Here is a 108,114-nt window from a genome sequence, read left to right as displayed (position 1 = left end):
GGCGGCACACCCACGGCAAGATCGTGCTGCGGCCGTAGCCCCGCCGACGGGACCGGCCGTAACCCTCCCGCCGGCACCCCACCGGCGCCCTTGGCCGCACCCCACCAGCACCCCACCGAAACCCGGCCCCACCCCACCAGCACCCTTGGCCGCACCCCACCGGCACCCCCGGCCGCACCCCACCGAATCCGGTCGCGTCGGTGGGTGCGGCCGACGACCGGGGCGCCTCCTCCGCCCAGATAGGCAGGCAGCCTGCTATAGTTTGACAGGTAGCCTGCCTAATTCTGGCGGCCGCACATGCGGGACGGGAGGAGCAGCACCTTGGGAACCACCGCCGACGTCGCCTCCGTACAGCAGGAAAAGGCTCCGCCGGGCAAGCCCTTCGGGGCCTCCTTCGTGACACCGCTGTACATGGGCGCCGTACTCAACCCGATCAACAGCTCGGTGATCGCACCCGCCCTGGTGGCGATCGCGGCCGCGATGCACACCTCCGTGGGCGGCACCGCGATCCTGATATCGAGCCTGTATCTGACCAGTGCGATAGCCCAGCCGGCGGCCGGGCGGCTGGCCGAGGAGTTCGGGCCCCGCCGGGTGTTCTTCGCCGGCATCGTCCTCGTCCTGGTGGGCGGTGTCCTCGGCGCGGCCGCCCAGAACATGCCGTCCCTGGTCGCGGCCCGGGTGCTCATCGGGGCCGGCACCTCCGCCGGCTACCCCTCCGCGATGCTGCTGATCCGCCGCCGGGCCAAGGCCACCGGCATGCAGCAGCCGCCCGGCAGCGTCCTCGGCGGCCTGGCGATCGCGGGCGCCGCCACCGTCGCCGTCGGCCCCGCCATCGGCGGCCTGCTGGTCGGCCGGCTCGGCTGGCAGACGGCCTTCTGGATCAACGTCCCCGTGGCGGTGACCGCCTTCGTCATGGCCGCGGTCTGGATCCCCAAGGACACCGACCGGGTGCGCGGGCGGTCGGCGCGCACCCTCGTCTCCCGCCTCGACCTGGCCGGCATCGTCGGCTTCGGCGGGGCGCTCACCGCGCTGCTGGTGTTCCTGTCCTCGCTTCCCGCCCCGCAGTGGCCGGCCCTCGGCGTGTCCGTCGTGATCGCCGCCGCCCTCGTGGCCTGGGAGCTGCGCGCCGCCAACCCCTTCCTGAACGTCCGGCTGCTCGCCTCGAACCTCGCGCTCACCCGCACCTACCTGCGCAACGGCCTCACCCTGCTGGGCACTTACGTGATCCTCTACGGGCTCACCCAGTGGCTGGAGGCCTCCCGGGGGCTCACCGCCTACCAGTCGGGCCTGGTCCTCATCCCGATGGGTGTCCTGTCGGCGGTCTCCGCCCGGGTGGTGTCCCGGCGCGGCCGGGTCCGCGCGCCGCTGGTCGTCTCCGCGCTGCTGCTGCTCGTGGGCGCCGTCGCCACCGTCTTCGTGGACGGCGGCACGCCCGTGGCCGTGGTGGTCGCGATCACCGCGGTGTTCGGCCTCACCTCGGGAGCCGGCACGGTGGCGAACCAGACGGTCCTGTACCAGGAGGCGCCGCACGACAGCGTCGGCACCGCATCCGGACTGCTGCGCACCTTCGGCTACATCGGCTCCATCGCCTCGGCGGCCATCACCGGCACCGCGTTCCACACGCATGTCGACGACACCGGTCTGCGGCACATCTCCTGGGCACTGGTCGGCATCGCCGCCGTCGTCCTCGTCATGACGGTCCTCGACCGGCAGTTGGCACACACCGACCGGCGCCCCACCCCCTGACCACTCTCCTCAACCGTACGGAACCAGCCGGAACCAGCCGGCAAAACAAGAAAGTTCAGGTAATGACCAGCACCGTCCCGCACCTCGACCCCACCCGCACGGCCCTGTTCCTCATGGACTTCCAGCCGGCCGTCCTCGCCGCCGTCCCCGACCCGGACCAGGCGCTCGCCCGCGCCCACGATGCCCTGTCCTGGGCCCGCTCGAACGACGTCCAGGTCGTCCACGTCCGGGTCGCCTTCGCCCCGGAGGACTTCGCCGCCGTACCCGAGCTCAACAAGTCCTTCGCGCCCGTCGCGCAGAGCGGGTTCCTCGCCGACGGCAGCCCCGAGGCCGCGCTGCACGAGTCGTTCGAGGTGCGGGAGCGGGACATCACCGTGCGCAAGACCCGTATCAGCGCCTTCGCCAGCACCACCGACGCCCGTGAACTGCTGCGCAAGCAGGGCATAGACACCCTGGTCCTCGCCGGACTGTCCACCGGCGGAGTGGTGCTGACGACCCTCCGGCAGGCGGCCGACGACGACTTCGGGCTCTACGTCCTCAAGGACGCGACCGGCGACCCGGACCCCGAGGTCCACCGGGTCCTGACGGAGAAGGTCTTCCCGAGCCAGGCGCACGTCATCGAGACCGGCGAACTCCAGGCGCTGACCAAGACCGCCTGAGGCCGGACAACAGAGGTGCCCCTCCCACCCGGAGGGGCACCTCTGCCATGTGCCGAAACCCCGGCCCGGCCGTCACCGCCCGCTGTCCGCGATCCTGTTCATGATCGCCGCGGCCTTCAGCAGGGTCTCCCGCTCGTCCGACCGCAGATGCGCGTCGATCGCCGCGCCGAGCCAGGTCGCCCGGGCGACCGGGATCATCCCGAACAGGGCCTGCCCCTCGGGCGTGGCGTGGATGAGGGTCTTACGGCCGTCGCCGGGATCCCTGCTGCTGGCGATCAGGCCCCCGGCACGGAGCGACGCGAGCGTCTCGGCCATCGACTGGCGGCGCACATGCTCGGCCTGCGCCAGCTCACTGGCCGTGACCGGGCCCTCCTCGACGATCCGGCCCAGCGTGGTCAACTGCGACCAGCTCCACCGCATGTCACTGGGGGCCGACTCGGTGCGCAGCCGGGCCCGCAGCCGGGTCATCGCCTTCATCAACTCGGCGGCGACCTCGGCCTCCGGCCTTGGGTCACTGGTCATCGCTCCACCCTACCCAGCGCCCACCCGGCATTTTAATCAACTATTTGCGCCGTCAAGCATTTTGCGGGGGCTATATTCAAATCGTGAGCACCTCCGAAAGGCGTCGTCAGACCGAGGAACCGTCCCGATCACCGTCGGGCGGGGCGCAGCTGGTCGGACGTGCCGCCGAGCTGGAACTGATCGACTCGCTGCTCGCCGGTCCCGGTCAGGGCAGCTCCGGTCTCCTGCTGCACGGCGAGCCGGGGGTGGGAAAGACGGCGCTGCTGGACGCCGCCGCGGCACGGGCCACGACGTACGGGATGCGGGTGCTGCGTGCCGCCGGCGCACAGGCCGAGGCCAGGATCGCGTTCTCGGCGCTGCACCAGCTGCTCTACCCGGTGCGCCATGACGTCGACCGGCTGGCCGAGCACCATCGGGACGCCCTCCACCAGGTCTTCGATCTCGCCCGGAGCCCGGCTCCGGAGTCCCTGGTGTCGACGGCGCTGCTCGCCCTCCTGGAACTGACCACCGCGGAACGCGCGCTGCTGCTGATCGCCGACGACGTGGCCTGGTTCGACGAGGCCAGCGCGGCCGTCCTGGGATTCGTCGTACGGCGGATCGCGGACGCCCCGATCGTCTTCCTGGCCGCCTCCCGGATCGGGACCGAGGACCTCTTCCGGCGGTCCGGACTGCCCGAGCGCACGGTCGAGTCGCTCGACCCGAGATCGGCGGGCGCCGTCCTGGACGCCTGCTCCCCCGGGCTGGCCCCCGTGGTGCGCCGGCGGCTGCTGGCCGAGGCCGACGGCAACCCGCTGGCGCTCCAGGAGCTGCCCGTACCGCTCACCGAGCGACAGCGCGCCGGCCAGGATCCGCTGCCCGACCGCCTCCAGTTGTCGCGACGCCTGGAAGCGACCTGCGCCGGGCTGCTCGCCGATCTGCCCGCACCGACCCGCAGGCTCATGCTGCTGGCCGCCCTGGACGCGGACGCCGGACTCACCGTGCTGCGCACGGCGGCGCAGGGGTCGGCCCACATCGACGACCTGGTCCCGGCCGAGCGGGCCGGTCTGGTCCGCGCGCCCGCGGCCGGCTGCGGTCTCACGTTCTGCCACCCGCTGATCGGCACGGCCGTGGTGGACCTGGCCTCGCCGAACGAACGCCGGAGCGCGCACGAGGCGCTGGCCGCCGCGCTGGCCGCCGATCCCGAGCGCCGGGCCTGGCATCTCGCGGAGGCCGCCGCCACGCCCGACGAGTCGGTGGCGCGGGCGCTGGACGAGGCTGCGCTGACCGCCTGGCGGCGCGGCGCCGGATCCCCCGCCGAGCTGCCGGCACCGGTCGGAGCGCTGCTCTCCGACCGGCGGCGGATCGCCGCGTCCACCGCGGTCACGGCGCTGATGCGGGCCGGCGAGCTGAGTCCGCACCCGGTCGACCGGTCCCGCCGCCTGGTCGAGGCCGCCTTCCTCGCCACCATGACCGGTCAACTCGACCAGGTGAACCGGCTGCTGGCCGACGCGGGGCAGACCCCGGACACCCCGACCGGGCTGGTCTTCGCCGCCACCGCCCATCTGCTCACCCATGACGAGGGCGATGTCGACACCGCCTACCGGCTGCTGGCACAGGCCCTCGACCACGCCTGCGAGGCCGAGAAGGGCGACTGGGACCGGCTCGGCATCCTGTACACCCTGCTGCTGGTCAGCCTCTACACCCTCAGACCCGAGCCGTGGAAGCTGCTCGACACCGCGATGGCCCGGTTCCCGCCGGAAGCGGTCACCCCGTTCCAGCTGTGCTACGACGCGTATGTCGACCCCACCCGCAAGTCCGACGCGATCCGGGAGGGGCTCGCGGACGCGTTCGCCGGGCTGCCCGTCGACGCGGCCCCCTGGCAGATCGTCCCGCTGGGCTTCGCCGCCGTCGCCCTGGACGCCCTGTCCGACTACCGGTCCCTCCTGCTGCGCATGATCGAACGGGAGCGGGACGGCGGCGCGATCGGCATGGTGATCCCGGCGCTGCTGCTGCTCTGCCAGGACTCCTACGTCCACGGACAGTGGGACGAGGCGGAACGGCTGGCGCAGGAGGGGCTGGACCTGGCGGCGGCCTACGGATACCAGTTCTGGGAGCGGCAGCTGCGTGCCGTGCTGGCCTCGGGCGCGGCGCTGCGCGGCAACGCGGACCTCGCCCGTACCCGCAGCGCGGAGACCACGAGGTGGGCGGCGCCGCGCGGCATGGACGTGACGGAGGGGTACGCGCGGTCGGCACGCAATCTCGCGGCCATCGGACAGGGCGACTACGAGGAGGCCCTCGCCCAGGCGGCGCGGATCGGGCCGCCCGGTGCCCCCACCGCCGGTGTGCCGGGCCGGTGGATGGTCCTGGACTTCGTGGAGGCGGCGGTCCGCACCGGCCGGGTCGAGGACGCCCGGGCGCATGTGCGCGGCGCCCAGGAGGCCGGGATTCCCCGGATCGGGCCGCGTACCGAGCTGATCACGGCGGGGGCGGCCGCCGTGGCCGCCGACGACACGGAGGCCGCCGCCCTGTTCGAGGCCGCCCTGTCCCTTCCGGACTCCGCGCGCTGGCCCTGGGACTTCGCGCGCATCCAGTTCGCGTACGGCCAATGGTTGCGCCGCACCCATGACATGGCCGGGGCGCGGGCCCAGCTGGGCGCGGCCCTGGAGACGTTCGACCGGATCGGCGCCGAGTCGATGGCTCAGCGGGCCGCGGCCGAACTGCGCGCCACCGGTGTCTCCGTGGCCCGGCCCGACGCGGCGCCGGAGCAGCTGACCGCCCAGGAACGGCAGATCGCCGAGCTCGCGGCGACCGGCCTGAGCAACAAGCAGATCGGCGAGCGGCTGTTCCTGTCGCACCGCACGGTCGGCTCCCATCTGTACCGCGTGTATCCCAAGTTGGGCATCACCTCACGCGCCGCTCTCCGTGGCGCGCTGGAGGCGAGGTCCGTCGCGGAACAGGACGACGAGGCTCCGTAGCGCACACGTCGCGGTCGCAGTAGCCGAACCAGTCGAATGACGGGTGGCAGCGGACCGCAATGCCGATAGCGTCCGCCTGTCACGCGCTCCCAGGCCGAGGCGAAGTCGGCGCCACGGCACCCTCGTTTACGGAGGACTCCATGCTCAGTTCGCCCAACGCGCTGCTCTGGCGCGGCCTGCTGGCCGTCGTCATAGGCATCGTCTCCGTCTCCTGGCCGGGCATCACCGTCGGCGCGTTCGTCGTCCTGTTCGCCGTCTACGCGTTCATGTACGCGGTGATGGACGGGGCCCGCGCCTTCAGCAGCGACCGGGTGGGGCCGGTCCTCGGCTGGCTGGCGCTGGCCGTGCTGTCGGTGGTCGCCGGGGTCAGCGCCCTGGCCTGGCCGGGCATCACGGCACTGGTGCTCACCCTCTGGGTCGCCGCGTGGGCGCTGTCCACCGGTGCCACGGAGGTCGCCCTCGCGTTCCTGCGCGGGGAGACGGCGGGCGACCGCGCCCTGTTCCTGCTGACCGGCCTGGTGTCGGTGGCGCTCGGGTTCGTACTGTTCGTGCGGCCGGACATCGGGGCGGTCTCGCTGGCCACCGTCTTCGGCCTGTTCAGCATCGTCCACGGCATCTCGGCGGTCTTCGCCTCGTCGGAGGTGCGGCGCAGGCACCGCGCACAGCCGCTCGGCGCCTGAGCGACCGACCAATTTCCTTGCTTGACAAAGCACATAGTGGTCCCGGCATACTCGATGGCGACACCCTGGCGGCCCACACCACGGAAGGCCCGCATGAACCTCGGCATCGCCATCGCGGATTTCACCCAGCCCGGCGGCCCGGCGGGCATCGCCCGTCATGTGGCGCAACTCGCCCGTAGTGCCGAGGAGTTCGGCTTCACCCGGATCGCCGTCATGGACCACCTCTTCCAGATCGGGATCGTGGGCGCCTCCGAGCAGGAGATGCTGGAGGCGTACACGACGCTGGGCTATCTGGCCGCGGCCACCGAGCGGGCGGAACTGCTCGCTCTGGTGACCTCGGTCGGCTATCGCGAGCCCGGACTGCTGGCCAAGATGATCACTACGCTGGACGTCCTTTCCGAGGGCCGCGCCGCGCTGGGCATCGGCGTCGGCGCGGGCTTCAACCTCGCCGAGGCGCGCGGGCTCGGACTGCCGTTCCCGCCCGTCGCGGAGCGGTTCGAGCGGCTGGAGGAGACCCTGCGGATCTGCCTGCAGATGTGGAGCGACGACGAGAAGCCCTTCGCCGGCCGCCACTACCACCTCGAACGCACCCTCAACTCCCCCGGCACGCTGCGCCGCCCCCACCCGCCGATCCTCATCGGCGGCTCCGGCGAGCGGAAGACGCTGCGGCTGGTCGCGGAGTACGGGAACGCCTGCAACCTCTTCTACGGCCCGGACCTCGCACACAAACTCGACGTCCTCCGCCGGCACTGCGACGAGGTCGGCCGCGACTACGCCGAGATCGAGAAGACGGTCCTGCTCCCCCTCGACCCGGGAGCGCGCGGCGAGCGTGTCCCGGCCCTGCTCGCGGAGTTGCGGCGACTGGACCACATCGGCATCGACCATGTCATCGGCCCGGTCCGCGGCGCCGACCAGCATGCCGCGCTCCGGCTGCTGGGCGAGCGGGTGGTACCGGAAGCGACGCGGATCTGACCGACGGGCACACCGTGAGAGACCGCTATGAATATTTATTTGCTTGCCTAAGCAATAGATAAGGAGATTCAGATGACCATCACGAGCGACCACGCCGGTCACCACGAGGCCGATGTCGTCATCGTCGGCGGCGGCTCCGCCGGCGCCGTGCTCGCCGCCCGGCTCAGCGAGAACCCGCGACGCACCGTCCTGCTGATCGAGGCGGGTCCCGACTACCCCGCCGACCGGGTCCCCGAGGGACTGCTGACCCCGCACCTGCTGGCCGACCCCGACCACGACTGGGGCTACAGCGCGCGTGCCACCGACCGCGCCCCGAGCATCGCCGCCCCGCGCGGCCGGGCCATGGGCGGCAGCTCGGCGGTGAACGCCGGTGTGGCGATCCGGGCGCGGGCCGCGGACTTCGCCGCCTGGGGCGAGCGGTACGGCATCAAGGGCTGGTCGTACGAGGAGGTCCTGCCCACCTTCCGGGACCTGGAGAACACCCCGTCCGGCGACGACGCCTTCCACGGGCGGACGGGCCCCTTCCCGATCCGCCAGTGGACCTACGAGGAACTCACGTCCCCCATGCGGGCGTTCGTGGACAGTGCGGCGGCCCTGGGCCATCGGCGCAACGACGACTTCAACGCCGACCGGCAGGACGGCACCGGCGCCTACCCGGTCAACATCGTCGACGGGGTGCGCCAGAACACCGCCCTGGCGTATCTGACGCCGCAGGTGCGCGGCCGCCGCAATCTGACGGTGCTGAGCGACATCACGATCGACAGGGTGCTCGTCGAGGACGGCAGGGCGCGCGGTGTCGTCGACGCGTCGGGCACCGTCCACCGGGCCGGTGAGGTGGTGCTCAGCGCGGGCGCGTACGGCAGCCCGGCCATCCTGCTGCGCTCGGGCGTCGGCCCCGCCGCGGATCTGCGGGACCTCGGCATCGACGTGGTCGCCGACCTTCCCGTCGGGCGCCGACTGCAGGACCACCCGTTCTTCCACTCGCTGTTCGCGCTGGCGCCCGAGCACCAGGACATGACGTCCGCGTTCGCCGCCCATCTGTGGCTCGCCTCCCGGGAGGCGCTCCCCGGTGAACTGGACCTCGCCGTCGTGGGCACCCATCTGCTGGACGGCTCGTTCAGTCCGACCGGCGGGGCGATGGTGCTGGCGGCGGCCGTCACCCGGCCCGAGTCACGCGGCTCGGTGCGGCTGGCCGACCGTGATCCGCACGTCGCCCCGGTCATCGACGACAACTACCTGGCGACGGACCGGGACCGGCGGCGCATGCTGGAGGCGGTGCGGCTGGTGCGCCGTCTCGCGGGCAGCGGGCCCCTCGCGGGCACGTTGGCGGCGGAACTGGTGCCGGGCGACGCCGTGGGCAGCGACGAGGAGCTGGCGGCGGCGATCGAGAGCGGCATCGCCACCTACGGTCATCCGACGTCCACCGCGCCGATGGGCGGCCCCGAGGACCAGTGGGCCGTCGTCGACGAGACCGGTGCCGTCAAGGGGCTGGCGGGGCTGCGGGTCGTGGACGCCTCGATCCTGCCGGAAGTGCCGTCGACCGTGACCAACGCGACCACGATCATGATCGCGGAACACATCGCCCGCCGGGTGTACGGCGACTGAGGCCGCCGTCGGCCCCTGCGTTCAGAGGGCCGGTGTCTCGTCGTGGCCCAGCCGGCGGGCCACGGCGAGGCCCCAGGGAATGCCCAGCAGGGCGACGAGCAGCAGCCCGAGCAGGAGCGGCGCTGGACGTGCGGCGCCGAGCGCAAGGGCCGCGAGGGCCACGGCGAGGCAGGTGCCGGCGAGCGGACGGTAGAGCTCCCGCTCGTCCCGCCAGGCCTCCAGGCCGGTCGCGACCAGCATCGTCGCGACCAGCACGACGGCCACGCCCCCGCACAGCACCCAGGCCGTGGCGGCGGGAGTGCGGTCGGCGTGGGCGTGCTCGACCAGGCCGACCATCGCGGCCCCCATGGCGGTCACCGCCGCCGTCAGCGGCAGGTGGGTGAGCATCCAGCCGAGGGTCACCGTGCGGGTGCGCCGGGGCGGGCGGTGACCGGCGAAGTCGAAGTACGTCCACCAGGCGCCGAATCCGACCACCACCGCCACGAGCCCGACCGCGAGGCTCATGACGGTGGTCGGTTCGCCCGCCAGCCCGTCCACGACGCCGGTCACAGTCTCGCCGAGCACGATGATGATGAGCAGCCCGAACCGCTCGACGAGCGCGTCGGTGAGGGCGAGCGCCGATTCCTGGGCCGGGGCGACCGTGAGGACCATCCAGGCGAACCCGGCGAGAAAGGCGAGGGCCAGCAGCCCCCAGGTCAGCAGGCGGGTGTCGGCCGGCAGCCCGGCGCCGGCGAAGAGCACGACCGCGCAGGCCGCCGTACCGATCACGTACAGCCGGGTGGGTCTGCGGAACTCGGCGGAGCTGCCGCGTCCGGCCAGGAACCAGAGCACGGCCAGGACGGCGAACAGGATCCCCGCGTTGACCGCGAAATGGGCGCCCTCCGCGCCGCCGGCCTTGGGGATGAACGCCCCCAGCGGGACGAGCACGAGGATCTGCAGAAGGAAGAGACTGCGGCCCCGGGCGTCGTCGTGACCGTGCAGATCGTGGTGGAGCGTGCCGTTGAGCCAGGCGATCCACACCAGCGCGAACACCACCGCGAACTCGCCGAGGCCGTGCCAGGTGAGGTGCGCCGCCAGGTGGTGGGCGGCCTGGGCGACCAGGACGACCACGACCAGGTCGTAGAAGAGTTCCAGCGGGCCGACCACCCGGTGTCGCGGCTGGTCCCCGTGGACCCGCGGCGGCCGCCACAGCTGGCGGCGCAGCCGGGCCCAGCGCTCCTGGCTCTCCGGTCGCGAGGTCATACCCGCGGTCTCGGCCGAGGTCGCTGCTGCATGACTGCTCTCCGGGTCATGGGCGGGCTGGAGGTGCGCTTCCGGCACTGTTTGACACTTGTAGATTAGCAGTCCGGCGGGCTCGGCCAGGCCGGCGAGACTCAGTCGAGCTTCTCCACCACCGCTTCGAACTGCCGCACCATGGCCGGCACCGACCTGCCGTCGAGGAGGTCCATGACCCGCTTGCGGGCGCTCGCCAGATGCACCGGGTAGGCGTCCTGGAGGCGCTTGAGCCCTTCCGGGGTGAGGGTCGCGACATTGCCGCGGGCATCGCCCTCGTAGCGCCGCTTGACGACCTGGCCGCGGCTCTGCAGCGCCTCCACGACCCGGGTGATGCGGCTCGCCGACAGGGCGGTGGCCGAGGCGAGGTCCGTCATCCGGAGCTCCTGGTTCTCGGCCTCGGAGAGGTTCATCAGGACGACGTATTCGGTGAGCGTGAGCCCCGTGGACCGCAGCAGATCGTCGTCGAGCGAGCGCGGCAGCGCGACAATGACGCGCATCAGGGCACGCCAGAAGCGTTCTTCGTGGGCGGTCAGCGGGTCGTCGTCGCTCATCCCGCCAGAATAGCGTGCTCAAGCAAGGACTCTCAAGCTTCCGGAGCACGTCAGGGGCTGTTCGGCGGCCGGCCGGACAGCCCCCGACCAAGGCGCTCAGGCCTGCTCGACGATCTCGGCGACGGAGTCGAAGGGCTCATACTGGGCGTACTGCCCCTGGATCTCGCTCGCACGCTTGCGGTACCGGGGGTCGCCCAGTACCTCGTCGACGGCGGCGCGCACGGCGGACGCCTCCGGTCGCGCGGTACGCAGGTTGACGCCGGTGCCGGACCACTCGACGCGGGCGGCGACCTCGGGCTTGTCCTCCGTCTCGCCGCCGACGACGAGCGGGACGCCGTGCCGCAGCGCGGTCTGGACACCGCCGTAACCGGCGTTGGTGACCAGGACGTCGGCGAACGGCAGCAGCTGCTCGAAGGGCACGAACCCGGCGAGGTGGACGTTGGCGGGGATCCGGCCGTCCATCGCCGCCCGCACCATGTCGGGACCGTCGGGACGTGCGGTGGCGGCCACGACGGTCACGTCCGCGTCCGCCAGCGCACGGAGCGTGGGAACGACGAGCTGGGTCAGGTCGCCGTTCTCCACGGTGCCCTGCGTGACAACGACGACCGGCCGGTCGGACGACAACTCCGCCCACCAGTCCGGGCGTTCGAAGCCGGCGTCGGAGGCGGCCGGGAGGGGACCGATGAAGCGGAAGCCCTCCGGCGCGTCGCTGCGCGGGTACTCGAAGGCGGGGACGGTCAGTTGGAGCGTGTGGTCGGGGACTCTGGCCATGGCGTCGAAGAGAGGACCGGGGATCGTGACGCCCATCGAGGTGAAGACGCCCTCGACGTACTGCTGCACGTCGGCGAAGGTCGGTGCCATCTGCGCGCGCATCCCGTTGTAGGCAGCGCGCTCCTCGTCGTTGGTGGGCGGGAGGAGTCCCGGTCCGAACGGCGCGGTGTCCACGCTGTCGAAGGTGGGCGGCGTGATGCCGATGTTCACCAGGAGCGGGCGCCGGCCCCGGGGAGCGCGCAGGGCCATCGACATGGTCCCGAAGGTTGTCGTGAACTCGCCGAACACCACGGTGGCGGGGAACTCGGCGAGCAGTTCCTGAAGGCGCTTGTCGTGGGCCGGCGCGGCGTCAGCGCCGAGGTGCTTGAGATCGAAGGACAGGCGCTCAAAGGGGGCGAGCTTCTCGCGCTCGGCAAAGCGGGCGTCGAGAGCGCCGGTGGTGAGGTCGACCTCAGCGGGGTACGCGGCGAAGCGCGCCCCGGTCTTGAGGATCTGCTCTTCGAACCCGGCGCCCGTGTAGAAGAGCACCTCGTGACCGCGCTTCGTCAGGTCGGTCGCGATCGCCGCGAGGGGCACGATGTGGCCGGTCAAAGGGCTCGCTGTAACGATGATCTTCGCCATTGTCCCATTTCTGGACAGACCGGGCCTCGGCCCGGAGGGATTTATTTGCTTTAACAAGCAATGTATTGGATCCGCCCGCGGGCTGTCGAACGCTTCGCGGAACCCGGCGCGCGTCGAGTCCATGAGCGCTGAGGATTCGTCAGATGTGCGTCCATGACGGGAAGACCGCCGCCTGGCCGTGGCAAGTGCCGTCGGCGTCAAGGAGGTTCCACATCGTGACGTCCTCTATCCAGAACCTGCGGCCGGACTTGGCGATCCTCACCCCCCGATAGCCGGAGGCGAATCCGCGCTCCGTCACCGACCGCACGAAGGCGTCCCTGTCGCCCTGCGCGTCCGGTTCGGCGGACAGCCGGGACGGGAGCCGGACGAACTCCTCCCAGCCGTACTCGAAGCACTTCTGGGCGGTCGCATTCGCGTAGACGAAGACGGGATCCGGGCCGGCGTCGTGCGCGAGCAGCCCGAAGGGCGCGGACTCGTAGAGCCAGCGGGCCGCCTCGTCGGCGTCCGGGAACACCGCGGGGCACAAGCGGGTGCCGGTCAACCGTTCATGACTGGAGAGGAGAAGGTGTGCGAAGTCCGAACCCCGCCTGTGCTCTTCGTGGAACTTCATGGCCATCGGTGACCGCCTTTCGTCGCTTTCCGAAAGGATGGTTCCAGAGCACGTACGGCCGACGCGCAACGGGGAGGGTTCGGTCCGCACACCCACCGCAGCCGTGTCACCACACCTGCTGGTCCTCCTGGAGGCGCACGGCGACGAACTTGGTCTGGGTGTAGTGATGCAGCGCCTCCAGGCCCTTCTCGCGGCCGTATCCGCTGTTCTTGTAACCGCCGAACGGACCCTCGACCATCATGCCGGGCGGGTAGGCGTTGACGTAGACCTGCCCGGCCTCCAGCCGGGCGGCCACCCGGTGGGCGCGGGTCACGTCGGCGGTCCAGAGGGCGGCGGCCAGGCCGTACTCGGAGTCGTTGGCGATGGCCACCGCCTCGTCCTCGTCCTCGAAGCGCAGGACGGCGAGGACCGGTCCGAAGATCTCCTCGCGGGCGATCCGCATGTCCGGGGTGACGTCGGTGTAGACGGTCGGCTCGAAGACCCAGCCCTCCCCGGTCGGCCGGCCACCGGCGACCAGGGTGGCGCCGTCCTGCTCGGCGATCTTGAAGTACTCGTTGACCTTGTCGTACTGCGCGTGCGTGATCGCCGGTCCGTAGGTCTCCCCCGGCGTGATGTGCGTGAGCACGGCGCGTACGGCCGCCACGAACTCGTCGTGGATCCGGGCGTCGACCAGCAGCCGGGTGCCCGCCATGCAGGACTGGCCGCCGTTGGGCAGGAACGCCTCGACGGCACCCTGGGCGGCCTTGGCCAGGTCGGCGTCCGCGAAGACGATGTTGGGTGACTTGCCGCCCAGCTCCAGGGTGAGCGGGATGATCCGGTCGGCGGCGATCCGGCCGATCTCGCGGGCGGCGCGGACCGAGCCGGTGAACGCCACCTTGCGGACCTTCGGATGGCCGACGAGCGCCGCGCCCACGGTGTCCCCGGTGCCGGTGACGACGTTCAGGACGCCGTCGGGCAGGCCGCATTCGGTGGCGATCCGGGCCAGTCGGAGCGTGGTCGCCGAGGTGAACTCGGACGGCTTGGCCACGACGGCGTTGCCGGCCGCGAGGGCCGGGGCGATGGAGCGGGCCGCCTGGTTGAGGGGCGCGTTCCAGGGGGTGATGACACCGACCACGCCGAGCGGCTCGCGCCGGGTGTACGCGTGGAAGGCGGGCCCGATGTTCACCACCTCGCCGCCGGGCAGGTTGACGAGACCGGCGTAGAACTCGAAGAAGTTGGCGGCGCCGGCCACCTCCAGCGGGGTCTGCCAGGCGGGCTTGCCGGTCTCGGCCGACTCCAGCTCCGCGAGCTCGGCGGCCTCGTCGCGCAGCCGCTCCGCGATGGCCGTGAGGACCCGCCCCCGCTCGACGGGCTGCCGGTTCCACCAGCCGTCGACCGCCCCGGCCGCGGCCTGGACGGCCCGCTCCACGTCGGTGGCATCGCCGAGCGCGATCTCGTGCACGGCCTCCTCTCCCCCGGGAGCCGTGGACGGCAGCCAACCGCCCGCAGCCGGGTCGGTTTCCGCGCCCGCAATCCAATGTCCGTGACGCTTCATCAGCGCTCTCCTCATGACTGGGCAAACAACTGGGCAAAGAGAGGTGAATGAATTTTCATTCACCCCTCTGCCGCACAACCTACCCCCTCCGTCTTGACAAGATCGAGTCGTTGAACGAAGTTTCATTCGTGACGATGCCACCCTCCGTGACCACCGCCGACGAGAGCCCGCTGCGCCGGAAGATCATGGACGCCGCGCTGGAGTTGTTCGACGAGCGCACCTGGGACGGCACCAACGTGCCCGAGATCGCCACCCGGGCCGGGGTCGCGGTGGGCACGATCTACCGCTACTTCCCCAACAAGCAGGCGCTGGGCGAGGCGGTCTTCACCGAGGCGAAGGCGGCGTTCGCCGACGCGGTGGTCACCGACGCCGTGCGCACGGCCGACCCGGTGACCGCGATCGGGCTGGTCTGGCGGCATCAGGTGGCGTTCGCCACGGCCTATCCCCAGGCGTTCTCGTTCCTGGAACACCAGGTGCACGGCTCGTACCTGCGGCCGCAGGCGTACGAGGTCGTCAACCGGCTCAATGCCGAGCTGGTCGAGATCCTGCGGGCGGCGCAGGCGGCCGGTGCCGCCCGCGCCGGTGATCCGCAGGTGCTGCTGTCGATGGCGTTCGGCGCGTTCGTCGGGGTCACCAAGCACTCACGCGCCTCGGGGACCCCGCTGGGCGAGTACGACCTGGAGGGCGTCCGGCAGGCCGTGCTGAGCCTGATCGGGTTCCCGGACGCCGGCGCCCCCGGCGTCTCCTAGGACGACAGGTGCCGCACCACGTTGGTGCGGGCCAGGTCCAGGAGTTCGTCACCGCGTCCCGACAGCACGGTACGGGCGGCGTACAGGGCGAAGCCCCTTGCCTGGTCGAAGGTGATCGTCGGCGGGACGGACAGCTCCTGCCGGGCGGTCATCACCTCCACCAGGGCCGGCCCGGGATGGGCGAACGCGGTGCGCAGCGCGTCGGCGAGGTCGGCCGGGTGCTCCACCCGGCTGCCGTGGATGCCCAGGGACTCGGCGACGTCGGCGAAGTTCGGGTTGTCGAGGTCGGTGCCGAAGTTCACCATGCCCTCGGCCTTCATCTCCAGCTCCACGAAGCCGAGGGCTCCGTTGTTGAAGACCACGATCTTCACCGGGTGCCGCTGCTGCTTCAGGGTGATCAGATCGCCGAGCATCATGGCCAGTCCGCCGTCCCCGGACAGCGCGATCACCTGCCGGTCCGGAAAGGCGGCCTGGGCGCCGATCGCCTGGGGCAGCGCGTTCGCCATGCTGCCGTGGGTGAACGAACCGATCAGCCGGCGGCGTCCGTTCATCGTCAGATAGCGCGCGGCCCAGATCACCGGGGAGCCGACGTCCGGGATGAACACCGCGTCGTCACTGGCGAGTTCGTCGACGATGCGGGTCAGGTACTGCGGGTGGATCGGGGTGCGGTTGTGGTCGTCGACGGCGAGCCGGTCCAGGCGGGTGCGAGCCTTGCCGTAGTGGTCGCGCATCGCGTCCAGGTGCCTGGAGTCGGTCCGCGGCGCGAGCTTGGGGAGCAGGGCCTCGGCGGTGTCCCGTACGGTGCCGACCAGGGCCAGGTCCACGCGGGTGCGCCGGCCGATCTGCTCGCCGCGCACATCCACCTGCACGACGGTGGCGTGCTCGGGCAGGAACTGCCGGTACGGGAAGTCCGTGCCCAGCATCAGGAGCGTGTCGCACTGCTCCATCGCGCGGTAGCCGGAGGTGAAGCCGAGCAGTCCGGTCATCCCGACGTCGTACGGGTTGTCGTACTCCACGTGCTCCTTGCCGCGCAGGGTGTGCACGACGGGAGCCCGCAACGCCCCGGCGAGCCGCACGAGTTGGTCGTGGGCGCCGGCGCAGCCCGCGCCGGCCAGGACGGTGATCCGCTCGGCCCGGTTCAGAAGGGCGGCGGCCTGCTCGATCTCCGCGTCGGCGGGGCGCACCACCGGTGTGGTGGGCCGTACGGTGGCCGCCCTGCGCGGGTGGTCGAGCCGGTGCTGGAGCACGTCGCCCGGGACCACCAGGACGGACACCCCGCTGCGCTCGACGGCGGTCCGCAGCGCGATGTCGAGGAGATAAGGGAACTGCTCGGGCGTGGAGGCCAGTTCGCAGAAGTCGCTGCACTCCCGGAACAGCTCCTGGGGGTGGGTCTCCTGGAAGTAGCCGGTGCCGATCTCCGCGCCGGGGATGTGCGCGGCGATCGCGAGCACGGGGACCCGGCTGCGGTGTGCTTCGAACAGCCCGTTGACCAGGTGGAGGTTGCCCGGTCCGCAGCTGCCGGCGCAGACGGCGAGCGAGCCGGTGACCGCCGCCTCACCCGCGGCGGCGAACGCGGCCGCCTCTTCGTGCCGGTAGTGCTCCCAGGCCACCGACGGATCCCGGCGCAGGGCGTCGGTCAGTCCGTTGAGCGAGTCGCCGGGCAGTCCGTGGATCCGGGATACGCCCGCGTTCCGCAGGCCGTCGACTATGAGGTCGGCGATGGTGTGCATCAGCTTCCTTTCGTTGCGGAGGCCGGGGGCGCTCCCGGTCCTGTTCGACTACTCGCTCAGCCGGTGCACTTCGGTCACGGTGTACGACATCGAGGCGCGGAAGCCGGTGCCGGTGCGCACCGGGGCCAGGTCCGCGAGTTCCTCGCCGCGGGCCTCGAACAGGGTGATGTCGCCGGAGCCGACCCAGACGTCGGCGAGCGCCTGGTCGCCGAACTCGGCCATGACCAGCTCGTGCACGGCGGGCTCGTCGTAGTGGCCGGCGGTCAGCGTGGGGAAGTGCCGGAGGTTGACCGTGGGCCGGAACAGGCTCGCGGGGTCGTCCGCCGGACGCTCCAGGGTCACCCCGGCCTCCGCGAGGGTGTGCCCGGCCGCCGACAGGGACGCGCCGAACCTGCCGCCGGCCGCGAGGGACGGTGACGCCTTGCCGGGCGACGCGAAGACCCGGGTCTGGGCGACCGAGCCCAGCTTCTTCGGAAAGCCCTGCACCCAGCCGCGGGCCAGGGCGAGGTCGTTGTCCACGTAGATGTACGGGCACCACGACACCGGCTCGTCCCCGAACCGGGCGTCCACCAGCAGCATGAACTCGCGGTACTGGCTGCGTACCGGGTCGAGGTACTCCGCGTTCCCGGCGGAGAACTGCCAGTCGACGAAGAGCGCCACCACACGCCCGTCGGACTCGGTGTCGGGGGTCAGCCCCTCGGGGAGGGTCGCCGCGGCGGCCGCCGGATCCGTCCAGAACTCGACGCCGACGATGTCACCGGCGTAGTGCCACGGCGGAGCGGGGGCGAGGTTCGCCACTCCGCGCGGCGACAGCGGGTAGGTGTAGCCCTTCAGCAAGGGTGCCTCCAGAGAGCGCGGGTCCAGCCAGAACGGGCCCATGCTCTGCGCAGCCACGCGGTCCCGGCTTGGGTCAAATGACTGGTTCCCGGTAGCTGGAGGCTGCTGCCGGGTATCCGGGGGGTTCCTCGGCCTCGGCCACGGGCGGCGTCTCGGCCGCGGTTCCCGCCCGGTCCGCGGGGCTCTCCTTCTGTCCCGCACCCCGTTCGCACGGGGAGAGGAGCGGCTGGGCCACCGACCCCACCTGCTCGGCCAGTCGCCGGACCAGAGCGGGATCGACCTGGTCCATGACACGTCTGCGGGCGCTGGCGAGATGCGCCGGATAGGCGGCCCGTAGGCGCTGCCGGCCGGCCTCGGTGAGCTCGGTGACGTACCCGCGGGCGTCCGTGCAGTGGCGCCGCTTGGTCACCAGGCCCTGGTCGCGCAGGTTCTCCACGACCCGGGTGATGCGGCTCGCGGACAGGGCGGCCGCCGAGGCCAGCTCGGTCATCCGCATGCTGTCGTCCTCGGCCTCGGAGAGATGCATCAGGACGATGTACTGCGTGAGCGACAGGCCCGTGGCGCAGAGCAGGTCCTCGTCGAGCGCCCGCGGAAGAGCGACCAGCATCCTCTGCAGCGCACGCCAGAGAAGGTCCTCGTCGGTGTTCAGCGGGCAGATGGGCTCGGGTGACTGTGCGGACATCTACCGGCCTCCCTTCCGTAGTGTCCCGGTGCCACCACTGAAGCACATGATTACTTGCTTGACAAAGCATTTCGAGGGGAGCCAAGATACTTGCCAAGGCAAGCAACAGCGCCGTAGCGGACCAGCCGCGCGACGCCAACCGAGAGGCCAGAAGGGCATGAGCGTCGAATTGCCCCCCGCGGGGACCTACACGGTCGATCCGGAGCGGTCGTCCATCGGCTTCACCACGCGGCACATGTTCGGCCTGGGCAAGGTGAACGGCACCTTCCGGGTGGAGTCGGCGAGCATCACGATCGCCGAGCCGGTCACCGAGTCGGCCGTGACCGCCGTCGTCGACGCGGGCAGTTTCCACACGGGGACCCCGCGCCGGGACGACCACGTGCGCTCCCCCGCCTTTCTGCACGCGGAGCGCCACCCCGGGATCCGGTTCGAGTCGACCGGGGTGAGCCGGGGCACGGCCGGCGTCTGGGTCGTCCAGGGCCACCTCACCGTCCGCGGTACCCGCGCGCCGGTCGAGCTGACGGTGGACGCACTGTCCGTCGAGAACGGCTCACTGAAGATCTCGGCCTCCGCGACCGTCGACCGGTACCGCCACGGGCTGACCGCGGCGAAGGGGGTCGCCGCACGTCTGCTGCGGCTCTCCCTGTCCGCCACCGCTCTTCCCGACCCCGGCCCGACGGCTCCGGCCGCCGGCGCCACGACGGTTTCCGCCGTCGAGACCGAGGCGGCCCCGGCCGCCGCAAGCAAGGCGGCGTCCGCCGCCGAGACCACAGCACAGCGAGAGGATTTCCCCATGGCCCCCAAGGTCGCCGTCATCTACTACTCGTCCACCGGTACCGTCCACGAGCTGGCGGAGGCCGTCGCCGACGGCGCCCGCAAGGAGGGCGCGGAGGTACGGCTGCTGCGCGTGTCCGAGCTGGCGCCCGAGGAGGCCATCGCGAGCAACGACGCCTGGTCGGCGCATGCCGCGGCCACCAAGGACGTCCCGGTCGCCACCCCGGCCGACATCGAGTGGGCGGACGCCGTGGTCTTCGGCACCCCCACCCGGTTCGGCAACATCGCCAGCCAGCTGAAGCAGTTCATCGACACGCTCGGCGGCCTGTGGGCGCAGGGCAAGCTGGCCGACAAGGTCTACAGCGGCTTCACCGCCACGGCCACCGCGCACGGCGGCCAGGAGTCCACGCTGCTCGCGCTCTACAACTCCGTCCACCACTTCGGCGGCATCCTGGTGACGCCCGGCTACACCGACCCGGTGAAGTTCGTCGACGGCAACCCCTACGGCACCAGCCACGTCAACGGCCAGGGCGCCATCCCGGTCGACGACACCGCCCGTAACGCCGCCGAGTACCAGGGCAAGCGGGTCGCCTCCATCGCCGCGCGCTTCACCGCCGCGTAACCGGCGGCGGCACGGACGGCCGTGTGCCGGCGGCGGGGGTGTCGTCGGCACACGGTCAGGTCACCGAGTACGGCTGTCCGCTGTCACGCCTCGCCGCGGCCGGCCAGCCACTCCTGCTCCGCGCCCGGTTCGGGCAGCACCTGGCCGCCTTCGACGGCGGACCTGGCGGGGCTGTCCTCCAGGACCACCATGACGTGGCTCTCCGCCACCCCGGTGACGCGGGCGGCCGCCGAGGACAGCTCCAGCGCCAGCCGGGTCGCCTCCTCCTGCGGATGTCCGCGCCGGACCCAGCCGCTGACGATCAGCGGGGCCCCGGGCACCCCGCCGGCGAAGACACTGTCCGACGGCGGCTCGGAGAAGATCACGTTGACGTAGCCCGGTGGCACATGGTTGATCGCCGCGTGGATCCGGGTGATCTCGGCCGCCAGCGCGGCCTTCGACTCACTTGTCAGGGTTCCCTGTGCTGCGGTGCAGGTGTAGACGGGCATTTCGGCTCCTCGTCGGACGGGGCGGAATCGCTCACGGCAACGGCGGAAGGGCTGTGACGGCCGTGATGGAAGCAGTGGTCCTGGGTGTGGACCGGAAGATCGTGCTGGAGTCGAGGCCGGAGCCCGGGCTCCGGCCCGATCAGGTGATCGTGGAGGTCGATCTGTGCGGCATCTGCGGCACCGACCTGCACGCGCCGCAGATGCCGCAGGTCTACCGCGGCGGTTTCGTCATGGGCCACGAGCCGTCCGGCCGGATCAGCCGCGTGGGAGACGCGGTCGAGGGCTGGGAGGTGGGCAGGCGGGTCGCCGTCAATCCGAACGGCAATGTATGCGGCCGCTGCCGGTACTGCCTCTCGGGGCGCCCCAACTTCTGCCGGCAGGCCACGATGGAGACCGCGCTCGGACTCCAGACGGACGGCGCCCTCGCCCGGCGGATGGCCGTCTTCCCCGGTACCTTGCGGGCGCTGCCCGCGTCGATGGGCCGCCTGGAGGCGGCCTGGGTCGAGCCGACGGCCACGGCCCTGCGCGCGGCGGTGCTGGCCGGCGATCTGAAGGGGGCCACGGTCGCGGTGTTCGGCGGCGGCCCGATCGGACAGCTGGCCTGCCGTATCGCCGCCCACCGGGGCGCGGAGCGGATCGTCCTGGTGGAACCGGCCCCGGAGCGCCGCCGCTTCGGCCCGGCCTCGGGCGCCGGTCTGACGCTGAGTCCGGCCGAATCCGGTGCCGAACTCGCCGAGTCCTCGGTGGACGTGGTGTTCGAGTGTTCGGGCAACGCGGCGGCGCGGGCGGAGGCCCTGCGACTGCTGGCCCCCGGTGGGGTACTGGTCAACGTGGGCGGGGGGCCCGGCGGCGGCTTCGACCCCGATGTCGTACTGCTCAAGGAGATCACCATCCGCGGATCCTTCGTGTACGGCTCCGAGTTCGACGACGCCATCGATCTGCTCGCCCGCGGCGCCGTCCGGGTCGACGACCTCACCACGGAGATCGCCCCGGTCGGGGAAGCACTGCGCGCCATCGACGCCCTCCGCTCCGCCGAGGTCATGAAGGTGTTCATCGCACCCAACGGCTGACCCCAGGGTCCGCCCGGCCGCCGGGTTCCGCCTTCGGTCATCCGACTGAGGCCGGAACTGCGGGCAGCGGCCGGCGGTCCGTGGGCGGCACACAGTCGTCGTATCAGCAGGCGCGTCAGTCATCGGACGGAATGCGAGGCGCCCATGGCTGGGTCAGGATGAGGTGGATCATCCCCCCCACCGGACCCGGCACGAAAGCTGGCAGGTTGCCATGACCCAACAAGCCACTGTCCGAACCGTGACCTACGATCTGCTGCGTTCTCTCGAACTGACCACCGTCTTCGGCAATCCGGGGTCGACCGAGCAGACGTTCCTGCAGGAGTTCCCCGAGGACTTCACCTACGTACTGGCCCTGCAGGAGGCCTCCGTCATCGCCATGGCCGACAGCTTCGCCCAGGTGACCGGCCGACCCGCACTGGTCAACGTGCACTCCTCGGCCGGGCTGGGCAACGCCATCGGCAACCTGGTGGCCGCCTACCACGGCAACACCCCGCTGATCGTCACCTCGGGGCAGCAGCACCGGGAACTGCTGATCGGCGAGCCCTATCTGGGCAACCGCGAGGCCACCACGCTGCCCAAGCCGTGGGTGAAGTGGGCGTACGAACCCGCCCGTGCCGAGGACGTCCCGGAGGCGTTCCTGCGGGCCTACGCCACGGCGCTGCAGCCGCCCGCCGGGCCGGTCTACCTGTCCATCCCGATGAACGACTGGAATCAGCCGCTGTCCGGCTTCACTCGAATGCGGACCTTCAGTGACCGGATGCTGCCCGACCCGGACCGGCTCCGTGCCTTCGCCGACCGCATCTCCGCCAGCAGCCGTCCCGCACTGGTCTTCGGACCGGAGGTGGACCGCGCCGGCGGCTGGGACGTGGCTGTCGCCCTCGCGGAGAAACTGCGCGCGACCGTCTACGGCTCCCCGCTGCTCGACCGTGCCTCCTTCCCCGAGGACCACCCCCTCTTCGGCGGGCCGCTCGGCATGTCGGTGAAGACCATCAGCGACCGGCTGGAAGGACACGACCTGGTCGTCGTGATCGGCGCCGAGGTGTTCCGGTACTACCCCTACGTCCCGGGCTCCTACCTGCCGGACGGCACCGAGCTCCTCCAGATCACCGGCAACCCCGACGTCGCCGCGGCCGCGCGCGTGGGCGACAGCCTGCTGGGCGACCCCAGGGCGGCGATCGAGCAGCTCCTGGGCGCGGTCGAGGAGGGCACCGCCCGGACCACTCCGCAGCCGATGGAGCGTCCCCGGGTGCTCCCGGAGGCACCGAACAGCCCACTGACCCCGCCGGAGGTCTATGCCGCGCTGAGCGGCGTCAAGCCCGCGGACGCGGTCATCGTCAACGAGTCGACGTCCACCATGGCCCAGCAGATCGAGTGGCTGCCCACCACCCGGACCGGTTCCTTCTTCGCCACGGCCAGCGGCGGCATCGGCTGGGGTGCACCGGCGGCCGTCGGCGTCGCCCTGGCCGACCGGCAGCGGGGCGTGTCCCGGCCGGTCGTCGCACTGATCGGCGACGGTTCCTTCCAGTACTCGGTGCAGTCCGTCTGGACGGCGGCCCAGCACCGGCTGCCCATCGTCTACGTCGTGATGCGCAACCAGGAGTACTCCATCCTCAAGTCGTTCGCCGTGCTGGAGGAGACCCCGGGCGTCCCCGGGCTCGACCTGCCCGGGCTCGACATCGCCGCGGTGGCCGGCGGCTTCGGCTGCCGCTCGGTCGACGTCGACACGGCCGAGGACCTGCAACGCGAGTTCAAGGCGGCGCTCGCCGCGGACACCACCACGGTCATCGTGGTGGCCACCCAGCCCCAGAAGGCAATGCTGTAACGGGAGCAGTGATGGATCTCGGACTCAAGGACCGCGTCTACATCGTCACGGGCGGCACCCGCGGCCTCGGTCTGGCCGCCGCCCGTGAACTGACGGCCGGCGGCGCGAAGGTGGTGGTCAGCGGGCGCAGCACGCACTCGCTGGCCGCGGCGGAGGCGGAGCTCGGCGGCCCCGGGCAGGCCGTCGGTGTCGTCGCCGACAACGCCGACCCCGGGACCCCGGACCGGCTGATCGACTCGGCGCTCGGGGCGTTTAAGGGGCTGGACGGCGTGCTCATCAGCGTCGGCGGCCCGCCGACGGGCACCACGGACGCCATCGACGACGACCAGTGGCGTACGGCCTTCGAGTCGGGATTCCTGGGCGCGGTGCGGCTGTCGCGGGCCGTCGCCGCGCGGCTCGGCGAGGGCGGGGTGATCGGTTTCGTCCTGTCCACCTCGGTGTACGAACCGATCCCCGGCCTCGCCACCTCCAACGCACTGCGCCCCGCGCTGGCCGGTTACGCGAAGACCCTCGCGGGCGAGCTCGGCCCCCGGGGCGTCCGTGTGCTCGGCCTGGTCCCGGCCCATATCGGGACCGACCGCGCCCTCGAACTCCAGTCGATCACCGGCGACGCCGACAGAACCGCTGCGGGCATCCCGCTGCGCCGTCTCGGCACTCCGGAGGAGTTCGGCCGCACCGCCGCCTTCCTGCTGTCGCCCGCCGCTTCCTATGTCACGGGGGCCATGGTGACGGTCGACGGCGGGACGAGGGCCAGTTTCTGACCGCCAGTCATTCCCAACTGTCCTTGACACGCTCCCGCTTGAACATAATGCTTGCCGACGAAAGCAATTTGTTCGGGCGGGAGAAGTCATGACCACACACACCCCGGGCGGCCCGCTGCGAGCCGCCCTGGAGGGGCCCGCGTTCCAGGCGGACCCGCATGCGGTACTGCGGACGCTGACGGACTCCGCGTCCGCACACCGCTGCGAACCGGACGGCGCTCCACCGCAGTTGCTCGTCACCGGGTACGACGCGGCGCGCCAAGTGCTCACCGATCCGCGGGTCTCCAAGCGGAGCGAGCGCGCCGGCCTGGAGCCCGGCTGGCTGATGAGCGGGGTACGGGACGAGGTCGGGGTCGACTACATGCTGACCGTGGACCCGCCCGAGCACACCCGGCTGCGCAAGGTGGTGGCGCGCGCCTTCACACCGCAGCGCGTCGAGGCCCTGCGGCCGCGGACCCGGGAGATCGCTTCCCGGGCGGCGGAGGCCGTACTGGCCCAGGAGACACCGGAGTTGGTGGACGGCTTCGCCGCCCGCGTCCCCATCTCCGTGATCTGCGAACTGCTCGGCGTGCCGCTGACGGACCGGGACCGGTTCGGCTGGGCCTCCGAGCAGGTCGTGGCCCCGGTCGCCGGTTCGGACCGGGAGGAGGCCTACGTATGGCTGAGCGGGTACCTGGCGGAGCTGATCGCGGGCAAGCGGGCCGAGCCCGGACCTGATCTGCTGAGCGCGCTGGCCGTCGACACCGACGAGGACCGGCTCACCGACCCGGAGCTGATCGGCATGGCCTTCCTGCTCCTGATCGCCGGGTACGAGACGACCGCGAACCTGATCAGCACCGTACTGCTCGGCCTGGCCCGGCAGCCGGACCTCCTGCGGACCCTGCGCGCCGATCCCGGTCTGATCCCCGCGGCGACGGAGGAGTTCCTCCGCCTGGACGGACCGGTGGTGACCGCCACCGAACGGTTCGCCACGGAGGACATGCGGGTCGGGGAGGTGCCGGTGCGGCGCGGGGACATGCTGCTGGTCTCCCTGGCGGCGGCGAACCGGGACCCGGCCCGGTTCGAGGAGCCGGACTCCTTCCGCCTCGGGCGTCCGGCCGGCGGCCATCTCGCCTTCGGGCACGGCGTCCACCACTGCCTGGGCGCTCCGCTGGCGCGGATGGAGGCCGAGGTCGCGATCACCGTGTTCGTCCAGCGCGTCGAGAGTCTCGCCCTGGCCGTGCCCGAGGCCGATCTGGAGTGGGCGCCTGGCCTGCTGATGCACGGGGTCCGGCGGCTTCCCGTGTCCGCCGTGGTCTCCGGGGACTCCGTGGCCTCCGGAGATTCCGTGGTCTCCGGGGACTCCGTCTAGACGGAGGACGCGGGCACCAGCCGGCCCCGGGAGATGAGGGAGGCCGCCTTCTTCAGGTGGTGGACGCTGATGCTGACGCCATAGCCGTCGATGCCCGGGGTCGCGGCGATCCGGGTGGTGAGAAAGCGGTAGAAGTCCTCGGGATCGCGGGCGATGACGGTGACCATCAGGTTGTGCTCCCCGCTGATGGCCCCGACGAAGGGGACCTCGTCGTGCCGGGCGGCCTCCGCACCGACCCGCTCCAGGTGGGCGGGGGCCACCCGTAGCCACAGGACGGCGTGCAGCCAGTGGCCCAGCCGCTCCGGGAGCAGTTCGACCTCGTACTCGAGGGTGCCGGAGCTCTCCAGCGACTCCAGCCGCCGGGCCACCCGCGACAGGGACCAGCCGGTGAGCTCGGCGAGCCGGGTGTGGGTGGTGCGGCCGTCCTGGGCCAGGGCCTCCAGCAGCGGGGCGTCCTCGTCGGCGGGCGGGAGCGGGGGCCCGGGGGCGAGCGGCGGCCGCTCCGAGGTCAGCCGCCGGATCTGCTCGGGGTCGAGGTTGTCGCCGTAGCCGGTCCAGCCGGCGGTGCCGGGCGCGTCGTAGTTGTGGATGATCAGGTCGATGCTGACGTCCAGGACCGAGGCGGACCTCGGCAGTTGCCGGAGCAGCACGTCCTCGCGGGGCATGTCGAGCGGCGCGTGGATGACGCAGATGATCTCCGAGCCGCCCGAGGCCAGATGGGCCCAGGAGATGTCGGGGCGGCGGGCGAGAGCCTCGGCGAGCGGGGCGACCCGGTCGGGACGGCACCGGATGCGGGCGACCCACTCCGCGGCGCCGTACACCCGCCGGTTGACCAGTCCCACCACCCGGAGCGCGCCGCTGCGGCGCAGCGCCTGGTAGCGGCGGGCGGCGGTCTGCTCGGAGACGCCCGCCACCTCGCCGATCCGGCGGAAGGGCAGCCGGGGCGCGCACTGCAGAGCACGGAGGATCTTTCTGTCCACGTCGTCGAGCATGGTGAAAGTGTGCCACGACACTGGAACAGTATGGAGGATTCTTCTGCTGGAGGGGCGGTTGGTTGGTGGTTGCGCGAGCGGGACCGGATGCTGTGGCGGCGGGTTTCCCACCGGAAGTCCGTACGACACAGGCCGCCGGGTTCGCCGGGGCCTCGACCGCGGTGCGGTGCGCCGCGAAGGAGTATCTCCGTGAACGTCACGACACCGGCGAGCGCGCCGGTCGAACGACGGACGGCCACGATCGTCATGGCCTGCCTGGGCGTCTTCGTCGCCTATCTTCCTGTCACCACCGTCGCCGTGAGCCTGCCGGCCCTGCAGGGGGCGCTGAACGCGTCGACGGCCCAACTGTCGTGGGTGCAGGACGCGTTCGTGCTGCCGATGGCCGCGTTCATCCTGACCGCCGGCGTCTTCGGGGACGTGCACGGGCGCAAGAAGGTGTTCCAGGCCGGCCTGCTCTTCTCGGCGGCGGGCGCGGTCACCGCCCTGTGCGCGCACTCCATCGAGGTCGTCTGGGCCGGGCAGGCCCTGGCCGGTGTCGGCGCGGCCGCGCTGCTGCCGACCACGCTGGCGCTGATCAGCCATGTGGTGCCGGACCACCGGGAGCGCGGCAAGTACATCGGCATATGGGCCACCTGCCTGATGGCGGCCCTGGCGGTCGGTCCGGTGATCGCCGGTGTGGTGGTCGCGCACTTCTCCTGGCGCTGGATCTATCTGCCGGCCGTCCCGGTCGCGCTGCTCTCCGTCCTCGTCGCGGCCCGGCAGCTGACCGACTCCCGGGCTCCGCACGGCCGCCGGCTGGACTGGCCCGGCCAGCTCACCGCCACGCTCGCGATCACCGCGCTGGTCTACGGCGTGATCGAGGGCGGCGCCGGCTCGTTCACCGACGCCAAGGTGATGGTGGCGCTGTTCACGGCCGTGGCCGCCGGTGTCGCCTTCGTCCTGGCGGAACGGCGCAGCGACAGCCCGATGCTGGACCTGAGCCTGTTCCGCAGCCCCGCCTTCACCGCCACCACCCTGGTCGCGACGATCAGCTTCCTGGCGCTGATCGGGTTCTTCTTCGTCCTCAGTCTCTACTTCGGCATGGTGCAGCGGCTGGACACCCTGGAGGCCTGCTGGCGGCTGCTGATGGTCACCGGGGCGGCCCTGCTGGTCGGCGGTCCGGCCGGGCGGCTGATGCACCGGGTCTCCGCCCGCTGGATGATCACCGGCGGTCTGCTGCTGGTCGCCGCCGCCCAGTTCGCGCTGACCGGGCTGGCCGCGGACACCTCCTTCGCCTCGGCCGCCTGGCGGCTCGCCCTGCTGGGCCTGGGCATGGGCTTCGTCATGACCCCCATGACGGCCACCGCGGTGGCCTCCGTGCCGCACCACCTGGCCGGCATGGCCGCCGCGGGCAACAACGCGTTCCGGCAGGTCGGCGGTGCCCTCGGCCCGGCCGTGCTGGGCGCGCTGCTCACCACCCGGGCGCTCGACGCGCTGCCCGGCCACCTCACCGACGCGGGGGTCACCGGCGGGACGCAGGAGCGTATCGTCTCGGCCGCGCAGTCGGACGGTCTGGGCGCCGTCGCCTCGCTGGACCTGGGAGCACAGACCGGGCAGGCGATGGGGGCACTCGGCGACTCCTTCCTGGACGGGATGCGCCTGTGCCTGATCACGGCGGGGAGCCTCACCCTGCTGGCCGCCCTGGTCGCGGTGGTCCTGCTGCGCGCCCCCCGGCGGCAGCCCACGCTCCGGGCGGCGGGAGAGAAGGCGGGAGAGAAGCCGTCGGCCGTGCAGGGCGCCTGACGGCAAGCCGGTCCCGAGGACACCGCTGGGGGTGTCCTCGGGATCAGGCCGGCCGGGGACGTAGGCGTCACCCGTGACCGGTCGCTCCTGGTAGGTGCCGCGCACCGATGAGTCGGCCTCGTTGATTCCTGGCGCGAACGGCTGGTTGGCCTGAATTTCCTGGAGCACGGGCCTGGCGGTCACGACGGGTTCGGTGTTCAGGCCGGGGATCGTGACGGACCACTCACCGGCGTGGCGCCGGCCGGTCGTGGGGCTGGTCTCGAAGCGGGTGGCCTGCGGGGCGGGCGGATCGACCGAGACGACGCGGTGCATGCCGTGCAGGGCGTCGAGCGGGCCGGACAGTGACGCGTTCGGTATCCGCACATCGAGCTGGTCGGCGCACGCGCTGAACTGGTCGGGCTTCGCGTTCTGCTCCGAGGTGTACGCCCCGCTCCCCCCGTCCCGCCTCATCCTTGGGGGAGATCCGCGTGATGCCCTTGCCGCTGAGCCGCACCTCGTGGCCGTTGCGGAACGGTGTGCGCGTGGCCGCTCGCGGCGTTGGCCGCCGCGGGAAGTCCGACGGAGCCTGCGGTGGCGACTCCTGCGAGGGCGACCGCCGTCGCCCGACGTCCGTGGATGCGCTTCCTTGTGCGCATCGGTTTCTCCTCTCCACTCTCGACGTGACGGCCGGGTCCAACTAGCGCGTGCGTGACAAGGAGTCGCGTGCCCGGCCGCGCACGATCTCGGCCAGCCGGGCGGCCTGCTCGTCCGCGGCTTGGGGTCCGTTGCCGGTCAGCAGGGAGTGGTCGGCGTCCCAGATCACCTTGACGGCCGAGGGGTTGAGGGCGAGGTTGACGTCGTAACCGGCTTCCTTGAGCGCCACGTCGACGTAGTAGGTCAGGCGCGTGCGTTCGCCGGGCACCTTGGGGTACTGGAACCCGAGCATCGCCCTTTCGCCGTACTTGGGCACGGTGGTGATCCGTGCCCCCTTGAAGGCGTGGTCGGGATCGGTCGTGACCTTCCCGTCGCCGTCGACCCGGTAGCGCGCCGAGGTCAGGGCCACCGGGGCATGGCAGATGAGGGATATCGGGACGTCGACCTCGCGCAGTGTGTGGAGCAACTCCCCCATCCACGGGTTGTCGTGGAAGTCGACCATCGGGGCGTGTCCGCCGGGCATGTGCACGAAGGCCAGGTCTGCCAGCGAGAATCCGGAGGCGGGATCGCGGTGCCGTTCGATCAGCTGCTGGATGGACAGGTACTCGCGCTGCGGCAACGCCTCGAAGCCGGCGACGACATCGCCTCGGACGGAGATGGCCTCCGCGTCGGTCTTGGGAAGCGGCTCGGAGACCGGGATGCGTCCGAGAAGCCGGTGGGCGAGGGCGAGTTCGGTCTCACGGCGCTTGAGGAGGTCCGGATTCTTCTCGCGCAGCTTCTCGGGGCCGAACCGCTCGACTCCGCTCTGCATGGTGGTACGGGCGGTGGCGAGACCGAGGTTTCCGCCCCCGTGGAAGTTGAGAGCGAGTCCGTTGACGTCGAGCTGCGGCAGTTGGCCGTCCGGCGTGGCCAGGATGAAGTCGTATGCGCTCTCGAACTCCGCCATCACGGCGGCGAGTTCGACGAGGAAGAACCCGGTCGGTATCCCGGGGTGGCCAGCGGGCTCACTCAGCGGAAGCAGACGTGCCGACGACAGGACGATCAGGGCCTTGGGCCGAGGGGCGGTGGATTCGGTCATGGTCTTTCCCTCTCTTCGGAGTCGGTGTCGGATTCTTCGAACCGACCCGACCTAACAGACCGGCGGGCTCTTCGAGCATAAGAGACCCCCGGTCTCTACACAAGGGACCGGAGGTCTGTAATATGTCGGCATGAACACGTTCCAGCGGGCCAGAAACGAGGAGCAGCGCGAAGTACGCCGCCGGAGCATCCTGGAGACGGCGGCGACCATGCTCAGCGAGATGCCGGTCTCAGCCGTGAGCCTCAATGAGCTCAGCCGCCGCGTGGGACTGGCGAAGTCCAACGTCATGCGGTACTTCGAGTCGCGAGAGGCGGTCCTGCTGGACCTCCTGGAGAGCCTGACCCGCGATTTCCTGACAGAGGTGGTCGATCAGCTGCCCGCCTGCGTCGACCGGACGAGTTCCGCGATCACGAGAGCCGAGTCGGTGGCATCAGGTCTGGCCGCGTCGTTCGCGTCCCGGAAGATGCTCTGCGAACTGCTCAGCGCCCAGGCCGGCATCCTGGAGCACAACGTCTCCGCCGAGGTGGCCGCGAAGTACAAGCGGGGGGCCCACGACGGCCTTGCCGGTCTGGCCGGCATGCTGCGGGAGATCCTGCCCGAGCTCGGCGACCGGGAGGCCGCCGAAGCAGCCGGCATGACGATCGTTCTCGTCGGAGCGTTGTGGACGCACAGCCATCCGGCGGAGGCCGTTCGTGCCGCCTACGCCGGCGACCCGAGTCTCGTATTCCTCCCTACGCCCTTCGCTGCGACGCTCGAGCGTTCGATCACGGTCTATCTGATCGGCCTGCTGGCCGACTCCGACCGGTGATCCCAGCCGAACCGGCCGGGCGCGGGATCAGGCACGGCGCCGGCAGAGGTCGCGCGGCTGTCTCCGCCGAACTCTCAAGGCGCGGCGCGCGGCTCGTGTCAGGCAAGGAACTCGGCGAGTGGGAAGGAGCGATGGCGACGTGGTGGAACCAGATAGTTCTGCCGGTGGGTCGTGTGCAGGACCGAGTTGATGCCGGCGTGGGGGCTGCGCGGATCGACAGGGAGTGTCCTGTCGGGATAGTGGCCGTCCATCGAGAGCCGAACGATATTGAAGATTTCCGTCGTCGGCTGGAACTGAATGAAGTGCAACCCGGCGGCCGGCTTCTTGCTGTAGTGGTCTGCCGTCGGATCGGATGTGTAGTGGAATGGATTGTCCAGCGTATCGAAATCGCCGCGCACGGGAATGGTCGTCCCTGAGGGATAGGCTTTTCCGTAGTTACTGGTCTCCGGCGATGTGGTGCTGTCCAGCTCCGACATGCTCCCGGTATGGCCGTACCCGTGGTACCGCTCAACCCCCTGCGCCACCTGGGCCTCACTTTGACCTGGCGGTTGGAGGGCAAGCGTACCCGGCGCGGGCGCGGGCGAGAGGCCGGGATGGAGCATTGCCTGGACGCGATCCGTGTACTGCGGGAAGTTCTTTTCGTACCAGGTCACCAGATCTTGAAACAGGTGCGAGAGATGCATGGTGGTGCCCTGTTTGAAGTAACCATTGGGCCACTGATCGGTGAGGCCGGGCAGGGTTTCCAGATTGGCGATGACACCAGGTCCCATATTCGAATTCAGGGTGGTGGCGAAGCCGAGGAAGCCCTGTGCCGCTCGAGGAATCGACTTCGCACCGGGAATATCGGCAGCCAGCGCCAGCTTGCTCGGCAGGCCCTGTTGCCCGTAGAAACCGCCCCCGGAGAACCCCTGGCGGATACTCGTCACCTTGAACAGGCTGCCCGCTCGGTTGCTTCCGGCCCCGAAGAGGGCGTCGCTGGCTGCCTTGATATTGGCGAGCGAGTCGCTGCGGAGTAGCACGGCCACGTCGTTCTGTTCCAAGCGGACCGGCCCGAATCCTGGCGGGGGCTGGTCGCTGGGGAACGTCCTGGCCTCCTGGAGCGCATATACCGTGTGCCCCTCCTTCTTGGAGGTCTGCAAATCGACCGGCAGATACGCCGGATACGATGTTCCCGCCTTGAAGAAATCCGACGTCTTGCCCAGGGTCGGGATGTAGTGGTGGAAGTAGGGAAGCCCCCAGGCCACCGTGGCGCCCACTCCTGCGGGAGTGGGCGGAAACTGGTGTTCCAGGTCCAGGAGGACGGACTCGAGGTGGTGCTGCGCCTCCTGCAACGCCTTGGCGTTCGCCGACACATTCAGCTTCGCGGTAATGACATGATCGTGCAGGGCCGGCACCCGGACCGCAATCTTGCCGTCGCTGCTCTGCACGCCCGAGCCATTGACATTGACCACTTTCTCGCCCTGCAGGATATATTGTTCCTGGCTGGGTGGACTGTCGCTGGCAGTGGGCCGGTGCGGCGGTTCGACAATGGTGTCGATCATCTCATAGATGCCCACGGACGCCAGAGCGGCACCGAAAGTGCCCGCTGTCCCCTGAAGAAGGTGTCGCCTGCTCAAGTTCCCGCGCGACCGCCCCGCACGCTCATTTTCGTTGCTGTCTTTCACGAGACGTATTCCCTACTGTGGAGTAGATGTCCGCCATCACCCGGCATCGAGGCCTGACCTGCTCGAATGACCGTGATACCTTCTGCCACTCATGCGCGTCGGAGGGACTCAGGGGCTGAAATAAACGGGGAGGACCAGGTGATCGTGCCGTCGAATGAGGACCGGCGCGCGACCAGCGCGGATACGACCTTGCGCAGGTTCCGCCAAATAGCCGATGACAATGGGCCGGCTGCCATCACCTTCGCTGTCACGATATAACCACACAGGGCCTGATTGATTGAAGCCAACACGCAGCCCGGGTTATCGAAGCCAACGCCGACCGAGTGCGTCCGCGGCCGCCTCTTCACCACCCGGGCCGAGACGAACCTCGCGCTCTTTGAGTACGCAGCCCAATCCCACCGCATCCAGAAACGGCTCGGCCACCTCAGCCCCATCGAATTCGACGACAAGCACCACGCCGACCGGGCAACGACCGCCCACCCAGACGGGGATACCAATCGTTTATGCCCCGCCGACAGCGATTGGCTGCCTGAGACAGAAACGAACGGCCGGGACCGAATGGGCTGATCTGTGGATCCGCCAGTCCCGTGCCCCCTACGGGCGCAGGCCCCGGAGGACGACGTCGAGATAGACGTCCGCGGAGACGTCCTGCTCCGGGTGCCTGGGAAGTGCGGAGATCAGGGCGAGGACCTCGTCCGCCGCGACGTCGGCCCGCACCGCGCCCGCTGTCTGCGCGCGGGCCCACAGGCGGGCGAAGCTCGCTTTCATCGGGGCACCGACCGCGGCCATCGGGGACCGGTCGTCGGTCAGACAGGCCCCGACGCGCATGCTCATCCCGCCGTGCTCGGCAGCGCTCCGGTCGTACAGGCGCAGCCACTGCGCCACCGCCTGCCACACATCGGGCGCGTCGACCAGTTCACGGGCCTGTGCGTCCAGGAGGTCGAGGCGGTCCTTCATGATCGCGACGAAGAGGTGCTCCCTGCTGGGGAAGTGCCGGTACAGCGTGCCGCGTCCCACTCCGGCTTCCTTGGCGACGTCGTCCATGGGGGCGTCCGCGCCGTCACGGCTGAAGACCTTCTGCCCCGCGGCGACCAGTGCCTCGTAGTTTCGGCGGGCGTCCGCTCGCAGCGGCCTGGCGTCAAGGGGCGGAGTGCTCATGGGGATCATCCTATTTGACAACCGGACACGGTGTCCATATCGTCGGAAACGTAAGCGGACGCAGTGTCCGTTTATGTGTTCCACGCCTGTGGTCACACGCGCCCAGCAAGGGGAGAAGCACCATGGCATCACCGGACAGCAGGACGGTCGTGGCCGTCGTCACCGGAGCGAGCCGGGGCGCCGGCCGGGGTATCGCGGAGGCACTGGGCGGCCAGGGGGCGACCGTCTACGTGACCGGCCGCAGCCGGTCGGCCTCCGATTCGCCGTACGGAGGCACCGTCGCGGAGACCGCGGCCCTGGTCGACAAGGCAGGCGGTACCGGGATCCCGGTGGTCGTCGACCACGGGGACGACCAGGCGGTGGCGGACCTCTTCGACACCGTCCGGCGCGACCACGGGCGGCTGGACATCCTCGTCAACAACGCCGCCAAAGTCGTCGGGACTCCGGCGTCGGTCGGGTTCTGGGAGAGGCCCCTGGAGGCAGCGGACCTGCTGACGGTCGGACTGCGCTCGCACTACGTGGCGAGCTACCACGCGGCACCGCTGCTGATCGCGAACGGCCGCGGTCTCATCGTCAACACCGGTCACTACGGTGCCGTGTCCTACCACCACAGTCCCGCGTACGGGGCGCAGAAGGCGGGCGCCGACAAGCTGGCGGCCGACATGGCCAAGGAGTTGCGACCCCACCACGTCGCGGCGGTCTCCCTGTGGATGGGGCATGTCGACACCGAGCGCGCCCGCGCCTACCTGGACTCCCTGCCCCAGCGGGACCGGCCGGCCGAGAAGCGGGATTCACCCCAGTTCGCGGGCCGCGTGATCGCGGCCCTGTACTCCTCCGGCGAACTGATGGCCCTCTCCGGCAGGGCACTGATCGGAGCCGAGCTGGGTGCGCTGCTCGGGGTCACCGACATCGACGGCTCCCGGCCCCGGTCCGAGCGCTACACGCTGGGCGGGCCGCCCGAGCTGCACCCGAGCCTGCTGGGCTGATCCGCCGGCCCCGCTAACGCACCAGACAGGGCCGCTTGGCGTCGAAGGTCCAGCCGTCCACGAGGTAGCGCATCCCGGTCGCGTCGTCGCGGCCCGCGCCGAGGTTCCGCTCCTCGTGGAGAGCGTGGGCCGCGAGCAGCCGGTCCATGTCGAGGCGGATGCCGAGCCCGGGGGCGTCGGTGACGGCGACCTCGCCGTCGACGATCCTCGGCGGTGCGACGGTGAGGCGCTCGCGGCCCTCCTGCCAGATCCAGTGCGTGTCCAGGGCGTTGTAGTCGCCGGGGGCCGCGGCGCCGCAGTGGGCCATCATGGCCAGGGAGATGTCGAAGTGGTTGTTCGAGTGGCAGCCCCAGGTCAGCCCCATCTCGTGGCAGAGCTGTGCCACCCGCACCGAACCGCTCAGGGTCCAGAAGTGCGGATCCGCGAGCGGGATGGAGACCGACTGCAGGGCCAGGGCGTGGGTGAGCTGCCGCCAGTCGGTGGCGATCATGTTGGTCGCGGTGGGCAGGCCGGTGGCCCGGCGGAACTCGGCGAGGATCTCGCGCCCGGAGTAGCCGCCCTCGGCACCGCAGGGATCCTCGGCGTAGGCGAGGGTGCCGAGCAGCGGCCGGCACAGTTCGACGGCCTCCCGCAGGGACCAGGCGCCGTTGGGGTCGAGGGTGATCCGGGCCTCGGGGAAGCGTTGCTTCAGCGCCTGGACGGCCTTGACCTCCTCGGCGCCCGCCAGGACCCCGCCCTTGAGCTTGAAGTCCCGGAAGCCGTAGTGGTCGTAGGCCGCTTCGGCCTGCCGGACGATCGACTCCGGGGTGAGCGCCTCCTCCCGGCGGATGCGGTACCAGTCCACGTCGGCGTCGGGTTCGCGGAGGTAGTCCAGGTCGGTGCGGTCGGGGTCGCCGACGTAGAAGAGGTAGCCGAGGACGCGCACCGAGTCGCGCTGCTTGCCGTCGCCGAGCAGGGCGGCGACGGGCACCTCCAGGTGCTGGCCGAGCAGGTCGAGGAGGGCTGACTCGACGGCGGTGACGGCGTGCACGGTCGTCCGCAGGTCGAAGGTCTGCTCACCGCGGCCACCGGCGTCCCGGCCGCCGAACGCCTCCCCGACGGCCCTCAACACCCGCTTGTGGTCACCGAGCCGTGCGCCGACGACCAGGGACTCGGCGTCCCGCAGCGTCCGGGTGATCGCCTCCCCTCCGGGCACCTCGCCGAGCCCCGTCCGGCCCTCGGAGTCCTCGACGACCAGGACGTTGCGGGTGAAGTACGGGGCATGGGCACCGGAGAGGTTGAGCAGCATGGAGTCCCGGCCTGCCACCGGGTACACGGAGAAGCGGGTGACGACGGGCTGACTCATGGGCGAACGTCCTTACGGAAGAGGGGCTTACACACCACGGCCACGCCGACTGCGACGAGTAGAGGCAAGCCGGTTCCCCTTCGACCCGAGTGTCACATCCGTGTCCATGTTCATGAATGATACGCGCGTACAGAGACAGCGTCTACATACGGAGACAGGGGCTACGGATGCGGACGCACTCGGGTCAATGGGGGTGCGGGAGTGTTCGCCGGACCGCTCCCGCCCTCCGAGGTCAGATCCGGTGATCGATTCCCGCGCGTGCGGCGCAGGCGGAGTCCGCGTCGTCGTGGACCTGGGTCGCGTCGCCCGTGGACAGGAGGGCCTCGGCCGGCGCCGGGGGCTGGGCGGACTCGGCACGCGGCAAAGCGGTCGACCGGGTCGTGCGGCGGACCGGGCCCTCTGGCCCAACCGCCGTGTGAGAAGGGGTTCTTACCGGTCGCCCGGGGTGACCAGTCCGGTCTCGTAGGCGACGACCACCGCCTGGGCGCGGTCGCGCAGGGAGAGTTTGCCGAGGAGGCGGGAGACATGGGTCTTGACGGTGGCCTCGGAGAGGTGGAGGCGCGCGGCGAGTTCGGCGTTGGACAGGCCCTGGGCGAGCAGGCGCAGGACGTCGAGTTCGCGTGGGGTGAGATGGCCGAGGTCGCGGTGGTGCGTGCCGCTGTCGCCGCCGGTGCGGGCGAAGCGTTCGACGAGGCGGCGGGTGATGGCGGGCGCCAGCAGTGCGTCGCCGGCCCGGACCGTGCGGACGGCGGCCGTCAGGTGTTCGGGGGTGACGTCCTTGAGCAGGAAGCCGCTGGCTCCGGCGGACAGCGCCGCGTACACGTACCGGTCGAGGTCGAAGGTGGTCAGCATCAGGACGCGGGGCGGGTCGGGGGTGGCGAGGATCCGGCGGGCCGCCTCCAGGCCGTCCAGCTCGGGCATCCGGATGTCCATCAGGACGACGTCCGGCCGGGTGCGCCGGACCGCGTCCACGGCCTGGTGGCCGTCGGTGGCCTCGGCGACGACCTCGATGCCGTCGGCGGTGAGGATCAGCCGGAAGCCGGTGCGCACCAGGGCCTGGTCGTCCACGACGACGACCCGGGGCGGACTCGCCGGTGAACTCAACTGTGCTCCAGGGGAATCAGGGCCCGGACCCGGTAACCGCCCAGCGGGCGCGGTCCGTTGCTCAGGGTGCCGTCGTGCACGGCGAGCCGCTCGCGCAGCCCGACCAGTCCGCGCCCGTTGCCCGTCGCGGCGCCCGGTCCGGGACTGCCGCCGGAGTCGGTGACCTCGACCCGCAGTTCGTCGTCACCGTACTCGACGCGCACGCTCGCCTTCGAACCGGCCGCGTGCTTCAGGGTGTTGGTCAGCGCCTCCTGCACCACCCGGTAGGCGGTCAGCTCCACGCCCGCGGGCAGCGGCCGGGCCGTCCCGGACACCGTGAGCTCGACGGCCGTACCGGTGCCGCGGATACGGTCGAGCAGCGGGTCGAGCCGGTCAAGGCCGGGCTGCGGAGCGAGGTCCGCCTCCCCGGGATCGTCCATGGTCAGCAGTCCCATCACCTGCCGCAGCTCCCCCATCGCGGTGCGACCGCCCGCCTCCACCGCGAGCAGCGCCTCGCGTGCCTGTTCCGGCGAACGGTCCATGATCTTGCGGGCGGCGCCGGCCTGGATGACCATCACGCTCACGTTGTGGGTCACGACATCGTGCAACTCCCGGGCGATCCTGGCCCGTTCGTGCTCCACGGCCCGGCGCGTCTCCTCGGCGCGCCGCCGCTCGACCGCAGCCAGCCGGTCCCGGCTCTCTTCGGCCCGGACCTTCCAGGTGCGCAGTCCGAGGGTGGCCAGGACCAGCGGGGCTGAGATCATCAGGGGCACGTACTGGGTGGGGACGGTGGGTTCGACGCCGAACGGGGTGTGCGGCACCGATCTTCCGATCGTGAGGCTGAGCAGCACGGCCGACGCGAGCGAGGCCCTCGCCGCCGCCTGGTAACGGCTGTAGGCGGCGGCGCTGTAGGCGGCGATGACACAGGCGTAGAACGTGAGCCGGGTGACGTCACCGGGAGTGGCCACGTTCGCCGCCAGCACGATCCAGAGCACGGCCAGTGGGTAGCGGCGGCGCCAGGCGAGCGGTACGGCAGCCAGGGCCGCCAGGCAGATCAGGCCCACCGTGCTGTGCCGCCCGGTCGGGTCGTCCGGGTCTCCCGCGTACTGGATCTCGGAGACGAGGACGAGCAGGGCGAGGCCGGCGTCGAAGAGCCGGGCGCGCGCGGTGGGTTCGGGCGCCGGACCGCTCGGCTCCGCCAGTGCGCGCAGCCGTACCAGCGGGCCGGGCGCCCATGTCGTCGTCATCCCCGTATTCTCGGCGCCCCCCCGGCCCCCGGGCATCCCTCCCGGGACTACATCTCAGGGATGACCCCGCCACCCCTACCTCCGAGGCGGTACGGCGATTACGCCCCGCGCCCGTCGTGCCCGGCCCGGCCCGTTCCCTAGCGTCGGCGGCCACCGAGGGACGGAGACCCACCGATGACGACACCACTGATCGAACTACGGGACGTGACCAGGCGCTACGACGCCGGCCCGCCCGCGCTGCTGGACGTGACCCTGACCGTGGCCCCCGGGGAGGCCGTCGCGGTACTGGGTCCTTCCGGCAGCGGCAAGTCGACGCTGCTGAACCTGATCGCCGGCCTGGACCGGCCGGACGAGGGCACGGTGACCGTGGACGGCGTCCGGGTGGACCGGCTGGGCGAGGCAGGCGCGGCCCGTTACCGGCGGAACAGGGTCGGGATGGTGTTCCAGTTCTTCAACCTGCTGGACGACCTGACCGTCGCCGACAATGTCGTGCTGCCCGCCCAACTCGCCGGAACGGGAAGGCGGGAGGCCGCCCGCCGGGCGGCGGAGCTGCTCGAATCGCTGGGTATCGCGGCGCACGCGAGCGCCTACCCGGGCCGGCTCTCCGGCGGTCAGCGGCAACGCGTCGCGGTGGCGCGGGCGTTGATGAACCGGCCCGCGCTGCTGCTGGCCGACGAACCGACCGGTGCGCTGGACTCCGTGTCCGGCGCGGACGTCAGCCACCTTCTCCAGGAGCTCAACGCCGACGGCCAGACCCTGGTCCTGGTCACTCACGACCACGACCTGGCCAGGGCCTGCACCCGGCGTACGGTCCACCTCGCCGACGGCCGTATCAGCGCCGACGTCCCGACGAAGGCGGTCCGATGAGCGCCCTCGTCCGGGTCGTCCGGTCGGGCATGGCCCGGCGCCGTACCCAGTCGCTGGTCATCGCCCTGGCCGCACTGCTGGCGGTGACGGCGTCCGTGCTGGCCGCAGCGCTGCTGGTGGCCTCGCGCGCCCCCTTCGACAAGGCGTTCGGGCAGCAGCACGGGGCCCAGCTCACCGCGCAGTTCGACGCGGGCCGGGCGGGCCCGGCCCAACTCGCCGCCTCCGCCCACGCGTCCGGGGTGACGGGGTCGTCCGGCCCGTTCCCGACGGCGACCGCCACGCCGGACGGCGCGGGCACGCTGTCGGTCGTCGGGCGGGCCGGTCCCGGCGGGGCGGTGGACCGGCTCACGGTGACCGAGGGCCGGTGGGCGCGCCGGACCGGCGAGATCGTGCTCGCGGCGGACCAGGACGGCCCGCCCGTACGGCTCGGGCAGCGGCTGGACTTCCCCAACCTGCCCGGCAGTCCGACGCTCACCGTGGTCGGCACGGCCCGCTCGGTCAGCCGTACCGCCGACGCGTGGGTGGTGCCGGCGCAGATCGCCGGGCTGACCGGCTCCGGTCGCGCCGGCGGCTATCAGATGCTGTACCGCTTCGCCCACGCGGCCACCGAGGCACAAGTGGCCCGGGACCGTGCGGCGGTGACGACGGCCGTACCGGCGGGAGCGCTCTCGGGGGCCCGGTCCTGGCTCTCCGTACGGCAGTTCGCGACCCGTGAGACCGCCCTGTACGTGCCGTTCCTGGTCGCCTTCGGGGTGCTGGGGCTGGTGATGTCGACGCTGGTCGTCGGGAACGTGGTGGCCGGTGCGGTGGGCACCGGGCTGCGGCGGATCGGCGTCCTCAAGGCGGTCGGCTGCACTCCGGGTCAGGTCGTCCGGGCCTACGTGGCGCAGGCGCTGGTGCCCGCCGCGATCGGCACCGGGCTGGGCCTGGCCGCCGGACACCTGCTCGCCACCCCTCTGCTGGCGGACACCTCGGCCGTGTACGGGTCGGTCGGACTCGCGGTCTCCGCCGGGGTCGATGTGGCCGTCGTGGGCGGTGTGCTGGGCGTGGTGGCCGGCACGGCGTGGCTGAGCGCGTGGCGGGCCGGACGGCTGCGCACGGTCGACGCGCTGGCCGTGGGCCGCACCCCGGCGGCGGGCCGGGGCCGTACGACGGCTCGGCTGGCGGCCCGGCTGCCGGTGCCACGGGCGGTGGGCCTCGGACTGGCCCGGCCCTTCCACCGGCCCGCCCGCGCCGCCTCGATGGTCGCGGCGGTCGTCTTCGGCACGGCGGCGGTCACCTTCGCCGTCGGGATGGCCGCGTCCCTGGGCGAGGTGATCACCGCCAAGAACCACAACGCGGCCGACGTGACCGTGAGCACCCGGCAGCCGGAAGGTCCGGGGCGCGTGCCGCCGGGCACCACGCGGGTGACGGCGGCCGAGGCCGCCGCCGTGCGGGACGCGATCGCCGCCCAGCCGGGCACCCGCGACCAGTACGGCAGCGTCACGACCGAGGCCGAGGTCGCCGGGGTGACGGGAAGCGTGCCGGTGTTCGCCTACGACGGCGACGCCTCCTGGGGCGGCTTCGCCATGGTGTCGGGGCGCTGGATCCGGGCGGCGGGCGAGGCGGTGGTGGCGGCCCCGTTGCTGACCGCGAGCGGGGCCGAGGTGGGCGACACGGTCACCGTCACCGTGAACGGCTCGCCGGTGCGGATCCGGATCGTGGGCGAGGTCTTCGACACCGGCCAGCAGGGCATGCGGGTGTTCACGGACCTGGCGACGCTCCGGACCGCCGACCCGGACCTGCACCCCGCCGACCACGCCGTGCGGCTCGTCCCGGGCACCGACGCCGACGCGTACGTGACCCACCTGAACGCGGCGCTGAAGCCGCTCGGCGTCTCGGCCACCGACACCAGGTCGGTCAACGGCAGCGACGGTGTGGTCGCCCTCGACGCACTGGCGGCGACACTCACCCTGATCCTGGTGGCGGTGGCCGGACTCGGGGTGCTGGGCGGGGTCGTCCTCGACACCCATGAGCGCATCCGGGACCTGGGCATCCACAAGGCGCTCGGGATGACACCCCGGCAGACGGTGACGCTGGTGATCGCCTCGGTCGTCCTCCCCGGGCTGGCGGGTGGCGTGCTCGGCGTCCCGCTGGGCCTCGCCGTGCACCGCACGGTCATGCCCGCCATGGGCGACAGCGCCGGACTGCGACTGCCCGACGTGGTCCTCGACGTCTACCGGATGCCCGAACTGCTCCTCCTCGCCCTGGGCGGCACCGCGATCGCGGTCCTCGGCGCACTGCTCCCGGCGGGCTGGGCGGCCCGCGTCCGGACGGCGACGGCACTGCGCACCGAGTAGTCAACGACCGCTTCTGGACCCGCAGGTGACGAGAGGTGAGACTGAGGGGATCCGACACCCCGGCCCCAGGAGGGTGACCATGGACGACCGGACGGCGCCACCGCGCGTCGAGCTCACCCCGCAGGCAGCCGAGCTGGTGCGCCGACTGCGCGCCGAGCACGGCCCGCTGATGTTCCACCAGTCCGGCGGCTGCTGCGACGGCAGCGCGCCCATGTGCTACCTCGACGGCGAGTTCCGCACCGGCGGCTCGGACGTGCTGCTGGCCGAACTGGCGGTGGACGGCGTCGAGGAGCCGGTCACCTTCTGGATGTCCCGGAGCCAGTACGAGGCGTGGAGCCACACCCGGCTGATCGTGGACGTGGTACCCGGACGGGGAAGCGGTTTCTCCCTGGAGGCACCCGAGGGGGTGCGTTTTCTCACCCGTTCGCGCGTAGTCGACGTCTAGCCGCCCTGCCCGTCACTCTCTTCTGCTGCACTTCCCTGAGTCCTGAGGTACTTGACGAGACATCAGGGGGTGCGGTGACGCATCGTCAGAGACGATTTGCAGCGACGACCCGAACTCTGTTCACGATTCTCACGACGTCCGGCGTGCTGGCCGGTGCGGCCCTCGCGGGGGCGGTACCGGCCGGCGCCGTGTCGGACACCGGACAGATTGCGTCCGGCGTCACCTACCGGCAGTTCGACGTCCCGGCGGCCAAGGGCACGGTCCACGCCCATCTGCTGACCGTCGACCTGACCGATCCGCACGTCCACGTGGACCTCCTCCACCCGGGCGCGGTGGCCGCCCGGTCGCCGGTGTCCACGATGGCGGACGCGGCGGGCGCGGTCGCGGGCGTGAACGGCGACTTCTTCAACATCACCGAGACCCAGCACCCGGGCGTCGAGGCGACCGGCGCGAGCGTCGGCCCGGCGATCGCCCACGGCCGGCTGCTCAAGGCGGCGGTGCCGACGGCCCAGCGGTTCGGCCCGTCGCTGCCGCCCGGCACCGCCACCACCGACGTCCTCGGCGTCGGCGTGGACCGCCGGGCCCGGCTGGACCGGCTGACGCTCGTGGGCACCGTCCGCACCCCGGACGGGAACCTCGCACTGCGGGGGCTCAACCAGTACGCGCTGGCGCAGGACTCCGTCGGCGCCTACACCGCCGACTGGGGCTCGGCCTCCCGCAAGCGCGCCACCTGCGGCTCGGACACCAGCCGGGCGGCCGGCTGCAGCACGGACACCTACGAGGTCCGGATCCGCGGCGGCAGGGTCGTCGCCACCGCCGACAGCCCGGGCAGCGGTGCCATCGCGGCGGGTACGACGGTCCTGCTGGGCCGGGAGGGCGGCGCGGACAAGCTGCGCCGGCTCACCGAGGGCGAACGGGTCACCGTGCGCAGGCAGGTGGTTGCCTCCGCCTCCAAGGTCCCGTACCGCTTCGCGGTCGGCGGGTACCCGGTGCTGCGCGGCGGTGAGCCGCTGGCCGGGCTCAACGACACCACCGCGGCGGTACGCACCGCCGCGGGCTACACGAACGGCGGGCGCAAGCTCCTGCTGCTCGCGCTGGACGGCTCGGTGGCCTACCGCAGCGGCATGACCATCGCGGAAGTCGCCGCCGAGATGCGGGAGTTGGGAGCGGCCGACGCGTTCAGCCTGGACGGCGGCGGCTCCACGGCACTGGTGGCCCGCGCCCCGGGCGACAAGACGGTGAGCGTGCTCAACCACCCGACCGAGAGCCCGGAACGCGCCGTGGCGAACGGGATCGGGGTCTTCTCGAAACCCTGACCGGAAGCCACGCACCGAGAGCCGAGCACCGGAAGCCCGGACCGGAAGCCCTGAGTCGGCGGCCCCCGACCGCCGGCTCAGGGCCGCAGACTGCTCACCAGGTCGGCGGTCGCGGTGAGCCCTGTGCTGATGGTGGGCGCCATGCTGGTGCTGGCCAGATAGAAGCCGAGCAGCATGCAGACCAGGGCGTGCGAGATCTTCAGCGCGCCCTGGCGCATGAAGAGCACGGCCAGGAACAGAAGCAGCAGCACCACAGAGATGGAAACGGCCATCGCGAACCTCCTCCGCCACGCCCGTTTCGGGGCGTTCGGCCGCAAGTGTGGCGTAGCGGAGGGTGGGCCCGTGCGGTCGACACGTGCCCCGTTCGGGTGGTGTTACGACGCCCGGTGGGTGTCCAGGAAGGCTTCCAGGCCAACCAGGTCGTCGGTGTTGAAGTAGTCGACGTCGGCGGCGAGCAGTTCGCTCCACAGCGCGTCGCGGGCGGCCCCGGCCACGTCGGGGGTGTTCCAGAAGCGCACCGTCTGGCCGCGGTCGTGCGCCTGGCCGATGATGGCGCGCAGCTTCTGCCGCTCGGCCTCGGGGAACGCGCCCTCCCCGAGCCAGGTGAAGTTGAGCTGCCAGTTGTCGCTGATCAGCGGGACGAAGGAGGCGGGCGCCGAGGTACCGAGGTCGGTGAGCCGGCCGTCGTAGAAAGCGCGGCGCACGGTCTGCGCCTCCATCGGCGTACGCGCGGCACGGTCACCGGAGATGACGTTGGTGACCGCACCGGGGATGACGCGGCCGTGGGCGTACGTCGTGAACAGGTGCCGGTAACGCCGCAGATGCCGGTCGAGTTCGAGGTACGTCGACGATCCCTCGGTCTTGATGTCGATGAGCAGTTGCAGCGGCTCGCGCCAACCCCGGTACACGGAACCGTGGTTGGCCTTGACGATCCGGGCCAGCGGGTCCAGGTAGAGGGACTCCAGGGTGCGGCTCGGGTCGAGGTCGTCCGCGGTGTGGCCGATGAGCAGCTGGTCGCCGACGAGGAAGATGTCGGCCTCGACACTGCCGAAGCGGTGACCGAGGGCGTCGAAGAGGGGGTGGGTGTGCTCGTAGTCGTTGTGGGCGTGGGCACGCCACAGCGGACGCGGGCCGCGGTGACCGCCGCCCGCCCAGGCCTGTGCGCCGGGCAGCACGACAGCGCCCGCGAGGGCGGCGCCGAGGGTGCCGAGGGCTCTGCGACGGGTGGTGAGGGCCATGTGCTCTGCCTCCCTTGTAGGGCCTTGAGGGACCCAAGGGAGTATGCGTTCGAGCAAGGGCCAATTGGTGTATCTGCGCAGGGAATTGGCTGGACTGCCGTCCCTGGTTCACTTCATGCGGACCTCACTGCCGGCGCCGCGAAAAGGGCGCGGGGCTGTATCGGATATGCGGTTCCGCCGCGGGTGCGCGACCAGCCCCCACGCACCCGCACCCGCACCCGCACCCGCACCCGAAGACCTTCACATCACGGCGCTTGAAGATCGAGGAGCCCGGCCAGCGCCTCTCGGTGCACCCCCGCCGTACCAAAGGCAATCGAATCCGCCTTGGCCCGCTTGAGGTACAGATGGATCGGATGTTCCCAGGTCATCCCGATCCCCGCATGCAACTGCAGCGCCTCCTCGGCCGCGTGCACGGCAACCGGCCCCGCATAGGCCTGCGCAACGGCCACCAGCACATCGGCGTCCCCGCCGGAGGCCAGCGCATCGGCGGCCCCCCGCGCGGCAGCCCGAAGGTTCACGACCTCCAGCCACAGCTGCGCGAGCCGGTGCTTGATCGCCTGGAAACCGCCCACCGGCCGGTTGAACTGCTTGCGCTCCTTGAGGTACCGCACGGTCTCGGTCAGCGCCCACTCGGCGAGACCGAACTGCTCGGAGGCCAGCAGCCCGGCCCCGGCCCGCAGGGCCCGCCGTACGGCGGGTTCGGCGTCGCCGAGGAGACGCCCGCGGGCACCGTCCAGGCGCACGGTCGCGACGGGCCGGGTCAGGTCCAGGGACACCTGGGGGGTGACGGTCGCCGCTGCCGCGTCCACCGCGTACAGCCCTCCGTCGTCCGCGGGCACCAACAGCACGTCGGCCACGGCCGCGTCCGCGATGCCGGTCAGCTCCCCGTGCAGGGAGCCGTTTTCGTGTCGTACGACCTTGTAGGCGCGACCGGGAGCGACGCTGAGTTCGACGGCGAGCGCCCCGACCGTCGTCGCGGACGCCAGTTGCGCGAGCAGATCATCGGCCCCGCACTCCAGCAGGGCTTCGGTGGCGACGACCGCACTCGTCAGGTACGGCACGGGCGCGACCGCTCGTCCCAGTTCCTCCAGGACGACCGCGGCTTCCCGGTGGGTGGCGCCCTGTCCGTCCAGCGTTTCGGGAATCAGCAGGCCCGCGAGGCCCATTCCGCCGGCGAGCATCTTCCACAGCGCAATGTCGTGCGGCGCGTCCGACTCGGTGCGAGCGATCACTCCGGCCGGGTCACATCGGTCGGTGAGCAGATCCCGCACCGCGGCCCGCAGCGCCTCTTCCTCCTCCGAGTACAGCAGGTCGGGCTGTGTTGTCATCGGGCGAGGTCCTTCCAGGCGACGTCCTTGTCGGTGCGGGGCTCGGCCGGCAGGCCCAGCACGCGCTCGGCGACGATGTTCAGCAGGACCTCGCTGGTCCCGCCCTCGATGCTGTTGCCCTTGGCGCGGAGGTAGCGGTAGCCGGCGTCGCGGCCGACGAAGTCCACCAGTTCGGGCCGGCGCATGGTCCAGTCGTCGTACAGCAGGCCTTCCTCGCCCCGGAGTTCGACCTCCAGGCCGCTGATCTCCTGGTTGAGGCGGGCGAAGGCGAGTTTCATGCCGGCGCCCTCGGGGCCGGGCTGGCCGGCGACGAGCTGCTGGCGCAGCCGCTCCGCGGTGAGCCGGGCGACCTCGGACTCGACCCACAGCTTCAGCAGCCGCTGGTGCAGGTCGTGGGTGCGCAGTTCGGGGCGTTCGCGCCAGGTCTTCGCGACCGGGCCGATCATGCCGCCCTCGCGGGGCAGCCGCATGCCGCCGATGGCGACGCGCTCGTTGTTCAGCGTGGTCTGCGCGACCCGCCAGCCGTCGCCGATCTCACCGAGGCGGCGGGAGTCGGGGATGCGGACGTCGGTGAGGAAGACCTCGTTGAACTCGGCCTCGCCGGTGATCTGCCGCAGCGGCCGGACGTCCACGCCCGGGTCCGTCATGTCGCAGATGAAGTAGGTGATGCCCGCGTGCTTGGGCACGTTCGGGTCGGTGCGGGCGATGAGGATGGCCCAGCGGGAGTTGTGCGCGCCGGACGTCCACACCTTCTGCCCGTTGACGATCCACTGGTCGCCCTCACGGACGGCGCGGGTGCCGAGCGCGGCCAGGTCGGAGCCGGCGCCGGGCTCGCTGAACAGCTGGCACCAGACCTCCTCGCCGATCCACAGCGGCCGCAGATAACGCTGCTTCTGCTCCTCCGTGCCGTACTTCAGGATGGTCGGCGCGGCCATGCCGAGTCCGATGCCGTTGCGGCGCGAGTCGTTGTCGGGGGCGCCGGCGGCTTCCAGTTCGGCGTCCACGACGACCTGGAGGGAGCGCGGGGCGCCCAGTCCGCCAAGGCCATCCGGGTAGTGCACCCAGGCGAGTCCCGCGTCGAAGCGGGCCTTGAGGAAGTCGAGCCGGTCCGTCGTGGCGGGCGGGTACGCGGCCAGCAACTCGGCTGTACGGCGTGTGAGTTCGGCGGCGTCGGTCATGCCGCGGCTCCCTTCGGTACGACGGTGACCCGGCCGGTGGTGACGCCGTCACCGACCCGCTGTACGGCCGCCGCGGCCTCGGACAGCGGTACCCGCTCGCTGACCAGGGGCTTGATGGCACCCTTGGCGGCCAGCTCGGTGAGCTGCTGGTGGCAGTGCAGGATCAGCTTGGGGTTCTTGGTGGCGTACAGGCCCCAGTGCAGGCCCTGGATGGAGTAGTTCTTCACGAGGGCGTGGTTGAGCGCCGGGCTCGGAATGGTGCCGCTGGCGAAGCCGACGACCACGATCCGGCCCTCGAAGGCGACGACCTTGGTCGACTGGGTGTACGCCTCGCCGCCGACCGGGTCGTAGATCACGTCGGCGCCCCGGCCGCCGGTGGCCTCCTTGACGGCGGCGACGACGTCCTCGGCGCGCCGGTCGATGACGACGTCACAGCCCAGCTCGCGGGCCACGGCCGCCTTGTCGGCGCCGCCGACCACACCGATGACGGTGGCTCCGGCCGCCTTGCCGAGCTGTACGGCGGCGCTGCCGACCCCGCCCGCGGCGGCGTGCACGAGCAGTGTCTCGCCGGCCTGGAGTCCGGCCCTGCGGTGCAGGCCGAACCAGCCCGTCTGGTACCCGATGTGCAGGGCGGCGGTCTCGGCGTCGTCCAGCGCGTCCGGCGCGGGCAGCAGGGCGGCGGCGTCCGCGACCGCGTACTCGGCGAAGCCGCCGTGCGGCAGCACGGGGTTGGCGATCACCCGGCGCCCGTCCTCGGTCTCGCCGCAGATCTCCACGCCGGGCGTGAAGGGCAGCGGCGGCCGCACCTGGTAGTGGCCCCGGCACATCAGCACGTCGGGGAAGTTGATGTTGGCGGCACGCACCTTGAGCAGGACCTGGCCGTCACCGGGCGTGGGCCGCTCCACCTCCTCGAGCCGCATCACCTCGCTCGGCTCGCCGTTCTCGTGCACTTGCCATGCCTGCATGCGGTGCCTCCACAGACTGCTTCGTCGGGGTCCATCGCATACTAAGCGGTCGCTTGCCGATGAGGGAACAGCTGACGATACGCCGGACGCGTCACGCCGTGCTTCTCGGCCGTGCTCGCACATGCATCCGCTCCCCCTGCGGCCCGAACAGGCTGAGGAACTCCACCGGCCCCTCCCCCGTCGACCCGAACCAGTGCGGCACCCGGGTGTCGAACTCGGCCGCCTCCCCCGCCGCCAGGACGACGTCGTGCTCACCGAGCACCAGCCGCAGCTTCCCGGACAGCACGTACAGCCACTCGTAGCCCTCGTGGGTACGCGGCTCGGGATCGAGTTTCCGCTTCGGTTCGACCACCTTGAAGGCCTGGAGGCCGCCGGGCTGCCGGGTCAGCGGCCAGAAGGTACGGCCGTACCGCTCCATCGGCTTGGCCCGCACCCGGGGATCCCCGACCGGCGGGGCGCCGACCAGTTCGTCCAGGGGCACCTGGTGGGCCTGTGCGATCGGCAGCAGCAGCTCCAGGCTGGGCTTGCGCAGCCCCGCTTCCAGCCGGGAGAGGGTGCTGACCGAGATGCCGGTGGTCTCGGAGAGGGCGGCGAGGGTGACCTCCCGCTCCTTGCGGAGCTTGCGCAGCCGGGGGCCCACCCCCGCGAGAACGTCGTCCGTAGTCATGGTCGTATTGCAGTTTCGGCAACGAGGTTTGTCAATCCGGCCAGATATGCGCGACCGTCGCCGACGGAGGTGGTCACCATGACCGATACGTACGAAGTGGTCGTCGTCGGAGGCGGTGCGGCCGGGCTGTCCGCCGCGCTGGTCCTGGGCCGGGCCCGGCGCCGCACCCTGGTCGTCGACGCGGGCGAGCCGCGCAACGCTCCCGCCGCCCACATGCAGGGCTTTCTGTCCCGGGACGGCATGCCGCCCGCGGAGTTCCTGGCCGTCGGCCGCGAGGAGATCGCGCGGTACGGCGTGGAGCTGGTCCGGGACCGGGCGGTGGACGCGTCCAGGGACGGCGGCTTCACGGTGTCGCTGGCGAGCGGCCGCCAGGTCCGGGCCCGGCAGCTGGTGCTCGCCACCGGCCTCAAGGACGAGCTGCCGCCCGTGCCCGGGGTCGCCGAGCGGTTCGGCCGGGATGTGCTGCACTGCCCGTACTGCCACGGCTGGGAGGTCCGCGACCAGGCCTTCGGCGTCCTGGCCACGACGCCGATGAGCGTGCACCAGGCGCTGATGGTCACCCAGTGGTCCAAGGACGTGACGCTGTTCCTGCACCAGGTCGCCGAGACCGACCTGTCCGCCGACGACTCGCGGCGGCTGGCCGCGGCCGGGGTCCGGGTGGTGCCCGGCGAGGTCGCGGGGCTGCGCGTCGAGGACGACCGGCTCACCGGTGTACGGCTCTCGGACGGCGGCGTGCACCCGCGGGAAGCCCTGTTCGTCGCCCCGCGTCCGGTCCCGCGCAACGACCTGCTGGTCGGGCTGGGCGCGGAGATGACGCAGACGCCCTTCGGCACCTACCCGGTGATCGACGAGCGGGGCCTGACGACCGTGCCCGGGCTGTGGGCGGCCGGCAACGCGAGCGGCTTCGCCGAGCAGGTGGTCAACGCGGCCAGCCGGGGCTACCGGGCCGGTGCGGCGATCAACGGCGAGTTGCTCTTCGCGGATCTGGACGCCGCCGTGCGGGTGTAGTCCGGAGCCGCCCGTTGCACCATGGCTGCATGCTGCTGACCCGGCTCGCCGAAGTGTCCCGGGAGGTCGCCGCCACCGCGGCCCGGTCCCGCAAGACCGCCCTGCTCGCCGGCCTCTTCCGGGAGACGGCCCCGGACGACGTGCCGGTCGTCATCCCCTATCTGGCGGGCCGTCTCCCGCAGGGCCGCCTCGGCGTCGGCTGGAAGGTGCTGAGCCGGCCGGTCCCACCGGCTGCCGAGCCGTCCCTCACCGTCCGTGAGGTCGATACCCGGCTGACCGAGCTGGGCAAGGTCGCCGGGCCCGGTTCGCAGGCCGAACGCGCCCGTATCGTGGGTGAGTTGATGGGTGCGGCGACCGCCGACGAGCAGCGCTTCCTGCTGGGGCTGATCACCGGTGAGGTACGGCAGGGCGCCCTGGACGCGGTGGCCGTGGAGGGGCTCGCGCAGGCGACCGGCGCGGACGCGGCCGACGTACGCCGGGCGGTGATGCTCGCCGGGTCTCTCCAGACGGTGGCCGAGGCCCTGCTCGCGGAGGGTCCGCCGGCCCTCGCCCGCTTCCGGCTCACCGTCGGCCGGCCGGTGTTGCCCATGCTGGCGCACACCGCCTCCTCGGTCGCCGAGGCGGTCGGGAAACTGGGCGCCTGCGCGGTCGAGGAGAAACTCGACGGCATCCGGGTCCAGGTCCACCGGGACGGCGACACCGTACGGGTCTTCACCCGCACCCTCGACGACATCACCGACCGGCTCCCCGAAGTGACCTCCGCCGCCCTGGAGTTGAGCGGCGGCCGGTTCATCCTGGACGGCGAGGTGATCTCCTTCGACGCCGACGGCCGCCCGCGCTCCTTCCAGGAGACGGCGGGCCGGGTCGGCTCCCGGACGGACGTGGCGAAGGCCGCGCGGGAGGTGCCGGTCTCCCCCGTCTTCTTCGACGCGCTCTCGGTCGGCGACCGCGACCTCCTCGACCTCCCCTTCGCCGAACGGCACAGTGAGCTGGCCCGGCTGGTCCCCGAGCCGATGCGGGTCCGCCGGGCGCTGGTGTCCGGGCCGAAGGACACGGCGGCCGCCGAGGAGTTCCTGGCCGCCACCCTGGAGCGCGGCCACGAGGGCGTGGTCGTCAAGGCCCTGGACGCCCCCTACAGCGCGGGCCGGCGCGGTGCCTCGTGGCTGAAGGTCAAGCCGGTGCACACCCTCGACCTGGTCGTCCTGGCCGCCGAGTGGGGGCACGGCCGGCGCACCGGCAGGCTCTCCAACCTCCACCTCGGCGCCCGCACCCCGGACGGCGGCTTCGCCATGCTCGGCAAGACCTTCAAGGGCATGACCGACGGGATGCTGGAGTGGCAGACCGCCCGGCTGAAGGAGCTGGAGGTCTCGGACAACGGCCGGGTGGTGACCGTACGCCCCGAACTCGTCGTCGAGATCGCCTACGACGGCCTGCAGAAGTCCTCCCGTTACCCGGCCGGCGTCACCCTCCGCTTCGCCCGGGTCGTCCGCTACCGCGAGGACAAGCGGCCTCAGGAGGCCGATACGGTGGAGACCCTGCTGGCCGCCCACCCGGAGGTACGGCGTTGACGGAGCCGAAGCGAAGTGCCGGACTGCTGTTGTTCCGGCACACCGAGCACGGCGTCGAGGTATTGCTCGGCCATATGGGCGGACCCTACTTCGCGAAGAAGGACGCGGGCGCGTGGAGCGTCCCCAAGGGCGAGTACGAGCCCGGTGAGATGGCCTGGGAGGCGGCCCGCCGTGAGTTCCAGGAGGAGCTGGGGCTGCCGCCGCCGGACGGCGAGGCGATCGACCTCGGGGAGGTCCGGCAGAGCAACGGCAAGATCGTGACGGTGTGGGCGATCGAGGCCGACCTGGACCCGGCGGCGGCCGACCCCGGCACCTTCACGATGGAGTGGCCGCCGCGGTCGGGCCGGATCCAGGAGTTCCCCGAGCTGGACCGGGTGGCCTGGCTCCACCCCGACCGGGCCCGCGAGGTGATCGTCAAGGCGCAGGCCGCGTTTCTCGACCGGCTGGCGGAGCACACGGACTGAACAGCCGCGCACACGTTGCGGTCCACCGGGCCGCGCGCGAAGGTCGAAGCAAACCCGTTCCCAGGGAGGTCAGCCATGCCCATCGCGACGGTGAACCCGGCGACCGGCGAGACGCTCGAAACGTTCGAGGCCATGGACGAGGACGAACTCGAACGCCGGCTCGAACTGGCTGAGGCGACGTTCCGTACGTACCGCACGAGCGCCTTCGCCGAGCGCGCCCGGCTGCTGCACCGGGCCGCCGACCTGCTGGACACGGACCAGGACGACATCGCCCGCACCATGACCACCGAGATGGGCAAGCCGCTGGCGCAGGCCCGCGCGGAGGCCGCGAAGTGCGCGAAGGCGATGCGCTGGTACGCCGACCACGCGGAGGAGCTGCTGGCCGACGAGGAGCCGGCGGAGACGGACGTGAAGGACTCGGGCGCGTCCCGGGTGCGGGTGCGCTACCGCCCCATCGGGCCGGTGCTGGCCGTGATGCCGTGGAACTTCCCGCTCTGGCAGGTGGTCCGGTTCGCCGCGCCGGCGCTGATGGCCGGCAACGTGGGCCTGCTCAAGCACGCGTCGAACGTCCCGCAGACCGCCCTGTACCTGGAGGGCCTCTTCCACCGGGCGGGCTTCCCGGAGGGCTGCTTCCAGACGCTGCTGATCGGCTCCGGGGCGGTCGACGACATCCTGCGCGACGAGCGGGTGCGGGCCGCGACGCTCACCGGCAGCGAACCCGCGGGCCGTGCGGTCGCCGCCACCGCCGGCGAGATGGTCAAGAAGACGGTGCTGGAGCTGGGCGGCAGCGACCCCTACGTGGTGATGCCCTCGGCGGACATCGACCGCGCGGCGAGGATCGCGGTGACCGCGCGGGTGCAGAACAACGGACAGTCCTGCATCGCCGCCAAGCGGTTCATCGTGCACACGGCCGTCTACGACGCCTTCGCCGAGCGGTTCGTGGCGGGCATGAAGGCGCTGCGGACGGGCGACCCGATGGACGAGGGGACGGACGTCGGGCCGCTGTCGAGCGAGCAGGGGCGGACCGACCTGGAGGAACTCGTCGACGACGCGAAGCGGTCGGGTGCGCGGGTGCTGTGCGGCGGGCAGCGGCCGGAGGGGCCCGGCTGGTTCTACCCGCCGACCGTGCTCTCCGGGATCCACCGCGACATGCGCATCCACCGGGAGGAGGCGTTCGGGCCGGTGGCCACGCTCTACCGGGCTGCGGACCTGGACGAGGCGGTCCTCATCGCCAACGACTCGCCCTTCGGGCTGAGTTCGAACGTGTGGACGCGGGACGAGGCCGAGGTGGACCGGTTCGTGCGGGATCTGGAGGCCGGTGGCGTGTTCGTCAACGGCATGACCGCCTCCCACCCGGCGTTCCCGTTCGGGGGTGTGAAGCGGTCCGGATACGGGCGTGAGCTGTCCGGGCACGGAATCCGGGAGTTCTGCAACATCACCACCGTTTGGCAGGGTGCGTGACGGTTGCGCGGCTACGATCCGGGTGTGAACCGGGAAGTGACTCTGCCTCTGATCGTCGACGACCGCGGTACCTTGCAGGTGGCCGCGGCCGACGTGAGTAAGTTGTTGCGGACCGTGGGCGGACGGTGGGTCCGGCTGGTGGAGGCCGGGGAGAGCGGGCTGGACGAGGACACGGTGGCCGCGCTGACCATTGAGCTCGCGAAGCTCGCCGATCGGATCGACGTGGCTTGTATCGCCCACAGCAGTGGGCAGCAGGGGTAGTTCGGCGGGTGCGAGTGGTTTGCGGCTGGTCGCGCCCACGCGGCGGTAGCCGCACATCGGCACAGGCCCCGCGCCCCTTTACGTAAGTCCAGCCAGCGACGTCCAGAACATCGCCTCGTATGCCTGGAGCAAGCGGCCGTAGGCGTACACGCGCTTCTCGTCCAGGCTTCCTGAGTTCAGTCCCGCCTGTACCGCTGCCGTCGCCTGCTCGTCCAACGTCGGAGCCGGTGCCGCGAAGAAGTCGAAGAAGGCGCAGGCCTCGTCTGTGAAGCCGTAGTGGGTGCGCAGGCCCTCGGCGATGCGGGCGCAATACGTGCCCCAGGTCGCGAAGTTGGCCGTGATGGACAGGACGGCGTCCGTCGGGGTCGCGTTGAGCGCGAGCCAGGAGATGTACGCCGGGTACGCCTGGCAGCCCGGTAGGGGCTCGTACGCTTGCATGCGCCGCTGATCCACTTCGCACGCCTCGGTGAACGCGCCCAGCCGCTCTGCCGCGAGTTCCTCGCCCTCGGCCAGCATGGTGAAGAACCCGGCGGCCGCCGACTCCTCGGTGGCGCGCTGCGCCAGATGCAGGAACGCGCGGTGGTCGGCGGGAATCACGTGGTGTTGTTCCAGGGCCAGTGCGGCGAGTGTCTCCAGACTCGCCCGGCCGCTGGCGACGGGGGGAACAAATGGATTCGCGTTCGGGTCCGGGGCCAGCTCTGACCTGGTCGTTTTCAGCAATTCCGCGGCCGTGCGAGGCATTGCTTCCTCCTCGTCGGGATTCATCTGTGCTGCTCCGACCCTGACACGGGGTCACCGGTTCGGAGTAGTCCGGCGAGAGATCATCGCCCTCACGGGTGATCGTGAGGGAACCACCTCCTGAGGTGAACCACCTTCTGACCGGCCGGGCCCAAACCCGCCGGAAGGCTGAAAGCAGGCACGGTTCATGGCGACTTTGTGCAAACCCTCAGTGTCGGTCCCGGAGTACGTGATCACGATGGAGGAGACGCTGGAACTGGCGCGCTCCCACCACGAGAACCACCCGCAGCTGCCGTTGGCGCTGAGACTGATCGAGAACACGGGCGTTCGCACCCGGCACATCGTGCAGCCGATCGAGGAAACCCTCAAGCACCCCGGCTTCGAGGAGCGCAACAAGCTCTACGAGGTCGAGGCCAAGGCCCGGGTCCCCGCAGTCATCCAACGAGCGCTCGACGACGCCGAGCTGCTCACCAGCGACATCGACGTGATCATCTACGTCTCGTGCACGGGCTTCATGATGCCCTCGCTCACCGCGTGGCTGATCAACGAGATGGACTTCGACTCCACCACCCGCCAGATCCCCATCGCGCAGCTCGGCTGCGCGGCCGGCGGAGCGGCGATCAACCGGGCGCACGACTTCTGCTCGGCGTACCCGGACGCCAACGCGCTCATCGTGGCCTGCGAGTTCTGCTCGCTGTGCTACCAGCCGACCGACCTCGGCGTCGGCTCGCTGCTCTCCAACGGCCTCTTCGGTGACGGCATAGCCGCCGCCGTGGTCCGCGGCAAGGGCGGCACCGGCGTCGAGCTCGAACGCAACGGTTCGTACCTGATCCCCAAGACCGAAGAGTGGATCATGTACGACGTGCGGGCCACCGGGTTCCACTTCCTGCTGGACAAGCGGGTCCCGGCGACCATGGAGCCGCTCGCGCCGGCCCTCCAGGACCTGGCAGGGCTGCACGGCTGGAACGCGTCCGACCTGGACTTCTACATAGTCCACGCGGGCGGGCCGCGAATCCTGGACGACCTGAGCAAGTTCCTCCAGGTGGATCCGCACGCGTTCCGGTTCAGCCGGGCCACGCTCACCGAGTACGGCAACATCGCCAGCGCCGTCGTCCTGGACGCACTGCGCCGGATGTTCGACGAGGGCGGTGCCGAGCACCAGGCGCGCGGCCTGCTGGCCGGCTTCGGTCCCGGCATCACCGCGGAAATGTCGCTGGGTCGCTGGCGGCGTTCGGACGAAGAGGCGGCATGACCGAGAAGACGCTCAGCGAGCCCCTGGACTCCCCCACGGAGGCCGCCTGCCCGGTCCGGCACTGGAAGGTGCCGGACCTGGCGGGGGTGGACTTCGACCCCACCCTGGCCGAGCTGATGCGGGAGGGTCCGGTCACCCGGATCCAGCTGCCCAACGGCGAGGGCTGGGCCTGGCTGGTCACCCGGTACGACGACGTACGGATGGTGGCCAACGACCCCCGGTTCAGCCGTGAGGCGGTGATGGAGCAGCCGGTCACCCGGCTCGCCCCGCACTTCATCCCGGACCGGGGCGCGGTCGGCTTCCTGGACCCGCCCGACCACACGCGGCTGCGCCGCTCGGTGGCCTCCGCGCTCACCTCCAAGGGCGTGGAGCGGGTCCGGGTGAAGGCCCGCCGCATGCTGGACGAGCTCGTCGACGAGCTGATCCAGGACGGCCCGCCCGCCGATCTCACGGCGACGGTCCTGAGCCCCTTCCCCATCGCGGTGATCTGCGAGGTGATGGGAGTTCCGGCCGCCGACCGGCACACCATGCACATCTGGACCCAGCTGATCCTGTCCTCCAGCCACGGCAAGGAGGTCAGCGAGAAGGCCAAGCGCGAGATGGGCGCCTACTTCGGCGACCTCATCGCCCTGCGCGACGGCAGTACGGGCGAGGACGTGGCCTCCCTGCTGGGCGCGGCCGTGGGCCGCGGCGAGGTCACCCTGGAGGAGGCCGTCGGTCTCGCCGTCCTCCTCCAGATCGGTGGCGAGGCGGTCACCAACAACAGCGGGCAGATGTTCTACCTGCTGCTGACCCGCCCCGATCTCCTCGACCGGCTGCGCACCGAGCCGGAGATCCGCCCCAGGGCGATCGACGAGCTGCTGCGCTACATCCCGCACCGCAGCGCGGTGGGACTGTCCCGGATCGCCGTGGAGGACGTGGAGATCAAGGGCGTACGGATCCGTGCGGGCGACCCGATCTACGTCTCGTACCTGGCCGCCAACCGCGACCCGGAGGTCTTCCCGGACCCCGAGACGATCGACCTCACCCGCAGCCCCAACCCGCATGTGTCCTTCGGGTTCGGCCCGCACTACTGCCCCGGCGGCCAGCTCGGCAGACTGGAGGAGGAACTCCTGGTGGACGCTCTGCTCGACCGGCTCCCAGGGCTGCGGCTCGCCGTACCCCCGGACCAGGTTCCCTTCAGAAAGGGCGCGTTGATCCGGGGACCCGAGGCACTTCCGGTGACCTGGTGAGTGGCCCATGACCACGACCGAGGGACTCCTCGTACCACCGGGACACGGGCGCGTGGTCCAATCGCCGGCCCAGCGCGTCACCTTCAAGGTGACGGGCACGCACTCGCGGATGGCCTCCACCTTCGAGGTGGAGGTCCCGCCGGGCTTCGACGTGGGCGCCCATGTGCACACTCGCAGCGAGGAGTTGTTCTACGTCCTCGAAGGCGAGCTGGACGTCCTCGCCTTCGAGCCGCGCATCCGCACACCCGACAACTGGCAGAAGTGGCAGTCGAGTTCGGGCACGAAGGTGGTGCGGGCAACCCCGGGCACGCTGATCGCCGTACCCCCCGGCTGCCCGCACGCCTTCGCCAACCCGACGGACACCCCGGCGCGGATGTTCTTCCAGGCATCGCCACCGCCGGACCACGAGCGCTACTTCGAGGAGTTGCTGGAGATCCTCGGAAGCGACGGTCCTCCGGACCTCGAGGCGATCGGGCAACTCCGCAAGCGCTACGACATCGAGCAACTCACACCGTTGAAACACCGGTGAGGAGAGCCACCCAGGGGCGCGGGGAACTGCGCGAGCAACCACGACGCCGCGTGGGCCCGCAACGCACCCGCACCCCCACGGCGCTACCGGATCGGCATCCCCGACAAGGTCCGGGCGATCACCAACCGCTGCACCTCACTCGTACCCTCGAAGATCGTGTAGATCGCCGCGTCGCGGTGCATCCGCTCCACCGGATACTCCCGCGTGTACCCGTTGCCGCCCAGGATCTGGATCGCCTGCGCGGTGACCTTCTTCGCGGTCTCGCTGGCGAACAACTTCGACATCGAGCCCTCGGCGGCGGTGAACGGCTTCCCGTTCACCGCCATCCAAGACGCCCGCCACACCAGCAGCCGCGCCGCGTCGATGGACGTACGCATGTCCGCGAGCTGGAAGGCCACGCCCTGGTTGTCGATGATCGGCCGCCCGAACTGCTCACGGGTCTTGGCGTAGTCGAGGGCGACCTCGTAGGCGGCACGTGCCGTACCCACGGCCATCGCACCGACCGCGGGCCGGCTCGCCTCGAACGTCGCCATCGCCGCGTTCTTGACGCGCTCGCCGCCCGACTTCGCCCGCTCCCGGGCCCGGGCGAGGCGCTCGTCCAGCTTCTCCTTGCCGCCGAGCAGGCAGGAACCCGGCACCCGGACGCCGTCCAGGATGACCTCGGCGGTGTGCGAGGCACGGATCCCGTGCTTCTTGAACTTCTGGCCCTGGGCGAGCCCGGGGGTCCCCGCCGGCACGATGAAGGACGCGTGCCCCTTGGAACCCAGCTCCGGGTCGACGACCGCGACGACGACATGGACGTTGGCGATGCCGCCGTTGGTCGCCCAGGTCTTCGTGCCGTTGATCACCCACTCGTCCTTGGCCTCGTCGTACACGGCCCGGGTGCGCATGGCGCCCACGTCGGAGCCGGCGTCGGGCTCGGAGGAACAGAACGCGGCGACCTTGACATCGTTCTGGTCGCCGTACATCTGGGGTATCCAGGTGCCGATCTGCTCCTCGGTGCCGTTGGCGAGGACGCCGACGGCGGCGAGACCCGTGCCCACGATGGAGAGGGCGATGCCCGCGTCGCCCCAGAACAGCTCCTCCATGGCCATCGGTATGCCGAGGCCGGTGGCGTCGAAGTACTGCTGGGCGTAGAAGTCGAGGGAGTAGATGCCGACCTTGGCGGCCTCCTGGATGACCGGCCAGGGAGTCTCCTCACGCTCGTCCCATTCGGCGGCCGCGGGGCGGATCACATCGGCCGCGAAACCGTGCAGCCAGTCCCGGACCTCCTTCTGTTCGTCGTTGAGTTCCATGGTGAACTCGGCCATGACCCCTCCAGCGGCGGCGCATAATGTGTTACTAGCGGTAACAAGAGTCTGTTACTCGTCGGTAGGAAAAGTCAACTCCCAAGGTCACCTCGGCAGCCAGTTCGAGATCGGGTGGCTCCCAGGTGTTAGTTTGCGCAGGCGTCACCGAAACAGCACGGGGTGGGGAGAGCACATGGACACCACACAGCGGACCGAACAGCAGCGGTCCGCCGACCGCCGACGGCGCGAGCTGCTGGAGGCCGCCGACCGGGTGGTGCTGCGCGACGGCCCACAGGCTTCCATGAACGCCATCGCGGCGGAGGCCGGCATCACCAAACCGATCCTCTACCGCCACTTCGGCGACAAGGGCGGCCTGTACGCGGCCCTTGCCAAGCGGCACACGGACGCGCTTCTGAACTCGCTCCGGGATGCGCTGGACGCTCCCGCGGAGCGCCGTGAGCGGGTCGAGGCGACCTTGGACACATACCTCGCGGCGATCGAGGCGCGGCCCCAGGTGTACCGGTTCCTGATGCATCCCGCGGAGGGCAGCACCGGGTCCGACCAGGGGTTCGACGTGGGAAAACACTCGGCTCCGCTGTTGCGGCGGATGGGTGAGGAGCTGGCGCAGGTCATCGAGGACCGGCTGGATCTGGGGCCCGGGAGTCAACAGCTGGCCCGGGTGTGGGGGCACGGGATCGTCGGGATGATGCACGCGGCCGGGGACTGGTGGCTGGGGGAACGGCCCTGTTCTCGTGCAGAGTTGGTGAAGAGTTTGGCCGATCTGTTGTGGGGGCGGCTGGCGGCCGCCGGGGACAAGGTCGGGGGGCCCGGATTCTGAGGGTCGAGTTTCGGCTGACCGCCGGTGGGGGCTGATCGCGCCCACGCGGCGGTAGCCGCATATCGATACAGCCCCGCGCCCCTGGGTACGTCTCCTCACCGGCGCCAAGAGGACTTCGCCACCTGTCGCATCAGCTTGCGCTTGCGCCAGCCCGTGACGTGGTCGGCGTACACGCGGCCCTCCAGATGGTCGGTCTCATGCTGGAGGCAGCGGGCGAAGAAGCCCGTGCCATGAATCGTGATCGGGTCCCCGCTCACCGTGAACCCCTCCACCACCGCGTGGTCGTAGCGCTCCGTCCCCGCCTCCAGGCCCGGCAGGGACAGGCAGCCCTCCGGGCCGCGGAGCGTCACGCCGTCCGTCTCCACCAGGCGGGGGTTCACCACATGGCCCAGGTGACGGACGTCCTCGTCGTCGGGGCAGTCGAAGACGAACACCCGCAGCGGCTCCCCCACCTGGTTCGCCGCCAGACCCACGCCCTCCGACGCGTACATCGTCGCGAACAAGTCCTCCACCAGACGGGCGAGTTCGGGGCCGAAGTCGGTGACCTCCGCGCAGCGGGCGTGCAGGACGGGGTCGCCGAGCAGGGTGAGGGGCCGGACCCGCCCATGGGCGCCCGGAATGGAACCTTGTCGCATGGCCGCAAGGGTACGGTTCGAATCGGCCCCTGCCCGCCGCGCAGGCGAGGGCCGGAATTCGGGCGTGCGAATGGATCTCGATAGGCTGAGGTGCACACCACGTTGCCGGATGGCTGAAGCGCGGCGCGTAGTCAAGGAGGATCGAGAACTGATGGCAGGCAACTCGGACCCGCTCACGCCGCGGGCCAAGATCGCCGTGACCGCGGGCAAGGCGGTCGCGGCGGCGTCCCGTGCCGCGGGACGCGGCAGCGGATCCGTGATCGGCGGCCGGGTCGCACTGAAACTCGACCCCGACCTTCTCGCCCGGCTCGCCCAGAACCTGGACGTCACGCTCGTCTCGGCGACGAACGGCAAGACGACGACCACCCGGCTGATCGCCGAGGCGCTCAAGGCCGCGGGGCCGGTCGTCTCCAACGCGCTCGGCGCCAACATGCCCGCCGGCATCACCTCGGCGCTGGCCGGCGGCTCCGACGCCAAGTTCGGTGTGATCGAGGTCGACGAGAAGTACCTCGCCGGCGTGGCCCGGGACACCGACCCGAAGTGCATCGCGCTGCTCAACCTCTCCCGCGACCAGCTGGACCGGGCCGCCGAGACCCGGATGCTCGCCGAGAACTGGCGGGAGGGCCTGGCCGGCTCCAAGGCCGTCATCGTGGCGAACTGCGACGACCCGCTGGTGGTGTGGGCCGCGTCCTCCTCCCCCAATGTGATCTGGGTCGCCGCCGGGCAGATGTGGAAGGACGACGCCTGGTCCTGCCCGTCCTGCGGCGGTGTGATGCAGCGCCCGGGCGACGACTGGTTCTGCGGTGAGTGCGGGTTCCGGCGGCCGACCCCGAGCTGGGTGCTGTCCGGGGACCACGTCCTCGACCCGCACGGGTCCGCCTGGCCGATCCACCTCCAGCTGCCGGGACGCGCCAACAAGGCCAACGCGGCCTCCTCGGCCGCCGTCGCCGCCGTCTTCGGGGTGCCGCCGCAGGTCGCCCTGGAACGCATGTACCAGGTGCAGGCCGTCGCGGGACGGTACGACGTCGTGCAGTTCCAGGGACGCGACCTGCGGCTGCTCCTCGCGAAGAACCCGGCCGGCTGGCTGGAGACGTTCTCGCTGATCGACCCGCCGCCGACCCCGGTGATCCTCTCCGTGAACGCGCGCGGCGCGGACGGCACCGACACCTCCTGGCTGTGGGACGTGGACTACACCCGCCTCACCGGCCACCCGATCTTCGTGCTCGGCGACCGCAAGCTCGACCTCGCGGTGCGGCTGGAGGTCGCGGGCCAGCACTTCCAGGTCTGCGACTCCCTCGACCAGGCCGTGCAGATGGCCCCGCCCGGCCGGATCGAGGTCATCGCGAACTACACCGCGTTCCAGGACCTGCGCCGCCGCGTCGGCAACTGACTGACCACGAAGGACGATCATTGATGAGCGACAACCAACTGCGGCTGGTGTGGATCTACCCGGACCTGCTCAGCACCTACGGCGACCAGGGCAACGCGCTCGTCGTGGAGCGCCGGGCGCGGCAGCGCGGTCTCGACGTGGCCCGGCTGGACGTGCGCAGCGACCAGCCGATCCCGACCTCCGGCGACATCTACCTGATCGGCGGCGGTGAGGACCGTCCGCAGCGGCTCGCCGCCGAGCGGCTGCGCCGCGACGGGCACCTGTACCGGGCCGTGGAGAACGGCGCGATCGTGTTCTCGGTGTGCGCCGGCTACCAGATCCTCGGGCACGAGTTCATCAACGACCTGGGCCAGCGCGAGCCGGGCCTCGGCCTGCTCGACGTGACGACCGTGCGCGGCACCGGCGAGCGGTGCGTCGGTGACGTCCTCGCCGACATCGACCCGCGCCTCGGACTGCCCCAGCTCACCGGGTTCGAGAACCACCAGGGCATCACCCAGCTCGGCCCCACCGCCCGCCCCCTCGCCCGCGTCCAGCTGGGCCGGGGCAACGGCACCGGGGACGGCACGGAAGGCGCGTACAACGACACCGTCTTCGGCACGTACATGCACGGGCCGGTGCTCGCCCGCAACCCGCTCATCGCCGACCTGCTGCTGAAGCTGGCGCTCGACGTGAACGCGCTGCCGCCGATCGACGACCGCTGGTACGAGGCCCTGCGCACCGAGCGGATCGCCTCCGCCCAGCAGCCCGCCTGACCGTACCGGAGCGGTCGATTCCGGGCCCGCCTGACAGGGTGTCCGCTCACATGTGCGGGCACGTCCAGCAGGCGGACGCCCGGTACGGCGAGACCCCCTCCCGCCGGTAGGGTGACGGCGATGACAGCCGGACAGCGTGGTCCGGCCTTCGGCCCACGTGGAGAAGGTTGTTTCGGGCTATGCGCATTGGTGTCCTCACGTCCGGCGGCGACTGCCCCGGCCTGAACGCCGTCATCCGGTCCGTCGTGCACCGTGCCGTCGCCGACCACGGCGACGAGGTCATCGGCTTCCGGGACGGCTGGAAGGGCCTCCTGGAATGCGACTATCTCAAGCTCGACCTCGACGCCGTGGCCGGCATCCTGGCCCGCGGCGGCACGATCCTCGGCTCCTCCCGAGTCCAGCCCTCGCACCTGCGGGACGGCGTGGAGCGGGCCAGGGGCCATGTCGCCGAGCTCGGCCTCGACGCGATCATCCCGATCGGCGGTGAGGGCACGCTGAAGGCGGCCCGGCTGATGTCCGACGCCGGCCTGCCGATCGTCGGCGTGCCGAAGACGATCGACAACGACATCGCTGTCACCGACGTCACCTTCGGCTTCGACACGGCCGTGGGTGTGGCCACCGAGGCCCTCGACCGGCTGAAGACCACCGCCGAGTCCCACCAGCGGGTGCTCGTCGTCGAGGTCATGGGCCGGCACACCGGCTGGATCGCCCTGCACTCCGGCATGGCGGCCGGCGCCCACGCCATCGTCGTGCCGGAGCGCCCCTTCGACATCGAGGAGTTGGCCCGCCGGGTCGGCGAGCGGTTCGAGGCGGGCAAGCGGTTCGCGATCGTCGTCGCGGCGGAGGGGGCCAAGCCGCAGGCGGGCACGATGGCCTTCGACGAGGGCGGCAAGGACATCTACGGCCACGAGCGGTTCGCCGGGATCGCCCGGCAGCTCTCCATCGAGCTGGAGCAGCGGCTCGGCAAGGAGGCACGGCCGGTCATCCTCGGGCATGTGCAGCGGGGCGGCACGCCGACGGCGTACGACCGGGTGCTGGCCACCCGGTTCGGGTGGCATGCGGTGGAGGCCGTGCACCGGGGGGAGTTCGGTCACATGACCGCGCTGCGGGGCACGGACATCGTGATGGTGCCGCTCGCCGAGGCGGTGGAGACGTTGAAGACGGTTCCCGCGGAGCGGTACGACGAGGCGGAGACCGTCCTTTAAAGGTTGGTTGTGTGTTGGTCTGCGGGTGTGGGGGGCTGATCGCGCCCACGCGGCGGAGCCGCATATTGACACAGCCCCGCGCCCCTTCGGGCAGGGACACGCGCCCCCGGTCGCAAGTGCGCTCGGCGGCGGTTCTAGTCTGGGGTCGGCTGTAAACGTACAACCCCCCACGAATCAGGAGCCGCCGGATGGATCACAGCGGGCACGGCATGACCATGGACTTGCCGCCGTTCACGCTGGGGCGGGGGCTGGAGTGGTCGGCGGATCCCTTCTTTCTCGTGGCCTGTGTCGCGGGGCTCGCGCTGTACGGGTGGGGTGTGGTGCGGCTGCGGCGGCGCGGGGACGCGTGGTCCGTCGGACGTACGGTGTCGTTCGTCGCCGGTGTCCTGACCATCATGCTCGTGATGTGCACCAGGCTGAACGACTACGGGATGGTCATGTTCAGCGTGCACATGGTGCAGCACATGATCATCAGCATGCTGTCGCCGATCTTCATCCTGCTGGGCGCCCCGGTGACCTTGGCGCTGCGCGCGCTGCCCGTCGCCGGGAAGGGGCGAAAGGGGCCGCGTGAGCTGTTGCTGGCCCTGCTGCACAGCCGGTACATGCGGATCATCACCCATCCCGCCTTCACGATCCCGCTTTTCATCGCGAGCCTCTACGCGCTCTACTTCACCCCGCTGTTCGACTTCCTGATGGGGTCGAAGACCGGGCACATCGCGATGATGGTGCACTTCCTGGCCGTCGGTGTGGTCTTCTTCTGGCCGATCATCGGCATCGACCCGGGGCCGCACCGGCCGGGGTATCTGATGCGGATGCTGGAGCTGTTCGCGGGCATGCCGTTCCACGCGTTCTTCGGTATCGCGTTGATGATGGCGTCGGAGCCGATGGTCGAGACGTTCAAGAATCCGCCCGCCTCGCTCGGCATCGACGCGCTCTCCGACCAGAACGCGGCCGGCGGTATCGCCTGGGCGTTCAGTGAAGTCCCGTCCGTGCTGGTGCTGATCGCCCTGCTGTTCCAGTGGTACAGCTCCGAGCAGCGGATGGCCCGGCGCTCGGACCGGGCCGCGGACCGCGACGGCGACAAGGAACTTGAGGCCTACAACGCCTATTTGGCCTCACTGAACGCACGCGAGGGCTGAAATGCTCTCCATTCAGTAGCATAAAGCGCGATGGGGAAACCGCCGGGGGGAGCGGTGATGACACTTCGCGCTTTTCTGCACAGGGCCTGCGTGCTCGGTGTTCTTGTTCCGGTATTGCTGCTCGGTGGATGCGGGCGGAGTTCGCCCCTGTCCGTCGTCAAGGCGGTCGCCGCCGGGGTGCCGGCGCTGCATCCCTTCTTCGCCGAGAACCAGGGTCTCGGCCATGACGCCCGGGTCCGTTCGCTGCCGGTGCACGGCAGTCTGCAACAAGGGGACTCGCCCGGCCTGTACGGCGGCACCCGGCAGCCGACGCTCTGCGACGTCGAGAAACTGAAGGAATTCCTCACCGACCCCGCGAATCACCGCAAGGCACAGGCGTGGGCCGGTGTCCTCGGAATCGGTACCGAACAGATTCCGGATTATCTCGACCGGCTCACTCCCGTACTCCTGCGTCACGACACCCTCGTGGAGAACCACGATTACAAGAGCGGCACCGCCGTGCCTTTCGACTCTCTCCTCCAATCCGGAATCGCCGTGCTCGTCGACCGGCGGGGACAGCCCACCGTGAAGTGCTCGTGCGGAAATCCGCTGCGGCCCTTCGCAGGAGACACCGGCCGGATAAAGGTCGAGTTCGACCACGGCAACAGGAAATGGCGCGGCTACGACCGCGCCCAGGTGACCGCCGTACGACCCGCTTCGCGCCCGCTGGAGAAACTCGCCCTCGTCGATGTCGCCGACCCGGGGCGCGGTATCGAGCGGCCGGTCGGGACGACGGGCGCGCAGGACGCCGTCTTCCGCACCGGCGAGCGGCATGCGGTGCCCGAGGTCGCCGGAACGTCCTTCGGGGAGGCGAGCCGGCGGCTGTCGGACGCCGGGCTGGCGGTCGCCTATGACGGTGCGGGGCTGCCGCCCGACGACGCCCGGGTGCTGGCGTCGGATCCGGTGGCGGGGACGGAGCTGCGGTTCGGCGAGTATGTGACGCTGCACGTCGCCGACGGCAGCGTCGGCGGTAGCGACAGCAGCGGCAGCGGCAGCGGCAGCGGGGCGGCTTCCTCCGCCGGGTCGGGATCTGCGCCGATCTCGCCACCGTCCGCGCCGTCGCCGTCCGGGGCGTCCTCCTCGGTCGTACCGCCGCCGTCCCACGAGCCGCCGTCCCAGGAGCCGTCGTCCAGGCAGCCGACGTCCGCCCCGCCCTCGTCACCCTCCTCGGCCCCCGGTACGCCTTCCGGCGCGGCCCCGCCCTACGTCACGCACTCGACCGACGGCGCCCAGCCGGACCCGCCCGGCTCGTCCCCGGCCGTCAGCGGCTCGGCCCCGTCCCCCGTGCCCGTGACGAGCGAGCCGGCGAGCAGCGGCCCGGCGTCGACGGCCGGTGAAGCCGACGAGCACGACGATGTAACGCCGAACCCCGGAGTGACCGGATGCCTCATGGATCACCGACGTCGGGAGTGGGCCGGGTCGTCGCCGGCCGGTACGTGCTGCTGAACCGGCTGGGCAGCGGCGGTATGGGTCATGTCTGGCTCGCTCACGACCGGAGACTGGAGTGCGAGGTCGCTCTCAAGGAGCTGGTCCTGCGCGAGACGGAGGACGAGCCGGAGCGTACGGCGCGGGTCGCGCGGGCCCGGGCGGAGGCGCGGCACGCGGCCGGGCTGCGCGGGCATCCGCATGTGGTGACCGTGCACGACGTGCTGGAGCACGACGGTCTGCCGTGGATCGTCATGGAGTACGTGCCGGGCGCGGTCGACCTGCGGGACCTGGTGGAGCGGGACGGGCCGCTGCCGCCCGCCGAGTGTGCCCGGGTCGGTCTCGCCGTCCTCGACGCGCTGACCGCCGGCCATGAGCGGGGGGTGCTCCACCGGGACGTGAAACCGGCGAACATCCTGCTCGCGCCCGACCGCACCGGGGCGCCGCACGCCCGGGTGCTGCTGACGGACTACGGCATCTCGGTGCAGCCGGACACCGGGGAGACCCGGTACACGCTGGCGTCGGGGCTGGTCGGGACGGCCGGGTATCTGGCGCCCGAGCGGGCCACGGGCGGGCCTCCGACGCCGGCCGCCGATCTGTTCTCACTGGGGTGCACGCTGTACCACGCGGTGGAGGGGCGCGGGCCGTTCGAGCGGTATTCGCAGCTCGCGGAGATCACGGCCGTGGTGATGGAGGAACCCGATCCGCCGGTGCGGGCCGGTGCGCTGGCCCCCGTGGTGCTCGCGATGCTCGCCAAGGACCCGGCCCGGCGGATCCCGGCGGTGGCGGCGGAGGCGGCGCTGTCGCTGGTCGTGACGGAGCAGGCGGAGGCGTACGCACGGGCCCGCACCGAGCCGGGTTCGGTGCCGCCCTGGGGCGAAGGCGACGGTGCGGGCGTGGGCCCGGCCCGGCCGCCCGGTCACCGTCGGCGGCCGCTCCCCCGCGTTGTGCGGGCCGCCCTAGCCGTCGCCCTGGGCCTGGTGCTCGCCCTGGGCGGGGCCTGGTGGGCGACCGCGCACCAGCCCGATGACACGGCCGGCCTGCCGTACGGCAGCGCGGTGGGTCTTTCGCGCCCGCTCAAGGACGGCGACTGTGTCCTCGCCGACTGGCCCGGCGGGGTGCGCTTCACGGGGACCCCCAGGCTCAGCCTCGATCCGACCTGCGCGGACCGGGCGCCGGACGGTCAGGTGGTGGCCTTCGTGCCCGTGACGTCCGGCGCCGAGGCGCGCGAGCAGGGGCCGGCCGGGTGCGAGGAGCGGACCGCGGGGCTGCGCGGGAAACTCGCGGATGTGCGGTCCCTGGCCGTCGTACCGACCGGGAAGGGCCTGGAGGCGGCCGGGGGGCGGGTCGCGTGTCTGGTGCTGGGGGCGCACGGGCCGGTGTACGGGCCGCTGGACGGGCATCGCAAGGCGGGCACCGCGTTCGCGGACACCGCCACCATGCAGAAGCGGGACTGTCTTCGGGTGCCGTCGGCTCGGGACGCGCTGCTGGTGCCGTGCTCGGAGGCGCACGACCAGGAGGTGCTCGGGTTCACCCGGCTCGGCGCCGGCGTGACCCTGGCACGGGCGCGGACGGAGTCGGACGCGGCCTGTGCCCGGGACGTGCCGCCCCGGCAGTACGGATTCGATCCTTCCGGGTATCAGGCGGCCTCCTGGACCAGTGAGGGGATGTGGAAGACAGGGGCGCATTTCGTCGTCTGCACCGTGCGGAGGCAGAACGGGGGCACCATGGGGGGAGTCGGACCATGAGGAGGGTGTCGCGATGCCCGGTTCTACGAACGGTTCCACCAAGGCGATGGGGGTCCTCACCGTCGGTGGACTCGTGGTGGTGACGGCCTACACGGTGGCGCTCGGCAGCAACGGCTGGCTCTGGTTCGGGTGGGTGGTGCTGGGGCTGCTGACCCTCGCGATGGTGGTGACCCAGAGCAACTGACACAGCGCCCCGAAGGGGCGCGGGGCCGTGTTGAATGCGCGGCTGCCGCCGCGTGGGCGCGACCGGCCACAACGGCGCCGCGGACGAACGACGGCGCATCACGGCGCTTCCAGCGGAGCGCCTAGTGCACCCCGGGCTGGTACTTGGGCAGCCGGGCGGTGATCTTCATGCCCGCGCCGGGGGCGGTCTCGATGACGAGGCCGTGGTCGTCGCCGTAGACCTGGCGGAGCCGGTCGTCGACGTTGGACAGGCCGATGCCGCCGGAGGGACTGGTCTCGCCGGCGAGGATGCGGCGCAGCAGCCCGGGGTCCATGCCGGTGCCGTCGTCCTCGATGACGACCAGGGCCTCGGCGCCCTCGTCCTGGGCGGTGATCTGGATGTGACAGGTGCCGGTCTTGCCCTCCAGGCCGTGTTTGACGGCGTTCTCGACCAGGGGCTGGAGGCAGAGGAAGGGGAGGGTGACCGGCAGCACCTCGGGGGCGATCTGGAGGGTGACCGTGAGGCGGTCGCCGAAGCGGGCCCGGACGAGCGCCAGGTAGTGGTCGATGGCGTGGAGTTCGTCGGCGAGGGTGGTGAAGTCGCCGTGCCTGCGGAACGAGTAGCGGGTGAAGTCGGCGAACTCCAGGAGCAGTTCGCGGGCGCGCTCGGGGTCGGTGCGCACGAACGAGGCGATCACCGCGAGCGAGTTGAAGATGAAGTGCGGGGAGATCTGGGCGCGCAGGGCGCGGATCTCGGCCTCGATGAGCCGGGTGCGGGAGCGGTCCAGGTCGGCCAGCTCCAGCTGGACGCTCACCCAGCGGGCGACCTCGCCGGCCGCGCGGACCAGGACGGCGGACTCGCGCGGCGCGCAGGCGACCAGGGTGCCGTGGACGCGGTCGTCGACGGTGAGCGGGGCGACGACGGCCCAGCGGACCGGGCAGTCGGGGGCCTCGCAGTGCAGGCGGAAGGCCTCGCCGCGGCCGGACTCCAGTGGTCCGGCGAGGCGTTCCATGATCTCGGTGCGGTGGTGGTCGCCGACGCCGTCCCAGACCAGCAGGTTGTCGTGGTCGGTGAGGCAGAGGGCGTCGGTGCCGAGCAGGGTGCGCAGCCGGCGGGCCGAGCGGCGGGCGGTCTCCTCGGTCAGGCCCGCGCGCAGCGGGGGCGCGGCGAGGGACGCGGTGTGCAGGGTCTCGAAGGTGGCGTGCTCGACGGGGGTGCCGAGACCGCCGAGGCTCTCCGGGCGTGCGGTGCGGCGGCCCAGCCAGAAACCGGCGGCCAGCAGCGGGAGTACGGCCACCAGGAGGCCTGCCAGGAATCCGGTCACGCCTTCACCTCCGCGCGCAGTTCCTCGGGGAGGTGGAAGCGGGCCAGGATCGCGGCCGTGCCCGGCGGCACCCGGCCCGGCGTCGCCAGGGACACCAGGATCATGGTGAGGAAGCCCAGCGGCACCGACCACAGGGCGGGCCAGGCGAGCAGGGCGTGCAGGTTCCCGGTGCCCGGGAAGTCGGCCATCGTCGCGGCCACCGCGCAGAACGCCGAGCCGCCCCCGACCAGCATCCCGGCGGCCGCGCCGGGCGGGGTCAGCCGCCGCCACCAGATGCCGAGGACCAGCAACGGACAGAAGGAGGAGGCGGACACCGCGAAGGCGAGCCCCACGGCGTCCGCGGCCGGCAGCCCGCCGACGAGCACGCTGGCGGCGAGCGGTACGGCCATGGCCAGCACGGTCCCGAGTCTGAAGTGCCGTACCCCACGCGACGGGAGGACGTCCTGGGTGAGGACTCCGGCGACCGCCATGGTCAGTCCCGAGGCGGTGGACAGGAACGCGGCGAAGGCGCCGCCCGCCACCAGGGCGCCGAGGAGATCGCCGCCGGGGCCGCCGATGACCCGGTCGGGCAGCAGCAGGACGGCCGCGTCCGCGTTGCCGGTGAGGGTGAGTTCGGGGGTGTAGAGCCGGCCGAGGGCACCGTAGACGGGCGGCAGCAGGTAGAAGAGGCCGATCAGGGCGAGCACGGCGACCGTGGTGCGGCGGGCGGCGACACCGTGCGGGCTGGTGTAGAAGCGGACGACGACGTGCGGCAGGCCCATGGTGCCGAGGAAGGTGGCGAGGATCAGCCCGTACGTGGCGTACAGCGGGCGTTCCTCGCGGCTCTCGGCGAGCGAGGTGGACATACCGCCGTTGGTGCCCCGGTCGGTGGCGGGCACCCGGGTGCCCTTGGCGAAGGTCAGACGGGTGCCGGCGGTGATCCGGTGGGTGCCCTCGGGGAGGGTGACCCTGGTGTCCTGGTGCGGGCGGCCGTCGACGGTGCCGGTGACGGTGACGGTGAGGGGGCGGTCAAGCTTGAGGTCGAGGGTGTCCTGGACGGCGACGGTGCGCTGTTCGCGGAAGGCGGCCGGTTCGTCGAAGACGTGGGTGGGGGCGCCGGCGCCCTGCCAGGCGAGGACCAGGAAGAGGGCGGGGACGAGCAGGGCGGTGAGTTTCAGCCAGTACTGGAAGGCCTGCACGAAGGTGATGCTGCGCATGCCGCCGGCGGCGACGGTGGCCACCACGACCACGGCCACGATCAGCCCGCCCAGTGCGTCCGGGGCTCCGGTGAGCACCGCCAACGTCAGCCCGGCTCCCTGGAGTTGGGGCAGCAGATAGAGCCAGCCGACACCGACGACGAACGCCCCGGCCAGCCGCCGTACCGCCTGTGAGGCGAGCCGCGCCTCGGCGAAGTCGGGGAGGGTGTAGGCGCCCGAGCGGCGCAACGGGGCGGCGACGAACAGGAGGAGGACCAGATAGCCGGCGGTGTAGCCGACCGGGTACCAGAGCATGTCCGGGCCCTGCACCAGGACCAGTCCGGCGATGCCCAGGAAGGAGGCCGCGGAGAGGTACTCACCGCTGATCGCGGCCGCGTTGAGCCGCGGGCCGACGGTGCGCGAGGCGACGTAGAAGTCGGACGTGGTGCGGGAGATGCGCAGGCCGAAGGCGCCGACGAGGACGGTCGTGACGACGACGAGGGCGACGGCCGGGACGGCGTAACCGGAGTTCATCGGACCTCGTCACGAAGGGAGTTCATGATCCTCGACGAGGCGGACGAAGTCCTCCTCGTTGCGTTCGGCGCGGCGCACGTACCAGCGGGCCAGCAGGATCAGCGGGGCGTAAAGGCAGAAGCCGAGCACCAGCCACTCCAGGCGGCGGGCCTGCGGGGCGGCCGCGAACACCAGCGGAAGCGGGCCGACGAGCAGCACGAGGACCGCGAACACGACCACGGCGACGCGGAGTTGGGAGCGCATCAGGGAGCGGACGTAGGTGTGGCCGAGGGTGGTCTGTTCGTCGATCTCGGTGCGCGGCCGGTAGTAGCCGGAGGTACGGCGGCTGCGGCGGGGCGGGCCGGTGACGGTGACCCGGCGTTCGGCGGGATCGGTGGGCACCCTCAGACCCTCCGCATCAGCAGGTCCCGCAGCTCGCGGGCGTGGCGCCGGCTGACCTGGAGTTCCTCGCCGCCGACCAGGACGCTCACCGTGCCCGCGTCCAGGCGGAGTTCGCCGATGTGGCGCAGCGCGACCAGGTGGCGGCGGTGGATGCGGACGAAGCCGCGGGAGCGCCAGCGGTCCTCCAGGGTGGAGAGCGGGATGCGCACGAGGTGGCTGCCGCGCTCGGTGTGCAGGCGGGCGTAGTCGCCCTGGGCCTCCACATGGGTGATGTCGTCCACGGCCACGAACCGTGTGACACCGCCGAGTTCGACCGGCAGGTGGTCCGGGTCGGGTTCGTGCACGGGTATGTGGGGTGCGGCGCCGCGCCGTTCGGCGACCCGTCGTACCGCCTCCGCCAGGCGCTCCTTCCGTACCGGTTTGAGGATGTAGTCGACCGCCTTGAGATCGAAGGCCCTGACGGCGAAGTCCTCGTGTGCGGTGACGAACACGACCAGTGGGGGCCGGGCGAAGCCGGTGAGCAGCCGGGCCATCTCCAGGCCGTCCAGGCCGGGCATCTGGACGTCCAGGAAGACGACGTCGATGGCCTCGGGGCCGTGGGGTCCGGACTCCAGGGCGCGGGTGATGCGGCGCAGTGCCTCGGTGGCGTCCCCGGCGCCCTCGACGCTGCCGATGCGCGGATCGGCGTTCAGCAGATAGAGGAGTTCCTCCAGCGAGGGGCGTTCGTCGTCGACGGCGAGGGCGCGCAGCATGAACGGAGTGTAGGCGGCGGACCGGGGCGCTGGACATGTACCGGACGTGGACGTTCGCGCCGGACGGACCGCGTGAAGTGGCGTACCTGAAGTGTCCTTCCCCGTGGATACAGTGCGGACATGAACAGCGGCACCGCCCCCTTCGACGATCTCGACCGGAAGATCACCACCGCTCTGATGGCGAACGCGCGGACCAGTTTCGCCGAGATCGGCGCGGCCGTCGGGCTCTCCGCGACAGCCGTGAAGCGGCGGGTCGACCGGTTGCGCGAGACCGGAGTGATCACCGGGTTCACGGCCACCGTGAAGCCGTCGGCCCTCGGCTGGCGTACCGAGGCGTACGTCGAGGTGTACTGCGAGGGCGCGGCGCCGCCCAGGCGGCTCGCGGAGGTGGTCCGCAACCATCCGGAGATCACCGCCGCCATGACGGTGACCGGCGGCGCGGACGCCCTGCTGCATGTCCGCGCCCGGGACGTGGACCACTTCGAGGAGGTGCTGGAGCGGATCCGGGTGGAGCCCTTCATCCGGAAGACGATCAGTGTGATGGTGCTGTCCCATCTGCTCCCGGAGAGCCCCGAAGCGGGTGCGACCCACGCGGCCCCCGAGTAAACGCACCAATGCTGCGTTTGCCTGATCAGAGACGCAGTAATCCTGCGCAGACACGCAACGCTCATTGCTTGTCGCCCGTATCCGACGCTTTCTACCTTGGTGTCAACCCTCGTCGACACCGCAGGAAAGCGGAGGAACACCTCTGTGTCCGAAAGCCGTGTGCCGCGCGTCCGGCGCTTCCTCGTCTGCGAACCCAGACACTTCGCCGTGCAGTACGCGATCAATCCCTGGATGAATCCCGACACCAGGATCGACGTCGACCTGGCCCATGAGCAGTGGACCGCGCTCATCAGCGCCTACCGTGCCCATGGCCACAGCGTCGACCGTCTGGAGCCGGTCCCCGGCCTGCCCGACATGGTCTTCGCCGCGAACTCGGCGGTCGTCGTCGGCGGCCGGGTCTTCGGTTCCCTGTTCCACGCGCCCGAGCGGCGCCCCGAGTCCTCCCACTACGACCTCTGGTTCAAGACCGCCGGCTATGACGTGTACCGCCCGGGCTCGGTGGCCGAGGGCGAGGGCGACCTGGTCTGGACGGGCCGGTACCTGCTCGCCGGCACCGGTTTCCGCACGACCCGGGAGGCGCACCGGGAGGCACAGGAGTTCTTCGGCCACCCGGTGATCAGCCTGACCCTGGTGGACCCGTACTTCTACCACCTGGACACGGCGCTGTTCGTCCTGGACGACCACAACATCGTCTACTACCCCGAGGCCTTCTCCAGCGGCAGCCGCGAGGTGCTGCGCCGCCTGTACCCGGACGCGGTGCTCGCCACCCGGGACGACGCCATGGCCTGGGGGCTGAACTCCGTCTCCGACGGCCGCCGCGTCTTCATCGCGCCGCAGGCCGAGGCGCTCGCCGCCCGGCTCGCCGACCAGGGCTACGAACCGGTCCCCGTCGACCTGTCGGAGTTCCACAAGGCCGGCGGCGGCATCAAGTGCTGCACCCAGGAAATCCGCTGAGGTACGAGGAGAGTCACCGATGACCGCACCCGCACACACCCGTACCTCCGCCGAGCTGATCGAGGCCGAGGAGCCGGTCCTCGCCCACAACTACCATCCGCTGCCCGTGGTCGTCGCCCGTGCCGAGGGCGCCTGGGTGGAGGACGTCGAGGGCCGCCGCTACCTCGACATGCTGGCCGGCTACTCGGCCCTCAACTTCGGCCACCGCCACCCGGCCCTGGTCGAGGCCGCCCACCGCCAGCTGGACCGGCTGACCCTCACCTCCCGTGCCTTCCACAACGACCGGCTCGCGGAGTTCGCCGAACGCCTGGCCGCGCTGACCGGCCTGGACATGGTGCTGCCGATGAACACCGGCGCCGAGGCGGTGGAGAGCGGGATCAAGGTGGCCCGCAAATGGGCCTACGACGTGAAGGGCGTCCCGGCCGACCGGGCCACGATCGTCGTCGCGGCGGACAACTTCCACGGCCGTACGACCACGATCGTCAGCTTCTCCACGGACGAGACCGCCCGCGCGGGCTTCGGCCCGTTCACGCCGGGCTTCCGGATCGTGCCGTACAACGACCTGGCGGCCCTGGAGGCGGCGGTCGACGAGACGACGGCGGCCGTGCTGATCGAGCCGATCCAGGGCGAGGCCGGGGTCGTGATCCCCGACGACGGCTATCTGACCGGGGTCCGCGAACTGACCCGGCGGGCGGGCTGCCTCTTCGTGGCCGACGAGATCCAGTCCGGCCTCGGCCGCACCGGCCGTACCCTCGCCGTCGACCACGAGGACGTCGTGCCGGACGTCGTGCTGCTCGGCAAGGCGCTGGGCGGCGGGATCGTGCCGGTTTCGGCGGTGGTGGCCCGGCGCGAGGTGCTGGGTGTGCTGCGGCCGGGTGAGCACGGCTCGACGTTCGGCGGCAACCCGCTCGCCGCCGCGGTCGGCACCGCCGTGGTCGAGCTGCTGGAGGGCGGCGAGTTCCAGCGCCGGGCGGCCGAGCTGGGCGTGGTCCTGCGGGACGGTCTGGCTGAGCTGGTCGGCAAGGGTGTGGTCGGCTTCCGCTCGCGCGGGCTGTGGGCGGGCGTCGACGTGGACCCGGCGATCGGCACCGGGCGTGAGATCAGCGAGCGTCTGATGCGCGAGGGCATCCTGGTCAAGGACACGCACGGCTCGACGATCCGGCTGGCCCCGCCGCTGACCGTCACGGCGGAGGAACTGCGGTCGGCGCTGACGGTGTTGGAGAAGGTGCTGGCGGTCTGAGCGAGGGGCCGGGGGGGGGGGGAGGGGGGGGGGGGGGGGGGGGGGGGGGGGGGTGGGGGGGGGGCCCCCCCCCCCCCCCCCCCCCCCCCCCCCCCGGCCCAGGTCAGCCCTTGCCGAGGAGCTGGTTCATCTCCTTGATCTCGGCGTTCTGGGCGGCGACGATGTCGCCGGCCAGGCGGACGGCCGGGGCGTAGGCGCCCTTGGACCGCTCGGTGCTGGCCATCTCGACGGCGCCCTGGTGGTGTTCGACCATCATGGTCAGGAACTTCGTGTCGAAGTCCTTCCCGGTGGCGTTCTTCAGTTCGGTCATGTCCGTGTCGTCCATCATCCCGGTCATCCCGGTCATGCCGGCGTGCCCGCCATGGTCCATGCCCGCCATGGGCACGTCCTCGCCCCAGGTCTTCAGCCAGCCGGACATGGTCGTGATCTCCGGGTCCTGGGCCTTCTCGATCCGGGCGGCGAGGTCCTGGACCCGGGCGGAGGAGGCCCGGCCGGCGGCGAGTTCCGCCATCTGGAGGGCCTGCCGGTGGTGGGGGATCATGCGCTGCGCGAAGGCCACGTCCTGCGCGTTGTGCGCGCCGGCGGTGGTGGCCGACGCGGACGCGCCGGCGGGTGCGCCGCTGTGGGCGGTGTCGTCGCCGCTGCCGCACGCGGTGAGGGCGAGGGCGGCGGTCGCGGTCAGCGCGACGAGGACGGCACGGGTACGTGTGGTGGTCATGCTGGATCTCCTGCGGTGAGTGGGAGGGGGGCACGCGGGAGCACGACCGCGGCGCGGTACGCGCACGGCCGGCTCTGGTGCCGCTAGATCCGCAGGAGCTGGAGTTCGGCCAGGTCGGGGGGCGCGCGGGCGCCGTCCGGTGCCGTGGCCGGGCGGGAGCCGGCCGGGTGGGCGGCCGCGGGGACCGGTACCGGGTCCGGAACGAGCGCGGGCAGCGCCGGTCCGCCGCTCACCGCGCCCGAGGCGCAGGTCGCGTCGGCGTGGTGCGCGTGGTCGCCGCCGCAGTGGCCGTCGTCGCCGGAGCAGCCGTCGTACGCGGTGACCAGCACCGTCATGTGCGAGACCCGCTCATGACCGCTCTGCCCGCCGTGCCCCATGGCGCCGCCGGGTGCCAGCGCGTGCATGCCGAGCAGTCCGGCCAGCAGGCCCAGCACGAGCAGGGCTCGCCACCGCCGGTGCGGCGGGGGCGGGGTGGGCTGTTCGGCGGGGCGCATCGGGGTCATCCTATGCACAGCCTGAGCACGGACCGGGAGGAACACGTCCCCTCCACGCATGCTCTCCATCGAAGCGGCGTCACCGCCGAGCTCCCGCCCCAAGGGCCCGGGCGGGCTGCGATCCGACTTGCCACGCGTTGACGGGACATGCATCCGGCCGGCGGGGGCAGGAGAAGCTCACCCCGTTCTCCACCGAAGGCGACACAGTGACCCTCTCCGTGCATGCCCGCGAGACCACCGCCATCATCACGGAGACACCTGCCGTCACGGATGACCTGCCCTGGATCGAGGACGGGGGCAAGGTAACCCCCAAGGACGCACGCGAGCTGTCCCGGCTCTTCCTCGATCGCCTCCAGACCCTGGAGGAAGGCACCCGCGAGTACCAGTACGCCCGTAACACCCTGATCGAGATGAACCTGACCCTGGTGAGGTTCGCGGCCCGCCGGTTCCGCAACCGGGGCAGCGGCGACCTGGAGGACGTCATCCAGGTCGGCACGATCGGCCTGATCAAGGCCGTCGACCGCTTCGACCTCTCCCGCGAGGTCGAGTTCACGTCGTTCGCGATCCCCTACATCGTCGGCGAGATCAAACGCTTCTTCCGCGACACGACCTGGGCCGTCCACGTCCCCCGCCGCCTTCAGGAACTACGCGTCAGCCTCGCCCAGAGCAAGGACACGCTCGCGGCCGAGCTGGGCCGCACCCCCACGGTGAAGGAACTCGCCGCCCATCTGGACCTGACCGACGACGAGATCATCGAGGGCCTCGTCGCCGCCAACGGTTACGCCGCCGGCTCCATCGACACCGCGGGCAGCGACGACGAATCCGACAGCACGCCGACCTACGCGGACCTGATGGGCGACATCGACCCGGCACTGGAGCTGTTCGAGGACCTGCACGCGCTCGGACCCCTGCTCCAGCAGCTCGACGACCGCGAACGGGCCATCATCGAGATGCGCTTCGGCAAGGAGATGACACAGGCCGAGATCGGCCGCGAACTGCACGTCTCCCAGATGCACGTCTCCCGGCTGCTGAGCCGCATCCTGTCCAAACTCCGCGTCGGCCTCCTGCCCGGATGAGCCCGCGGATCTCACCGGGGGCCCAGCGGACCGTCGGTCAGAGCGATACGGGCGATGACACGCTTGCCCGTTGGTTCGAGCCGGACCTGGAACACCTGCACGACGGCCATGACGATCTCCAGTCCGTGCCGGCCCACCCTTGCCGGATCGGCCGGGCGGGCCGCGGGCTCCACCCTGGCACTGTCCCGAACGGCTACTTCCACCGCGTCGTCCGCGATGCTCAGCTCCATGCGCAGCGGCCCGGGAGCGTGTTTGCGGGCGTTGGTGACCAGTTCGCTGACCACCAGCCGCGTGAGATCGACGGCCCGCTCGGAGACGGCCACGCCATGGTCGGCCCTGGCCTGGTCGAGGAACTCCGCCGCGTGGTGCCGGGCTTCGGCTATACAGGCGTCGCCGCCGCCCAACGAGACGGCGGTGGTGATGAGACGGGTACCCGGCTTCCCTTCGACGTCGTTGTCGGCAGGCTCCACTCTTTGTCACCTTCGTTCCCGTTGTCCGCCGGCGACTGTCCGGCGCGGCGCGGCTGCTGTTCTTCCCACTCGAACCGGCCGACCGTTCGAGCATCCCTCTCCATCACATCCGGGCCTCCGTCCGGCGCAGGAGCCCTACCAGCGAACGCAGTCGAGGACACGGTGACAGACGCAGAACCGGACAGGCCCGAACAGCTGACGATAAGCCAATCCACTGTCAGCGGTGTCCGGATCGTCGCCCTGCACGGCGAACTGGACCAGAACACCCGCGCCTACGCGGCAGAGGCCCTGAGCCCACCGGCCGACGGCACTTCCCCGCGGACCGTCGCCGATCTCACCGACCTGACGTTCATGGACTCCAGCGGCATCAACACGCTCATCGTCGCCCACCGCGCGGCCGTGGACGCCGAGGGGTGGCTGCGCGTGGCCGGTACTCGGCCGACGGTGCTGCGGATGATGCAGATCGTCGGTATCGACGCCCTCATCCCCTGCCATCCCACCGTGCGCCAGGCGCTGGCGAAATGACCTTCCGCCGGATGCCCGTAGCCCGCGCTGGCCAGCATTGGCGCGTATTTGCGAATGTCGAGTGAGCGTCTGAATGCTGAAGCGAGACAACGCCGCGGAACTGCACCCGGCTGGCGGAGGTACTCGAGGACGGTGCCCAGACCACCGAGGCGGATGATCTGCGGGCCCAGACACGGGATCTGATGTGCGGGTCCGCGGGCGGCGCCCCGTCCTGGACCTGTTCCCGGACCCGGCTGAGGAGGCGGCCGCAGGGCAGCGCCTCGTCGCCCGGGAACGGCGGCACGTCGACGGCGGCCGATCCGGTGCGGGGCCCGTCGGCTCCGGGCGGTGCGGAAGGCTGCCGGTGCGGGTCGTCTAGCGCCATGGGTCCATCGCCTCCTGCAGGGACCGGCGCGCCCGGAACAGCCTGCCGCGCACCGTCGGCTCGCTGGTCCGCGTCATGTGGGCTATCTCCTTGTAGGGCAGGCCCTGCACCTCCCTCAGGATCCAGCAGATCCGCTGCTCGGCGTCCAGCTCGGCGAGCGCGCGGGTCAGGGCGGCGGTGGCCGCGTCCCGCTCGGCGGTCCGGTCGGGCTGGCTCCACGCGTCGCCCGTCACGGGTTCGACGACGGTGTCCAGCGAGAGGGGCGGCAGCCGGTGCCGGCGCATGGTCAGGCAACGGTTGACGGTGATCCGGTACATCCAGGTACGGAACTCCGCGCTGTGGCGGTATTCCGGCAGTCGCCGCCAGGCGCTGACGAAGGCGTCCTGCACGGCGTCCTCGGCGTCCTGGGGGTTGCCGAGCATGCAACGGGCCAGGGTCAGGAGGGACAGGCTGTGCCGTCGGACGAGAACGGCGAAGGAGTCCTCGTCTCCCTCGGCCGCCCGTACGGCCAGGAGTCCGTCCGGCAGGTCGCATTCCAGCCGTGGCGAAGCGGCGCGTTCGATCATGACAACTCCCGCACAGGGCTCGGGACGATCAGGTACCCGCACACGGCAATGTGATGCACCTCACATGTGGTGCGTGTGAGAAGTGCGCCGCCACCTGTGTCCAACCATTCGACGGCACCACGTAGGTGTCTCCCACTGACCGATCGAGGCGACCGCCATGACGGACAACATCACCAGCGTCGGCGGGGGCGGCCGGGCCGATGCGGGCGTGAGCGCGCTGAAGGGCCGCACCGGGGCCGGGACTCCGGTCGAGACACGGGGGAAGACCACCATCGCGGACGGCGTGGTGGCCAAGATCGCGGGCATGGCCGCCCGTGAGGTACCGGGCATCCACAGCCTGGGAGCGGGGATGGCTCGTGCCTTCGGCGCCATGCGGGAACGCGTCCCCGGCGGAGGCGGAGGCGGAGGTGTCACGCGGGGGGTGAAGGTCGAGGTCGGCGAGCGGCAGGCCGCGGTGGACCTGGATGTCGTCGTCGACTACGGCGTCTCCATCGTCGACGTCGCCGGCGGCGTACGCACCAACGTGATCAGCGCCGTGGAACGGATGACGGGGCTGGAGGTCGTCGAGGTGAACGTCGTGGTCGACGACGTCGACCTCCCCGACGACGAAGAGGAGGGGCAGACCGAACCGGAGGAGGGCCGGGTGCGGTGACCACCGCCGTGACCACCGCCGCGTCCTCGGGCATGAGCGGGTGATCACGGCGACCGGGACGCTCGCGAGACGGGTGAGGGCATGATGAACGCAGCGACGACGGGCCTCGCGGCCGGCATGGCCCTGGGCTTCGCCGGTTACTTCGGCGGCTTCTGGGCATTTTTGCTCGTTCTCGTCCTGGGGACGGCGGGGCTGATCGTCGGCCTCGCCGTGCAGGGCGATCTCGACCTCCATGCGCGGAGGCAGCGGTGAACACCCGGCCCGGTGCCCCGCCCATCGGCGAGAGGTCCGGCCGACCGGCGCGGGCCGCGGGCCTGCCGCCCCCGGCCGAGCGGGGCGCCACCGTCATACCGGACAGGGTGGTCGCCCGTATCGCCGTCCAGGCCGCCCGCACGGCCCAGTCCCGGCGCGCCGCCATACCGCCCGACCGGGACGGACCGGCTGCACCCACCGCCTCCGCGGTCACCCGTACCGGATCGGTGCGCCTGCACCTGACCATGGACCTGCCCTACCCCGCCGACCTCCCGCAGGTCTGCGAGCGGATACGGCAGGACGTCGCCGAACGGGTGGCTCAACTGACCGGCCTGACGGTGGGAGAGATCACGCTCACCGTCCAACGGCTGGTGACCGCCGGCGGCACGAACCGGGGACGGGTCCGGTGAGCCGCCCCGCGGCCGGCGCCGCCGGTCACGCCACGCACGAAGGAGGACCGGAATGACACCCGACCCGGACCCTCCCACCAGCAACTCCGCGCCATCCGCGCGCCCCGCCACGGTGCCGCTTGCGAAGGAGCCGGTGGGGCCGAGGGAGCCGCCACAGCCCGGTCCGCCCGAACAGGACGCCTCTCCACCGGCCCTGGCGACCGGTGAGCCCGGCAAAGGGCACCGAAGCCACCGGCCGTGGTCCGCGCGCCGTCTTCCGGCCGCGCTGGTCGCCGCGCTGGTCCTCGTGGCGGCGGGCGCGGCGCTGGTCGACGTCGTCGCCGTACGGGCGGGACGCCCTGCGGCAGCCTGGCGCCGGCACCTGGCCGACGAACTGGCCACCCGCCCGGTGGACGACGTGTGGATGCTCACGGGAGCCGCTGTGGCGGCCGCCGTCGGCGTCTGGTTGATCGTGCTGGCCCTCACGCCCGGCCTGCGCCACTGGCTGCCGCTGCGCTCCCCCGCACCTGGGCTGCGGGCCGCCCTGGACCGGGACGGTGCCGCCGATCTGATACGCGACGCCGCCATGCGGGTACCCGGGGTCCGAAAGGCTCGCGTCCGGGTGCGCCGCCACCGCGTCAAAGCCCGCGCGGACATCCGTTTCCGCGAGCCCCGACAGGTGAAGGACGACCTCACCGCCGTCCTCGGCGACGAGTGCGACCAACTCGCTCTCGCCCGCCCTCCCCGCATCGTCGTACGGGTACGGCGACGCACCGACTGACGGAAAACCAGCAGCACCGGAGTCCGCACCATGACGCCGCAACCTGTAGTCAATCGCAGTCTGCTGGCCCTCGCCGGACTGGTACTGCTCGGCGGCGGTCTGCTGATCCTCTTCGCCGGGCTCGACATCTACCGGCTGCACCATCTGGTGCCGCCCGTCGGCTGGCCCCTGACCGCACCGGACGACGTCCTGCTCGGCTCCGCCGACCGGGCCCGCTGGAGCAGCCAGGGCTGGTGGTGGTGGCCCGCGGTGATCGCCGCCCTCGCCCTCGTCGCCCTGCTCGCCCTGTGGTGGCTGCTCGCCCAGCTGCGCCGACCCCGCCCCGGAACACTGCCCGTCGGCGGGACACCCCCGCAGGAAGGCGTCGAACTGCGCGACCGCGCGCTCAGCGACGCGATCGCCGCCGAAGCCGGTGCCCTGCCGGGCGTCAAGCACACGGCCGTACGCATCACCGGCCGTCCTGCCCACCCCCACACCCGCGTGGGGCTCACTCTCACCTCTCAGGCGGCACCCGGCACCGTCCTCGACGCCCTGTGCGAAGGCCCGCTCCGAACCGCCCGCCGGTCCACCGGCTCCTCTCACCTGGCCACCGAGGTCCGCCTGCACGTCGCCGGCCACAAACCGCACCGCGCGGAGTAAGGAGGAGACCACCCGCCTCCGTGTCCAGCCCCCTTACGGTCTCTCACCGTTCGCCGGGGCGCCGGCATCACCCCCCCCTTGGAGAAACCATGATCATCCTGGGCATCATTCTGCTCGTCGTCGGCTTCGTCACCGGGATATCCATCCTGTGGACCATCGGGATCATCCTGGCGGTGATCGGAGCCATCCTGTGGATCGTCGGCGGGATGGGACACGCCGTCGCCGGTCGACGCCACTACTGGTAGTCGCCCCACGGGCTACCCCCTGGCCCGCTGTACAGCGCCCGATCCGGCCTCGGTCGGCTCGGGCGCTGTCCCGTTTCCGGCCCTCGACGGCCACCGGGGTTCAGTCGGAGGGCGGAAGCAGCGTGCCCAGCGGTCCGAGGTCGAGGTTGAGGTCCTCCATGGTCAGTCCGTACTGCGCGCACAGGTCGCTCATGCGGTCGTGGAGGAGCATGAGGGTCGCGCCCAGGCGTTCTTCCTGGTCGTCGGTGAGGTCCCCTTGGTCGACGCGGTGCAGGGCCTGTCGTTCCATGAGCTGTCGCAGCAGTTCCACGAGGGTGAGGACGAGCCTGAGAAGGTCCCGTTCGACGGTGTCGCGGTCGGAGCTGATCCGCCGGGCCGGGGAACGTGGGCCCTTTCCGGCCGGCGGGTCCAGGTCGCGTGGGGCGGCGGGCAGCAGCCGGAAGGCGCGCGCGGCGGCCTCCGCGACTTCTTCGGCGCGGCGCGGCGGCCGGCTCTCACCCTCAGCCGTCATGGTCGCCGCCCTGCAGCGGGCCGGTGTTCGTCCATGGCGAGGGGTTCTGCTCGCTGATGGAAACGATCAGGGCACGCAGTGAGACGCGTACCAGGTCGATGTCGGCGATGGACAGCACGACGTCACCGGTGAGGACGACGCCGCCGGTCAGCAGCCGGTCCAGCAGATCGATGAGAGCGACCTGCCGCTGGGGCAGACGCTCCGTTTCGGGGGGCGGGCCGGGCGTGATCACGGGGGTGCTCCCTCCGCCGCAGCGTCGGACTCACCGGGGGGCATGGCGAAGGAGTACGGAGCCCAGGGACCGGTGGCCTCGACCCGTACCCCGTCCAGTCCGTCGGCGGCGCGCGTCACGTCGGCCAGGAAGTCGTCGCAACGTTTCAGGGGCACGAGGTAGGCGTCATTGACGACGTTCTCGCCCGCGGTACCGGCGCCGTCGGCCGCGTCGGCGAGAGGACCCTGTTGTACGCGGTGCCGGACCCGGTCGGAGGCGTGTTTGCGGCCCGCGGTCTCCACCCGCTCGGCGGCTTTCTGCGCCGCCTGGTAAACGGTGTCGCGGACACTCCGCTGCTGCCGCCGGTTCCGCAGATAGGCGCGCCCAGGAGTCAGGTCCCCCGCGGGAACGGCCGGGGCCGCGGGGACCGCGGACGGCTCGACGTAGATCTTGACCCCCCATTCGACATGTTCGGAGAGCCGGGCCAGGCGCTCGGCGAACACGGTCCGCCCGGCTTCCAGTGCCTCCCGGGCCCGCTGGTCGTCGAGGTAGACGGTCGCCAGACGGAAGGGGAGGACGGTGGTGCGCCCGGCCAGGGCCTCGATGACGGCGTGATGGGCGCGGGCCACCGCCTCCAGCCATTCCAGGTCCTCCAGATGCTGCTTGAGAGCGTGCTCCTGGAAGTCCTGTGCGGGCACACGGCTCACCACCAGCGCCGGCTGATCGTCGCCGGCACCGGTGACGAGACCGACCGGGGTGCCGGCGACGCCCCGGAGCGGCGCGGCCGCCTCCTGCAGTCCCTCGGTGTTGCGTACCACCGCATACGCGTACGTCAGCAGGTCACTCATCGCGAGCACTTCCCCGTCGACGGCCGCCCGTGCCCCTGGGCGCTTCCTCCTCCATGGGGAGGGCGTTGCCCTCGCGGAGAGCATCGATCTCGGCCCGCAACCGGCGGTTCTCCTCGGCCAGTGACCGTTCGCCTCCGGCCCGGGAGGAGAGCGCGGGGTCGTGCTCCCACCAGTCGATGCCCATTTCCTTCGCCTTGTCGACGGAGGCGACCAGGAGACGCAGTTTTATGGTCAACAGCTCGATGTCGAGAAGGTTGATCTGGATGTCGCCCGCGATGACGATGCCCTTGTCGAGTACCCGTTCAAGGATGTCGGCGAGATTGGCGGAGGAGCCCTGCCCGTAGGGCGGCGCCGCTCGGGACGGGTAGGAACCAAGCCTGTTGGCCAGGGGTTCAGTCACGGTTGCGGCCTCGAATTCCCTCGTGCCGGATCAGGAGTGTCAGCCCTGCCGATAGGCGCGGATCTCCTCCAGCCGGTCGAGCAGTTCGTCCTCGCGCCGGTCGAACGTCTCCTCGTCGATGTCCCCCGCGACGAGGAGACGTTCGAGCTCGGCGAGTTCGCGGTGCACCGGTGCGGGGTCGTAGTACTGGTTCTCGGCTTCCTCCCGGACCCGCTCCACGACCCATACGACGCCGCGCACGGGGGCCAGGGGGAGGGTGACGAGCTGGGTGAACAGGCCCATGAGAACTCCTTCAGACGAAGCTGTAAGGGGGCAGCGGGCCGTTGAGGCGGAAGTCGAAGTCGTCGCCCATCTGATGGGCGACGCTCAACTCCGTGGTGAGGAATGCCTCTTCCCGGTCCTCGGTCACCAGGAACGACACGTTGAGGAAGTCCGAACCCGTCGGCTGGGACGATTCGAGCGTCCGGGCGAAGGGGCGCAGTGCTTCGACCACACCCGCCGCCAGCGCCTCCTGCCGTGCCTGTACCTCCTGGGTGACCAGCTCACCCAGTCGCAGCGACGCGTCGGGGGCTGCCTTGCCGCCGCGGATCTCCTCATTGAGCTCTCGTGCCACGTCCGACTCCCGCAGGATCTGCCGCAGCAGCGCGTCCTCGTCCTGCGACGCCTTGAGGTGGTACTCGGTGCACCCCTCCAGTGCCTGAAGCCGGTCCGTGTAGTCCGCGGCATTCTGCTCCAGGGCCGCCAGGACGGCCTCGTCGTTCTCGGCCAAGAGGCCGAACCGCATGGGGAGCACCGTGCCGTCCGCCATGAGGCGCTCCTGGACCTCCTGGTGCGCCATGATGTCGCGGCGCTTGGCGCGCAGATCCTCCGGTGCGTCGCTGACGACCGCACAGAGCGGTCCGGCCGTCACTGTCCGCAAGCCCGCCGGGGGTTCACCGACGCCGTTGAGACCGTCGAGGCGGAGCGGGTGCTGTTTGCCGGTGATGGAGTAGATGTATACGGCCATGGCTCATTCCTTCTCGCGCGGCGAGCCTCATTCGCGCTCACGTCGGGAGGCGCGCCGAGCCGGCCGCCGCCGCCTCTCCACGGGTTCCCTTTCCTTGCCCTCGTCCTCTTCCTCGGGCTCTTCTTCTTCGGCCTCTTCAGCGTCGTCACGGCCGGTGATCCCCTTGAGGGAATCGGTGACCGCTTCCGCCGCACCGGAGAGAGCACCCTTGGATTTGCCTTTGGCTCCGCTCTCGACCGTGTCTCCGACGATGTCGGTCAACTGGGCGGGCGCCTTCCTCCCGGATTCGAGGTCGAGTCGGTTGCACGCCTCGGCGAAACGCAGATAGGTGTCGACGCTGGCCACGACGATGCGAGCGTCGATCTTGAGGATTTCGATCCCCACCAGCGAAACGCGGACGAACACGTCGATGACGAGACCGCGATCGAGAATGAGTTCCAGGACGTCGTAGAGGCTGCCGGTCCCGCCTCCGCGAGCGACACCGCCTCCGCTTTGCGGCACCACTGTCATGGTGCCTCCCTTCACCGGCTGTGCTGTCTCAGCCCCGCCGGTCGATCTGGCCGCGCGTATAGCGGCGCTTCCGTTCGTATCCCACCAGGTCGCCTTCCTCGTCGAGCGTCACTCGATAGGTGGCCATCACACTGGTGGTTTCGGGGACGCGCTCCAATTCGAGTACCTCGACGTCGGCTTCCCAACCGGTTTCGGTCGGTTTCAGTGCAGACACGGACTCGGGGGCACGGCCGAGCAACTCCTGAAGTTGTCCGACGGCGGAGCGTATGGCCCAGCCGGCGTTGCCCTTGCCGGAGCGGCGACGGGATCCGCTCGTGCTGTCCCCGTCGGAACCGCGGCTCCGACTGCTGGATCGCCTTCGGGGTTCTGGTGCGGCCATGGTCTCTCCGGTGGTCGGAGCGGGCGCCAAATTCCATCCATGAACCCTATAATTTCATCATATAGAGACACATATCGCCCTAGCGTGGGTGACTTCGCGGGGACCTGCCCGGCGGTTGCATGGTGTGTCTGCGACACAGCGGGCAGTGAGGCACGGTGCGCGTGCGATCCGCTTTCTGTCTCCATCGCGGGTTCGGGACCGGGGGGTTGGTCCGGACGCGGGCGTCTCCACCTGCCCTTTGTGAAGGGAACCGGCTCATGAACGAAACGACCAAGGTCGGCCTCGCCGCCGCCGTCACAGCGGGCTATGTGCTCGGACGCACGAAGAAAGCGCGCCTTGCCTTCGCCATGGCAACTTACCTCGCCGGCCGCCGCTTTGGGCTCGACCCTCAGCAGCTGGTGACGACCGGACTCCGCAAGATCGGTGATGTGCCGGCGGTCGGCGAGCTGAACGAGCAGGTGCGCGGCGAACTGCTGGACGCCGGCCGCAAAGCCCTGGCAGCCGCTGCCGATCGGCGCCTCACCGACCTCGCCGACTCGCTCCGAGAGCGGACGCAACGCATCGGCCAGGAAAAGGACGAGGGCGAAGAGGAAGAGGACGAAGACGAGTACGAGGAGGACGAGGAGGAGCCGGAGGAGGGCGAGGGGCGTTACGAGGAGGAAGAAGAAGAGGAAGAGGAGGAACCGGAGGAGGAAGAGCCGGAGGAAGAAGAACCGGAGGACGAACTGGAGGAAGAGCCGGAGGAGGAGGAACCCGAAGAGGAAGAAGCTGAGGAAGAGGCCGAGGAGGAACCGCCACCGCGTCGCCGTCGGCGCACGGAAACCGCGGCAAGGAAGCGCCCGGACGAACCCGCTCCCCGTAAGGCGGCCGCCAAGAAGGCTGCTCCTGAAAGGAAGGCGGCACCGGCGAAGAAGACCACGGCGCACCGGCCCCCCACCAAGAAGGCGGCGCCGGCGAAGAAGACCGCGAAGAAGTCTCCGCCTCCCGCCAAGAAGGCACCCGCGAAGAGGCCCACTGCCAAGAAGACGACGGCGAAGAGGACGGCCGAGAAGAAGGCCCCGGCCAGGAAGACGGCCCCGGCGAAGAAGACCGCTGCCAAGAAGACGACCGCGCGGCGGAGGTAGGTCATGGCCGACAAAGAGCGTGACACCAACCACGAAGAGAGTTCGGGTCTGGACCTGCTCCGCGAACAACTCGTCGACTACCTCGGTGCTCAGGTGGGACATCTCGCCGACAAGGCAGGGGACAAGTTGGGGGATGTCACCGACCGCCTTCTCGACGTGGCCGACAACGGGGGAACACTCGCCGGTGTCGGCGGTCGGATGCTCCAGGGCGACTCCCCGCTGAAGGCATTCGCGGGTCAGAAGGCCAAGGGGCTCAAGGACAACGTGATGGGCAAGGTCAAGAGCATTTTCGGCGGAGGGGGTGGTGGCAAGGCCGGCAGCACCAAGGTCATGAACATCATCGAAGTGCTCGACGTGGGTGTGCCGATCCGCACGGCGTACAACTACTGGACCCAGTACCAGGAGTTCAGCAGCTTCACCAAAGGCGTACGCAGTGTGTCCAAGAACGACGAGGTCGCCAGCACCTGGAAGGTGAAGGTCGGACCGTCGACCCGCGGCTGGAAGGCATCGGTCGAGGAGCAGGTGCCGGACGAGCGCATCGTATGGAGTTCCGAGGGCGCGAAGGGCACCACCCACGGCTGTGTCAGCTTCCACGAACTCACGCCCGACCTGACGCGCATCGTGCTCGTCGTCGAGTACTACCCCTCGGGCCTCTTCGAGAAGACCGGCAACCTGTGGCGCGCCCAAGGCCGCCGCTTGCGGCTGGACTTCAAGAACTTCCAGCGCTACGTCACGTTCGCCGACGAGGAAGTCGAGGGCTGGCGCGGGGAGATCCGCGACGGCGAGGTGGTCCGCACCCACGAGGAGGCGCTGGAAGAGGAGGAGGCGGCAGGGGAGGACGAGGACCAGGAGGAGTACGACGAAGAGGACGAGGAGGCACCCGACGCGGAAGAGGGAGAAGAAGAGGGGGAAGAGGGAGAAGAGGGGGAAGAGGGGGAAGAGGGGGAAGAGGGAGAGGAAGAGGAGTACGACGAAGAGGAGCCGGAGGACGAGTACGACGAGGAGGCCGAGAAGAACGAGCGCTGACACGGCCCGTGCCCAGCGGACCCCCTCGGTTCGGTCTGCCCCGGGAGTCGGCTGTCGTTCCCGGACTCTCAGATCGCCGGGCGGTTCAGATCCGTTGGGCACGGTGGAGGAGCGTGTGCAGTCCGTAGGGCCGTAGCGCGGCTCGGGCGGCGTTCGCTCCGGGAGCTCCGTGGACGCCTCCGCCGGGGTGGGCGGCCGCGGAGGCGAGGAAGAGGCCCCTTACGGGGGTCTCGGGCCGGCCGGTGCCGGGGACGGGGCGGAAGACGGCCTGTTGGTGCAGGGCGGTGGTGCCGTTGTTGATGGCGCCGTTGTGGAGGTTCTCGTCCAGGGCCTGGAGGGTGGTGGGGGCCAGGATCCGGCGGGCGAGGATCCGGGCGCGGAAACCGGGCGCGAACCGCTCCACCTGGGCCTCGACACGGTCCGCCATGGCTTCCTGTTCGCGGGCGTCCCAGCGGCCGGTGATGCGGTCGGGGCCGGCGTCGGAGGCGATGTGCTGTGGGACATGGGTGTAGGCCCACGCCGACTCCGTGCCGGCGGGTGAGCGGCTGGGATCCGCCGTGGTCATCTGTCCGAACAGGGCGAACGGCTCCTCGGGGACCTGTCCCATGGCGATCTGCGAGGCGAACCGGGTCAGGCTGTCCATGCCGTCGGCCACGTGGACCGTTCCGGCGCCGGAGGCTTGCGGGGCCGTCCACGGCACCGGGCCGCTCAGCGCCCAGTCGACCTTGAAGGTCGCGAAATCCCACTGGAAGCGTTCCAGGTCCCGCAGGAGGCGGGAAGGAAGGTGTTCCTCGCCCACGAGGTCCCGGTACAGGGCCGGCGCCGACGTGTCCGCGAGCACGGCGCGGCGCGCGCTGACGGTCTCGCCGCCGGCCGTCCTGACGCCCACCGCCCTGCCGCCCCGTACGACGACGGACACGGCGCGCTCCCCGCACCGCAGCACGCCGCCGCGGTGCCGCAGCCGGCTCACGAGCGCCGCGGTCAGGGCGCCCGCTCCGCCGACGGGGACCGGGAAGCCGTGACTCTGTCCCAGCATCGACATCAGCCAGCCGAATCCGCCGCTGCCCACCGCCTCGGGGGCCAGGTCGGCGTGCAGGGCGTTCCCGGCCAGCAGGAGCCGTCCCGCCTCGCCCCGGAACTCCTCGTCGCCCAGGCGGCGCACCGGAAGGGCCAGGCTTCGGGCCAGCCGCAGTCCGCCCGCGGCCCGGAACTTCGCCGCCAGGCGGAGCCCGGAGCGGACCGGCGGGAAAGGCGCGAACATGGCCTGTACGAGGTCCTGCCCGACCCGGCTCCATGCCTCGTACATGCCCCGCCAGGCATCGCCGTCACCCGGCGCGAACGTGTCCAGCCCCGCTGCGGTCTCCTGCACCCGGCGCTCCAGCACGGCGCATCTCCCGTCCCTCAGCGGGTGGGCCAGCACGCGCGGGGCGTGGCTCCACCGCAGTCCCTCCGCGGCGAGATCCAGGCGGGCGAGGACCGGGGACGCGGCCGCCAGCGGGTAGAAGGCGCTGAAAAGATCGGAGACGTAGTCGGGGTGCACACCGCGATCGCTGCGCACGGCGCCTCCGGGCTCCTGCTGCGCCTCCAGGACTTCCACGCTCCACCCGGCATCGGCCAGCAGATTGGCCGCCACCAGCCCGTTGGGACCGGCGCCGACCACCACCGCGTCAGGCACGGCGGGTCCCGGCGTGCCCCTGCTCGACGGGATCCCGTTCCACGAGTGTGGCCAGACGGGCCAGCATGCCCCGGTGCCGCAGCAGGAACAGCGCTTCACTCGCGGCGTTGTGGAGGGTGCCTCCCAGGCCGCGCAGGGGGTGCTCGTCGCAGATGACGAGGGTTTCCTCCTCGCCCCACGGCCTCAGCTGGAGGAAGATCCTCGCAGTGCCCAGCGGTTTGAACGAAGCCTCCAGCTCCAGCTCGCTGCCGGATTCCTGGTGGCGGACCGTCGTCACCCCGTCGGCCGACCAGGGACCCAGCCGCACGGTGTAGCGGAGCCTGGATCCGACAGCGGGCCAGGTCTGGTCGAGTGGCACGGACCGGGTGGGCCCCACCACCCACTCCTCGTAACACGTCGGGTCGGCCAGCACCGCCCATACCGCGTACGGAGGACGTCGGATCAGCTGATGGTGGACGGCCACGGGGGGAGCCCTTTCTGCGGGAACGGACGATGTCTCGCACAGCCGCGTCACACGGCACCGGCAGCGCCTGCCTGCGTTCGCACCGGCGCTCGCACAGGGCGGGAAGACTCGGGTACGGCTGCCGTCTCAATCCGCCATGCGGTGTCACGGCCCATGGTGCGCGTCCTCGAATGCCCTCGCATCTCACCCGGGCCGGACAGCCGGTATCCGTACGCGTCCGCTGCCCGCCGCACCGGACGGCACCCGAGAGTCCCGGCCCGCCCTCGACCTGGGTTTCGGCGAGTACTGCCCCGGTGGCCGTTTTACCGCCACATATGGGGTACTCGGGATGGGTGGACGATTTCCCACAAGCCTAGGAGAGTGAACGCAATGGCCGGCGGGCAAAAGGCAAAGGGCAAGATGGAAGAGACCACGGGAAAGGCCAAGGAGACGGTAGGCCGTACCGTGGGCAACGAGCGGATGACGGCCGAAGGGCAGGCCAAGAAATCGAAGGGTGCGGCCCGTCAGGCCAAGGAGAAGACGAAGGACGTTTTCAAGCACTGACAAGGCAGATGCTGAGCGGGATCCCCTTTCGGGGATCCCGCTCCTTTGCGCCATCGAGCCCCGTTTGCGCCATCGAGCCCCGTTTGCGCCATCGAGCCCCGGCGGGGCGGAGCACGCCGGACGGCTCTCGGGCCGTCTCTCTCTCTCCCCCCCGCGACCAGGACCGGGCGAATCGGTGCTCCTCGATCCGGAGGTGCCGTGCGCAGCGAAGGGCGGGCGCCGACAGAACGCCGGTGCCCGCCCCCGTGTGTTGCGGAGTGACGGTCAGGCTCGGTGGTCTCCGTAGTAGCCGCCGACCTGCTCGTGGTAGCCGGGGTCACCGGCGTGCTTGTCCTTGTCGAACTCGGGAGAGTTCTTGATCTCGTCCTTGGTACGGCCGACGTGGATCGTCCGCTCCGCGATGTCGATGGACGAGATGACACCGGCAGGAAGCAGCACCTGCTTGCCGAAGATCCACACTCCGGTGTCGACGACGATGTACGCGGCTCCGACGTCCTCGGAGTGCTTGTCGACCTTGCCGATCGAGCCGTCGCTCGCCTCGACCTTGAATCCGGTCAGGTCCGTCCCCGTCTGATGGCCCGACCCGGCCGCATAACCCCACATGTTGTCCGTCATACAAAACCTCCCCTTGTAGCGCGCGAATAACGAGGAAGCCGGCTCAGTATTTCAGTGAGCGTTCCCTCGGTGCGTCGAGTGCCCACCGTTTTCCACCCCACACCATGTTGTTTTTCTGTCTGCGCATCCGTCCACACGGCGACCGGCGGATGCTTTCCGGCCATGTCTCCAGGAACAGCCGGTCGACGGACAGTCATCGGCCGCGCAGCATCATGACGACAGCGACGATGACGATAATGATGACGACGGTACCCAGGCCTATATACACGAGTTCCCCTTTCCTTCCGGAAGTCGGCACCCATCGGTGCCGCAGAGCGCCGGGTGCCCCCGTCAAGGCCTTTCAGCCCGCTCCGGCGAGTCTGTTTCCCTCGCTGTGGCATGCGCGCGCAACTGCTGACAGAGCACCCGCACCAGGGATCTTTACTCGGCGCGGGTCATGGCGGTTGGATGTGACCGAGCGCTTCAGGCTGTGGGCGCGCGAGTTGGCGAGCGGAGTGTTCTTCTCCGACGCACCGGTCATCAGCGGCACCGGCCGCCATCGACGACGAGGAGCAGCTGACCGAGCAGATCTGCCGCCGCACCGACGATATAACTGGCGAACCGTCAAGCAAGTCGGCAAAGGGTCAGCACGGGGCCGACCGAACATGGCGGCAGATGGCCGCGGGCGCACCTGGGCCAACCGCCGTGAGAGCAACACTGACCTGGGACAACACCAGCTCGCAGGGGAGCTGGCAAAATGAGGGGCGAGCCGTGTTCTACTACCTGCTCAAGTACGTACTTCTGGGGCCGCTGCTACGGCTGGTGTTCCGGCCCCGGATCGACGGCCTGGAACATGTGCCCGCGTCGGGCCCGGCCATCGTCGCCGGCAACCATCTCTCCTTCGCCGACCACTTCCTGATGCCGGCCGTCCTCAAGCGGCGGATCACCTTCCTCGCCAAGGCCGAGTACTTCACGGGTCCGGGCGTGCGGGGCCGGCTCACCGCGTTCTTCTTCCGCAGCGCCGGGCAGATCCCGGTGGACCGCTCCGGCAAGGAGGCCGGCCAGGCCGCGATCCGGGAGGGGCTCGGGGTGCTGAGCAGGGGCGAGTTGCTCGGTATCTATCCGGAGGGCACCCGCTCGCACGACGGCCGGCTCTACAAGGGCAAGGTCGGCGTGGCCGTGATGGCGCTGCGGGCGGGTGTCCCGGTGATCCCCTGCGCGATGATCGGCACCTTCGAGGCGCAGCCGCCCGGCAAGGTCATCCCGAACATCCACCCCGTCGTGATCCGCTTCGGCAAGCCCCTCGAATTCTCCCGCTACGCCGGCATGGAGAACGAGAAGGCGGTCCTGCGCGCGATCACCGACGAGATCATGTACGCCATCCTGACCCTCTCCGAGCAGGAGTACGTCGACGAGTACGCGGCCGTCGTCAAGGCCGGGCAGGCGGCGGTGAAGGGTGCGAAGGAACGCAGGTTCCCGCGGGCGCCGTTGAGCTGACGTCGTACGACCGAGGGGCGGCGGGAGTGTTCCCGCCGCCCCTCGTCGCCGTTCCGGAGGGATTACGGCTGCGGTGTCGCGTGCGGCGCGCAGGTGACGTCCGCGCCGTCCAGCTTCCCGGTGAGCAGGTAGGTGTCGACACGGCTGTTGATGCACGGGTTGACCAGGCCGGTCACACCGTGCGAGCCGGCGCCCTGCTCGGTGATGAGACGCGAGCCCTTGAAGCGCTGGTGCAGTTCGACGGCGCCGGGGTACGGGGTGGCGGCGTCACGCGTGGACTGCACGATCAGCACCGGCGGCAGGCCCTTGTGGGTCTTGACGTTCACCGGGGTCTGCTGCTTGACCGGCCAGGTGGCGCAGGGCAGGTTCAGCCATGCGTTGGCCCAGGTCATGAAGGGGTACTGCTTGTTGAGCTCGGTGTTGTCGCGGTCCCACTTCTTCCAGCTGGTGGGCCACTTGGCGTCGGTGCACTCGACGGCCGTGTAGACGGCGTTGCCGTTCTCCGAGGAGATGTTGCCGGCGGTGTCGGTGAGGTCCGGGGCGGCCGCGTCGACCAGGGCCTGGGTGTCACCGGCGAAGTACTTGCCGAACACCGTGGCGACCGGGACCCACGAGGAGTCGTAGTACGGCGCGCTCTGGAAGAAGCCGATCAGCTCGGCCGGTCCGACGACCCCGCCGATCGGGTTCGCCTTGGCGGTGGCGCGCAGCTGGAGCCACTTGGCCTGGACGGCGTCCCGCGTGGTCCCCAGGTGGAAGGTGGAGTCGTGCGCGGCGACCCAGTCCTCCCAGTCCTTCCAGCGGCCCTCGAAGGCGACGTCCTGGTCCAGGTTGGCCTGGTACCAGATGCTCTTCTTCGACGGGTTGACGACACTGTCGACGATCATCCGGCGCACATGCCCCGGGAACAGCGTCCCGTACACGGCACCGAGGTAGGTGCCGTAGGAGACGCCCAGGTAGTTGAGCTTCTCCTCGCCGAGCGCGGCCCGGATGACGTCCAGGTCGCGGGCGGTGTTGGCGGTGGTCATCTGCTGGAGCATCGCCCGGCCGGTGCGCTCGGCACAGCCCTTCGCGTACTCCTCGGCGAGCTTGCGCTGCGCGGTCTTGTCCGCCTCGGTGTCCGGCACCGGGTCGGCCTTGGGGGCCTTCACGAACTCCTGCGGGTCCTCGCAGGAGATGGGCGCCGAGTGGCCGACACCGCGCGGGTCGAAGCCCACGAAGTCGTAGGCCTTCGAGGTGTTGACCCACAGGGGGTTCTTGGTGGTGACCCGGAGCGGGAAGCGCATGCCCGAGCCGCCCGGGCCGCCGGGGTTGTAGACGAGGGCGCCCTGGCGCTCCGCCTTCGTCCCGGTGCTGCCTATTCGGTCGACGGCGAGCTTGATCTGCTTGCCGTAGGGCTTCGCGTAGTCGAGCGGCACGCTGACCCAGCCGCACTGGACGGGCTTCGTGAGGGCCCAGTCGGCGGGGCAGTCCGCCCAGTCGATCCCCGCCTTGGCGGCATGCGCGGCGGCGACGGCCGCGCCCTGCTGCTCGCGGTCCTGCCCGTGCCGGGCCTCGGCGCCGGACGCGGGGGCCGCGAGCGCACCGGTGATCAGGCTCGCGGTGACGAGCGCTCCGGCCGTACCGAACGCCAGTGCCCGGCTCCTCGATCTGAAGTTGTCCCTCAAGTGGGCCCCTCCCCGTACCTGGTTACGAATAGTCAGGGGAGATCCTTCCGGCTGTGAGGCTCCTGAGAACAGGGTGTGGCAGCCGTCTTTACCAATCCGATAACCGGACGATCACGTCCCGCTGAGCGGATCAGCCGCCGAGATGGCCCAACGCCTCGTCCAGCACCCGCCGAAGCCGCAGAGCATCGCCGGCCACCGCGGTCACCAGCACGGCGGGCCCGGCGAGCGGAGTGAGCGCCGCGCCCTCCCCCAGCATCCGCGCCGCCACCGGCTGCGCCGCGAACTCCGGCCGTACGACGACCAGTTGCCCCACCGCGCGATGTCCCGCCAGCACGGCGGGGCCGTCCCAGCCACCGGGTGCCCCGGGCCCGCAGGCCAGCTCCTGGTCGAGGAGCGCCGTTCCGGCCACGCGCACCGTGAGCCGACTGGTGAGCCGCCCGGGCTCCTCCCCCACCCGCCCGAGCACCTGCTCCTCCCGCAGCACCAGCCGGCCGCGCGCCCCGACGTCGACGCGGGTGGAGACGTACAGGTCGCTCCCCTTGGCGGAGATCAACTGCTCGGGCAGCCACCGCAGTTCGGCACCGTCGGCGACATCGAGCCGCACGTCGTACCGGGCCTCGCCCTTCAGCTGTCCCGGCAGCGCGATGGTCGCCGCGGCCGATCCGACGGACAGCCGGGCCGCGTCCTCCACCCGGGCCTCGATCCCGAACCGGTCCCCGCCGAGCGGCCCGCTCATCGCCCCGACGATCATCACCCGGGCCTCGGCCGCGCTCCCCCGGGTGCGCCGCAGCGCGAGCGGCCCCTCTCCCTCCAGCACGGGAAGCGAGGTACCGCCCCGCCCGTCGCCCCGGGCTACGATCCGTGCGTGCGCGCGCACCCCGGTGGCGGTCATGCCGTCCACGCGGTGAGCCGCTCCCGCACCCACCGGGCGACGTCCCCGACCCCGGGCTCGCTGCGCAACGACTGGAAGACGACGGGCAGTTCGGCCCGCTGCGCCTTCGCGTCGGCGGCCATCCGCGCGAGGTCCGACCCCACGTAGGGGGCCAGGTCGGTCTTGTTGACGACGAGCAGGTCGGCCGTGGTGACACCGGGGCCGCCCTTCCGCGGAATGTCATCGCCTCCGGCCACGTCGATCACGAAGATCTGCGCGTCCACGAGCCCCTTGGAGAAGGTGGCCGTGAGGTTGTCGCCACCCGACTCTACGAGGATCAGATCCAGCGGCCCGACCTCGTCCTCCAGGTCCTCCACGGCTTCGAGGTTGGCCGAGATGTCGTCCCGGATCGCGGTGTGCGGACAGGCACCCGTCTCGACGGCGGTGATCCGCTCGGGCGGCAGCACGGCCTCCCGCAGCAGGAACTCGGCGTCCTCACGCGTGTAGATGTCATTGGTGACGACGGCGAGGGACAACTCGTCCCGCAGGGCCCCGCAGAGGGCGGCGACGGTAGCGGTCTTGCCGGACCCGACGGGCCCACCGAGCCCGATACGCAGGGCACGCCGGGATCCGTCGGGACGGCGGGCGTCGGCGCTGACGGCGGCGGGGCCGTGGTGGTGATCGTGGTCGAGATGCATGTGCGGCTCCCTGTGGATACGTGGCCTTCCGAACGGCCTGTTCTGCGACTTCCAGTGCTACGAGGCGAACAACCGCACCGCCCACCCCGCATGCCACTCCGCCCCGATCTCCAGCAACGGCGCCGACCCGGCGGGCAGGTCGTCCGTCTCGCCCCCCGCGGCCACCCGCCGCGCCGCCTCCACCGCCCGGTCCACCACCCGGTCCACTTCGGGCGCCAGCCGGGCCAGTGCCCCCGTCGCCTCGAACGGGTCCAGACTCAGCAACCGCACCACCGCCGTGGCCGGCCCGCTCACGCACTCGTACGCCGCGCAGTAGGCCGCGTCCTCGGCCGAGAGCCCCGCGGCCCTGGCCACCACCCCCAACACCACCGGCTGATGGGCCCCCTTGGGGAACTCCTTTGCCAGGGCATCGAGTTCGGCCACCGGCCAGGTCGCCCGCGCGGCCCGCAGCAGCTGCCGCCCGAGCCTGCGCGCGGCCCCCCGCAGCGCGGGCGACGGCGTCCGCGCGTCGGCCGCCGCGTCCAACTCCCGTACCTCCACACCGAGTACCGCGGCCGCCGCGAGCGCACCCGCCACCAGCCCCGCCGTGTGCAGCCGCCCCCGGCAGAACTCCTCCAGGGTCGCCGCTCCGGTGATCCGCCCGGCCTTGACGGCGGCCTCCGCCCCACCGGAGTGCGCATGCCCTCCGGCGGGAAAGCGGCCGTCGGCCAGTACCAGCAACGCTGCCCGAGACATCAGGGATCCCTGCTCTCAGAACAGGAAGTAGCGCTGGGCCATGGGCAGTTCGGCGGCCGGTGTCGCCTCGACCAGCTCTCCGTCGATGTACACGGCGAAGCTGTCGGGGTCGACCCGCACCCTCGGACGCGCGTCGTTCTCCCGCATGTCCGCCTTGGTCACCCCACGGGTCGACTCGATGGCGACGAACCGCTTCCCGAGCTGCAACCGCTCCGGCAGCCCGTCCTCGACGGCGAGCGGGGCGACGAAGTTGAAGGAGTTGGCGGCCGGCGCCCGTCCGATCGCCCCGTACATGGGGCGCGGCAGAATCGGCTGGGGGGTGGGGATCGACGCGTTGGCGTCGCCCATCTGCGCGTAGGCGATCTGGCCGCCCTTGAGGACGAGGTGCGGCTTGACCCCGAAGAACGCGGGCTCCCACAGCACGAGGTCGGCGAGCTTGCCGGTCTCGACGGACCCGATCTCACGGGCGAGCCCCTGGGCGAGCGCCGGGTTGATCGTGTACTTGGCGACATACCGCCGTACCCGGTGGTTGTCGGCCCTTCCGTCGCCCGGCAGCGCACCGCGCCGGCGCTTCATCACGTGCGCGGTCTGCCAGGTCCGCAGTATCACCTCGCCCACGCGCCCCATGGCCTGTGCGTCGGAGGAGATGATGGAGATCGCACCGAGATCGTGCAGGACGTCCTCGGCGCCGATGGTCGACGGCCGGATCCGTGACTCGGCGAAGGCGAGATCCTCCGGCACCGCCGGATTGAGGTGGTGGCACACCATGAGCATGTCGAGGTGTTCCTCGGCGGTGTTCACGGTGTACGGCCGCGTCGGATTCGTCGAACTCGGCAGTACGTGCGGCTCGGAGACGACGGTCATGATGTCCGGTGCGTGCCCGCCGCCCGCGCCCTCGGTGTGGTACGCGTGGATCCCGCGGCCGCCGATCGCCGCCAGGGTGTCACCGACGAACCCGGCCTCGTTCAACGTGTCCGTGTGGATGGCCACCTGGATGCCGGTGCGGTCCGCGACGGTGAGGGCCGCGTCGATGACCGCCGGGGTGGACCCCCAGTCCTCGTGCAGCTTCAGCCCCAGGGCCCCGCCCCGGATCTGCGAGAGCATCGCCTCGTGCGAGACGGTGTTGCCCTTGCCGAGGAAGCCGATGTTGAGCGGGTACTGCTCCATCGCCTCCAGCATCCGGGCGAGGTGCCACGGCCCCGGTGTCACGGTGGTGGCCTTCGAGCCCTCGGCCGGTCCGGTGCCACCGCCCACCAGCGTGGTGATCCCCGCCGCCAGTGCCTCGTCGGCGATCTGGGGGCAGATGAAGTGGACGTGCGCGTCGACGCCGCCGGCGGTCAGGATCCGCCCGTTGCCGGCGATGACCTCGGTCTCGGGCCCTATCACCAGCTCCGGGTGGACCCCGTCCATGGTGTCGGGGTTGCCCGCCTTGCCGATGCCGGTGATCCGGCCGTCGCGGATGCCGACGTCGGCCTTGACGATGCCCCAGTGGTCGATGATCACCGCGCCGGTGACGATCGTGTCGGGGGTGCCTTCTGCGCGCGTAGCGCGCGACTGGCCCATGGACTCTCGGATGACCTTGCCGCCGCCGAAGACGGCTTCGTCACCGGCGAGCCCGGGCCCGCCGGAACGATCCTCCTCGATCTCCACGATCAGGTCGGTGTCGGCGAGCCGGATCCGGTCACCGGTCGTTGGTCCGAACAGGTCCGCGTACGCGGCACGGGAGATCTCAGGCATCGAGGGCACCTCCGGTCTCCCCGCGCAGCCCGGGTACGACACGGGCCCCGGCGAGGGGGACGAGTTCGACGTCGACGGGGATGCCGGGCTCGAAGCGGACGGCGGTGCCGGCGGCGACGTTCAGCCGCTTTCCGCGCGCGGCGCCTCGGTCGAACTCCAGTCCGGGATTGGCCTCGGCGAAGTGATAGTGGGAGCCGACCTGGACGGGCCGGTCGGCGGCGTTGAGGACGGTCATCCGGGTGATGTCACGGCCCTCGTTGTACACGATGGGCTCGTCGGCGAAGAGGATCTCTCCGGGAATCATCGGCGGGCCCCTCAGACGATCGGGTCGTGGACGGTGACGAGCTTGGTGCCGTCCGGGAAGGTCGCCTCGACCTGGACGTCGTGGATCATCTCGGGAATGCCCTCCATGACGTCGTCCCTGGTGAGGAGCTTGCGTCCGGAGGCCATGAGTTCGGCGACGGTACGGCCGTCACGGGCGCCTTCGAGGATGTGCGACGTGATGAGGGCGACCGCCTCGGGGTGGTTCAGCTTCAGCCCGCGGGCCCGGCGCTTCTCGGCCACGTCGGCCGCCACATGGATCAGCAGCCTCTCTTGCTCGTGCGGGGTCAGTTGCACGTCCCACCTCACAGTCCTCGCTCCGGACCGTGCGGGGCCCGGTTGCCGCAGCCACCGCGACAGATCGGGCTCAGGAACCCGATCCGGATACGGAAACCCCTGGTGGCGTGGATCGGCAGGCTAGTTCGCCGGAGTTTCGACGACGTTAACCGGACCTTGATCATCTGATGACCGGCGCACGAGAGCGAGTCCCGGCGCACGGCGCGCACCATCCGCGCCGGCGGCCGCCACTCCACCGCCGCCCTCACGCCCGTACGGGTGAACACCGGGTCGCCGGGGGCCGTCGGCACGCGCATCGGCCCTCCCCCGGACGTGCCAGGGGAGGGCCGATGTCACGACAGGGGTCGGGTCAGGAACCCGCGGCGCCCCGGTGTTCGGCCGCGATGCCGAAGCGGCCGCGCTCCGGGCGTACGGCGGCGCTCTCGCGGACCGTGGAGACCGCGCTGACCACATGCTCCTCAGTGGCTTCCGAGAGCTCTTCGAGGCGTTCGAGGTCGGCGGCGGAGACGAGGGCGACCAGAGGCTTGCCGTGCCGCGTCACGACGACACGCTCACCGCCGTACACCACCCGGTTGATCAGTTCGGCGAGCTCAGCCCTGGCTTGGGTCACCGGAATCTCGTAGGCCATGCCCCCAGCTTACGGGGCACCTCGGACATCACATCTTGTTCGGCCTCAGCGGAATCCCCTCGCGACACCCGTCAAGCTTCTGTACGTCCTGTACATTTCTTACGGAGAGTCCGGCCGCTGAGACAGCTCAGCCGCGAGGAGGGGCAACGCCATGACCCGACCGTCCGCCCGCTATGTCCTGCCCGAGTTCACCGAACGCACCAGCGCCGGCCAGCGCACCCTGGATCCGTACTCGAAGCTGCTGGAGGAGCGCATCGTCTTCCTCGGCGCACCCGTCGACGAGACCTCGGCCAATGACGTGATGGCACAGTTCATGTACCTGGAGCACGCCGCTCCGGAGCGGGACATCTCCCTGTACATCAACTCGCCGGGCGGCTCGTTCAGCGCGATGGCCGCGATCTACGACACCGTCCAGTACGTCACCTGTGACGTGGAGACGATCTGCCTGGGGCAGGCCGGGGCGTCGGCCGCGGTGCTGCTCGCGGCGGGCACGCCGGGCAAGCGGTCCGTGCTGCCGGGTGCGCGCATCGTGCTCCAGCAGCCGTCGCTGCCGCAGCCGGTACAGGGCCAGCCGAGTGATCTGGTCATCCAGGCTACGGAGTTGGAGCGGATCCGCGCGCTGCTCGAAGAGTTGCTCGTCCGGCACACCGGGCGGACACCGGCCGAGGTCCACCAGGACCTGGAGCGGGATCTGGTGCTGGACGCGCCGGCGGCGCTGGCATACGGGCTGGTGGACCGGATCGTGCCCAGCCGCAGGACCTCGCTCGGCCTGCCGGACGCGGGGTGAGGAGCCGATGCTGCCACCGGAGCTGCCGCCGCTGCCCGCGCTGACCCGCGCCGAGGGCGAGTTGATCGACCGTTATCTGGACGTGGTCGACCTGCTGGGCCGTATCAACCCGGCGCAGAACGAGGACACCTATCGTGGGCTGCGCGCCGCGCAGGCGCTGGTGCGCGCGGCGTCCGAGCTGCGCGACGCGCTCGCCCTGATGCATCGACGGGGTGAGACGGAGCTTCACGGGGACACGCTGGCACGGGCGTTGCGGGTGCTCGACGGTGAACGCCGGACCGCGCGCGTCGTACTCCCGCCCGACTGCGTACGGTGACGCCCGGCGAAGTCCGCAGCGACGCGTCCACCGGTCGGCCGGGCCGGAGTTGAAACGACCCAAAGGGGTTACCGCCGTTCGGCGGAGGATGGCGTGGTTTTACCTGACCGACGGGGCCGCTCAAGGTGCCTGCCCAGGGGCGCCCGCGGAGGGCTTCGGTGCAGGTCCGGGGCTACGTCGGGCAGTTGACGACTAATCGAACACAGCGCCGTCCACCCGAACGGGTGGGTGGTGAGTAACCCCACAAATCCACGGTTCCGTTGGGATTTTCGGACAGGGGTGAGTGAAGATCCCTGTCTGACGACAAGCCCCCGCCACAACGGCGGGGCGATCCGGGCGGACGCCGAGTCCTGCCGCCGCCCGGGTGCCCGGTCGACGGAAGTGGATCGGCAGGAGTGGAGGACCCAAGCACGACGGGTCGCCGGAACGGTCGCACCATGACCGGGCCGCGCAGCCCTTGGGGTGAAGCCGTGGCAACACGGCCGGGCAACTTCGCCAGCCCGAATCCGACAGGTCATCCTTCACAGGCGGCTGACGAAGGGTTGCGCATGACTGCGCTCAATCGTGTCCCGTCGCTGATGGCGCGGGCCGGCACGGCCTCGGCACTCACCATCGCCGCCGTCGGCGGCTCCATCGTGATCCCGGGTGTCGCCTCCGACGCCTCGGCCGCCACGATGGGGACGAAGGCGCTCCAGGTGGCGGCCTCGAAGAAGGGCTCGCCCTACAGGTGGGGTGCCACCGGACCGAACCGGTTCGACTGCTCCGGGCTCACGCTGTACTCGTTCAAGAAGGCGGGCAAGAAGCTCCCGCGGACGGCGGCCCAGCAGTACAACAAGACCCGTCACATCTCGGCCGGCAACCGCAAGGCCGGGGACCTGGTCTTCTTCCACTCGGGTTCCAGCGTGTACCACGTCGGCATCTACGCCGGGAAGGGAAAGATCTGGCACGCCCCGAAGACCGGGGACGTGGTGAAGCTCCAGAAGATCTGGACGCGGAGCGTCTGGTACGGCCGGGTCAGCTGACCCACCAGCGGCCGGTCGGCGGGAACTCGGGGCTACGGTTCCTGCTGGCCGGCGGCGGTGACCGTGCCGGCCGGGACTGCCCAGGGCAGTTCGATGAGGACGGTCTTGCCGCCCTCCCGGGTGGGGCGCACCCGGAGCTTGCCGCCGCACTCCGCGGTGAGCCAGCGGATGATGACCATGCCGCGCCCGTTGTCCTGCTGGACCGCGGCTGGGAGTCTCTTGGGGAAGCGCGGATGGCTGTCCGTGACGCCGATGCGCAGCTGTTCGTCACGGTCGAGGACGAGGCCCACCGTGAAGGTGGGTGACTGCCCGAAGGTGTGCTGCACCGCGTTGGTGGCGAGTTCGGAGACGATGAGGCGGATGGTGTCCGCGGCCTCCGTCTCCGGTGGCAGCCCCCATTCCGCGAGGATGCCCAGCACGTAGGAGCGGGCCGCGGAGACCGAGGCGGGATCGCTCGGCAGAGTGATGGATGCTTCCAGGTGGTCTGCCATGGCGACGTCGTCCCTTTCCCACGGGACCGGAGCCCGACACGGTGTGGATGGTTCGAGTACGGTCCCGGACTGGTGCTTCTTCGTCAGACTGCCATTACCAGGGCGGCCAGGGGAGCGATCCACCAAGATATGCATATATCTGTCGCTCGATGCGGTGAACTCTGCGACCCCAGAGCGTATTTGGGCGGCTCGGAAGGAGTAAGGAGTAGCCCATGCAGAACGGTCCCGCGGTACGCCGCCGGAAACTGGGCGCCGAACTGCGCGCTCTGCGCACCGGCGCCGGCCTCACGAGCGGTGAGGCCGCCCGTCTGGTGGGCTGGCATCAGTCGAAAGTGAGCCGGATCGAGACCGGCGCCAGCGGTGTGAAACCGGCCGATGTGCGGTTACTCCTCGACGCCTACGGCGTGATCGAGGGGCAACTGCGCGAGTTGCTGCTGGTGTTGGCGGGGTCTGAGGACACCGCCGGGCGACACCACTGGTGGCATGCCTACCGCGGTGTACTGCCGCCCACCTACCGGGATTTCATCAGTCTGGAGTCGCAGGCCGGCGCGATGCGCACGCTGGAGACCTCGGTCGTACCGGGGCTGCTGCAGACCCCCGAGTACGCGCGCGCCGTGACCCGGGCGGCCGTCGACGGGCTCGACGACGAGGCACTGGACGCCCTCGTGAAGGTGCGTCTGGCCAGGCAGGACGTACTGCGCAACCATCCGCCGCTGGAGCTGAGCGCGGTCCTTGACGAGGCGGTGCTGCGCCGCGAGGTCGGCGGGCCCGGCGTGATGGCCAGACAGCTGGAACGGCTGGTGGAGGCGGCCCGGCTGCCCCAGGTAAGGCTCCAGGTGCTGCCGTTCTCGGCCGGGGCCCATATCGGCATCACCGGGCCTTTCGTAATCTTCTCATTTCCGAGCACTTCTGATCTGGATGTGGTTGTTCTCGACCAGTTGACGAGTAGCCTCTACCTCGAACGGAAAGAAGACCTCCAGGCCTACACGGAGGCCTTCAACGCCCTTCAGATCCACGCCCTTTCGCCCGAGGACTCGTTGGATTACATCGCCGGGATAGGTGACGGCGCGTAAGGAGGCACCATGACTGCACTGCCTCGGAACGTATCTTCAAGTGCTGATCTGCACGGACTGCGGTGGCTGCGCAGCAGCTACAGCACCGGAGCGAACAACTGTGTGGAGACGGCACGGCCGTGCTCCGGTCGGCTGACCGGACTGCTCGCCGTGCGCGACTCCAAGGATCCGACCGGACCCGCGCTGCTCTTCTCCCCCGGGAGCTGGGCGGGGTTCGTGTCGGCGCTCACCGGCTGATCAGCCCGTAACCCACTCCGTATCCGCATTCGGACAAGGCCCGGCCGTGTCACGCCGACTCATGGTCGTGTCTCACCGATCACCTGTACAGCGCGTTCGATCTCGGCCCCGGAGAGGTCCGCCCGGGCGGTCAGCCTGAGCCGTGAGATGCCGTCCGGCACGGACGGCGGACGGAAACAGCCCACGGCCAGGCCTGCCGTACGGCAGTCGGCCGCCCACCGCAGGGCCCCCTCCGGGGACGAGGCCCGCACGGAGACCACCGCGGCGTCCGGACGCACCGCTTCCAGACCCGCGGCGGTCAGCCGTGCGTGCAGTTCCGCGGCCACCTCACGGGCCCGCACCGCACGTTCGGGCTCACGGCGCAGCAGCCGTAGCGCCGCCAGGGCCGCGCCCGCCGCGGCGGGGGCCAGGCCGGTGTCGAAGATGAAGGTCCGGGCCGCGTTCACCAGATGGTCGATCACCCGGGCCGGGCCGAGCACGGCCCCGCCCTGGCTGCCCAGCGACTTGGACAGGGTCGCCGTGACCACCACGTCCTCGGCGCCGGACAGACCGGCCGCCTGCGGCGCCCCCCGCCCGCCGTCCCCGAGCACCCCGAGCCCGTGGGCGTCGTCCACGAGCAGCCCGGCGCCGCGCTCCCGGCAGGCCACGGCCAGGTCGGCCAGCGGTGCCGCGTCGCCGTCCACCGAGAACACCGTGTCGGAGACGACGACCGCGGGTCCCTCATGGGTGCCGAGCGCCTTGCGTACGGCGTCCGGGTCGGCGTGTCCGACGACCTGGGTGGTGCCCCGGGCCAGCCGGCAGCCGTCGATCAGCGAGGCGTGGTTGAGGGCGTCGGAGACGATCAGGGAGCCGTGCGGGCCGAGGGTGGTGACGGCGGCGAGGTTGGCGGCGTAGCCGGAGGAGAAGACCAGGGCGGCCTCGAACCCGCAGAATTCGGCCAGCTCGCGCTCCAGCTCGGTGTGGAGCTCGGTGGTGCCGGTGACCAGCCGGGAGCCGGTGGAGCCGCCGCCCCAGGTCCGGGCCGCCCCGGCCGCGCCCTCGGCGACCTCCGGGTGGTGGGCGAGGCCCAGGTAGTCGTTGCTCGCCATATCCAGCAGCGGCGAGTCGGCGGGACGGGGGCGCAGGGTCCGTACCAGTCCGGCGCGGCGGCGGAGTTCCGCCTGTTCGTCGATCCAGCCGAACGCCATGGCTCCTCCGGAGAATTTGTAGGCAGTGGACAGACCCTAGCGGGAGCACCAGCCACCCACTGTGTGGCAATACCCACACGTCGAACCGACAGGCTTGTGCGAACTCTCCTTGGCCCGGAGCAGCCTCGTAGTACAGGATCGGCTCTCATGGACCTGCTGAACACGCTGGTGGACAAGGGGCTTCGGCGCGAGCTGCCGACCCGCGAGGAAGCGCTCGCCGTGCTGGCGACCTCCGACGACGACGTGCTCGATGTGGTGGCCGCGGCCGGCAAGGTGCGCCGGCACTGGTTCGGCCGGCGCGTGAAACTCAACTACCTGGTCAACCTGAAGTCGGGGCTGTGTCCTGAGGACTGCTCCTACTGCTCGCAGCGGCTGGGCTCGTCCACCGGGATCCTGAAGTACAGCTGGCTGAAACCCGACGAGGCCTCCAAGGCGGCCGCCGCGGGCCTCGCCGGGGGTGCCAAGCGGGTCTGCCTGGTGGCCAGCGGGCGCGGCCCGACCGACCGGGACGTCGACCGGGTCGCCGGCACCATCAAGGCGATCAAGGAGCAGAACGAGGGCGTCGAGGTGTGCGCCTGCCTCGGTCTGCTCTCCGACGGCCAGGCCGAGCGGCTGCGCGAGGCGGGCGCGGACGCCTACAACCACAACCTCAACACGTCCGAGGGGACGTACGGGGACATCACGACCACGCACACGTACGCCGACCGGGTGGACACGGTCAACAAGGCGCACGCGGCGGGGCTGTCGGCCTGCTCCGGTCTGATCGCCGGCATGGGCGAGACCGACGAGGACCTGGTCGACGTCGTCTTCTCACTGCGCGAGCTGGACCCGGACTCCGTTCCGGTGAACTTCCTGATCCCCGTCGAGGGCACCCCGCTGGCCAAGGAGTGGAACCTCACCCCGCAGCGCTGCCTGCGGATCCTGGCGATGGTGCGCTTCGTCTGCCCGGACGTGGAGGTCCGTATCGCGGGTGGTCGCGAGGTCCATCTGCGCACCATGCAGCCGCTCTCGCTGCACCTCGCCAACTCGATCTTCCTCGGCGACTACCTCACCACCGAGGGCCAGGCCGGCCAGGCCGACCTGGAGATGATCGCGGACGCCGGTTTCGTGGTCGAGGGCGCCGACGAGGTGACGCTGCCGCAGCACCGCTCGGAGGTCGCGGCCGGCGGCTGCGGGACGCACGCGGAGGCCGGGTGCGGGTCGCATGCCGAGGCCGGGTGCGGGTCGGGTGTCTGCGGCTCCCACGAGGAGGCCGCCGCTCAGGCCAACGAGCCGCGCACCGACCTGGTCGCCGTCCGCCGCCGGGGCGCCGGAACGAATCTCGCGCCCAATGCCTGACCTGAGCGTCCCCGAGCTGCTGGAGCTGGACCGGCGGCACGTCTGGCATCCGTACGGACCGATGCCGGGCCGGGCCGAACCGCTCGTCGTGGAGTCGGCGAGCGGGGTCCGGCTGCGGCTCGCGGACGGCTCGGGCGAGTTGGTCGACGGCATGTCGTCCTGGTGGTCGGCGATCCACGGCTACAACCACCCGGTGCTCAACGAGGCCGCGCGCGACCAGCTCGGCCGGATGAGCCATGTGATGTTCGGCGGGCTCACCCACGAGCCCGCGGTACGCCTGGCGAAGCTCCTTGTCGACATGTCGCCGGACGGGCTCGAGCATGTCTTCCTCGCCGACTCCGGCTCGGTGTCGGTCGAGGTCGCGGTCAAGATGTGCCTGCAGTACTGGCGTTCCCTCGGCCGCCCCGCGAAACAGCGCCTGCTGACCTGGCGGGGCGGCTACCACGGCGACACCTGGCAGCCGATGTCGGTGTGCGACCCCGAGGGCGGGATGCACGAGCTGTGGTCCGGTGTGCTGCCCCGCCAGGTCTTCGCGGACGCGCCGCCGGCCGAGTACGAGGAGTCGTACGCCGACCGGCTGCGATCGCTGATCGAGCGGCACGCGCACGAACTGGCCGCGGTGATCGTGGAGCCGGTGGTGCAGGGCGCGGGCGGGATGCGGTTCCACTCGCCCGGCTATTTGCGGGTGCTGCGCGAGGCCTGCGACGCGCACGACGTGCTGCTGGTGTTCGACGAGATCGCGACCGGCTTCGGCCGTACGGGTGCGCTGTTCGCGGCGGACCACGCGGCCGTCAGCCCCGATGTGATGTGCGTGGGCAAGGCGCTGACCGGTGGCTATCTGACGATGGCGGCGACCCTGTGCACGCCCCGGGTGGCCGAGGGCATCTCGCGGGGCGAGGTGCCGGTGCTGGCCCACGGCCCGACGTTCATGGGCAATCCGCTGGCCGCCTCCGTGGCCTGCGCCTCGCTCGGACTGCTGCTGGGCCAGGACTGGCAGGCGGAGGTCAAGCGGATCGAGACGGGTCTGCGGGACGGCCTGGCGCCGGCCCGGGAGATCCCCGGCGTACGGGACGTCCGCGTCCTCGGCGCCATCGGGGTCGTCCAGCTCGACCACGACGTGGACATGAAGGCCGCCACCGCCGCCGCCGTGCGGGAGGGCGTGTGGCTGCGGCCGTTCCGCGATCTGGTCTACACGATGCCGCCGTACGTCACGGGCGACGCGGACGTGGCACGGATCGCGCGTGCGGTGTGCGCCGCCGCGAGGGAAGGGTGAACATGCCGATCCTGATGATCACGGGGACGGGCACCGAGGTCGGCAAGACGGTCACCACGGCCGCGGTCGCCGCCGCGGCGCTCGCGGCGGGCCGCTCGGTGGCGGTCCTGAAGGCCGCGCAGACCGGGGTACGACCGGACGAGCGCGGGGACGCCGACGAGGTCGCGCGGCTCGCGGGCCCGGTGACGGCGGCCGAACTCGCCCGGTTCCCGGAGCCGTTGGCGCCCGGCACCGCGGCCCGGCGGGCCGGAATGGCCCCCGTGCGTCCGCACGAGGTGGCGGAGGCCGCCGCCAAGCTGGCCACCGAGCACGAACTGGTGCTGGTCGAGGGGGCGGGCGGGCTGCTCGTGCGGTTCGACGCGGCGGGCGGCACGCTGGCGGACGCGGCCCGGCTGCTGAACGCGCCGGTGCTGGTGGTGGCGTCGGCCGGGCTCGGCACCCTCAACACCACCGAGCTGACGGCCCGTGAACTGCGCCTTCGTGAGCTGGAGTTGCTGGGAGTGGTGATCGGCAGCTGGCCCGAGACACCGGATCTGGCGTCCCGTTGCAATGTCGCCGATCTTCCGGAGGTGGCCGGGGCGCCGCTGCTCGGTGCGCTGCCCGCCGGGGCCGGGGCGCTGGCGCCCGCCGACTTCCGTGCGGCGGCGCCGGGTTGGCTGTCCGCGCGGCTGGACGGCGGCTGGGACGCGGAGGCGTTCCGGGTGCGGGAAGCGCCTTAGGGCCGGTGCAGGCCACGTCGGTCGGGTGTGGGTGGGTGGGGGGGGGGGGGGGGGGGGGGGGGGGGGGGGGGGGAAGGAGAGGGGGGGGGGGGGGGGGGAGGGGGGGCCCCCCCCCCCTCAGGGGGTCGTCCCCCCCCCGCCGTCGTACCGACAGT

General features: G+C 71.1%; 115 protein-coding genes and 1 pseudogene (1 of these 116 only partly in view). 61 read left to right on the top strand and 55 right to left on the bottom strand.

What is annotated here, in order from left to right; translation table 11 throughout:
- The 3 genes from ACZ5K7_RS22190 to ACZ5K7_RS22180 all read left to right on the top strand — a co-directional run.
- Positions 1-38, top strand: partial view of an NADP-dependent oxidoreductase gene (locus tag ACZ5K7_RS22190; RefSeq protein ID WP_351698483.1) — the 3' portion only. Its footprint begins 880 nt before the window's first position; only the last 38 of its 918 coding nucleotides appear in the window; the start codon falls outside the window, past its left edge; the stop codon is at positions 36-38.
- 283 nt (positions 39-321) lie between these two features.
- Positions 322-1,746, top strand: a complete 1,425-nt coding sequence (locus tag ACZ5K7_RS22185; protein WP_468915471.1) for an MFS transporter — start codon at positions 322-324, stop codon at positions 1,744-1,746.
- A gap of 62 nt (positions 1,747-1,808) precedes the next feature.
- Positions 1,809-2,405, top strand: a complete 597-nt coding sequence (locus ACZ5K7_RS22180) for a cysteine hydrolase family protein (RefSeq protein ID WP_351698479.1) — start codon at positions 1,809-1,811, stop codon at positions 2,403-2,405.
- 72 nt (positions 2,406-2,477) lie between these two features.
- On the opposite strand, the gene ACZ5K7_RS22175 is transcribed toward ACZ5K7_RS22180, so the two are convergent.
- On the bottom strand, positions 2,478-2,927 hold the full coding sequence (locus ACZ5K7_RS22175; protein ID WP_393845819.1) for a MarR family winged helix-turn-helix transcriptional regulator: 450 nt from the start codon (positions 2,925-2,927) through the stop codon (positions 2,478-2,480).
- An 83-nt stretch (positions 2,928-3,010) separates the two neighbouring features.
- On the opposite strand from ACZ5K7_RS22175, the gene ACZ5K7_RS22170 reads away from it, so the two are divergent.
- The 4 genes from ACZ5K7_RS22170 to ACZ5K7_RS22155 all read left to right on the top strand — a co-directional run bounded on the left by ACZ5K7_RS22170 (position 3,011) and on the right by ACZ5K7_RS22155 (position 9,138).
- Positions 3,011-5,881: an AAA family ATPase gene (locus ACZ5K7_RS22170; RefSeq protein WP_468915470.1), complete on the top strand. Its 2,871-nt coding sequence runs from the start codon at positions 3,011-3,013 to the stop codon at positions 5,879-5,881.
- A 140-nt stretch (positions 5,882-6,021) separates the two neighbouring features.
- Entirely contained in the window at positions 6,022-6,561 is a 540-nt protein-coding gene (locus tag ACZ5K7_RS22165; RefSeq protein ID WP_351698473.1) for an HdeD family acid-resistance protein, read from the top strand.
- A gap of 93 nt (positions 6,562-6,654) precedes the next feature.
- Positions 6,655-7,533, top strand: coding sequence for an LLM class F420-dependent oxidoreductase (locus ACZ5K7_RS22160; protein ID WP_351698471.1), 879 nt, complete (start codon positions 6,655-6,657; stop codon positions 7,531-7,533).
- A gap of 72 nt (positions 7,534-7,605) precedes the next feature.
- On the top strand, positions 7,606-9,138 hold the full coding sequence (locus ACZ5K7_RS22155; protein ID WP_351698469.1) for a GMC family oxidoreductase: 1,533 nt from the start codon (positions 7,606-7,608) through the stop codon (positions 9,136-9,138).
- 21 nt (positions 9,139-9,159) lie between these two features.
- Here ACZ5K7_RS22155 and ACZ5K7_RS22150 read toward each other — a convergent pair whose 3' ends face one another.
- The 5 genes from ACZ5K7_RS22150 to ACZ5K7_RS22130 all read right to left on the bottom strand — a co-directional run bounded on the left by ACZ5K7_RS22150 (position 9,160) and on the right by ACZ5K7_RS22130 (position 14,500).
- Complete coding sequence (locus ACZ5K7_RS22150) at positions 9,160-10,380, bottom strand: low temperature requirement protein A (RefSeq protein WP_450972345.1); 1,221 nt, start codon at positions 10,378-10,380, stop codon at positions 9,160-9,162.
- Between the two features lie 131 nt (positions 10,381-10,511).
- Complete coding sequence (locus ACZ5K7_RS22145; protein WP_351698465.1) at positions 10,512-10,964, bottom strand: MarR family winged helix-turn-helix transcriptional regulator; 453 nt, start codon at positions 10,962-10,964, stop codon at positions 10,512-10,514.
- Between the two features lie 96 nt (positions 10,965-11,060).
- Entirely contained in the window at positions 11,061-12,326 is a 1,266-nt protein-coding gene (locus ACZ5K7_RS22140; protein ID WP_468915467.1) for a nucleotide disphospho-sugar-binding domain-containing protein, read from the bottom strand.
- A 169-nt stretch (positions 12,327-12,495) separates the two neighbouring features.
- The gene (locus ACZ5K7_RS22135; RefSeq protein WP_468915466.1) at positions 12,496-12,972 is read right to left on the bottom strand and encodes an MEKHLA domain-containing protein; all 477 of its coding nucleotides are present in this window, start codon (positions 12,970-12,972) and stop codon (positions 12,496-12,498) included.
- Between the two features lie 100 nt (positions 12,973-13,072).
- Positions 13,073-14,500 carry an aldehyde dehydrogenase family protein gene (locus ACZ5K7_RS22130; protein ID WP_351698458.1) on the bottom strand — a complete coding sequence of 476 codons (1,428 nt, stop codon included), beginning with the start codon at positions 14,498-14,500 and terminating at the stop codon, positions 13,073-13,075.
- A 134-nt stretch (positions 14,501-14,634) separates the two neighbouring features.
- Here ACZ5K7_RS22130 and ACZ5K7_RS22125 point away from each other — a divergent pair, with 134 nt between their 5' ends.
- Entirely contained in the window at positions 14,635-15,249 is a 615-nt protein-coding gene (locus tag ACZ5K7_RS22125; protein WP_468915464.1) for a TetR/AcrR family transcriptional regulator, read from the top strand.
- Here the strand turns inward: ACZ5K7_RS22125 and poxB are convergent.
- From poxB to ACZ5K7_RS22110, 3 genes are read right to left on the bottom strand one after another with little or no spacing between them, the layout of a single operon-like run.
- Positions 15,246-16,979, bottom strand: a complete 1,734-nt coding sequence (gene poxB / locus ACZ5K7_RS22120) for a ubiquinone-dependent pyruvate dehydrogenase (protein WP_351698456.1) — start codon at positions 16,977-16,979, stop codon at positions 15,246-15,248. The genes ACZ5K7_RS22125 and poxB overlap by 4 nt on opposite strands.
- A gap of 48 nt (positions 16,980-17,027) precedes the next feature.
- Positions 17,028-17,873, bottom strand: coding sequence for an acetoacetate decarboxylase family protein (locus ACZ5K7_RS22115; protein WP_351698454.1), 846 nt, complete (start codon positions 17,871-17,873; stop codon positions 17,028-17,030).
- A 16-nt stretch (positions 17,874-17,889) separates the two neighbouring features.
- Positions 17,890-18,498 carry a MarR family winged helix-turn-helix transcriptional regulator gene (locus ACZ5K7_RS22110; RefSeq protein WP_468915462.1) on the bottom strand — a complete coding sequence of 203 codons (609 nt, stop codon included), beginning with the start codon at positions 18,496-18,498 and terminating at the stop codon, positions 17,890-17,892.
- Here ACZ5K7_RS22110 and ACZ5K7_RS22105 point away from each other — a divergent pair.
- Together ACZ5K7_RS22105 and wrbA are read left to right on the top strand one after the other, a co-directional pair.
- Positions 18,473-19,099 (top strand): annotated as a pseudogene (locus ACZ5K7_RS22105) (YceI family protein); the annotation flags it as partial. The gene ACZ5K7_RS22110 and the pseudogene ACZ5K7_RS22105 overlap by 26 nt on opposite strands.
- A 192-nt stretch (positions 19,100-19,291) precedes the next feature.
- Complete coding sequence (wrbA, locus tag ACZ5K7_RS22100; RefSeq protein WP_351698795.1) at positions 19,292-19,894, top strand: NAD(P)H:quinone oxidoreductase; 603 nt, start codon at positions 19,292-19,294, stop codon at positions 19,892-19,894.
- Positions 19,895-19,977: 83 nt separating this feature from the next.
- On the opposite strand, the gene ACZ5K7_RS22095 is transcribed toward wrbA, so the two are convergent.
- Positions 19,978-20,382 carry a tautomerase family protein gene (locus ACZ5K7_RS22095; RefSeq protein ID WP_351698450.1) on the bottom strand — a complete coding sequence of 135 codons (405 nt, stop codon included), beginning with the start codon at positions 20,380-20,382 and terminating at the stop codon, positions 19,978-19,980.
- 65 nt (positions 20,383-20,447) lie between these two features.
- Here ACZ5K7_RS22095 and ACZ5K7_RS22090 point away from each other — a divergent pair, with 65 nt between their 5' ends.
- The 4 genes from ACZ5K7_RS22090 to ACZ5K7_RS22075 all read left to right on the top strand — a co-directional run bounded on the left by ACZ5K7_RS22090 (position 20,448) and on the right by ACZ5K7_RS22075 (position 25,386).
- Positions 20,448-21,452: a zinc-dependent alcohol dehydrogenase gene (locus ACZ5K7_RS22090; protein WP_468915687.1), complete on the top strand. Its 1,005-nt coding sequence runs from the start codon at positions 20,448-20,450 to the stop codon at positions 21,450-21,452.
- A gap of 238 nt (positions 21,453-21,690) precedes the next feature.
- Positions 21,691-23,274 carry a benzoylformate decarboxylase gene (mdlC, locus tag ACZ5K7_RS22085; protein ID WP_468915460.1) on the top strand — a complete coding sequence of 528 codons (1,584 nt, stop codon included), beginning with the start codon at positions 21,691-21,693 and terminating at the stop codon, positions 23,272-23,274.
- 11 nt (positions 23,275-23,285) lie between these two features.
- Positions 23,286-24,035 (top strand): SDR family NAD(P)-dependent oxidoreductase, encoded by a 750-nt coding sequence (locus ACZ5K7_RS22080; RefSeq protein WP_351698446.1) that lies wholly within the window; start codon positions 23,286-23,288, stop codon positions 24,033-24,035.
- An 88-nt stretch (positions 24,036-24,123) separates the two neighbouring features.
- Entirely contained in the window at positions 24,124-25,386 is a 1,263-nt protein-coding gene (locus ACZ5K7_RS22075; RefSeq protein WP_468915458.1) for a cytochrome P450 family protein, read from the top strand.
- On the opposite strand, the gene ACZ5K7_RS22070 is transcribed toward ACZ5K7_RS22075, so the two are convergent.
- Positions 25,383-26,378, bottom strand: coding sequence for an Lrp/AsnC family transcriptional regulator (locus ACZ5K7_RS22070; RefSeq protein WP_351698442.1), 996 nt, complete (start codon positions 26,376-26,378; stop codon positions 25,383-25,385). The genes ACZ5K7_RS22075 and ACZ5K7_RS22070 overlap by 4 nt on opposite strands.
- A gap of 189 nt (positions 26,379-26,567) precedes the next feature.
- Here ACZ5K7_RS22070 and ACZ5K7_RS22065 point away from each other — a divergent pair, with 189 nt between their 5' ends.
- Positions 26,568-28,160, top strand: a complete 1,593-nt coding sequence (locus ACZ5K7_RS22065) for an MFS transporter (protein ID WP_468915456.1) — start codon at positions 26,568-26,570, stop codon at positions 28,158-28,160.
- A gap of 676 nt (positions 28,161-28,836) precedes the next feature.
- On the opposite strand, the gene ACZ5K7_RS22060 is transcribed toward ACZ5K7_RS22065, so the two are convergent.
- Complete coding sequence (locus ACZ5K7_RS22060; RefSeq protein ID WP_468915454.1) at positions 28,837-29,871, bottom strand: type 1 glutamine amidotransferase family protein; 1,035 nt, start codon at positions 29,869-29,871, stop codon at positions 28,837-28,839.
- Positions 29,872-30,001: 130 nt separating this feature from the next.
- Here ACZ5K7_RS22060 and ACZ5K7_RS22055 point away from each other — a divergent pair, with 130 nt between their 5' ends.
- A complete protein-coding gene (locus ACZ5K7_RS22055) occupies positions 30,002-30,679 on the top strand; it encodes a TetR/AcrR family transcriptional regulator (protein ID WP_468915452.1) in 678 nt (225 codons plus the stop codon).
- A 98-nt stretch (positions 30,680-30,777) separates the two neighbouring features.
- Here ACZ5K7_RS22055 and ACZ5K7_RS22050 read toward each other — a convergent pair whose 3' ends face one another.
- Entirely contained in the window at positions 30,778-32,235 is a 1,458-nt protein-coding gene (locus ACZ5K7_RS22050) for a DUF7405 family protein (RefSeq protein ID WP_351698434.1), read from the bottom strand.
- 381 nt (positions 32,236-32,616) lie between these two features.
- Here ACZ5K7_RS22050 and ACZ5K7_RS22045 point away from each other — a divergent pair, with 381 nt between their 5' ends.
- Positions 32,617-32,910, top strand: coding sequence for an IS3 family transposase (locus ACZ5K7_RS22045; protein WP_468915450.1), 294 nt, complete (start codon positions 32,617-32,619; stop codon positions 32,908-32,910).
- A gap of 27 nt (positions 32,911-32,937) precedes the next feature.
- Here ACZ5K7_RS22045 and ACZ5K7_RS22040 read toward each other — a convergent pair whose 3' ends face one another.
- Positions 32,938-33,501, bottom strand: coding sequence for a TetR/AcrR family transcriptional regulator (locus ACZ5K7_RS22040; protein ID WP_351698430.1), 564 nt, complete (start codon positions 33,499-33,501; stop codon positions 32,938-32,940).
- 122 nt (positions 33,502-33,623) lie between these two features.
- Between ACZ5K7_RS22040 and ACZ5K7_RS22035 the strand changes: the two genes are divergently transcribed.
- Positions 33,624-34,487, top strand: a complete 864-nt coding sequence (locus tag ACZ5K7_RS22035) for an SDR family NAD(P)-dependent oxidoreductase (protein ID WP_351698428.1) — start codon at positions 33,624-33,626, stop codon at positions 34,485-34,487.
- A gap of 13 nt (positions 34,488-34,500) precedes the next feature.
- Here ACZ5K7_RS22035 and ACZ5K7_RS22030 read toward each other — a convergent pair whose 3' ends face one another.
- The 3 genes from ACZ5K7_RS22030 to ACZ5K7_RS22020 all read right to left on the bottom strand — a co-directional run bounded on the left by ACZ5K7_RS22030 (position 34,501) and on the right by ACZ5K7_RS22020 (position 38,162).
- Complete coding sequence (locus ACZ5K7_RS22030) at positions 34,501-35,832, bottom strand: enolase C-terminal domain-like protein (RefSeq protein ID WP_351698426.1); 1,332 nt, start codon at positions 35,830-35,832, stop codon at positions 34,501-34,503.
- A gap of 429 nt (positions 35,833-36,261) precedes the next feature.
- A complete protein-coding gene (locus tag ACZ5K7_RS22025; protein ID WP_351698424.1) occupies positions 36,262-36,936 on the bottom strand; it encodes a response regulator transcription factor in 675 nt (224 codons plus the stop codon).
- Complete coding sequence (locus ACZ5K7_RS22020) at positions 36,933-38,162, bottom strand: sensor histidine kinase (protein WP_351698422.1); 1,230 nt, start codon at positions 38,160-38,162, stop codon at positions 36,933-36,935. Before ACZ5K7_RS22020 ends, ACZ5K7_RS22025 begins: the two co-directional genes overlap by 4 nt.
- 174 nt (positions 38,163-38,336) lie before the next feature.
- On the opposite strand from ACZ5K7_RS22020, the gene ACZ5K7_RS22015 reads away from it, so the two are divergent.
- The 4 genes from ACZ5K7_RS22015 (at position 38,337) to ACZ5K7_RS22000 (ending at position 43,129) form a co-directional block, all read left to right on the top strand.
- Entirely contained in the window at positions 38,337-39,029 is a 693-nt protein-coding gene (locus tag ACZ5K7_RS22015; protein WP_468915447.1) for an ABC transporter ATP-binding protein, read from the top strand.
- Entirely contained in the window at positions 39,026-41,368 is a 2,343-nt protein-coding gene (locus ACZ5K7_RS22010) for an ABC transporter permease (RefSeq protein ID WP_468915445.1), read from the top strand. The genes ACZ5K7_RS22015 and ACZ5K7_RS22010 overlap by 4 nt, the downstream gene beginning before the upstream one ends.
- Positions 41,369-41,447: 79 nt before the next feature.
- Positions 41,448-41,813, top strand: coding sequence for a DUF779 domain-containing protein (locus ACZ5K7_RS22005; protein WP_351698416.1), 366 nt, complete (start codon positions 41,448-41,450; stop codon positions 41,811-41,813).
- A 143-nt stretch (positions 41,814-41,956) separates the two neighbouring features.
- Positions 41,957-43,129: a phosphodiester glycosidase family protein gene (locus ACZ5K7_RS22000; RefSeq protein WP_468915443.1), complete on the top strand. Its 1,173-nt coding sequence runs from the start codon at positions 41,957-41,959 to the stop codon at positions 43,127-43,129.
- Positions 43,130-43,206: 77 nt separating this feature from the next.
- On the opposite strand, the gene ACZ5K7_RS21995 is transcribed toward ACZ5K7_RS22000, so the two are convergent.
- The 6 genes from ACZ5K7_RS21995 to ACZ5K7_RS21970 all read right to left on the bottom strand — a co-directional run bounded on the left by ACZ5K7_RS21995 (position 43,207) and on the right by ACZ5K7_RS21970 (position 48,505).
- Complete coding sequence (locus ACZ5K7_RS21995) at positions 43,207-43,401, bottom strand: hypothetical protein (RefSeq protein WP_351698412.1); 195 nt, start codon at positions 43,399-43,401, stop codon at positions 43,207-43,209.
- 102 nt (positions 43,402-43,503) lie between these two features.
- A complete protein-coding gene (locus tag ACZ5K7_RS21990) occupies positions 43,504-44,367 on the bottom strand; it encodes a phosphatidylinositol-specific phospholipase C/glycerophosphodiester phosphodiesterase family protein (protein WP_351698410.1) in 864 nt (287 codons plus the stop codon).
- Positions 44,368-44,612: 245 nt separating this feature from the next.
- Entirely contained in the window at positions 44,613-45,695 is a 1,083-nt protein-coding gene (locus ACZ5K7_RS21985) for an acyl-CoA dehydrogenase family protein (protein ID WP_351698408.1), read from the bottom strand.
- A complete protein-coding gene (locus tag ACZ5K7_RS21980) occupies positions 45,692-46,873 on the bottom strand; it encodes an acyl-CoA dehydrogenase family protein (RefSeq protein ID WP_468915440.1) in 1,182 nt (393 codons plus the stop codon). Before ACZ5K7_RS21980 ends, ACZ5K7_RS21985 begins: the two co-directional genes overlap by 4 nt.
- Positions 46,870-47,838 (bottom strand): NADPH:quinone oxidoreductase family protein, encoded by a 969-nt coding sequence (locus ACZ5K7_RS21975; RefSeq protein ID WP_468915438.1) that lies wholly within the window; start codon positions 47,836-47,838, stop codon positions 46,870-46,872. Before ACZ5K7_RS21975 ends, ACZ5K7_RS21980 begins: the two co-directional genes overlap by 4 nt.
- Positions 47,839-47,929: 91 nt before the next feature.
- Complete coding sequence (locus ACZ5K7_RS21970; protein ID WP_351698402.1) at positions 47,930-48,505, bottom strand: helix-turn-helix domain-containing protein; 576 nt, start codon at positions 48,503-48,505, stop codon at positions 47,930-47,932.
- A 78-nt stretch (positions 48,506-48,583) separates the two neighbouring features.
- Here ACZ5K7_RS21970 and ACZ5K7_RS21965 point away from each other — a divergent pair, with 78 nt between their 5' ends.
- From ACZ5K7_RS21965 to ACZ5K7_RS21945, 5 genes are all read left to right on the top strand, one after another.
- Positions 48,584-49,513: an NAD(P)/FAD-dependent oxidoreductase gene (locus tag ACZ5K7_RS21965; RefSeq protein ID WP_468915436.1), complete on the top strand. Its 930-nt coding sequence runs from the start codon at positions 48,584-48,586 to the stop codon at positions 49,511-49,513.
- A gap of 29 nt (positions 49,514-49,542) precedes the next feature.
- Complete coding sequence (locus ACZ5K7_RS21960; RefSeq protein ID WP_468915434.1) at positions 49,543-51,081, top strand: ATP-dependent DNA ligase; 1,539 nt, start codon at positions 49,543-49,545, stop codon at positions 51,079-51,081.
- Positions 51,078-51,545: an NUDIX hydrolase gene (locus tag ACZ5K7_RS21955; RefSeq protein WP_351698396.1), complete on the top strand. Its 468-nt coding sequence runs from the start codon at positions 51,078-51,080 to the stop codon at positions 51,543-51,545. The genes ACZ5K7_RS21960 and ACZ5K7_RS21955 overlap by 4 nt, the downstream gene beginning before the upstream one ends.
- Positions 51,546-51,620: 75 nt before the next feature.
- On the top strand, positions 51,621-53,006 hold the full coding sequence (locus tag ACZ5K7_RS21950) for an NADP-dependent succinic semialdehyde dehydrogenase (RefSeq protein WP_468915432.1): 1,386 nt from the start codon (positions 51,621-51,623) through the stop codon (positions 53,004-53,006).
- A gap of 24 nt (positions 53,007-53,030) precedes the next feature.
- The gene (locus tag ACZ5K7_RS21945) at positions 53,031-53,267 is read left to right on the top strand and encodes a DUF6213 family protein (RefSeq protein ID WP_351698394.1); all 237 of its coding nucleotides are present in this window, start codon (positions 53,031-53,033) and stop codon (positions 53,265-53,267) included.
- Between the two features lie 78 nt (positions 53,268-53,345).
- Here the strand turns inward: ACZ5K7_RS21945 and ACZ5K7_RS21940 are convergent, their stop codons facing one another.
- Positions 53,346-54,032, bottom strand: coding sequence for a thiaminase II/PqqC family protein (locus ACZ5K7_RS21940; protein WP_468915429.1), 687 nt, complete (start codon positions 54,030-54,032; stop codon positions 53,346-53,348).
- 160 nt (positions 54,033-54,192) lie between these two features.
- Here ACZ5K7_RS21940 and ACZ5K7_RS21935 point away from each other — a divergent pair, with 160 nt between their 5' ends.
- The 3 genes from ACZ5K7_RS21935 to ACZ5K7_RS21925 are packed head-to-tail and all read left to right on the top strand — an operon-like array spanning position 54,193 to position 57,018.
- Positions 54,193-55,257, top strand: coding sequence for a type III polyketide synthase (locus ACZ5K7_RS21935; RefSeq protein ID WP_351698390.1), 1,065 nt, complete (start codon positions 54,193-54,195; stop codon positions 55,255-55,257).
- Positions 55,254-56,489: a cytochrome P450 gene (locus ACZ5K7_RS21930; RefSeq protein ID WP_468915427.1), complete on the top strand. Its 1,236-nt coding sequence runs from the start codon at positions 55,254-55,256 to the stop codon at positions 56,487-56,489. The genes ACZ5K7_RS21935 and ACZ5K7_RS21930 overlap by 4 nt, the downstream gene beginning before the upstream one ends.
- A 7-nt stretch (positions 56,490-56,496) precedes the next feature.
- A complete protein-coding gene (locus tag ACZ5K7_RS21925; protein WP_351698386.1) occupies positions 56,497-57,018 on the top strand; it encodes a cupin domain-containing protein in 522 nt (173 codons plus the stop codon).
- Positions 57,019-57,101: 83 nt separating this feature from the next.
- On the opposite strand, the gene ACZ5K7_RS21920 is transcribed toward ACZ5K7_RS21925, so the two are convergent.
- The gene (locus tag ACZ5K7_RS21920) at positions 57,102-58,328 is read right to left on the bottom strand and encodes an acyl-CoA dehydrogenase family protein (RefSeq protein WP_351698384.1); all 1,227 of its coding nucleotides are present in this window, start codon (positions 58,326-58,328) and stop codon (positions 57,102-57,104) included.
- Positions 58,329-58,500: 172 nt separating this feature from the next.
- On the opposite strand from ACZ5K7_RS21920, the gene ACZ5K7_RS21915 reads away from it, so the two are divergent.
- Positions 58,501-59,145, top strand: coding sequence for a TetR/AcrR family transcriptional regulator (locus ACZ5K7_RS21915; protein ID WP_351698382.1), 645 nt, complete (start codon positions 58,501-58,503; stop codon positions 59,143-59,145).
- Between the two features lie 95 nt (positions 59,146-59,240).
- Here the strand turns inward: ACZ5K7_RS21915 and def are convergent, their stop codons facing one another.
- Positions 59,241-59,780 carry a peptide deformylase gene (gene def / locus ACZ5K7_RS21910; protein WP_468915424.1) on the bottom strand — a complete coding sequence of 180 codons (540 nt, stop codon included), beginning with the start codon at positions 59,778-59,780 and terminating at the stop codon, positions 59,241-59,243.
- Between the two features lie 151 nt (positions 59,781-59,931).
- Between def and ACZ5K7_RS21905 the strand changes: the two genes are divergently transcribed.
- From ACZ5K7_RS21905 to ACZ5K7_RS21875, 7 genes are all read left to right on the top strand, one after another.
- Positions 59,932-61,170 (top strand): MurT ligase domain-containing protein, encoded by a 1,239-nt coding sequence (locus ACZ5K7_RS21905; protein ID WP_351698378.1) that lies wholly within the window; start codon positions 59,932-59,934, stop codon positions 61,168-61,170.
- 23 nt (positions 61,171-61,193) lie between these two features.
- Entirely contained in the window at positions 61,194-61,922 is a 729-nt protein-coding gene (locus ACZ5K7_RS21900; protein ID WP_351698376.1) for a type 1 glutamine amidotransferase, read from the top strand.
- 179 nt (positions 61,923-62,101) lie between these two features.
- A complete protein-coding gene (locus ACZ5K7_RS21895) occupies positions 62,102-63,127 on the top strand; it encodes a 6-phosphofructokinase (protein WP_468915422.1) in 1,026 nt (341 codons plus the stop codon).
- Positions 63,128-63,315: 188 nt separating this feature from the next.
- The gene (locus ACZ5K7_RS21890; protein WP_351698372.1) at positions 63,316-64,266 is read left to right on the top strand and encodes a cytochrome c oxidase assembly protein; all 951 of its coding nucleotides are present in this window, start codon (positions 63,316-63,318) and stop codon (positions 64,264-64,266) included.
- A 57-nt stretch (positions 64,267-64,323) separates the two neighbouring features.
- Positions 64,324-65,751, top strand: coding sequence for a DUF6777 domain-containing protein (locus tag ACZ5K7_RS21885; protein ID WP_468915420.1), 1,428 nt, complete (start codon positions 64,324-64,326; stop codon positions 65,749-65,751).
- On the top strand, positions 65,688-67,478 hold the full coding sequence (locus ACZ5K7_RS21880; protein ID WP_468915418.1) for a serine/threonine-protein kinase: 1,791 nt from the start codon (positions 65,688-65,690) through the stop codon (positions 67,476-67,478). The genes ACZ5K7_RS21885 and ACZ5K7_RS21880 overlap by 64 nt, the downstream gene beginning before the upstream one ends.
- 13 nt (positions 67,479-67,491) lie before the next feature.
- A complete protein-coding gene (locus tag ACZ5K7_RS21875) occupies positions 67,492-67,662 on the top strand; it encodes a hypothetical protein (protein WP_351698366.1) in 171 nt (56 codons plus the stop codon).
- A 121-nt stretch (positions 67,663-67,783) separates the two neighbouring features.
- Here ACZ5K7_RS21875 and ACZ5K7_RS21870 read toward each other — a convergent pair whose 3' ends face one another.
- From ACZ5K7_RS21870 to ACZ5K7_RS21855, 4 genes are read right to left on the bottom strand one after another with little or no spacing between them, the layout of a single operon-like run.
- Entirely contained in the window at positions 67,784-68,965 is a 1,182-nt protein-coding gene (locus tag ACZ5K7_RS21870) for a sensor histidine kinase (protein ID WP_384484392.1), read from the bottom strand.
- A complete protein-coding gene (locus ACZ5K7_RS21865) occupies positions 68,962-70,674 on the bottom strand; it encodes a sodium/solute symporter (protein WP_468915416.1) in 1,713 nt (570 codons plus the stop codon). The genes ACZ5K7_RS21870 and ACZ5K7_RS21865 overlap by 4 nt, the downstream gene beginning before the upstream one ends.
- 9 nt (positions 70,675-70,683) lie before the next feature.
- Positions 70,684-71,055, bottom strand: a complete 372-nt coding sequence (locus ACZ5K7_RS21860; RefSeq protein ID WP_351698360.1) for a hypothetical protein — start codon at positions 71,053-71,055, stop codon at positions 70,684-70,686.
- Between the two features lie 2 nt (positions 71,056-71,057).
- Positions 71,058-71,807: a LytR/AlgR family response regulator transcription factor gene (locus tag ACZ5K7_RS21855; protein ID WP_351698358.1), complete on the bottom strand. Its 750-nt coding sequence runs from the start codon at positions 71,805-71,807 to the stop codon at positions 71,058-71,060.
- Between the two features lie 120 nt (positions 71,808-71,927).
- On the opposite strand from ACZ5K7_RS21855, the gene ACZ5K7_RS21850 reads away from it, so the two are divergent.
- The 3 genes from ACZ5K7_RS21850 (at position 71,928) to rocD (ending at position 74,607) form a co-directional block, all read left to right on the top strand.
- On the top strand, positions 71,928-72,413 hold the full coding sequence (locus tag ACZ5K7_RS21850) for an Lrp/AsnC family transcriptional regulator (protein WP_351698356.1): 486 nt from the start codon (positions 71,928-71,930) through the stop codon (positions 72,411-72,413).
- Positions 72,414-72,557: 144 nt separating this feature from the next.
- On the top strand, positions 72,558-73,367 hold the full coding sequence (ddaH, locus tag ACZ5K7_RS21845; protein WP_450972350.1) for a dimethylargininase: 810 nt from the start codon (positions 72,558-72,560) through the stop codon (positions 73,365-73,367).
- A 19-nt stretch (positions 73,368-73,386) separates the two neighbouring features.
- Positions 73,387-74,607, top strand: a complete 1,221-nt coding sequence (gene rocD / locus ACZ5K7_RS21840) for an ornithine--oxo-acid transaminase (protein ID WP_468915414.1) — start codon at positions 73,387-73,389, stop codon at positions 74,605-74,607.
- 103 nt (positions 74,608-74,710) lie between these two features.
- Here the strand turns inward: rocD and ACZ5K7_RS21835 are convergent, their stop codons facing one another.
- Together ACZ5K7_RS21835 and ACZ5K7_RS21830 are read right to left on the bottom strand one after the other, a co-directional pair.
- Entirely contained in the window at positions 74,711-75,325 is a 615-nt protein-coding gene (locus ACZ5K7_RS21835; protein ID WP_468915413.1) for a DUF305 domain-containing protein, read from the bottom strand.
- A gap of 83 nt (positions 75,326-75,408) precedes the next feature.
- Positions 75,409-75,819 (bottom strand): DUF6153 family protein, encoded by a 411-nt coding sequence (locus tag ACZ5K7_RS21830; RefSeq protein WP_351698350.1) that lies wholly within the window; start codon positions 75,817-75,819, stop codon positions 75,409-75,411.
- 218 nt (positions 75,820-76,037) lie between these two features.
- Between ACZ5K7_RS21830 and ACZ5K7_RS21825 the strand changes: the two genes are divergently transcribed.
- Complete coding sequence (locus ACZ5K7_RS21825) at positions 76,038-76,895, top strand: SigB/SigF/SigG family RNA polymerase sigma factor (RefSeq protein WP_468915685.1); 858 nt, start codon at positions 76,038-76,040, stop codon at positions 76,893-76,895.
- A gap of 11 nt (positions 76,896-76,906) precedes the next feature.
- On the opposite strand, the gene ACZ5K7_RS21820 is transcribed toward ACZ5K7_RS21825, so the two are convergent.
- Positions 76,907-77,365: an ATP-binding protein gene (locus ACZ5K7_RS21820; RefSeq protein ID WP_468915411.1), complete on the bottom strand. Its 459-nt coding sequence runs from the start codon at positions 77,363-77,365 to the stop codon at positions 76,907-76,909.
- Positions 77,366-77,527: 162 nt separating this feature from the next.
- Between ACZ5K7_RS21820 and ACZ5K7_RS21815 the strand changes: the two genes are divergently transcribed.
- Entirely contained in the window at positions 77,528-77,890 is a 363-nt protein-coding gene (locus tag ACZ5K7_RS21815; protein WP_468915409.1) for an STAS domain-containing protein, read from the top strand.
- A 354-nt stretch (positions 77,891-78,244) separates the two neighbouring features.
- On the opposite strand, the gene ACZ5K7_RS21810 is transcribed toward ACZ5K7_RS21815, so the two are convergent.
- The gene (locus tag ACZ5K7_RS21810; RefSeq protein WP_468915407.1) at positions 78,245-78,820 is read right to left on the bottom strand and encodes an RNA polymerase sigma factor; all 576 of its coding nucleotides are present in this window, start codon (positions 78,818-78,820) and stop codon (positions 78,245-78,247) included.
- 157 nt (positions 78,821-78,977) lie between these two features.
- On the opposite strand from ACZ5K7_RS21810, the gene ACZ5K7_RS21805 reads away from it, so the two are divergent.
- From ACZ5K7_RS21805 to ACZ5K7_RS21780, 6 genes are all read left to right on the top strand, one after another.
- The gene (locus tag ACZ5K7_RS21805) at positions 78,978-79,472 is read left to right on the top strand and encodes an Asp23/Gls24 family envelope stress response protein (protein WP_351698342.1); all 495 of its coding nucleotides are present in this window, start codon (positions 78,978-78,980) and stop codon (positions 79,470-79,472) included.
- 81 nt (positions 79,473-79,553) lie between these two features.
- A complete protein-coding gene (locus ACZ5K7_RS21800; protein WP_362562706.1) occupies positions 79,554-79,724 on the top strand; it encodes a hypothetical protein in 171 nt (56 codons plus the stop codon).
- On the top strand, positions 79,721-80,134 hold the full coding sequence (locus ACZ5K7_RS21795) for an Asp23/Gls24 family envelope stress response protein (protein ID WP_468915404.1): 414 nt from the start codon (positions 79,721-79,723) through the stop codon (positions 80,132-80,134). Before ACZ5K7_RS21800 ends, ACZ5K7_RS21795 begins: the two co-directional genes overlap by 4 nt.
- A 52-nt stretch (positions 80,135-80,186) precedes the next feature.
- Positions 80,187-80,894, top strand: a complete 708-nt coding sequence (locus tag ACZ5K7_RS21790; protein WP_468915403.1) for a DUF6286 domain-containing protein — start codon at positions 80,187-80,189, stop codon at positions 80,892-80,894.
- Between the two features lie 30 nt (positions 80,895-80,924).
- Positions 80,925-81,533: an alkaline shock response membrane anchor protein AmaP gene (locus ACZ5K7_RS21785; RefSeq protein ID WP_351698336.1), complete on the top strand. Its 609-nt coding sequence runs from the start codon at positions 80,925-80,927 to the stop codon at positions 81,531-81,533.
- Positions 81,534-81,622: 89 nt separating this feature from the next.
- The gene (locus ACZ5K7_RS21780; RefSeq protein ID WP_266587254.1) at positions 81,623-81,778 is read left to right on the top strand and encodes a DUF6131 family protein; all 156 of its coding nucleotides are present in this window, start codon (positions 81,623-81,625) and stop codon (positions 81,776-81,778) included.
- Positions 81,779-81,878: 100 nt separating this feature from the next.
- Here the strand turns inward: ACZ5K7_RS21780 and ACZ5K7_RS21775 are convergent, their stop codons facing one another.
- From ACZ5K7_RS21775 to ACZ5K7_RS21740, 8 genes are read right to left on the bottom strand one after another with little or no spacing between them, the layout of a single operon-like run.
- Complete coding sequence (locus ACZ5K7_RS21775; RefSeq protein ID WP_351698334.1) at positions 81,879-82,289, bottom strand: gas vesicle protein K; 411 nt, start codon at positions 82,287-82,289, stop codon at positions 81,879-81,881.
- Complete coding sequence (locus ACZ5K7_RS21770; protein WP_468915401.1) at positions 82,279-82,521, bottom strand: gas vesicle protein; 243 nt, start codon at positions 82,519-82,521, stop codon at positions 82,279-82,281. Before ACZ5K7_RS21770 ends, ACZ5K7_RS21775 begins: the two co-directional genes overlap by 11 nt.
- Positions 82,518-83,348, bottom strand: a complete 831-nt coding sequence (locus ACZ5K7_RS21765) for a GvpL/GvpF family gas vesicle protein (protein WP_468915399.1) — start codon at positions 83,346-83,348, stop codon at positions 82,518-82,520. The genes ACZ5K7_RS21770 and ACZ5K7_RS21765 overlap by 4 nt, the downstream gene beginning before the upstream one ends.
- Positions 83,341-83,748, bottom strand: a complete 408-nt coding sequence (locus tag ACZ5K7_RS21760; RefSeq protein WP_351698328.1) for a gas vesicle protein — start codon at positions 83,746-83,748, stop codon at positions 83,341-83,343. The genes ACZ5K7_RS21765 and ACZ5K7_RS21760 overlap by 8 nt, the downstream gene beginning before the upstream one ends.
- A gap of 39 nt (positions 83,749-83,787) precedes the next feature.
- Positions 83,788-84,030, bottom strand: coding sequence for a gas vesicle protein GvpG (locus ACZ5K7_RS21755; protein WP_351698326.1), 243 nt, complete (start codon positions 84,028-84,030; stop codon positions 83,788-83,790).
- Positions 84,031-84,040: 10 nt separating this feature from the next.
- On the bottom strand, positions 84,041-84,754 hold the full coding sequence (locus ACZ5K7_RS21750; RefSeq protein WP_468915396.1) for a GvpL/GvpF family gas vesicle protein: 714 nt from the start codon (positions 84,752-84,754) through the stop codon (positions 84,041-84,043).
- 27 nt (positions 84,755-84,781) lie between these two features.
- On the bottom strand, positions 84,782-85,264 hold the full coding sequence (locus tag ACZ5K7_RS21745) for a gas vesicle structural protein GvpA (protein WP_351698322.1): 483 nt from the start codon (positions 85,262-85,264) through the stop codon (positions 84,782-84,784).
- A 28-nt stretch (positions 85,265-85,292) separates the two neighbouring features.
- Positions 85,293-85,643 (bottom strand): gas vesicle protein GvpO, encoded by a 351-nt coding sequence (locus ACZ5K7_RS21740; RefSeq protein WP_351698320.1) that lies wholly within the window; start codon positions 85,641-85,643, stop codon positions 85,293-85,295.
- A gap of 308 nt (positions 85,644-85,951) precedes the next feature.
- On the opposite strand from ACZ5K7_RS21740, the gene ACZ5K7_RS21735 reads away from it, so the two are divergent.
- Entirely contained in the window at positions 85,952-86,767 is an 816-nt protein-coding gene (locus tag ACZ5K7_RS21735) for a histone protein (protein ID WP_468915394.1), read from the top strand.
- A 3-nt stretch (positions 86,768-86,770) separates the two neighbouring features.
- Positions 86,771-87,793 (top strand): SRPBCC family protein, encoded by a 1,023-nt coding sequence (locus ACZ5K7_RS21730; RefSeq protein WP_468915392.1) that lies wholly within the window; start codon positions 86,771-86,773, stop codon positions 87,791-87,793.
- 85 nt (positions 87,794-87,878) lie between these two features.
- Here the strand turns inward: ACZ5K7_RS21730 and ACZ5K7_RS21725 are convergent, their stop codons facing one another.
- Together ACZ5K7_RS21725 and ACZ5K7_RS21720 are read right to left on the bottom strand one after the other, a co-directional pair.
- Positions 87,879-89,468, bottom strand: a complete 1,590-nt coding sequence (locus tag ACZ5K7_RS21725) for a phytoene desaturase family protein (protein ID WP_468915390.1) — start codon at positions 89,466-89,468, stop codon at positions 87,879-87,881.
- Positions 89,461-89,931, bottom strand: coding sequence for an SRPBCC family protein (locus ACZ5K7_RS21720; protein WP_468915388.1), 471 nt, complete (start codon positions 89,929-89,931; stop codon positions 89,461-89,463). Before ACZ5K7_RS21720 ends, ACZ5K7_RS21725 begins: the two co-directional genes overlap by 8 nt.
- Positions 89,932-90,300: 369 nt before the next feature.
- Between ACZ5K7_RS21720 and ACZ5K7_RS21715 the strand changes: the two genes are divergently transcribed.
- Positions 90,301-90,474 carry a CsbD family protein gene (locus ACZ5K7_RS21715; RefSeq protein WP_351698787.1) on the top strand — a complete coding sequence of 58 codons (174 nt, stop codon included), beginning with the start codon at positions 90,301-90,303 and terminating at the stop codon, positions 90,472-90,474.
- Positions 90,475-90,738: 264 nt separating this feature from the next.
- Here ACZ5K7_RS21715 and ACZ5K7_RS21710 read toward each other — a convergent pair whose 3' ends face one another.
- Positions 90,739-91,089, bottom strand: a complete 351-nt coding sequence (locus tag ACZ5K7_RS21710; protein WP_351698310.1) for a ribosome maturation factor RimM — start codon at positions 91,087-91,089, stop codon at positions 90,739-90,741.
- Between the two features lie 750 nt (positions 91,090-91,839).
- On the opposite strand from ACZ5K7_RS21710, the gene ACZ5K7_RS21705 reads away from it, so the two are divergent.
- Positions 91,840-92,565 carry a lysophospholipid acyltransferase family protein gene (locus ACZ5K7_RS21705; RefSeq protein WP_450972355.1) on the top strand — a complete coding sequence of 242 codons (726 nt, stop codon included), beginning with the start codon at positions 91,840-91,842 and terminating at the stop codon, positions 92,563-92,565.
- Between the two features lie 62 nt (positions 92,566-92,627).
- Here ACZ5K7_RS21705 and ACZ5K7_RS21700 read toward each other — a convergent pair whose 3' ends face one another.
- The 8 genes from ACZ5K7_RS21700 to ACZ5K7_RS21665 form a co-directional block, all read right to left on the bottom strand.
- On the bottom strand, positions 92,628-94,196 hold the full coding sequence (locus ACZ5K7_RS21700) for an alpha/beta hydrolase (protein ID WP_450972369.1): 1,569 nt from the start codon (positions 94,194-94,196) through the stop codon (positions 92,628-92,630).
- Positions 94,197-94,359: 163 nt separating this feature from the next.
- The gene (locus ACZ5K7_RS21695) at positions 94,360-95,121 is read right to left on the bottom strand and encodes an urease accessory protein UreD (RefSeq protein ID WP_351698785.1); all 762 of its coding nucleotides are present in this window, start codon (positions 95,119-95,121) and stop codon (positions 94,360-94,362) included.
- Positions 95,118-95,798: an urease accessory protein UreG gene (gene ureG, locus ACZ5K7_RS21690; RefSeq protein ID WP_351698304.1), complete on the bottom strand. Its 681-nt coding sequence runs from the start codon at positions 95,796-95,798 to the stop codon at positions 95,118-95,120. The genes ACZ5K7_RS21695 and ureG overlap by 4 nt, the downstream gene beginning before the upstream one ends.
- Positions 95,799-95,855: 57 nt before the next feature.
- The gene (locus tag ACZ5K7_RS21685) at positions 95,856-96,533 is read right to left on the bottom strand and encodes an urease accessory protein UreF (RefSeq protein WP_468915386.1); all 678 of its coding nucleotides are present in this window, start codon (positions 96,531-96,533) and stop codon (positions 95,856-95,858) included.
- Positions 96,534-96,548: 15 nt separating this feature from the next.
- Positions 96,549-98,270 carry an urease subunit alpha gene (locus ACZ5K7_RS21680; RefSeq protein ID WP_351698300.1) on the bottom strand — a complete coding sequence of 574 codons (1,722 nt, stop codon included), beginning with the start codon at positions 98,268-98,270 and terminating at the stop codon, positions 96,549-96,551.
- Positions 98,263-98,574, bottom strand: coding sequence for an urease subunit beta (locus tag ACZ5K7_RS21675; RefSeq protein ID WP_351698298.1), 312 nt, complete (start codon positions 98,572-98,574; stop codon positions 98,263-98,265). Before ACZ5K7_RS21675 ends, ACZ5K7_RS21680 begins: the two co-directional genes overlap by 8 nt.
- 11 nt (positions 98,575-98,585) lie before the next feature.
- Positions 98,586-98,888 carry an urease subunit gamma gene (locus ACZ5K7_RS21670; protein WP_010355509.1) on the bottom strand — a complete coding sequence of 101 codons (303 nt, stop codon included), beginning with the start codon at positions 98,886-98,888 and terminating at the stop codon, positions 98,586-98,588.
- Between the two features lie 349 nt (positions 98,889-99,237).
- Positions 99,238-99,516 (bottom strand): type II toxin-antitoxin system Phd/YefM family antitoxin, encoded by a 279-nt coding sequence (locus tag ACZ5K7_RS21665; RefSeq protein WP_351698292.1) that lies wholly within the window; start codon positions 99,514-99,516, stop codon positions 99,238-99,240.
- A 151-nt stretch (positions 99,517-99,667) separates the two neighbouring features.
- Between ACZ5K7_RS21665 and ACZ5K7_RS21660 the strand changes: the two genes are divergently transcribed.
- The 3 genes from ACZ5K7_RS21660 (at position 99,668) to ACZ5K7_RS21650 (ending at position 101,641) form a co-directional block, all read left to right on the top strand.
- Positions 99,668-100,303, top strand: a complete 636-nt coding sequence (locus ACZ5K7_RS21660; protein WP_351698290.1) for an ATP-dependent Clp protease proteolytic subunit — start codon at positions 99,668-99,670, stop codon at positions 100,301-100,303.
- Between the two features lie 7 nt (positions 100,304-100,310).
- On the top strand, positions 100,311-100,619 hold the full coding sequence (locus ACZ5K7_RS21655) for a hypothetical protein (RefSeq protein WP_133024808.1): 309 nt from the start codon (positions 100,311-100,313) through the stop codon (positions 100,617-100,619).
- A gap of 548 nt (positions 100,620-101,167) precedes the next feature.
- The gene (locus ACZ5K7_RS21650) at positions 101,168-101,641 is read left to right on the top strand and encodes a C40 family peptidase (RefSeq protein ID WP_351698288.1); all 474 of its coding nucleotides are present in this window, start codon (positions 101,168-101,170) and stop codon (positions 101,639-101,641) included.
- A gap of 32 nt (positions 101,642-101,673) precedes the next feature.
- On the opposite strand, the gene ACZ5K7_RS21645 is transcribed toward ACZ5K7_RS21650, so the two are convergent.
- Positions 101,674-102,132: an ATP-binding protein gene (locus tag ACZ5K7_RS21645; RefSeq protein WP_351698286.1), complete on the bottom strand. Its 459-nt coding sequence runs from the start codon at positions 102,130-102,132 to the stop codon at positions 101,674-101,676.
- A 212-nt stretch (positions 102,133-102,344) separates the two neighbouring features.
- On the opposite strand from ACZ5K7_RS21645, the gene ACZ5K7_RS21640 reads away from it, so the two are divergent.
- Positions 102,345-103,205 (top strand): helix-turn-helix domain-containing protein, encoded by an 861-nt coding sequence (locus tag ACZ5K7_RS21640; protein WP_351698284.1) that lies wholly within the window; start codon positions 102,345-102,347, stop codon positions 103,203-103,205.
- A gap of 9 nt (positions 103,206-103,214) precedes the next feature.
- Positions 103,215-103,442, top strand: a complete 228-nt coding sequence (locus ACZ5K7_RS21635; RefSeq protein ID WP_351698282.1) for a DUF397 domain-containing protein — start codon at positions 103,215-103,217, stop codon at positions 103,440-103,442.
- A 59-nt stretch (positions 103,443-103,501) separates the two neighbouring features.
- On the opposite strand, the gene ACZ5K7_RS21630 is transcribed toward ACZ5K7_RS21635, so the two are convergent.
- A complete protein-coding gene (locus tag ACZ5K7_RS21630; protein WP_351698280.1) occupies positions 103,502-104,629 on the bottom strand; it encodes an 8-amino-7-oxononanoate synthase in 1,128 nt (375 codons plus the stop codon).
- A 147-nt stretch (positions 104,630-104,776) separates the two neighbouring features.
- On the opposite strand from ACZ5K7_RS21630, the gene bioB reads away from it, so the two are divergent.
- The 3 genes from bioB to bioD are packed head-to-tail and all read left to right on the top strand — an operon-like array spanning position 104,777 to position 107,959.
- Entirely contained in the window at positions 104,777-105,967 is a 1,191-nt protein-coding gene (gene bioB / locus ACZ5K7_RS21625; RefSeq protein WP_468915381.1) for a biotin synthase BioB, read from the top strand.
- Positions 105,960-107,240, top strand: coding sequence for an adenosylmethionine--8-amino-7-oxononanoate transaminase (locus ACZ5K7_RS21620; protein WP_468915379.1), 1,281 nt, complete (start codon positions 105,960-105,962; stop codon positions 107,238-107,240). Before bioB ends, ACZ5K7_RS21620 begins: the two co-directional genes overlap by 8 nt.
- Before the next feature lie 2 nt (positions 107,241-107,242).
- On the top strand, positions 107,243-107,959 hold the full coding sequence (gene bioD, locus ACZ5K7_RS21615) for a dethiobiotin synthase (protein WP_351698274.1): 717 nt from the start codon (positions 107,243-107,245) through the stop codon (positions 107,957-107,959).
- The last annotated feature ends 155 nt before the right edge of the window (positions 107,960-108,114 follow it).

It is taken from the genome of Streptomyces sp. NPDC031497 (assembly GCF_055580905.1).
This window is presented reverse-complemented; position numbering and strand designations above follow the sequence as displayed.

What these genes read in the sequence shown, in the direction of transcription:
- ACZ5K7_RS21890 (WP_351698372.1), top strand. Translation starts at nt 63,316, where the DNA reads ATGGATCACAGCGGGCACGGCATGACCATGGACTTGCCGCCGTTCACG.
- ACZ5K7_RS21915 (WP_351698382.1), top strand. Translation starts at nt 58,501, where the DNA reads ATGGACACCACACAGCGGACCGAACAGCAGCGGTCCGCCGACCGCCGA.
- ACZ5K7_RS22150 (WP_450972345.1), bottom strand. Translation starts at nt 10,380, where the DNA reads ATGACCTCGCGACCGGAGAGCCAGGAGCGCTGGGCCCGGCTGCGCCGC.
- ACZ5K7_RS21900 (WP_351698376.1), top strand. Translation starts at nt 61,194, where the DNA reads ATGAGCGACAACCAACTGCGGCTGGTGTGGATCTACCCGGACCTGCTC.
- ACZ5K7_RS22080 (WP_351698446.1), top strand. Translation starts at nt 23,286, where the DNA reads ATGGATCTCGGACTCAAGGACCGCGTCTACATCGTCACGGGCGGCACC.
- ACZ5K7_RS21695 (WP_351698785.1), bottom strand. Translation starts at nt 95,121, where the DNA reads ATGACCGCCACCGGGGTGCGCGCGCACGCACGGATCGTAGCCCGGGGC.
- ACZ5K7_RS22040 (WP_351698430.1), bottom strand. Translation starts at nt 33,501, where the DNA reads ATGAGCACTCCGCCCCTTGACGCCAGGCCGCTGCGAGCGGACGCCCGC.
- ACZ5K7_RS22055 (WP_468915452.1), top strand. Translation starts at nt 30,002, where the DNA reads ATGAACACGTTCCAGCGGGCCAGAAACGAGGAGCAGCGCGAAGTACGC.
- ACZ5K7_RS21785 (WP_351698336.1), top strand. Translation starts at nt 80,925, where the DNA reads ATGACGCCGCAACCTGTAGTCAATCGCAGTCTGCTGGCCCTCGCCGGA.
- ACZ5K7_RS21895 (WP_468915422.1), top strand. Translation starts at nt 62,102, where the DNA reads ATGCGCATTGGTGTCCTCACGTCCGGCGGCGACTGCCCCGGCCTGAAC.
- ACZ5K7_RS21775 (WP_351698334.1), bottom strand. Translation starts at nt 82,289, where the DNA reads ATGACGGCTGAGGGTGAGAGCCGGCCGCCGCGCCGCGCCGAAGAAGTC.
- ACZ5K7_RS22035 (WP_351698428.1), top strand. Translation starts at nt 33,624, where the DNA reads ATGGCATCACCGGACAGCAGGACGGTCGTGGCCGTCGTCACCGGAGCG.
- ACZ5K7_RS21920 (WP_351698384.1), bottom strand. Translation starts at nt 58,328, where the DNA reads ATGGCCGAGTTCACCATGGAACTCAACGACGAACAGAAGGAGGTCCGG.
- ACZ5K7_RS21665 (WP_351698292.1), bottom strand. Translation starts at nt 99,516, where the DNA reads ATGGCCTACGAGATTCCGGTGACCCAAGCCAGGGCTGAGCTCGCCGAA.
- ACZ5K7_RS22030 (WP_351698426.1), bottom strand. Translation starts at nt 35,832, where the DNA reads ATGAGTCAGCCCGTCGTCACCCGCTTCTCCGTGTACCCGGTGGCAGGC.
- ACZ5K7_RS21780 (WP_266587254.1), top strand. Translation starts at nt 81,623, where the DNA reads ATGATCATCCTGGGCATCATTCTGCTCGTCGTCGGCTTCGTCACCGGG.
- ACZ5K7_RS22145 (WP_351698465.1), bottom strand. Translation starts at nt 10,964, where the DNA reads ATGAGCGACGACGACCCGCTGACCGCCCACGAAGAACGCTTCTGGCGT.
- ACZ5K7_RS21710 (WP_351698310.1), bottom strand. Translation starts at nt 91,089, where the DNA reads ATGACGGACAACATGTGGGGTTATGCGGCCGGGTCGGGCCATCAGACG.
- ACZ5K7_RS22090 (WP_468915687.1), top strand. Translation starts at nt 20,448, where the DNA reads ATGGAAGCAGTGGTCCTGGGTGTGGACCGGAAGATCGTGCTGGAGTCG.
- ACZ5K7_RS21950 (WP_468915432.1), top strand. Translation starts at nt 51,621, where the DNA reads ATGCCCATCGCGACGGTGAACCCGGCGACCGGCGAGACGCTCGAAACG.
- ACZ5K7_RS21645 (WP_351698286.1), bottom strand. Translation starts at nt 102,132, where the DNA reads ATGGCAGACCACCTGGAAGCATCCATCACTCTGCCGAGCGATCCCGCC.
- ACZ5K7_RS21680 (WP_351698300.1), bottom strand. Translation starts at nt 98,270, where the DNA reads ATGCCTGAGATCTCCCGTGCCGCGTACGCGGACCTGTTCGGACCAACG.
- bioB (WP_468915381.1), top strand. Translation starts at nt 104,777, where the DNA reads ATGGACCTGCTGAACACGCTGGTGGACAAGGGGCTTCGGCGCGAGCTG.
- ACZ5K7_RS22135 (WP_468915466.1), bottom strand. Translation starts at nt 12,972, where the DNA reads ATGGCCATGAAGTTCCACGAAGAGCACAGGCGGGGTTCGGACTTCGCA.
- ACZ5K7_RS21650 (WP_351698288.1), top strand. Translation starts at nt 101,168, where the DNA reads ATGACTGCGCTCAATCGTGTCCCGTCGCTGATGGCGCGGGCCGGCACG.
- ACZ5K7_RS21730 (WP_468915392.1), top strand. Translation starts at nt 86,771, where the DNA reads ATGGCCGACAAAGAGCGTGACACCAACCACGAAGAGAGTTCGGGTCTG.
- ACZ5K7_RS22110 (WP_468915462.1), bottom strand. Translation starts at nt 18,498, where the DNA reads ATGTCCGCACAGTCACCCGAGCCCATCTGCCCGCTGAACACCGACGAG.
- ACZ5K7_RS21620 (WP_468915379.1), top strand. Translation starts at nt 105,960, where the DNA reads ATGCCTGACCTGAGCGTCCCCGAGCTGCTGGAGCTGGACCGGCGGCAC.
- ACZ5K7_RS22155 (WP_351698469.1), top strand. Translation starts at nt 7,606, where the DNA reads ATGACCATCACGAGCGACCACGCCGGTCACCACGAGGCCGATGTCGTC.
- ACZ5K7_RS21975 (WP_468915438.1), bottom strand. Translation starts at nt 47,838, where the DNA reads ATGCAGGCATGGCAAGTGCACGAGAACGGCGAGCCGAGCGAGGTGATG.
- ACZ5K7_RS21740 (WP_351698320.1), bottom strand. Translation starts at nt 85,643, where the DNA reads ATGGCCGCACCAGAACCCCGAAGGCGATCCAGCAGTCGGAGCCGCGGT.
- ACZ5K7_RS21630 (WP_351698280.1), bottom strand. Translation starts at nt 104,629, where the DNA reads ATGGCGTTCGGCTGGATCGACGAACAGGCGGAACTCCGCCGCCGCGCC.
- ACZ5K7_RS21960 (WP_468915434.1), top strand. Translation starts at nt 49,543, where the DNA reads ATGCTGCTGACCCGGCTCGCCGAAGTGTCCCGGGAGGTCGCCGCCACC.
- ACZ5K7_RS22020 (WP_351698422.1), bottom strand. Translation starts at nt 38,162, where the DNA reads ATGACGACGACATGGGCGCCCGGCCCGCTGGTACGGCTGCGCGCACTG.
- ACZ5K7_RS21640 (WP_351698284.1), top strand. Translation starts at nt 102,345, where the DNA reads ATGCAGAACGGTCCCGCGGTACGCCGCCGGAAACTGGGCGCCGAACTG.
- ACZ5K7_RS21980 (WP_468915440.1), bottom strand. Translation starts at nt 46,873, where the DNA reads ATGACCGACGCCGCCGAACTCACACGCCGTACAGCCGAGTTGCTGGCC.
- ACZ5K7_RS22015 (WP_468915447.1), top strand. Translation starts at nt 38,337, where the DNA reads ATGACGACACCACTGATCGAACTACGGGACGTGACCAGGCGCTACGAC.
- ACZ5K7_RS21970 (WP_351698402.1), bottom strand. Translation starts at nt 48,505, where the DNA reads ATGACTACGGACGACGTTCTCGCGGGGGTGGGCCCCCGGCTGCGCAAG.
- ACZ5K7_RS21685 (WP_468915386.1), bottom strand. Translation starts at nt 96,533, where the DNA reads ATGTCTCGGGCAGCGTTGCTGGTACTGGCCGACGGCCGCTTTCCCGCC.
- ACZ5K7_RS21880 (WP_468915418.1), top strand. Translation starts at nt 65,688, where the DNA reads ATGCCTCATGGATCACCGACGTCGGGAGTGGGCCGGGTCGTCGCCGGC.
- ACZ5K7_RS21765 (WP_468915399.1), bottom strand. Translation starts at nt 83,348, where the DNA reads ATGAGTGACCTGCTGACGTACGCGTATGCGGTGGTACGCAACACCGAG.
- ACZ5K7_RS21985 (WP_351698408.1), bottom strand. Translation starts at nt 45,695, where the DNA reads ATGACAACACAGCCCGACCTGCTGTACTCGGAGGAGGAAGAGGCGCTG.
- ACZ5K7_RS22060 (WP_468915454.1), bottom strand. Translation starts at nt 29,871, where the DNA reads ATGACCGAATCCACCGCCCCTCGGCCCAAGGCCCTGATCGTCCTGTCG.
- ACZ5K7_RS21655 (WP_133024808.1), top strand. Translation starts at nt 100,311, where the DNA reads ATGCTGCCACCGGAGCTGCCGCCGCTGCCCGCGCTGACCCGCGCCGAG.
- ACZ5K7_RS21855 (WP_351698358.1), bottom strand. Translation starts at nt 71,807, where the DNA reads ATGCTGCGCGCCCTCGCCGTCGACGACGAACGCCCCTCGCTGGAGGAA.
- ACZ5K7_RS22175 (WP_393845819.1), bottom strand. Translation starts at nt 2,927, where the DNA reads ATGACCAGTGACCCAAGGCCGGAGGCCGAGGTCGCCGCCGAGTTGATG.
- wrbA (WP_351698795.1), top strand. Translation starts at nt 19,292, where the DNA reads ATGGCCCCCAAGGTCGCCGTCATCTACTACTCGTCCACCGGTACCGTC.
- ACZ5K7_RS21800 (WP_362562706.1), top strand. Translation starts at nt 79,554, where the DNA reads ATGATGAACGCAGCGACGACGGGCCTCGCGGCCGGCATGGCCCTGGGC.
- ACZ5K7_RS21635 (WP_351698282.1), top strand. Translation starts at nt 103,215, where the DNA reads ATGACTGCACTGCCTCGGAACGTATCTTCAAGTGCTGATCTGCACGGA.
- ACZ5K7_RS22095 (WP_351698450.1), bottom strand. Translation starts at nt 20,382, where the DNA reads ATGCCCGTCTACACCTGCACCGCAGCACAGGGAACCCTGACAAGTGAG.
- ACZ5K7_RS21810 (WP_468915407.1), bottom strand. Translation starts at nt 78,820, where the DNA reads ATGATCGAACGCGCCGCTTCGCCACGGCTGGAATGCGACCTGCCGGAC.
- ACZ5K7_RS21715 (WP_351698787.1), top strand. Translation starts at nt 90,301, where the DNA reads ATGGCCGGCGGGCAAAAGGCAAAGGGCAAGATGGAAGAGACCACGGGA.
- ACZ5K7_RS22005 (WP_351698416.1), top strand. Translation starts at nt 41,448, where the DNA reads ATGGACGACCGGACGGCGCCACCGCGCGTCGAGCTCACCCCGCAGGCA.
- ACZ5K7_RS21755 (WP_351698326.1), bottom strand. Translation starts at nt 84,030, where the DNA reads ATGGGCCTGTTCACCCAGCTCGTCACCCTCCCCCTGGCCCCCGTGCGC.
- ACZ5K7_RS21875 (WP_351698366.1), top strand. Translation starts at nt 67,492, where the DNA reads ATGCCCGGTTCTACGAACGGTTCCACCAAGGCGATGGGGGTCCTCACC.
- ACZ5K7_RS21805 (WP_351698342.1), top strand. Translation starts at nt 78,978, where the DNA reads ATGACGGACAACATCACCAGCGTCGGCGGGGGCGGCCGGGCCGATGCG.
- ACZ5K7_RS22130 (WP_351698458.1), bottom strand. Translation starts at nt 14,500, where the DNA reads ATGAAGCGTCACGGACATTGGATTGCGGGCGCGGAAACCGACCCGGCT.
- rocD (WP_468915414.1), top strand. Translation starts at nt 73,387, where the DNA reads ATGACCGCACCCGCACACACCCGTACCTCCGCCGAGCTGATCGAGGCC.
- ACZ5K7_RS21675 (WP_351698298.1), bottom strand. Translation starts at nt 98,574, where the DNA reads ATGATTCCCGGAGAGATCCTCTTCGCCGACGAGCCCATCGTGTACAAC.
- ACZ5K7_RS21835 (WP_468915413.1), bottom strand. Translation starts at nt 75,325, where the DNA reads ATGACCACCACACGTACCCGTGCCGTCCTCGTCGCGCTGACCGCGACC.
- ACZ5K7_RS22160 (WP_351698471.1), top strand. Translation starts at nt 6,655, where the DNA reads ATGAACCTCGGCATCGCCATCGCGGATTTCACCCAGCCCGGCGGCCCG.
- ACZ5K7_RS22070 (WP_351698442.1), bottom strand. Translation starts at nt 26,378, where the DNA reads ATGCTCGACGACGTGGACAGAAAGATCCTCCGTGCTCTGCAGTGCGCG.
- ACZ5K7_RS21885 (WP_468915420.1), top strand. Translation starts at nt 64,324, where the DNA reads ATGACACTTCGCGCTTTTCTGCACAGGGCCTGCGTGCTCGGTGTTCTT.
- ACZ5K7_RS21745 (WP_351698322.1), bottom strand. Translation starts at nt 85,264, where the DNA reads ATGACAGTGGTGCCGCAAAGCGGAGGCGGTGTCGCTCGCGGAGGCGGG.
- poxB (WP_351698456.1), bottom strand. Translation starts at nt 16,979, where the DNA reads ATGCACACCATCGCCGACCTCATAGTCGACGGCCTGCGGAACGCGGGC.
- ACZ5K7_RS21940 (WP_468915429.1), bottom strand. Translation starts at nt 54,032, where the DNA reads ATGAATCCCGACGAGGAGGAAGCAATGCCTCGCACGGCCGCGGAATTG.
- ACZ5K7_RS22165 (WP_351698473.1), top strand. Translation starts at nt 6,022, where the DNA reads ATGCTCAGTTCGCCCAACGCGCTGCTCTGGCGCGGCCTGCTGGCCGTC.
- ACZ5K7_RS21905 (WP_351698378.1), top strand. Translation starts at nt 59,932, where the DNA reads ATGGCAGGCAACTCGGACCCGCTCACGCCGCGGGCCAAGATCGCCGTG.
- ACZ5K7_RS21750 (WP_468915396.1), bottom strand. Translation starts at nt 84,754, where the DNA reads ATGGCCGTATACATCTACTCCATCACCGGCAAACAGCACCCGCTCCGC.
- ACZ5K7_RS21660 (WP_351698290.1), top strand. Translation starts at nt 99,668, where the DNA reads ATGACCCGACCGTCCGCCCGCTATGTCCTGCCCGAGTTCACCGAACGC.
- ACZ5K7_RS21790 (WP_468915403.1), top strand. Translation starts at nt 80,187, where the DNA reads ATGACACCCGACCCGGACCCTCCCACCAGCAACTCCGCGCCATCCGCG.
- bioD (WP_351698274.1), top strand. Translation starts at nt 107,243, where the DNA reads ATGCCGATCCTGATGATCACGGGGACGGGCACCGAGGTCGGCAAGACG.
- ureG (WP_351698304.1), bottom strand. Translation starts at nt 95,798, where the DNA reads ATGCATCTCGACCACGATCACCACCACGGCCCCGCCGCCGTCAGCGCC.
- ACZ5K7_RS21830 (WP_351698350.1), bottom strand. Translation starts at nt 75,819, where the DNA reads ATGCGCCCCGCCGAACAGCCCACCCCGCCCCCGCCGCACCGGCGGTGG.
- ACZ5K7_RS21850 (WP_351698356.1), top strand. Translation starts at nt 71,928, where the DNA reads ATGAACAGCGGCACCGCCCCCTTCGACGATCTCGACCGGAAGATCACC.
- ACZ5K7_RS21865 (WP_468915416.1), bottom strand. Translation starts at nt 70,674, where the DNA reads ATGAACTCCGGTTACGCCGTCCCGGCCGTCGCCCTCGTCGTCGTCACG.
- ACZ5K7_RS21990 (WP_351698410.1), bottom strand. Translation starts at nt 44,367, where the DNA reads ATGGCCCTCACCACCCGTCGCAGAGCCCTCGGCACCCTCGGCGCCGCC.
- ACZ5K7_RS21930 (WP_468915427.1), top strand. Translation starts at nt 55,254, where the DNA reads ATGACCGAGAAGACGCTCAGCGAGCCCCTGGACTCCCCCACGGAGGCC.
- ACZ5K7_RS21935 (WP_351698390.1), top strand. Translation starts at nt 54,193, where the DNA reads ATGGCGACTTTGTGCAAACCCTCAGTGTCGGTCCCGGAGTACGTGATC.
- ACZ5K7_RS22125 (WP_468915464.1), top strand. Translation starts at nt 14,635, where the DNA reads ATGCCACCCTCCGTGACCACCGCCGACGAGAGCCCGCTGCGCCGGAAG.
- ACZ5K7_RS22180 (WP_351698479.1), top strand. Translation starts at nt 1,809, where the DNA reads ATGACCAGCACCGTCCCGCACCTCGACCCCACCCGCACGGCCCTGTTC.
- ACZ5K7_RS21925 (WP_351698386.1), top strand. Translation starts at nt 56,497, where the DNA reads ATGACCACGACCGAGGGACTCCTCGTACCACCGGGACACGGGCGCGTG.
- ACZ5K7_RS21995 (WP_351698412.1), bottom strand. Translation starts at nt 43,401, where the DNA reads ATGGCCGTTTCCATCTCTGTGGTGCTGCTGCTTCTGTTCCTGGCCGTG.
- ACZ5K7_RS22075 (WP_468915458.1), top strand. Translation starts at nt 24,124, where the DNA reads ATGACCACACACACCCCGGGCGGCCCGCTGCGAGCCGCCCTGGAGGGG.
- ACZ5K7_RS22010 (WP_468915445.1), top strand. Translation starts at nt 39,026, where the DNA reads ATGAGCGCCCTCGTCCGGGTCGTCCGGTCGGGCATGGCCCGGCGCCGT.
- ACZ5K7_RS21965 (WP_468915436.1), top strand. Translation starts at nt 48,584, where the DNA reads ATGACCGATACGTACGAAGTGGTCGTCGTCGGAGGCGGTGCGGCCGGG.
- def (WP_468915424.1), bottom strand. Translation starts at nt 59,780, where the DNA reads ATGCGACAAGGTTCCATTCCGGGCGCCCATGGGCGGGTCCGGCCCCTC.